109 protein-coding genes, 4 tRNA genes, 1 other RNA gene and 3 pseudogenes (1 of these 117 running past the window's edge) are annotated in these 115,343 nt (G+C 56.7%); 51 read left to right on the top strand and 66 right to left on the bottom strand.

Annotation, left to right across the window (positions count from 1 at the left end):
- A protein-coding gene (gcvP, locus tag Q8N00_15205) for an aminomethyl-transferring glycine dehydrogenase (protein ID MDP2384137.1) crosses the window boundary here: on the bottom strand, positions 1–1,726 show its 5' portion. 1,163 nt of this gene lie to the left of the window's left edge; 1,726 of the gene's 2,889 nt are visible here — the first part of the coding sequence; the start codon lies at positions 1,724–1,726; the stop codon falls past the left edge of the window.
- 167 nt (positions 1,727–1,893) lie between these two features.
- Between gcvP and Q8N00_15200 the strand changes: the two genes are divergently transcribed.
- The 4 genes from Q8N00_15200 (at position 1,894) to Q8N00_15185 (ending at position 7,305) form a co-directional block, all read left to right on the top strand.
- Entirely contained in the window at positions 1,894–3,549 is a 1,656-nt protein-coding gene (locus tag Q8N00_15200; GenBank protein MDP2384136.1) for an FAD-binding protein, read from the top strand.
- A gap of 51 nt (positions 3,550–3,600) precedes the next feature.
- Positions 3,601–4,272, top strand: a complete 672-nt coding sequence (locus Q8N00_15195; protein MDP2384135.1) for a response regulator transcription factor — start codon at positions 3,601–3,603, stop codon at positions 4,270–4,272.
- Positions 4,272–5,675 carry a heavy metal sensor histidine kinase gene (locus Q8N00_15190; GenBank protein MDP2384134.1) on the top strand — a complete coding sequence of 468 codons (1,404 nt, stop codon included), beginning with the start codon at positions 4,272–4,274 and terminating at the stop codon, positions 5,673–5,675. Before Q8N00_15195 ends, Q8N00_15190 begins: the two co-directional genes overlap by 1 nt.
- 112 nt (positions 5,676–5,787) lie before the next feature.
- On the top strand, positions 5,788–7,305 hold the full coding sequence (locus Q8N00_15185) for a DegQ family serine endoprotease (protein ID MDP2384133.1): 1,518 nt from the start codon (positions 5,788–5,790) through the stop codon (positions 7,303–7,305).
- A 45-nt stretch (positions 7,306–7,350) separates the two neighbouring features.
- On the opposite strand, the gene purU is transcribed toward Q8N00_15185, so the two are convergent.
- Positions 7,351–8,214, bottom strand: coding sequence for a formyltetrahydrofolate deformylase (gene purU / locus Q8N00_15180; GenBank protein ID MDP2384132.1), 864 nt, complete (start codon positions 8,212–8,214; stop codon positions 7,351–7,353).
- A 198-nt stretch (positions 8,215–8,412) separates the two neighbouring features.
- Positions 8,413–9,792, bottom strand: coding sequence for a 30S ribosomal protein S12 methylthiotransferase RimO (gene rimO / locus Q8N00_15175; GenBank protein MDP2384131.1), 1,380 nt, complete (start codon positions 9,790–9,792; stop codon positions 8,413–8,415).
- An 85-nt stretch (positions 9,793–9,877) separates the two neighbouring features.
- On the opposite strand from rimO, the gene Q8N00_15170 reads away from it, so the two are divergent.
- Positions 9,878–10,417, top strand: a complete 540-nt coding sequence (locus Q8N00_15170; protein MDP2384130.1) for a gamma carbonic anhydrase family protein — start codon at positions 9,878–9,880, stop codon at positions 10,415–10,417.
- A 6-nt stretch (positions 10,418–10,423) separates the two neighbouring features.
- Here the strand turns inward: Q8N00_15170 and Q8N00_15165 are convergent, their stop codons facing one another.
- From Q8N00_15165 to trmFO, 5 genes are all read right to left on the bottom strand, one after another.
- The gene (locus tag Q8N00_15165) at positions 10,424–11,131 is read right to left on the bottom strand and encodes a hypothetical protein (protein ID MDP2384129.1); all 708 of its coding nucleotides are present in this window, start codon (positions 11,129–11,131) and stop codon (positions 10,424–10,426) included.
- On the bottom strand, positions 11,128–12,003 hold the full coding sequence (locus tag Q8N00_15160; GenBank protein MDP2384128.1) for a M20/M25/M40 family metallo-hydrolase: 876 nt from the start codon (positions 12,001–12,003) through the stop codon (positions 11,128–11,130). Before Q8N00_15160 ends, Q8N00_15165 begins: the two co-directional genes overlap by 4 nt.
- A gap of 26 nt (positions 12,004–12,029) precedes the next feature.
- The gene (gene argB / locus Q8N00_15155; protein ID MDP2384127.1) at positions 12,030–12,926 is read right to left on the bottom strand and encodes an acetylglutamate kinase; all 897 of its coding nucleotides are present in this window, start codon (positions 12,924–12,926) and stop codon (positions 12,030–12,032) included.
- Between the two features lie 67 nt (positions 12,927–12,993).
- Positions 12,994–13,932 carry a tyrosine recombinase XerC gene (locus tag Q8N00_15150; GenBank protein MDP2384126.1) on the bottom strand — a complete coding sequence of 313 codons (939 nt, stop codon included), beginning with the start codon at positions 13,930–13,932 and terminating at the stop codon, positions 12,994–12,996.
- Entirely contained in the window at positions 13,905–15,221 is a 1,317-nt protein-coding gene (gene trmFO, locus Q8N00_15145) for a methylenetetrahydrofolate--tRNA-(uracil(54)-C(5))-methyltransferase (FADH(2)-oxidizing) TrmFO (protein MDP2384125.1), read from the bottom strand. The genes Q8N00_15150 and trmFO overlap by 28 nt, the downstream gene beginning before the upstream one ends.
- Before the next feature lie 212 nt (positions 15,222–15,433).
- Between trmFO and Q8N00_15140 the strand changes: the two genes are divergently transcribed.
- Positions 15,434–15,508 (top strand) — tRNA-Val (locus Q8N00_15140).
- On the opposite strand, the gene Q8N00_15135 is transcribed toward Q8N00_15140, so the two are convergent.
- The 8 genes from Q8N00_15135 to Q8N00_15100 all read right to left on the bottom strand — a co-directional run bounded on the left by Q8N00_15135 (position 15,465) and on the right by Q8N00_15100 (position 21,537).
- Complete coding sequence (locus tag Q8N00_15135; GenBank protein ID MDP2384124.1) at positions 15,465–16,397, bottom strand: tyrosine-type recombinase/integrase; 933 nt, start codon at positions 16,395–16,397, stop codon at positions 15,465–15,467. The genes Q8N00_15140 and Q8N00_15135 overlap by 44 nt on opposite strands.
- 192 nt (positions 16,398–16,589) lie before the next feature.
- Positions 16,590–16,892: a helix-turn-helix domain-containing protein gene (locus Q8N00_15130; GenBank protein MDP2384123.1), complete on the bottom strand. Its 303-nt coding sequence runs from the start codon at positions 16,890–16,892 to the stop codon at positions 16,590–16,592.
- Between the two features lie 25 nt (positions 16,893–16,917).
- Positions 16,918–17,949 carry a replication initiation factor domain-containing protein gene (locus Q8N00_15125; protein MDP2384122.1) on the bottom strand — a complete coding sequence of 344 codons (1,032 nt, stop codon included), beginning with the start codon at positions 17,947–17,949 and terminating at the stop codon, positions 16,918–16,920.
- Positions 17,950–18,811: 862 nt separating this feature from the next.
- The gene (locus Q8N00_15120) at positions 18,812–19,234 is read right to left on the bottom strand and encodes an arsenate reductase ArsC (GenBank protein MDP2384121.1); all 423 of its coding nucleotides are present in this window, start codon (positions 19,232–19,234) and stop codon (positions 18,812–18,814) included.
- The gene (locus Q8N00_15115; protein ID MDP2384120.1) at positions 19,234–19,707 is read right to left on the bottom strand and encodes an ArsI/CadI family heavy metal resistance metalloenzyme; all 474 of its coding nucleotides are present in this window, start codon (positions 19,705–19,707) and stop codon (positions 19,234–19,236) included. The genes Q8N00_15120 and Q8N00_15115 overlap by 1 nt, the downstream gene beginning before the upstream one ends.
- A 93-nt stretch (positions 19,708–19,800) precedes the next feature.
- Positions 19,801–20,034, bottom strand: coding sequence for a hypothetical protein (locus tag Q8N00_15110; GenBank protein ID MDP2384119.1), 234 nt, complete (start codon positions 20,032–20,034; stop codon positions 19,801–19,803).
- A 37-nt stretch (positions 20,035–20,071) separates the two neighbouring features.
- Complete coding sequence (arsB, locus tag Q8N00_15105; GenBank protein MDP2384118.1) at positions 20,072–21,166, bottom strand: ACR3 family arsenite efflux transporter; 1,095 nt, start codon at positions 21,164–21,166, stop codon at positions 20,072–20,074.
- Positions 21,167–21,216: 50 nt separating this feature from the next.
- On the bottom strand, positions 21,217–21,537 hold the full coding sequence (locus tag Q8N00_15100) for a metalloregulator ArsR/SmtB family transcription factor (GenBank protein ID MDP2384117.1): 321 nt from the start codon (positions 21,535–21,537) through the stop codon (positions 21,217–21,219).
- A gap of 640 nt (positions 21,538–22,177) precedes the next feature.
- On the opposite strand from Q8N00_15100, the gene Q8N00_15095 reads away from it, so the two are divergent.
- Both Q8N00_15095 and Q8N00_15090 read left to right on the top strand, forming a co-directional pair.
- The gene (locus tag Q8N00_15095; GenBank protein ID MDP2384116.1) at positions 22,178–22,519 is read left to right on the top strand and encodes a hypothetical protein; all 342 of its coding nucleotides are present in this window, start codon (positions 22,178–22,180) and stop codon (positions 22,517–22,519) included.
- 363 nt (positions 22,520–22,882) lie between these two features.
- Complete coding sequence (locus Q8N00_15090) at positions 22,883–23,809, top strand: hypothetical protein (GenBank protein MDP2384115.1); 927 nt, start codon at positions 22,883–22,885, stop codon at positions 23,807–23,809.
- Between the two features lie 74 nt (positions 23,810–23,883).
- Here the strand turns inward: Q8N00_15090 and Q8N00_15085 are convergent, their stop codons facing one another.
- The 6 genes from Q8N00_15085 to Q8N00_15060 all read right to left on the bottom strand — a co-directional run bounded on the left by Q8N00_15085 (position 23,884) and on the right by Q8N00_15060 (position 27,608).
- The gene (locus Q8N00_15085) at positions 23,884–24,327 is read right to left on the bottom strand and encodes a TraR/DksA C4-type zinc finger protein (GenBank protein ID MDP2384114.1); all 444 of its coding nucleotides are present in this window, start codon (positions 24,325–24,327) and stop codon (positions 23,884–23,886) included.
- A 95-nt stretch (positions 24,328–24,422) separates the two neighbouring features.
- The gene (gene recR / locus Q8N00_15080; GenBank protein MDP2384113.1) at positions 24,423–25,025 is read right to left on the bottom strand and encodes a recombination mediator RecR; all 603 of its coding nucleotides are present in this window, start codon (positions 25,023–25,025) and stop codon (positions 24,423–24,425) included.
- A gap of 14 nt (positions 25,026–25,039) precedes the next feature.
- Positions 25,040–25,363 (bottom strand): YbaB/EbfC family nucleoid-associated protein, encoded by a 324-nt coding sequence (locus Q8N00_15075; GenBank protein ID MDP2384112.1) that lies wholly within the window; start codon positions 25,361–25,363, stop codon positions 25,040–25,042.
- On the bottom strand, positions 25,360–27,204 hold the full coding sequence (gene dnaX / locus Q8N00_15070; protein ID MDP2384111.1) for a DNA polymerase III subunit gamma/tau: 1,845 nt from the start codon (positions 27,202–27,204) through the stop codon (positions 25,360–25,362). The genes Q8N00_15075 and dnaX overlap by 4 nt, the downstream gene beginning before the upstream one ends.
- A 100-nt stretch (positions 27,205–27,304) precedes the next feature.
- Positions 27,305–27,404, bottom strand: an RNA gene (ffs, locus tag Q8N00_15065) — signal recognition particle sRNA small type.
- A gap of 114 nt (positions 27,405–27,518) precedes the next feature.
- Positions 27,519–27,608 (bottom strand) — tRNA-Ser (locus Q8N00_15060).
- Positions 27,609–27,746: 138 nt separating this feature from the next.
- Here Q8N00_15060 and Q8N00_15055 point away from each other — a divergent pair.
- The 4 genes from Q8N00_15055 to Q8N00_15040 all read left to right on the top strand — a co-directional run bounded on the left by Q8N00_15055 (position 27,747) and on the right by Q8N00_15040 (position 32,535).
- On the top strand, positions 27,747–29,393 hold the full coding sequence (locus Q8N00_15055; GenBank protein MDP2384110.1) for an AsmA family protein: 1,647 nt from the start codon (positions 27,747–27,749) through the stop codon (positions 29,391–29,393).
- 392 nt (positions 29,394–29,785) lie between these two features.
- Positions 29,786–30,892 carry a DUF481 domain-containing protein gene (locus Q8N00_15050; GenBank protein MDP2384109.1) on the top strand — a complete coding sequence of 369 codons (1,107 nt, stop codon included), beginning with the start codon at positions 29,786–29,788 and terminating at the stop codon, positions 30,890–30,892.
- A 50-nt stretch (positions 30,893–30,942) separates the two neighbouring features.
- A complete protein-coding gene (mscL, locus tag Q8N00_15045) occupies positions 30,943–31,371 on the top strand; it encodes a large conductance mechanosensitive channel protein MscL (protein MDP2384108.1) in 429 nt (142 codons plus the stop codon).
- Positions 31,372–31,404: 33 nt separating this feature from the next.
- Positions 31,405–32,535 (top strand): OmpA family protein, encoded by a 1,131-nt coding sequence (locus Q8N00_15040; GenBank protein ID MDP2384107.1) that lies wholly within the window; start codon positions 31,405–31,407, stop codon positions 32,533–32,535.
- A 73-nt stretch (positions 32,536–32,608) separates the two neighbouring features.
- Here Q8N00_15040 and Q8N00_15035 read toward each other — a convergent pair whose 3' ends face one another.
- The 6 genes from Q8N00_15035 to Q8N00_15010 form a co-directional block, all read right to left on the bottom strand.
- Positions 32,609–33,853 carry an ABC transporter substrate-binding protein gene (locus Q8N00_15035; protein MDP2384106.1) on the bottom strand — a complete coding sequence of 415 codons (1,245 nt, stop codon included), beginning with the start codon at positions 33,851–33,853 and terminating at the stop codon, positions 32,609–32,611.
- A gap of 59 nt (positions 33,854–33,912) precedes the next feature.
- The gene (locus Q8N00_15030; protein MDP2384105.1) at positions 33,913–34,512 is read right to left on the bottom strand and encodes a pyridoxamine 5'-phosphate oxidase family protein; all 600 of its coding nucleotides are present in this window, start codon (positions 34,510–34,512) and stop codon (positions 33,913–33,915) included.
- Positions 34,513–34,584: 72 nt separating this feature from the next.
- Positions 34,585–34,959: a DsrE family protein gene (locus tag Q8N00_15025; GenBank protein MDP2384104.1), complete on the bottom strand. Its 375-nt coding sequence runs from the start codon at positions 34,957–34,959 to the stop codon at positions 34,585–34,587.
- A 66-nt stretch (positions 34,960–35,025) separates the two neighbouring features.
- Positions 35,026–35,481 (bottom strand): YHS domain-containing (seleno)protein, encoded by a 456-nt coding sequence (locus tag Q8N00_15020; protein ID MDP2384103.1) that lies wholly within the window; start codon positions 35,479–35,481, stop codon positions 35,026–35,028.
- 241 nt (positions 35,482–35,722) lie between these two features.
- A complete protein-coding gene (locus Q8N00_15015) occupies positions 35,723–37,297 on the bottom strand; it encodes a sigma 54-interacting transcriptional regulator (GenBank protein MDP2384102.1) in 1,575 nt (524 codons plus the stop codon).
- A gap of 49 nt (positions 37,298–37,346) precedes the next feature.
- Positions 37,347–38,438, bottom strand: coding sequence for a HEAT repeat domain-containing protein (locus tag Q8N00_15010; GenBank protein MDP2384101.1), 1,092 nt, complete (start codon positions 38,436–38,438; stop codon positions 37,347–37,349).
- 351 nt (positions 38,439–38,789) lie between these two features.
- Between Q8N00_15010 and Q8N00_15005 the strand changes: the two genes are divergently transcribed.
- The 6 genes from Q8N00_15005 to Q8N00_14980 all read left to right on the top strand — a co-directional run bounded on the left by Q8N00_15005 (position 38,790) and on the right by Q8N00_14980 (position 43,551).
- Positions 38,790–38,872 (top strand) — tRNA-Leu (locus Q8N00_15005).
- Positions 38,873–38,941: 69 nt separating this feature from the next.
- On the top strand, positions 38,942–40,252 hold the full coding sequence (gene tig / locus Q8N00_15000) for a trigger factor (protein ID MDP2384100.1): 1,311 nt from the start codon (positions 38,942–38,944) through the stop codon (positions 40,250–40,252).
- Positions 40,253–40,319: 67 nt separating this feature from the next.
- Positions 40,320–40,955, top strand: coding sequence for an ATP-dependent Clp endopeptidase proteolytic subunit ClpP (gene clpP, locus Q8N00_14995; protein ID MDP2384099.1), 636 nt, complete (start codon positions 40,320–40,322; stop codon positions 40,953–40,955).
- Positions 40,956–40,969: 14 nt separating this feature from the next.
- A complete protein-coding gene (gene clpX, locus Q8N00_14990; GenBank protein MDP2384098.1) occupies positions 40,970–42,226 on the top strand; it encodes an ATP-dependent Clp protease ATP-binding subunit ClpX in 1,257 nt (418 codons plus the stop codon).
- A gap of 235 nt (positions 42,227–42,461) precedes the next feature.
- Positions 42,462–42,980: a TIGR02266 family protein gene (locus tag Q8N00_14985; GenBank protein ID MDP2384097.1), complete on the top strand. Its 519-nt coding sequence runs from the start codon at positions 42,462–42,464 to the stop codon at positions 42,978–42,980.
- A gap of 52 nt (positions 42,981–43,032) precedes the next feature.
- The gene (locus Q8N00_14980) at positions 43,033–43,551 is read left to right on the top strand and encodes a PilZ domain-containing protein (GenBank protein MDP2384096.1); all 519 of its coding nucleotides are present in this window, start codon (positions 43,033–43,035) and stop codon (positions 43,549–43,551) included.
- Here the strand turns inward: Q8N00_14980 and Q8N00_14975 are convergent.
- The 3 genes from Q8N00_14975 to Q8N00_14965 all read right to left on the bottom strand — a co-directional run bounded on the left by Q8N00_14975 (position 43,548) and on the right by Q8N00_14965 (position 46,453).
- The gene (locus tag Q8N00_14975; GenBank protein ID MDP2384095.1) at positions 43,548–44,351 is read right to left on the bottom strand and encodes a HEAT repeat domain-containing protein; all 804 of its coding nucleotides are present in this window, start codon (positions 44,349–44,351) and stop codon (positions 43,548–43,550) included. The two genes, Q8N00_14980 and Q8N00_14975, sit on opposite strands and share 4 nt — an antisense overlap.
- A complete protein-coding gene (tatA, locus tag Q8N00_14970; GenBank protein ID MDP2384094.1) occupies positions 44,348–45,151 on the bottom strand; it encodes a twin-arginine translocase TatA/TatE family subunit in 804 nt (267 codons plus the stop codon). The genes Q8N00_14975 and tatA overlap by 4 nt, the downstream gene beginning before the upstream one ends.
- Positions 45,152–45,253: 102 nt before the next feature.
- A complete protein-coding gene (locus Q8N00_14965; GenBank protein MDP2384093.1) occupies positions 45,254–46,453 on the bottom strand; it encodes a M24 family metallopeptidase in 1,200 nt (399 codons plus the stop codon).
- Positions 46,454–46,531: 78 nt separating this feature from the next.
- Between Q8N00_14965 and Q8N00_14960 the strand changes: the two genes are divergently transcribed.
- The 4 genes from Q8N00_14960 (at position 46,532) to Q8N00_14945 (ending at position 49,879) form a co-directional block, all read left to right on the top strand.
- A complete protein-coding gene (locus tag Q8N00_14960; protein ID MDP2384092.1) occupies positions 46,532–46,996 on the top strand; it encodes a hypothetical protein in 465 nt (154 codons plus the stop codon).
- Positions 46,997–47,136: 140 nt separating this feature from the next.
- Positions 47,137–47,559 (top strand): hypothetical protein, encoded by a 423-nt coding sequence (locus Q8N00_14955; protein MDP2384091.1) that lies wholly within the window; start codon positions 47,137–47,139, stop codon positions 47,557–47,559.
- A 3-nt stretch (positions 47,560–47,562) separates the two neighbouring features.
- Positions 47,563–48,303: a gamma-glutamyl-gamma-aminobutyrate hydrolase family protein gene (locus Q8N00_14950; protein ID MDP2384090.1), complete on the top strand. Its 741-nt coding sequence runs from the start codon at positions 47,563–47,565 to the stop codon at positions 48,301–48,303.
- 127 nt (positions 48,304–48,430) lie between these two features.
- Entirely contained in the window at positions 48,431–49,879 is a 1,449-nt protein-coding gene (locus Q8N00_14945) for an amino acid permease (protein ID MDP2384089.1), read from the top strand.
- 6 nt (positions 49,880–49,885) lie between these two features.
- On the opposite strand, the gene Q8N00_14940 is transcribed toward Q8N00_14945, so the two are convergent.
- The 7 genes from Q8N00_14940 to Q8N00_14910 all read right to left on the bottom strand — a co-directional run bounded on the left by Q8N00_14940 (position 49,886) and on the right by Q8N00_14910 (position 55,772).
- Entirely contained in the window at positions 49,886–50,299 is a 414-nt protein-coding gene (locus Q8N00_14940; GenBank protein ID MDP2384088.1) for a hypothetical protein, read from the bottom strand.
- 264 nt (positions 50,300–50,563) lie between these two features.
- Positions 50,564–51,040 (bottom strand): phosphate-starvation-inducible PsiE family protein, encoded by a 477-nt coding sequence (locus tag Q8N00_14935; protein ID MDP2384087.1) that lies wholly within the window; start codon positions 51,038–51,040, stop codon positions 50,564–50,566.
- A 22-nt stretch (positions 51,041–51,062) separates the two neighbouring features.
- Positions 51,063–51,449 carry a hypothetical protein gene (locus tag Q8N00_14930; GenBank protein MDP2384086.1) on the bottom strand — a complete coding sequence of 129 codons (387 nt, stop codon included), beginning with the start codon at positions 51,447–51,449 and terminating at the stop codon, positions 51,063–51,065.
- A 168-nt stretch (positions 51,450–51,617) separates the two neighbouring features.
- Positions 51,618–52,718, bottom strand: coding sequence for a beta-N-acetylhexosaminidase (gene nagZ / locus Q8N00_14925; protein ID MDP2384085.1), 1,101 nt, complete (start codon positions 52,716–52,718; stop codon positions 51,618–51,620).
- Positions 52,719–52,746: 28 nt separating this feature from the next.
- Positions 52,747–54,255: a leucyl aminopeptidase gene (locus Q8N00_14920; protein ID MDP2384084.1), complete on the bottom strand. Its 1,509-nt coding sequence runs from the start codon at positions 54,253–54,255 to the stop codon at positions 52,747–52,749.
- 88 nt (positions 54,256–54,343) lie between these two features.
- Entirely contained in the window at positions 54,344–54,979 is a 636-nt protein-coding gene (queE, locus tag Q8N00_14915) for a 7-carboxy-7-deazaguanine synthase QueE (GenBank protein ID MDP2384083.1), read from the bottom strand.
- 82 nt (positions 54,980–55,061) lie between these two features.
- Positions 55,062–55,772, bottom strand: a complete 711-nt coding sequence (locus Q8N00_14910; protein ID MDP2384082.1) for an HAD-IB family hydrolase — start codon at positions 55,770–55,772, stop codon at positions 55,062–55,064.
- 118 nt (positions 55,773–55,890) lie between these two features.
- Here Q8N00_14910 and Q8N00_14905 point away from each other — a divergent pair.
- From Q8N00_14905 to Q8N00_14885, 5 genes are all read left to right on the top strand, one after another.
- Positions 55,891–55,974, top strand: a tRNA-Leu gene (locus Q8N00_14905).
- Between the two features lie 441 nt (positions 55,975–56,415).
- Positions 56,416–62,976 carry a PAS domain S-box protein gene (locus tag Q8N00_14900; GenBank protein MDP2384081.1) on the top strand — a complete coding sequence of 2,187 codons (6,561 nt, stop codon included), beginning with the start codon at positions 56,416–56,418 and terminating at the stop codon, positions 62,974–62,976.
- A complete protein-coding gene (locus tag Q8N00_14895; protein MDP2384080.1) occupies positions 62,963–63,619 on the top strand; it encodes a response regulator transcription factor in 657 nt (218 codons plus the stop codon). The genes Q8N00_14900 and Q8N00_14895 overlap by 14 nt, the downstream gene beginning before the upstream one ends.
- A gap of 177 nt (positions 63,620–63,796) precedes the next feature.
- Complete coding sequence (locus Q8N00_14890; GenBank protein ID MDP2384079.1) at positions 63,797–64,168, top strand: response regulator; 372 nt, start codon at positions 63,797–63,799, stop codon at positions 64,166–64,168.
- An 89-nt stretch (positions 64,169–64,257) separates the two neighbouring features.
- Positions 64,258–64,746: a hypothetical protein gene (locus Q8N00_14885; protein ID MDP2384078.1), complete on the top strand. Its 489-nt coding sequence runs from the start codon at positions 64,258–64,260 to the stop codon at positions 64,744–64,746.
- On the opposite strand, the gene priA is transcribed toward Q8N00_14885, so the two are convergent.
- Positions 64,706–67,021 (bottom strand): primosomal protein N', encoded by a 2,316-nt coding sequence (priA, locus tag Q8N00_14880; GenBank protein MDP2384077.1) that lies wholly within the window; start codon positions 67,019–67,021, stop codon positions 64,706–64,708. The genes Q8N00_14885 and priA overlap by 41 nt on opposite strands.
- 132 nt (positions 67,022–67,153) lie before the next feature.
- Positions 67,154–68,683 (bottom strand): OmpA family protein, encoded by a 1,530-nt coding sequence (locus Q8N00_14875; protein MDP2384076.1) that lies wholly within the window; start codon positions 68,681–68,683, stop codon positions 67,154–67,156.
- Between the two features lie 605 nt (positions 68,684–69,288).
- Here Q8N00_14875 and ndhC point away from each other — a divergent pair.
- The 17 genes and pseudogenes from ndhC (at position 69,289) to Q8N00_14790 (ending at position 87,597) form a co-directional block, all read left to right on the top strand.
- On the top strand, positions 69,289–69,672 hold the full coding sequence (gene ndhC, locus Q8N00_14870; GenBank protein MDP2384075.1) for an NADH-quinone oxidoreductase subunit A: 384 nt from the start codon (positions 69,289–69,291) through the stop codon (positions 69,670–69,672).
- Complete coding sequence (locus tag Q8N00_14865; GenBank protein ID MDP2384074.1) at positions 69,663–70,196, top strand: NADH-quinone oxidoreductase subunit B family protein; 534 nt, start codon at positions 69,663–69,665, stop codon at positions 70,194–70,196. The genes ndhC and Q8N00_14865 overlap by 10 nt, the downstream gene beginning before the upstream one ends.
- A gap of 7 nt (positions 70,197–70,203) precedes the next feature.
- Positions 70,204–70,707 (top strand): NADH-quinone oxidoreductase subunit C, encoded by a 504-nt coding sequence (locus Q8N00_14860; protein MDP2384073.1) that lies wholly within the window; start codon positions 70,204–70,206, stop codon positions 70,705–70,707.
- An 8-nt stretch (positions 70,708–70,715) separates the two neighbouring features.
- On the top strand, positions 70,716–71,960 hold the full coding sequence (gene nuoD, locus Q8N00_14855) for an NADH dehydrogenase (quinone) subunit D (GenBank protein MDP2384072.1): 1,245 nt from the start codon (positions 70,716–70,718) through the stop codon (positions 71,958–71,960).
- Between the two features lie 73 nt (positions 71,961–72,033).
- The gene (locus tag Q8N00_14850; GenBank protein ID MDP2384071.1) at positions 72,034–74,730 is read left to right on the top strand and encodes a molybdopterin-dependent oxidoreductase; all 2,697 of its coding nucleotides are present in this window, start codon (positions 72,034–72,036) and stop codon (positions 74,728–74,730) included.
- 20 nt (positions 74,731–74,750) lie between these two features.
- On the top strand, positions 74,751–75,338 hold the full coding sequence (gene nuoI / locus Q8N00_14845) for an NADH-quinone oxidoreductase subunit NuoI (GenBank protein ID MDP2384070.1): 588 nt from the start codon (positions 74,751–74,753) through the stop codon (positions 75,336–75,338).
- Between the two features lie 8 nt (positions 75,339–75,346).
- Positions 75,347–75,871: an NADH-quinone oxidoreductase subunit J gene (locus tag Q8N00_14840; protein ID MDP2384069.1), complete on the top strand. Its 525-nt coding sequence runs from the start codon at positions 75,347–75,349 to the stop codon at positions 75,869–75,871.
- 12 nt (positions 75,872–75,883) lie between these two features.
- Positions 75,884–76,186: an NADH-quinone oxidoreductase subunit NuoK gene (gene nuoK / locus Q8N00_14835; GenBank protein MDP2384068.1), complete on the top strand. Its 303-nt coding sequence runs from the start codon at positions 75,884–75,886 to the stop codon at positions 76,184–76,186.
- Between the two features lies 1 nt (position 76,187).
- Positions 76,188–78,152 (top strand): NADH-quinone oxidoreductase subunit L, encoded by a 1,965-nt coding sequence (gene nuoL, locus Q8N00_14830; GenBank protein MDP2384067.1) that lies wholly within the window; start codon positions 76,188–76,190, stop codon positions 78,150–78,152.
- A gap of 9 nt (positions 78,153–78,161) precedes the next feature.
- Positions 78,162–79,721 (top strand): NADH-quinone oxidoreductase subunit M, encoded by a 1,560-nt coding sequence (locus Q8N00_14825; GenBank protein ID MDP2384066.1) that lies wholly within the window; start codon positions 78,162–78,164, stop codon positions 79,719–79,721.
- Positions 79,722–79,726: 5 nt separating this feature from the next.
- Entirely contained in the window at positions 79,727–81,418 is a 1,692-nt protein-coding gene (locus Q8N00_14820) for an NADH-quinone oxidoreductase subunit M (protein ID MDP2384065.1), read from the top strand.
- Complete coding sequence (locus tag Q8N00_14815; protein MDP2384064.1) at positions 81,415–82,917, top strand: NADH-quinone oxidoreductase subunit N; 1,503 nt, start codon at positions 81,415–81,417, stop codon at positions 82,915–82,917. The genes Q8N00_14820 and Q8N00_14815 overlap by 4 nt, the downstream gene beginning before the upstream one ends.
- Before the next feature lie 226 nt (positions 82,918–83,143).
- Positions 83,144–83,662 (top strand): annotated as a pseudogene (locus Q8N00_14810) (CHASE3 domain-containing protein).
- Between the two features lie 174 nt (positions 83,663–83,836).
- Positions 83,837–84,526: pseudogene (locus tag Q8N00_14805) on the top strand (ATP-binding protein).
- Complete coding sequence (locus Q8N00_14800; protein MDP2384063.1) at positions 84,523–84,978, top strand: response regulator; 456 nt, start codon at positions 84,523–84,525, stop codon at positions 84,976–84,978. The pseudogene Q8N00_14805 and the gene Q8N00_14800 overlap by 4 nt, the downstream one beginning before the upstream one ends.
- An 18-nt stretch (positions 84,979–84,996) precedes the next feature.
- Complete coding sequence (locus Q8N00_14795) at positions 84,997–86,619, top strand: response regulator (protein MDP2384062.1); 1,623 nt, start codon at positions 84,997–84,999, stop codon at positions 86,617–86,619.
- A 90-nt stretch (positions 86,620–86,709) separates the two neighbouring features.
- Entirely contained in the window at positions 86,710–87,597 is an 888-nt protein-coding gene (locus tag Q8N00_14790) for a hypothetical protein (protein MDP2384061.1), read from the top strand.
- Positions 87,598–87,832: 235 nt separating this feature from the next.
- On the opposite strand, the gene Q8N00_14785 is transcribed toward Q8N00_14790, so the two are convergent.
- Complete coding sequence (locus Q8N00_14785; GenBank protein MDP2384060.1) at positions 87,833–88,258, bottom strand: rhodanese-like domain-containing protein; 426 nt, start codon at positions 88,256–88,258, stop codon at positions 87,833–87,835.
- A 75-nt stretch (positions 88,259–88,333) separates the two neighbouring features.
- Here Q8N00_14785 and Q8N00_14780 point away from each other — a divergent pair, with 75 nt between their 5' ends.
- Entirely contained in the window at positions 88,334–88,642 is a 309-nt protein-coding gene (locus tag Q8N00_14780) for a hypothetical protein (protein MDP2384059.1), read from the top strand.
- A gap of 11 nt (positions 88,643–88,653) precedes the next feature.
- On the opposite strand, the gene pyrE is transcribed toward Q8N00_14780, so the two are convergent.
- The 24 genes and pseudogenes from pyrE to Q8N00_14660 all read right to left on the bottom strand — a co-directional run bounded on the left by pyrE (position 88,654) and on the right by Q8N00_14660 (position 107,497).
- On the bottom strand, positions 88,654–89,241 hold the full coding sequence (gene pyrE, locus Q8N00_14775; protein MDP2384058.1) for an orotate phosphoribosyltransferase: 588 nt from the start codon (positions 89,239–89,241) through the stop codon (positions 88,654–88,656).
- A 133-nt stretch (positions 89,242–89,374) separates the two neighbouring features.
- A pseudogene (locus Q8N00_14770) lies at positions 89,375–89,803 on the bottom strand (DUF2878 family protein).
- Between the two features lie 83 nt (positions 89,804–89,886).
- The gene (locus Q8N00_14765) at positions 89,887–91,191 is read right to left on the bottom strand and encodes a cyclopropane-fatty-acyl-phospholipid synthase family protein (GenBank protein ID MDP2384057.1); all 1,305 of its coding nucleotides are present in this window, start codon (positions 91,189–91,191) and stop codon (positions 89,887–89,889) included.
- Positions 91,188–91,979, bottom strand: a complete 792-nt coding sequence (locus tag Q8N00_14760) for a DUF1365 domain-containing protein (protein ID MDP2384056.1) — start codon at positions 91,977–91,979, stop codon at positions 91,188–91,190. The genes Q8N00_14765 and Q8N00_14760 overlap by 4 nt, the downstream gene beginning before the upstream one ends.
- Positions 91,976–93,238 (bottom strand): FAD-dependent oxidoreductase, encoded by a 1,263-nt coding sequence (locus tag Q8N00_14755; protein MDP2384055.1) that lies wholly within the window; start codon positions 93,236–93,238, stop codon positions 91,976–91,978. The genes Q8N00_14760 and Q8N00_14755 overlap by 4 nt, the downstream gene beginning before the upstream one ends.
- A 180-nt stretch (positions 93,239–93,418) precedes the next feature.
- Positions 93,419–93,940, bottom strand: a complete 522-nt coding sequence (locus Q8N00_14750; protein MDP2384054.1) for a lipocalin family protein — start codon at positions 93,938–93,940, stop codon at positions 93,419–93,421.
- A gap of 16 nt (positions 93,941–93,956) precedes the next feature.
- On the bottom strand, positions 93,957–94,628 hold the full coding sequence (locus Q8N00_14745; GenBank protein ID MDP2384053.1) for a DUF6134 family protein: 672 nt from the start codon (positions 94,626–94,628) through the stop codon (positions 93,957–93,959).
- Entirely contained in the window at positions 94,621–95,433 is an 813-nt protein-coding gene (locus Q8N00_14740) for a DUF1295 domain-containing protein (GenBank protein MDP2384052.1), read from the bottom strand. The genes Q8N00_14745 and Q8N00_14740 overlap by 8 nt, the downstream gene beginning before the upstream one ends.
- Positions 95,427–95,978, bottom strand: coding sequence for a DUF2878 domain-containing protein (locus Q8N00_14735; GenBank protein ID MDP2384051.1), 552 nt, complete (start codon positions 95,976–95,978; stop codon positions 95,427–95,429). The genes Q8N00_14740 and Q8N00_14735 overlap by 7 nt, the downstream gene beginning before the upstream one ends.
- Entirely contained in the window at positions 95,975–97,057 is a 1,083-nt protein-coding gene (locus tag Q8N00_14730; protein MDP2384050.1) for a cyclopropane-fatty-acyl-phospholipid synthase family protein, read from the bottom strand. The genes Q8N00_14735 and Q8N00_14730 overlap by 4 nt, the downstream gene beginning before the upstream one ends.
- 150 nt (positions 97,058–97,207) lie before the next feature.
- A complete protein-coding gene (locus Q8N00_14725; GenBank protein MDP2384049.1) occupies positions 97,208–97,717 on the bottom strand; it encodes a CbiX/SirB N-terminal domain-containing protein in 510 nt (169 codons plus the stop codon).
- A gap of 39 nt (positions 97,718–97,756) precedes the next feature.
- On the bottom strand, positions 97,757–98,128 hold the full coding sequence (locus Q8N00_14720; GenBank protein ID MDP2384048.1) for a hypothetical protein: 372 nt from the start codon (positions 98,126–98,128) through the stop codon (positions 97,757–97,759).
- A gap of 12 nt (positions 98,129–98,140) precedes the next feature.
- Complete coding sequence (locus Q8N00_14715; GenBank protein ID MDP2384047.1) at positions 98,141–99,094, bottom strand: DUF523 and DUF1722 domain-containing protein; 954 nt, start codon at positions 99,092–99,094, stop codon at positions 98,141–98,143.
- Positions 99,091–100,539, bottom strand: coding sequence for a deoxyribodipyrimidine photo-lyase (locus Q8N00_14710; protein ID MDP2384046.1), 1,449 nt, complete (start codon positions 100,537–100,539; stop codon positions 99,091–99,093). The genes Q8N00_14715 and Q8N00_14710 overlap by 4 nt, the downstream gene beginning before the upstream one ends.
- Positions 100,539–100,961 carry a hypothetical protein gene (locus Q8N00_14705; GenBank protein MDP2384045.1) on the bottom strand — a complete coding sequence of 141 codons (423 nt, stop codon included), beginning with the start codon at positions 100,959–100,961 and terminating at the stop codon, positions 100,539–100,541. The genes Q8N00_14710 and Q8N00_14705 overlap by 1 nt, the downstream gene beginning before the upstream one ends.
- 45 nt (positions 100,962–101,006) lie before the next feature.
- On the bottom strand, positions 101,007–101,528 hold the full coding sequence (locus Q8N00_14700) for a hypothetical protein (protein MDP2384044.1): 522 nt from the start codon (positions 101,526–101,528) through the stop codon (positions 101,007–101,009).
- A 6-nt stretch (positions 101,529–101,534) separates the two neighbouring features.
- The gene (locus tag Q8N00_14695; protein MDP2384043.1) at positions 101,535–101,987 is read right to left on the bottom strand and encodes a PDZ domain-containing protein; all 453 of its coding nucleotides are present in this window, start codon (positions 101,985–101,987) and stop codon (positions 101,535–101,537) included.
- A 19-nt stretch (positions 101,988–102,006) separates the two neighbouring features.
- On the bottom strand, positions 102,007–102,477 hold the full coding sequence (locus tag Q8N00_14690) for a DUF4149 domain-containing protein (protein MDP2384042.1): 471 nt from the start codon (positions 102,475–102,477) through the stop codon (positions 102,007–102,009).
- 11 nt (positions 102,478–102,488) lie between these two features.
- Complete coding sequence (locus Q8N00_14685) at positions 102,489–103,406, bottom strand: TIGR01777 family oxidoreductase (GenBank protein ID MDP2384041.1); 918 nt, start codon at positions 103,404–103,406, stop codon at positions 102,489–102,491.
- A gap of 11 nt (positions 103,407–103,417) precedes the next feature.
- Positions 103,418–103,696 carry a hypothetical protein gene (locus Q8N00_14680; GenBank protein MDP2384040.1) on the bottom strand — a complete coding sequence of 93 codons (279 nt, stop codon included), beginning with the start codon at positions 103,694–103,696 and terminating at the stop codon, positions 103,418–103,420.
- A gap of 445 nt (positions 103,697–104,141) precedes the next feature.
- Positions 104,142–104,981, bottom strand: a complete 840-nt coding sequence (locus tag Q8N00_14675; protein ID MDP2384039.1) for an SUMF1/EgtB/PvdO family nonheme iron enzyme — start codon at positions 104,979–104,981, stop codon at positions 104,142–104,144.
- Complete coding sequence (locus Q8N00_14670; GenBank protein MDP2384038.1) at positions 104,978–105,346, bottom strand: hypothetical protein; 369 nt, start codon at positions 105,344–105,346, stop codon at positions 104,978–104,980. Before Q8N00_14670 ends, Q8N00_14675 begins: the two co-directional genes overlap by 4 nt.
- A gap of 53 nt (positions 105,347–105,399) precedes the next feature.
- Positions 105,400–106,458, bottom strand: a complete 1,059-nt coding sequence (locus Q8N00_14665) for an SUMF1/EgtB/PvdO family nonheme iron enzyme (GenBank protein MDP2384037.1) — start codon at positions 106,456–106,458, stop codon at positions 105,400–105,402.
- Positions 106,459–106,531: 73 nt separating this feature from the next.
- Positions 106,532–107,497 (bottom strand): SUMF1/EgtB/PvdO family nonheme iron enzyme, encoded by a 966-nt coding sequence (locus Q8N00_14660; GenBank protein MDP2384036.1) that lies wholly within the window; start codon positions 107,495–107,497, stop codon positions 106,532–106,534.
- Positions 107,498–107,576: 79 nt separating this feature from the next.
- Between Q8N00_14660 and Q8N00_14655 the strand changes: the two genes are divergently transcribed.
- Positions 107,577–107,786, top strand: coding sequence for a hypothetical protein (locus tag Q8N00_14655; GenBank protein MDP2384035.1), 210 nt, complete (start codon positions 107,577–107,579; stop codon positions 107,784–107,786).
- A gap of 214 nt (positions 107,787–108,000) precedes the next feature.
- Positions 108,001–108,921: a MerR family transcriptional regulator gene (locus tag Q8N00_14650; protein MDP2384034.1), complete on the top strand. Its 921-nt coding sequence runs from the start codon at positions 108,001–108,003 to the stop codon at positions 108,919–108,921.
- A gap of 2,064 nt (positions 108,922–110,985) precedes the next feature.
- Here Q8N00_14650 and Q8N00_14645 read toward each other — a convergent pair.
- Positions 110,986–111,840 carry a hypothetical protein gene (locus Q8N00_14645; GenBank protein MDP2384033.1) on the bottom strand — a complete coding sequence of 285 codons (855 nt, stop codon included), beginning with the start codon at positions 111,838–111,840 and terminating at the stop codon, positions 110,986–110,988.
- 635 nt (positions 111,841–112,475) lie between these two features.
- On the opposite strand from Q8N00_14645, the gene Q8N00_14640 reads away from it, so the two are divergent.
- From Q8N00_14640 to Q8N00_14625, 4 genes are all read left to right on the top strand, one after another.
- The gene (locus Q8N00_14640; GenBank protein ID MDP2384032.1) at positions 112,476–113,582 is read left to right on the top strand and encodes an AAA family ATPase; all 1,107 of its coding nucleotides are present in this window, start codon (positions 112,476–112,478) and stop codon (positions 113,580–113,582) included.
- A 500-nt stretch (positions 113,583–114,082) separates the two neighbouring features.
- Entirely contained in the window at positions 114,083–114,274 is a 192-nt protein-coding gene (locus Q8N00_14635; GenBank protein MDP2384031.1) for a helix-turn-helix domain-containing protein, read from the top strand.
- Between the two features lie 29 nt (positions 114,275–114,303).
- Complete coding sequence (locus tag Q8N00_14630; protein ID MDP2384030.1) at positions 114,304–114,531, top strand: helix-turn-helix transcriptional regulator; 228 nt, start codon at positions 114,304–114,306, stop codon at positions 114,529–114,531.
- 4 nt (positions 114,532–114,535) lie between these two features.
- Complete coding sequence (locus tag Q8N00_14625) at positions 114,536–115,219, top strand: hypothetical protein (GenBank protein ID MDP2384029.1); 684 nt, start codon at positions 114,536–114,538, stop codon at positions 115,217–115,219.
- The last annotated feature ends 124 nt before the right edge of the window (positions 115,220–115,343 follow it).

The following is a 115,343-nucleotide window of genomic DNA, read 5'->3' as shown; positions in this document are numbered from 1 at the left end:
GTGAGCCCGCGTTCGGCTGCAAGGAGACGGAGGAAAACCCTGTGATCTCCGCCAACCAGGCTTCTAATTGACCGAACAGTTCCTGGTACCCCTTCGTCTGGTCAGCCGGGGCAAAGGGATGAAGCTGCGAAAACTCCGGCCAGGTCACCGGTAACATTTCGGACGTCGCGTTGAGTTTCATGGTGCAGGAGCCCAACGGGATCATCGAATGAACGAGCGACAAATCTTTCGCGGCGAGGCGATGGATATATCGCAGCATCTCATGCTCAGTATGATAGCGATTGAAGACCTCATGGGTCAGGTACCGGCTGGTACGGGCAAGATGCGCCGGGAAATCGGTGGTGATGTTCTGGCACAAGTCTCTGACCTGAAACGGCAGGCGATCATGGCCGACGAAGATTTCCATCAGGCGCCTGATTTCGTCCTCCGAGCTCAGTTCATCCAGGGCAATCCCGATCGAGTGGTCCTCATGTCTGCGAAGATTGATGCCGGCTTCGTTGGCTCTGAACAAAATAGGCTCAGACTGCACTTTCGTCAGTCGAACCAGAATCGTATCGAAATACTCTTCCGCTCCGACATCGAATCCGAGCTGACGCAGACCCGCTGACAAGAGTACGGCCAAGCCATGCACGCGCTCGGCAATCCTCCGCAAGCCCTCGGGCCCATGGTAGACCGCATACATACTCGCCATGATGGCTAAGAGGACCTGCGCCGTACAAATGTTGCTCGTCGCCTTTTCACGCCGGATATGTTGTTCGCGGGTCTGCAGCGAGAGTCGGGCTGCCGGTTTCCCTGTGACGTCTTTGGACACCCCGACGATGCGGCCAGGCATCTGTCGCTTGAATGACTCAGCCGTTGAAAGAAACGCGGCATGGGGGCCGCCAAATCCGATCGGGACCCCGAATCGCTGGCTGGAGCCTATGGCGATATCGGCTCCGAATTCTCCCGGTGCTTTCAACAGGGTTAAGGCCAGCAGATCGGTGGCCATCACCACCAGCACTCCGGCCGCGTGGGCCTGCGACACGAGGGCACTGTAGTCTCTAACAGAGCCGTCGGTGGCCGGGTATTGGAGCAGAATGCCGGCCAGCTGGGGATTGGAGAAGTCGATGGTCTGCGTTCGCCCTATCTGCAGCGTCATGCCGAGGGGCTCTGCCCGCGTCTGCATCACTGCGATGGTTTGAGGGTGACAATCTTGCGAGGCGAAGAACGCTGTCCGTTCGAGGCCGGACGAACGGGAGACGGCGAGACACATCGCCATGGCCTCTGCCGCAGCCGTCGCTTCATCCAGGAGCGATGCATTGGCTAAGGGCAAGCCGGTGAGGTCCGCCACCACGGTTTGAAAATTCACGAGGGCTTCTAAGCGGCCCTGGGCGATCTCCGCCTGGTAGGGCGTGTACTGGGTATACCAGGCCGGGTTCTCGAAAATGTTGCGTTGGATGACGCCGGGTGTGAGGCAGTCGTGATAACCCATGCCGATCAACGATCGGTAAAGCTGGTTTTTTGCCGCGATGGAGCGGATGTCTTGCAACACGGCCTGTTCGCCGCGGTGCAGCGGCAGGTTTAATTCATTCCGCAGGCGAATATCCGCCGGCACAATGGCATCGCTCAGCTCCTCCAGCGACTGCAGGCCGAGTGTTGCCAACATGTGGCGAACATCAATGTCGGTGGAACCGAGATGGCGATGGATGAAGGTGTCGGTGGGGCTCAGAAAGTCCGGTGTGGCCATGGCGTTCGTCTTGTCCTTCGGAGTAAGTGGCGTTTGTGGAGCGCGCTGGTCTACGGCCGGCCCCCTTCGCGGCCAGCAGAGTATCATGCGCGCTCCCTATTCTCCAAGGGTCGGATCAAGGGCTCCAGGCTTGCCTTCACGCTGAGAGTCACGTATGAGTGCGGGCTATGAAACTACACGACATTCTGATCATCGGGGCCGGTCTGGCAGGGATGAGGGCGGCGGTGACCGCACCGCCAGACCTCGACGTCGCCGTGATGTCGAAGGTTCATCCGGTTCGGAGCCATTCCGTGGCCGCCCAGGGGGGCATCAACGCGGCATTGGGAGAAGACGATTCCTGGGAAGCCCATGCGTATGACACGACCAAGGGAGGACTCTATCTCGGCGATCAGGATGCCATCGAGGCCATGTGCCGCGAAGCGCCTGAGGATATTCTCGAATTAGAACGCCTCGGGGTTATTTTCAGTCGAAACGAAGAGGGTCGTATCGCCCAACGGCCGTTCGGTGGAGCCGGTTTTCCCCGGACCTGTTACGCCGCCGATCGTACGGGGCATGCCATCCTGCACGCGATGTACGAACAGCTGCTCAAGCGGCGCATTGCGGTGTATGAAGAATGGTATGTCACGACCTTGATCGTGGAAGACGGTGTCTGCCGGGGTGTCGTGGCCTGGGACCTGATCCATGGGGGGCTGCATGTCATCAGGGCCAAAGCGGTCATCTTGGCCACAGGAGGCAGCGGACGGGTCTTTCTGACGAGCACGAACGCCGTCATCAATACCGGCGACGGCATGGCGCTCGCGTACCGTGCCGGTGCCCCCTTGGCGGATATGGAATTTGTCCAATTCCATCCCACCACCCTGAAGGGTACGGGTATCCTCATTACGGAGGGGGCTCGCGGGGAAGGGGGCTACCTGCTGAATACCCTGGGCGAACGGTTCATGAAAGTCTACGCTCCGCAGCAGATGGAATTGGCGACTCGCTCCACCGTCTCGTTAGCGATCGGGCAGGAAATCCTCGAAGGCCGTGGGGTCGATGGCTGCGTGTTATTGGATTTACGGCATCTTGGCCGCCAGCGTATTCTCGAACGGCTTCCTCAGATCAGGGCACTCGCCATGGAGTTCGCCGGTCTCGACCCGATCGAGACCCCTATTCCTGTTCGCCCCGGTGCGCATTATCAGATGGGTGGCGTCCGCACCAACCAATGGACCGAAACGGGCATCGCCGGTCTCTATGCGGCCGGCGAATGTGCTTGTGTCAGTGTTCATGGCGCCAATCGGCTCGGAGGCAACTCACTCCTTGAAACGATCGTGTTCGGTCGGCGCGCTGGAGTTCGAGCCGGAGAGTATGTCCGCACCGTTGCGCCACAGGCACTCAGAAACGACCAGCTCACGACTGAGCAGGCTCGCGTCCAGCGTGTGCTGGCACAGGAGGGATCGGTCCGAGCCTGGCAGCTGCGCGAGGAACTCGGTCGGACGATGAGCCTCAATCTGGGTCTTGTCAGGACCCAGGAGTCCATGTCTGCCGCCATCTCGGCCATTTCGACATTGACCCAGCGCGCCGCCTCCATGACGGTGCAAGACAAAGGGCGGGTGTTTAATACGGACCTGGTGCAGGCATTGGAGCTCGAATGCCTGCTCGACGTCGCGGAGACCATCGCCACCAGTGCGCTCGCGAGGCAGGAAAGCCGTGGCGCCCATTACCGGTCGGACTATCCCGTCCGCGATGATCAACATTGGTTGAAACATAGCCTCATCCGTCGGACTCCCGAGGGAACGGCGCTGACCCACGAACCTGTGACCGTCACGCGTTTTCCGCCGACATAAGAGGCAGGCGATTAGTCGACGGAGCTCTGGTATAATCACGCGGCGAATACTATGCGCATACTCGTTATTGAAGACGAAACGAAAGTCGGCTGTTTCATCAAGCGCGCGCTTGAAGAAGAGAGTTACGCCGTCGATCTCTGTGAAGATGGGGCGAAGGGCCTTCAGATGGCCTTTGCGACGAACTACGACCTTCTGATCGTCGACTTGATGCTACCGTCATTGCCCGGACTGGATGTGCTGAAGGGAGTCCGTCAGGCCAAGATTCAAACCCCTATTCTGATTCTGACCGCCCAATCCCAAGTCGACCAGCGAGTCAAGGGTCTTGACGCCGGCGCAGACGATTACCTCACCAAGCCCTTTGCCATCGACGAACTGCTCGCCCGTATTCGCGCCCTGCTTCGCCGCGGCGCGACCGAGGGTTCCGGCGTTCTCCAGATCGACGATTTGGTCTTGAACCCGGCCACGCGAGAGGTGACCAGGGGCGGCCAACGGATCGACCTCACTTCGAAGGAATATGCGCTGCTCGAATATCTGATGCGTCATACGGGGCGCGTCTTGACCCGTCCCATGATTTCAGAACATGTGTGGAATCAGGACTTCGACACGTTTACCAATGTCATCGATGTGTACGTGAATTATCTCCGGAACAAGATCGACCGGGGACGCTCGAAGAAGTTGATTTATACGATTCGCGGAAGCGGATATATGCTGAAGGCCGACTGATGCCGCTTCGCGTCCGTCTCACGCTGTGGTATGGCACCGCCCTCGCGCTCATCCTCATCATCTTTTCAACCATCTTGTATGTCATTACCGCGCGAAGCCTTCGTGACGCGGTCGATCAATCTCTGGAGGAAACCGCCGCGGCGGCGGTGCGGTCGTTGGAAGAACGCGGGTTCCTCCCGCTCATCGACGAAACCGAACTGATGTCTCAGTTCCCCGAACTGGCGCGTATCGACAAGTTCTTTCAGATCTTCAGTCCTTCCGGCACCATCACTATTCGTTCGCCGAACGTCAAACAACATGAGATACCGTTGAGCCGCCAGGCGTTGGAAGTGGCCTACTCAGGCCATACGTTGTTCGAATCCGCGAAGTACCCCAAGGAACCGCCCATACGCCTCATTTCGGTTCCCATCATCTATCGGGGCAGTCTGCTCTACATTGTCCAGGTCGGCACCACGATGGACTCGGTCGAACATACCTTGAACCGTCTCCTGTTAGTGCTATTGGTGAGTATGCCCGTCGCGCTGGTCGTGTCGCTCGCCGGCGGCTGGTTCATGGCGGGTCGGGCCCTTCGCCCCGTCGATGCCATTACGCTGGCTGCGCAACGCATCGCCGGAGGTGATCTGACGCAACGGCTGACGGCTCCGGCCTCCGCCGATGAAATCGGCCGTCTGACGAATACCTTCAACGACATGATCGCCCGGCTGGAGACCTCCTTTCGGCAGATCCGCCAGTTCAGCAGCGATGCTTCACACGAACTGCGCACGCCCTTGACGGTGATGCGAGGGGAAACCGAACTCGCCCTTCGCCGTCCACGAGAAAACGAGGACTACAAAGCCGTCATGGAGAGCAATCTCGAAGAAATCGATCGGATGACGCGCATTGTGGATGAGTTGCTCTTCCTCTCCCGGGCCGACATGGGCGAGGTGAAGATGGAGCATTTGCCTGTGCCGCTGGATTCGCTCATCGAAGACGTCCAGCGGCAAGCCTCCCTGCTAGGGCAGGAGCGGGATGTCCAGGTCTTGCTCAGCGCCACCACGCCGGCAGTGGTATTAGGAGATGAACTGCGTTTGCGGGAACTGTTCCTGAACCTCGTCGATAACGCGATTAAATATTCTCGTTCCGGGGGCACAGTCGAGATGGCCCTGACGATCGAGCAGGGCCAGGCACGACTGTCGGTGACCGATCACGGCATTGGTATCACACAAGACGATCAGGCTCAGATCTTCGACCGGTTCTATCGCGCCGATAACGCGCGGGCTCATACGAAGAAGGGTACGGGCCTTGGATTGGCGATTTGCGTCTGGATTGCCGAATCCCATCGCGGCCATATCGAGGTCCAGAGCCAGGTTGGCGAAGGTTCGACCTTTACGGTGACAGTGCCTCTGGTTTCTCCATCGGCTTAACCACTTCTAATCCCCTCCTAATCGTCCTCTCATCGCCGACTGATACGTTGTTCAGAGCATCGAACATCGTCATCGGTTTGTATCCCGGTCGATCAATCGCAAGGAGGAAATTATGAGACAGCCTGTTCGTCAGACCCTTGGAACCGTTGCAGCGGTTGCAACATTGAGCGCTCTTCTGATCTGGGGAGGCCAATCGCTGGCTCCTTCCCATGCATCGAGTCCCGCTATGTTGACGGCGACGCCGGTGGCTCTCACGATGAGCTCCGCGCCATCGAATGGATTTACAGAAGTGGCGAAAGCCGTGACACCGGCAGTCGTGAACATCACAACCGTTACCGTCGAGAAGGTGTCGGATAGACGAGGCATGCCAGACGAATTGCGGGAACGTATGGAAGAGTTCTTTGGCGGACCGGGGGGACCGTCCGGTCCTCGTGGATTCCGCGGGCCGCAAGGTCCTGGTCCCGGTGAACCTCGGGAGCATCGGGGCGGTGGGCAGGGGTCCGGCGTGATCGTCTCACCGGACGGGTACATCCTCACCAACAACCATGTGATTGATGGAGCACGCACCGTCACCATTACGCTACCGGACAAACGGGAATTCACGGGCAAGATTGTCGGGACAGATCCGAAAACGGATCTCGCCGTCGTCAAGATCGAGGGGCAGAACCTTCCGACCGTCTCCTGGGGCGATGCCACAAAATTGCAAGTTGGTGAATATGTATTGGCAGTCGGAAATCCTTTCGGGCTGAATTCCACCGTTACCCTCGGCATCGTGAGCGCCTTGGGCCGCGGCCATATGGGCATTACGCAGTATGAAGACTTCATCCAAACCGATGCAGCCATCAATCCCGGAAACTCTGGCGGCGCCTTGGTGAATACCAAGGGCGAACTGGTGGGTATCAATACCGCGATCTTCTCTCAAAGTGGCGGCTATCAGGGTGTGGGGTTCGCTGTCCCAACCAGTATGAGCAAGCCGATTTATGACAGCCTGGTTAAGAATGGGAAAGTGGTACGGGGATTCCTGGGAGTCTCCATTCAGGATCTCAATCAGGAACTGGCTAAGTCGTTCAGCCTCAAAGACGTGAAAGGGGCCCTCGTCAGTGACGTGAAGGACGACGGCCCTGCCGGGCAAGCGGGCCTCAAGCAAGGCGATATCATTACAACCTATCAAGGTACGCCAGTGGAAGATGCGGTGTCGCTTCAACGGCAGGTGACGAAAACAGTAGTGGGCACGAAAGTGACGATCCGGGTGATCCGTGATGGCCATGAGAAAGACGTGACCGTGACGATCGGCGAGCAACCGGACAACACCAAAGTCGCCAAGGTTGAGAGCGGCGAGACCGACTATGCCTTCGCTGGAGTCGCTGTGCAGGACCTCGATCGGGAAACAGCGAAGGAGCTAGGCGTGAAGGGCAAGGCTCAGGGCGTCGTTGTCACAGCGGTTGAGCCTGAGAGCAGCGCAGAAAAGGCCGGGGTGATGCGGGGTGACGTGATTCGCGAGCTCAACCGGCAGCCAGTAAAGTCGATGAAAGAATTTGAGAAAGTGTCGTCAGGACTGAAGAAGGGCGAGAACGTCTTGATCCTGATCGACCGGCGAGGCAATTCATTGTTCCTCAGCGCAAAAGTCTAGCGATCACTATAACGATGGGGCAGTAATACTGCTGCCCCATCGTCGTTAGTCGAATACCACCGTCTTTCTTCCATAGACCAACACCCGTCGCTCAACATGGCGCCGCACCGCGCGGGCCAGCACAATCTCCTCCAGATCCCGTCCTTTCCTCACCAGGTCGTCAACGGTGTCTCGGTGGCCCACATGCATGACATCTTGCTCGATGATCGGGCCTTCATCCAGATCTTCCGTGGCATAATGTGCCGTGGCTCCGATGATTTTCACTCCCCGGTCATAGGCCTGCCGATAGGGGTTTGCTCCCATAAACGCAGGCAGGAAGGAGTGATGGATATTGATGACTGGACAGCCGACCTGCGCCAGAAAGCTGGCGCTGAGGATTTGCATGTAGCGGGTCATGACCACGAGCTCGATAGTATGGTCCTTCAGGAGGGAGAGTACGGCTTGCTCCTGCTGGGGCTTCGTCTCCTTGGTCACGGGACAGACGGAGAAGGGAATCTTGAAGAGTTCAGCCCAGCTTGCGCAGGTGTCATGATTGGAGATAATGACGGGGACATCGATGTGCAACTCATCGCGTTTGTGTCGTTGGAGCAAGTCCGCCAGGCAGTGATCCTGTTTCGAGACCAACATGGCGACTCTCGTTCGGTGGCTTGAGGGACGAACCTCATAGCGCATCTCGAAGGTCTTCGCGACCGGAGCGAACGCGGTTGCGATTTCATCGGGCGGAATCTGCAGGCCCTCGGCGGCAAACTCCATACGCATGAGAAACTCGTTGCTCTCTTCATCGGTATGGTGCTCCGAGTCGAGGATATTCCCGCCGAAGTCGTGAATGAAACCAGAGACTCGAGCCACAATGCCCCTGCGATCCTTGCAATGAATCAGAAGAACAACAGATTCTTTTCGCTGCGCCATCGTAGGCCTATCTCCGATGAAAGAAATTACCGAGTTGTAGCAGAGAGGTAGCGATCTTGGTGCCTCATGACGCTAGAGGGCTGCTCAAAAAGACCGTCAGCAAGGCCGCAGCGAGAGAGGGGCTGAAGCGTACCCGACGGGTACGTTGAAGGCCTGAACGATGCGAGAACGATGCTGGCGGTATTTTTCAGCAGCCCATTATGGGACGATGTGGCCGACCAGGTCATACATCGCCGCATCGGTGATCTCGACCTTGACGACGTCCCCTGCCATGGCTGACCCATCATTGATATAGACGACGCCGTCGATCTCCGGAGCCAGCCCTTCATGGCGGCCCTCGAGCAATAGCTCCGTCTCTTCTGAAACCCCTTCGACCAGAACCTCCATGACGGAGCCGATACGGGCCTGGCCTCGGGCCGCCGCAATCTCTTCTTGCACAGCCAGAAGTTCATTCCGTCGTTCGTCCATGACCGACCGTTCGATCTTGTCGTCCAGCCCAAGGGCCGGCGTATCTTCTTCGTCTGAATACAAAAACACCGCCACGCGATCGAACTCGGCCTCTGCCACGTAGTTTCGTAGTTCGTCGAACGCCTGCTCGGTCTCGCCTGGAAACCCCACGATGAAGGCCGTGCGAAACGTGACCGCGGGAATGCGCGTCCGGATTCGTTCAACGAGAGAGGTGATGGTGTTCCGATCGCCCAGCCTGTGCATTCGTTTGAGCATGCGATCGTTGATGTGCTGCAGCGGCATGTCGATGTACTTGGTGATCTTTTCTTCTCCCGCGTAGAGATCCAACAACTCGTCCGATACCTGTTGCGGATAGAGATAGAATGGCCTGATCCAATGGAGGTCTTTCACCTTCACCAACTCGCGGAGCAGCGTGGTGAGGCCTTGGCGCAGGCCAAGATCGACGCCGTAATTCACGGTGTCCTGGGAAATGAGGTTGATTTCCTTTACGCCTTCCGCTGCGAGGCGCGTGGCTTCGGCCACGATCGATTCTACGGGGCGGCTTCGCTGTTTGCCTCTCATCAAGGGAATCGCGCAGAACGCACAGTTCCGGTTGCAGCCTTCGGCGATTTTCACATAGGCGCTATGGGCTTTCCCGAGACGGAGCCGTGGCGCATCTGCGTCGTAGAGATAGGGAGGCTCGCTGATCCAGAGTCGTTGCTGCCGTTTTTTCGGCGCCAAGAGATCCCGGCAAATTTCTGCGATCTTTCCGAACTCACCGGTTCCCACCACTCCGTCGAGCTCCGGCAATTGTTTGAGGAGATCTCCCTGATAGCGCTGCGCCAGACAACCGGCGGCAATCAAGACGAGACAGGATCCATTGTCTTTGAGTTTGCCGTGCGCAATGATCGTATCGATCGACTCCTGCTTGGCTTCTTCGATGAAGCCACAGGTATTAATGATGACCACTTCGGCTTTCTTCGGGTCGGCGGTCAGGGTAAACCCGTCTGCCACCAGGGTGCCTAACATGACTTCGGAATCGACCTGGTTCTTCGAACAACCCAGGTTGACGAAGCCGATAGTGGTTTTCTTTTTGCTCGGGCGCGAGGGCGTGATCAATCGTGTAGCCATAAGGGCTAGTCTACGGGACGCTTGAAAAGCCTGTCAATCAACCGCCTCTTGCAGGTCAGTAGACGATTGCCCTACAGTAGGCCGTATGATTCGCACGTTTCAGGGCATCAAACCCACCGTTCCGACCTCCTGTTTCATCGAAGAGACCGGCATCGTGATCGGCGACGTCGTGCTCGGCGAGCATTGCAGCGTCTGGTTCCATGCCGTGATTCGCGGGGATGTACATTATATTCGGATCGGTGACCGGACCAACGTGCAGGACCTCTGCATGTTGCACGTCTCCCACGACACCCATCCGCTCATCATCGGCAACGAGGTGACCATCGGCCATGGCGTGATCCTCCACGGTTGCACGATTCACGATCGGGTGTTGATCGGCATGGGCGCCATTATTATGGATGGGGCCGTGATCGGAGAAGATTCCGTCGTCGGGGCTGGTGCCTTGATCACGGAACAGACCATCGTCCCACCCAACAGCCTCGTCCTTGGATCACCGGCAAAGGTCAAACGGTCGGTCACGGCGGAAGAGCTTGCCTGGATTAAGGCGTCAGCGGAGAACTATGTGAAGTACGCCGGCCAGTATTTAGACAATACGTCAAAATCAAAACCAGGCTTCAGAATTTAGCAGCCGCTAGCTGTTCGTGCCGATTTGTACAAAGCAGATCGGATCTCCTACCAGCGCAGTTGGATAGTAGCGCTTCCCAACGGTATAGGGAATTCGGTGCTTGTGGCACCATTCGGCAATCCAGATCACTTCTTCTGTGGTCGTCGTGACTAAGCCAGGGAGTGCAAGCTTGCCCATACAGAGGGCAACCAAGGCCCGTACGATGCGGCGCTCTTTTTCAAACTTCACAGGGTCGAGGGTGAGCGCATCGCCTCGTCCATAGGAGAGAGGCGACAGATTAGGGAATCGCTCAGGGTCGTTCAAGACGCTGACCATCCAGAGATGATCGAATCGGCCATTTGCTTTCGCGGCATCGACCGCACGGAACGAGAGGGGAATCGAGTGACAGGCAGGGTTGAGGGCCGAGACTTCGGCTCTCCTGAGATTGTAGGGTTCTACGGTTCGATCCAGCTCCAGCACTTCCATCATCAACGCAGGAAGTTCCGCCACTCCGGCTCCAACGTAGAGGCTGCGGCCACCCCGTCGCAGTTTTCGCTTCAAGACCACGGCGACGCGACTTCCGAGACGTTCACAGGGCCCCCGCTTTGCTAGCCAAAATTCATCTCCCCCTTCATAACAATAAACCGGTCCCAGCGCGCCATAGTCGAGGCGATGATAGACCTCGGTCACGAGACGACGAGTCGTGGGAGCCAGTTTGGTCCGGCTGGTCTTCATGGTCGTGCTCCGGCGATGTGAAGGATCGTGGCGGTGACGGTTGCTACCACGCTAGAGAGAAATTCAAGATTTAAAGTGTCCATGGTATCGGTCTCACGATGGTAATGCGGATTTCTGAAATTTGCCGTATCGGTCAACATCACAGCCGGATAACCGGCATCCCAGAACGAGGCATGGTCGCTGCGTCTGGTATGAGGTATCGCCTCTCCTCGCCCTGGCACGAGCAATGACAGGGTCTTGAGCCGGGGCTTCTGTTGCCTGGCATCCTGTTCCAGTTGGAGCATCAACGCCTTGGAGGTCTCGTTGCCTACCATGGCCAGAAAATCTCCCTGGGTCGGTACTGCGATCGGGACTCCTGGTGGAGCCTGTTGCGTTTCAGCTTCGGTTCTGGAAAACCCGACACATTCCAGGATAAGGGCACCGGCCAACTCACGGCCTTCAGCGTTCAGTCTGGAGGCGAAGGCCTGACTCCCCAGCCGATCTTGCTCTTCGAGGCAGAAGGCGACGAGCCAGACCGGTCGTGCAAGAGCTGTCCGGCTGAGCCGTGAAGCCACTTCTAGCAACACCACCAGTCCGCTTGCATTGTCATCCGCGCCAGGCGATCCAGGCACCGTGTCGTAGTGTGCGCCAATCAGGAGTGGGGCTAATTCCCTTCCCTGTCTCGGTTGGCTTGGATATTTCGTCGCCACGACATTGCGATAGGTCTTGCCCCAGGCAGTGACGAGCTGGCTGCTGGTAGACCACTGAGACTTGGAGAAGTGCGTGGCCAGATAATGCGCCGCCCTTCGAAGCGCGCGAGGGCTCGCCTCAGGATGACGCTCGCCCACGAGGGCTTCAAGGTGGCGGTTGATTCGACAGTGCTGATTGGCCACAACAAGAGACTGCTTGGATGAACGGACTACGCGGTGATCTCGGTCCCAATACCTTTCCGCGTGAATACTTCGAGGAGAATGGCATGGGATATTCGACCGTCGATGATATGGGCTTTACCGACGCCGCCACCGAGCGCGTCCAGGCAGGCATGCACCTTGGGCAACATCCCTTCGCTGATCGTGCCTTTTTTGACCATCCGCTGCACGTCTTTGCGTGAGACCGTGGAGAGGTGGCGTCCATTGGCATCGCGAATACCCTTCACATCGGTCATCATCACCAGTTTTTCTGCACCGAGCGCGGCGGCCATCGCTCCGGCCACGAGATCGGCATTAATGTTGTAGGTGTTGCCTTCCCGGTCGGTGCCGATCGGCGCGATGACGGGAATGTAGTGGTCCTGCTGGAGCTTCCGCACCAGCGTGGGATCGATAGACTGGACTTCTCCGACACAACCGAAATCCTCGTCCCCATCGCCGTCGTCGAGATCCTTTTCCAGACTGGCGGCCCAGGCTTTGGCTGTGAGTGGCCGAGACAGGATGAGCCCGCCGTCTTTTCCGCTCAATCCGACCGCGAGGCCGCCATGGCGATTCAGGAGGTCCACGATTTCCATATTAATCTTACCGGCCAGCACCATCTCCACGATTTCCATCGTGGCATCATCGGTGACCCGTACCCCATGGCGAAACTTGGCTTCAATACCCAAGCGGTGGAGCATCTTGTCGATCTGGGGACCTCCGCCATGCACGATGACCGGATTGAGACCCACATATTTCAAGAGCACGACATCCTGGGCGAAGCGCTCTTTCAGGACCGCATCAGTCATCGCATGACCGCCATATTTAATGACGATGGTTTTGCCCTTGAACGTGCGAATGTAGGGCAAGGCTTCGATCAGCACGTCTGCTTTCTTGATGAGTTTATTCATGCGTGGCTCCCGTTACGCGAAGATCGCGAGGCTGGCGTCCATACCGGCTGCTGCAGCTCAACCCGAATCATGATTTGTCGTCTTTTATAACACGACCGCTGGCCGAGCGACCGGCTCGCGGATGTGTTTTATCGTATACGGCAAGGAGCTGATCCGTCGCCAGGTGCGTATATTTTTGTGTGGTGTTCAATGACACATGTCCCAGCATTTCTTGAATCGACCGCAGATCGGCCCCTTCATCGAGGAGATGCGTGGCAAAGGAATGCCGCAGCGTGTGGGGACTTACGGAGCCGCCGGTAAGCCGGTTCGAATAACAGGCTACGATACGAGCTACACTTCGAGTCGTTAGCCGGCCCCCTCTCACATTCAAAAAGACTGGAGCCGATGGTTGAGGGCTGTTGGCCGGTGGCTTCAAGGATGCACGATAGCTGTGGATGGCCTTGAGGGCCACAGATCCGATCGGTACGATGCGTTCTTTCCGGCCTTTTCCTCGGAGATGGACCAGCCCCTCGGACAGCCGTAGATCTTCAAGATTGATCCCCACGAGCTCACTCACGCGAGCGCCTGTCGAATAGAGCGTCTCCAGCAGCGCACAGTCCCGGAGGGACGATCCTGTTTGGCCGGCAGGAAAGTCCATCAGTGCGGCGGCGTCGTCCTTGGTCAACACCCGTGGAAGATGTTTCGGCTGTTTCGGCGTTCTGATGGGCTCGGCAGGATTGAGGACGACGAGGGCCTCTCGTTGCAGAAAACGATAGAAGCTGCGGAGGGTCGCGAGCTTTCGGGCTATCGACGTGCTCTTTTCATGTTTGCGATCCAACCAGTGAAGATAAGCCCGGACAGACTCTGTGGTGACCGTAGAGGGAATGAGCGTAGACAGGCCGGGACGTTCCGTCTTCATGAACGCGTGAAACTGTCGGAGATCCGACCCATAGTTGCGGACAGTTTCAGGCGATGCATGACGTTCCAGGTTCAGGAAGGTCATGAAATGTCGGATTGCGTCATCCATGCCGTCAGGTCCTCAAGTGCCCGTTGCCCTGTGAGCCGTCGTTTACTCTCCTTATCTCTCGTCGCGGTGGCAAGGGGAGGAAAGAGTCCGAAATTCGTATTCATCGGCTGAAAGTGACGGGGGTCTGCGGTCGTAATGTACGTCGTCAGGCAGCCGTGCGCCGTGGTGGGCGGCGGGGTGACCAGTGGTAACCCTGCCAGGCCGCGAGCCGCATTGATGCCGGCCAACCCTCCCATCGCGGCGGAGTCCGCATAGCCCTCGACGCCGACCAGCTGTCCGGCAAAGAAGAGGGTGCCTCGCGCCTTGAACTGGAGGGTGTTGCGCAACAATGAGGGCGAATTGATAAACGTGTTGCGGTGCAGGCTGCCGTAGCGGAGAAACTCCGCTTGTTCGAGGCCTGGAATCATGCGAAACACGCGTTTCTGCTCTCCGTAGGTCAGTTTGGTCTGGAACCCCACAAGGTTGTAGCAGGAGCGATGGGCGTTTTCCGTCCGGAGCTGTACCACCGCATAGGCTCTCTTCCCTGTCTTGGGATTTTCCAGGCCCACCGGTTTTAATGGACCGAATTGCATGGTTTGACGGCCCCGTTCGGCCATCACCTCGATGGGAATACAGCCTTCGAAGTAGGCGGTCTTTTCGAATTCTTTCGGTTGCACTTTCTCCGCGGCCAGTAAGGCTTCGTAAAAGGCATTGTAGGTCGCTTCGTCCATTGGGCAGTTGAGGTAGTCGTCCCCGCCCTTGCCATAACGGGAGGCAAGGAAGACGACATCCATATTGATGGAGTCCGTATCCACGATCGGAGAGATCGCATCGTAAAAGTACAAATGTTTCGTATGGGTCAATTGCGCGATGGCCTGAGACAGTTTGTCGGAGGTCAGCGGCCCGGTCGCCACAATGCAGACACAGTCCGTTGGAATGTCCGTGATTTCCTCACGCAGAATGCGAATGTTCGGATGGCCTTCGAGCGCCTGGGTAATTTTGAGCGAAAATAGGTCCCGGTCGACGGCCAGGGCCGATCCTGCCGGCACCCGCGCTTCATCTGCCGCTCGGATAATCAGCGAGTTGAGCCGGCGCATTTCCTCTTTCAAAATGCCGGGGGCATTCATCGGATCCGTAGAGCCGAGCGAATTCGAACAGACTAACTCTGCTAAACCACCAGTCTTGTGGGCCTTCGTGGTTTCTTTTGGGCGCATCTCATAGAGCGACACTTTTGCTCCACGATTGGCGGCCTGCCACGCGGCCTCAGATCCGGCCAGACCGCCCCCGATAATGACAACATCGTCGCGCATGCGAGTGAAACTCCGTGAGAAAAGGTGAGAGGAGGGGCATTGTAGGAACCGTGTTTTGGGGATGTCAAGGCTACTGTGTGATAGGCATGATGCTAGAGGCGCGTGGCAATGGGCCGATCATTTTATCGAGAACCATGCGCCCCTTGCCCCTAGCCTCTCGCCAGCGTTCTGTTGATCCCTTCGGTTGGCCCATGCTAGACTCCATGCCCTGTGGGCGATTAGCTCAGGGGTAGAGCGCTTCCTTCACACGGAAGAGGCCACTGGTTCGATACCAGTATCGCCCACCACGTTTTCAACTACTTCCGAGACAGTACTCTCTGACACCCTCAACACTGTGGTCATTTTTGTGTCACGGTGTCCGCGTCGGTCCAAGATCTCCACTCCATCTCGCAAGCTTTCCGGGTAGTGATGCGCATATCGTTGCGTCATCATCGGAGACTTGTGTCCGAGGAGCCGTTGAACCTTGTAGAGATCGACTCCCGATTGGACCAGGCGCGTCGCGAAGGTGTGGCGGAGATCATGGAAATGACAGTTTACGATGCCCGCCTTTGTCATGGCAGGCCGTAACGCTCGTCTCAGATGGTTGGGATCTAACCGTGTGCCAGCTCGACTCGGAAAGACCAGTGCGGTTTTTATGTGCCGCACTTTGGCCTTCTCCGTCAGGAGCGCCATCAAGGTCTGATTCAATGGCACCGTCCGTCGCTCCCCGTTCTTTGATTCAAATACCGTCACTGTTCTTCGGAACAGATCCACGCCGGTCCAGGTCAGTGACAGGATCTCGCCCAACCGCATCCCGCTATGGAGCGCGAACACCACAAGCTCGCGTAACCATGACGGACAGGTACTGAGCAATCGCGCCTCCTCGTCTTCCATCAGCCACCGATCTCGTTTATTCGCGCCCTTTTCGAGAGACACGCGGCTGACCGGATTGTCTCGGCACCATTCCCATTCCCGCTTAGCAAGGTTGAAGGCCTTTCTCAAACAGGTGAGCTCACGATTAATCGAAGCGGCTTTCACCCCAGTGGCATACCGTCGACTTTTATAGTCCACGATCAGCTTGGGGGTAATCTCCGCGAGCGTCCGGTCTCCGAAGAAGGCTCGAAAGCGCTTGACGAAGACTTGTCCTGTTGCTCGACTGGCCAATTTCACGAGGTGCTCCCGCTCAAAGCGATCCATCAATTCCTGGAGGGTTCGAGATTTTTCTTCAGCCCGTTCGAAATACTGCCCCTCGATCAATTGAACCTTCACTTTCGCCATGATGGAGTCGGCCAAAGCTCGATTCGATGCACCTGTTGACCGGCGAATTCGTTGACCCTGAAACACCATATTCATCCACCAAACATTCCCTCGTTTAACGAGCCCCATCGTCTACTCCTTTCCCTTTGGGCTCGCTGTTGGTCTGGTTTCCCCGTGGCGAGTATAGGCTTCCCGTTTTGCGGCTTCAATCAGCTCGTCTATGTCGTTGTGCTGGGTACGAGGGGCTGACGGCATGTACCCCGGAGGCTTTCGCTCAAATGATTGGAGCCACACCAGGACTTGTTCCCGCTCGAACCGAATCAGCCCATGAATCTTCCGACACGGAATCTTTCCCTGAGCCGCCCACAGATACAGCGTAGACGGCTTCATATTGAGCCAGGCCGAAAGATCTTTCACCGTAAGCAACATACCCATACCTTCTGAAGAAGCAGGGGGAGTCTTACGACACCCCCTCATCCCCCGTTGATGGTGCGCCCGCGAGTCCGCCGCCGTCCTTATTGGAACTCAATGATGTCTCTTTCTTCAGGAGCCCTCGATGCTTATCTTTCCATCTACGTTTACCCGCGATAATTTGTTTCTCCAACCATGCGGTCCCACTGGGATCAGCGGCACAGACGACGGCCAACATAGGAGCCACCGATCGACTCACCCAGCGCTTGACCTTGGGGAGGGTCTGGACCTCCTTCTCCACGACGAGACGGCCTTTCTTGAACCCGTCGGTGAGCATTAGCCACCAGCCAAGGAGTGGTGCCCGATACCGAAACTCGTCCTCCTCGTCACGGCTCGTGGCTCGAAAGTCCACATAGCCCCGCAACACCCCGACCATGAATTCAAGCCAGTCAGCTTCCTCCAAATAGGATAGAACCCGTCCGCAGGCCTGGGCTCGCTCCTTCTTTAACTCCAACTCCCACCGAATACCGTAGTCCTGCCAGTCCTCGCGCTGTTTCGCCTGACTTTCTAAGCGCTTGTCATAGACTCGGAGCAGGGTTTGACTCTGAGGACTGCCGAGATAGAGCGTCTCTCCACTGGGCGTGGCTCTGTGGATCGAGCTTGAGGAGATGCGTTGCATCCGGTCCGCCCGTGTCACACAGTGACCGGCTTCAATCGCTTGCATGATCGTCAACAGGGGGACGCAGCTGTTCCGATCGTCTAAGGCACAATCGAGGCGCGTGAGGTGACCGTCTTGCTTCAGAATCCATTGGAGGACCAGACGGACCTTTTCCGTGGGCCAAGGGGCCACAATGCCGGCGGAGAGATCGACATGGACTTCGAGGGGAGCACGGGGCGCGCCAGTGCCCAGTTTGCCCACCCCCCGGCTTGCACTCGTGGTGATCCAGGACGCGGGATAGCCGCGAAAGCCGGTGGCACCCTTCGTCCAATCCCCTCCTAGCATCTGCATCGTGTCATTGACGGAGCCAGAGGGGAGGGTGAAGGCGAGCCAATCAATGGTCAGGGTGAACGGTGAACTCATGGAACCCCTGGACCTCCTGTAACGATCCCTGTGGGTAGTGCCCCCGTGTTACCGATCGGGGGCGTTTCCCTGGCGCGACGCCGGCAATTGCCGGCAGTCGCGCACAGCCTACGCACTGTTGCCATTCAACCGGAGTACACGGCCTTGACCATTGCGCTCCATGGCGAGTCTGACTTTCTCGAGATCGAACCGAGCCATCCAGGACAACCACTGCACAGGAATTTCCCCCTTGCGGTAGGCCCGTTGAATCGACTTCCACGCTCATCCGCAGTTCCGCGGCGAGTTCTTTCACCGTGAGCAACTTTCTTTTCACGCTCATTCCTTTCTGCCAATACAGCGCAGTACCGGACCACACCATATCGGCGTGAGATACCGAAGTGAAGTATCCTATTTAGGCTTGCTTAGGCCTGATAAGGACGGTTAGGGACAATTAAAGGAGGTCCACCTCTTGGTCTAATCCTAGGGACGGTTGTATCGCGTGCGAATAGTGTCATGTCGCCATACTGAACTTGAGAATACTGGCATGGGAAGAGACCCTGCGGAGGACAGGAATGGTCAGGAGGGGACAGAGCTGGACAACTTTCCCTGAGTTAACTAACTGGGCGCGTCACGTCGGCAGGACAGTGGATTGCTCAATAACCCAGAAATACAAAGTGGCTTGAAGCAGAAACGCTAGGCCTGGCGCAAGGATTTACGGATGAGGAAAGAAATCTCTTTGGGGTGGAGAAGAGAATCGATGACAACCGAGTAACAACTAATAATCAAAAAGAAACGAAAACCAACAGCGGCAGGAAACTTTTTTGCCGAGGTCCATATTATTAGGCGAAGAAAGCTAATTGCCGGATTAATTCGCTCCTGCAAGTCACTTCGTTAAATCCTCCACGCGATCCTTGAGCATCAGGAATGCTTTATCGAACGCCGCGTCTATGCCAGTCTCTGATCCCGTAGCCTTACCGGGATCCGGCGTACTCCAATGCAGCTTCTTGGGCTTCCCAGGAAAGAGGGGGCAGCTTTCGCCGGCGGCCTGATCACAGACCGTAATCACCAAATCAAACGATAGTGTCGCAAACTCATCCCATGACTTGCTGCGTGGCTGCCCAGGAGGAATGCGATGCCGCTGTAAGGTCTCGATCGATTTCGGATGGACATAGCCGGCTGGGGCACTGCCGGCACTCCATGCCTGATACCGACCACGGCCAAGGTGATTGATCAGCGCTTCAGCCATGACAGAGCGGCACGAATTACCCGTGCAGAGGACCAACACCTTGATCGGCTCCACGGTCATCACCCGCAGCACCCGGTGGTTTCCTCGGACGGTTCACAACAGCCCGGCGTTCCCTTCGTCTCCGGCGTGCAACAGGCGCTCTCGGCCTGATCAGCCTGGCCGGAAAATAGCTCCGCATCCTCCATGGTCCGGTACGTTTCCCACGGAATGCCTGCAGGATCTTGCACCCATGATTTTTCAGACCGGGCGTAACAACATACCGTTTCACCTTCCTCCAACACGGCAATGTCCGCTGTCTTGAGACGGTTGCGTACCTCCGTCAGTTCGCTCTCTTCCTCGACCTGGATGCCGAGATGATCCACGCCTTGTTCCTTTGCACGTGTGGAGATTGCGAAGTTGACGCGAGGATCGTCCAGCAACCACTTGGCGTAATCTGTTTTCGTCTTTACCGGCTCCGCGCCAAAAAGGGCACTATAGAACCGGATGGATTCATCGAGCTTTTCTACTCCCACATGGATATGAAACCGTTTCATATTCTTCCTCCTTTGATTCGCGATAGGGTGATCATTTACCGATTGAGCACTCCGTTCTAACTTCGTTCTCAGTCATAACTGGTTCCTGTGTGTTCAACAGAACGAGCATGTGAAATGGAGCACGCCTCGCAGCACCATCGACACGATGATAAAGATCAGCATGTAGCTGGCCCACTCCAGAAGTGCCCGTTGCAGCGTGATGGGTACGCTCAACCCCTGCCATGCCGTATTCAATCGGCGCTCCCACAAGAATTCCAGTAGTTGAACGACCATCGCGATCGATCCCACCACCAGTACTGACTCGAAGTACTCCCATTCCATGGCCATGGTCCACACACGCGAACAACGCCAGTCACGTCGTTCCTTATGCCGGCGATTCTGCCGGGAACCAATGCTTCGTCCGATTGCAGAACCGACACACTGAGAGCATCACCGGCACTTCCACCAACACACCCACCACGGTTACCAATGCGGCTCCCGATTCAGGACCGAAGAGGGCGATCGCCGTTGCGACGGCGAGCTCAAAGAAATTACTAGCCCCAATCAGCGCGCCCGGTGCCGCGACCGCATACGGCACGTTAAGCCATCGCATCAGCCCATAGGCTAGCGATGCATTCATGTAGACCTGCAGTAAAATCGGAATGGCGATCAACACGACATGCCACAGTTTCCCGGTGATGTTCTCCGCTTGGAAGGCGAAGATCAGCACGAGCGTGAGCAACAGCGCCACAATAGTGACGGGCCCAAACCGAGCCAACACGTGCGCTTCAAACCATTCTTTCCCATGCCGGCGGATGAACCACAGCCGGGCAGCTGTGCCGATGGTCAGCGGAATGACGATGAACGCAATGACGGAATACAGCAGGACTCCGAACGGGACGGTGAGGGAGGAGGCCCCGTTGACGAGAAACCCGACGATCGGAGCGAACAGCACGAGCATGATGAGATCGTTGACCGATACCTGGACTAAGGTGTAGGCGGGGTCGCCATCCGTCAGATAACTCCACACAAACACCATGGCGGTGCAGGGGGCCGCCGCTAAGATGATCGACCCGGCAATGTATTGATCCGCTTCCGCCGGCGTGATCCAGGCGGCAAAGACATAGCGGAAAAACAGCCATGCGAAGAACGCCATGGAGAAGGGCTTCACCAACCAATTGACCACTAAGGTGACGGCCAGGCCTTTTGGTCGCCTACCGACCTGGCGAACCGACGCAAAATCCACTTTCATCATCATCGGAATGATCATGAGCCAGATTAAGACGGCAATCGGGAGATTGATGTGACTCCCTTGGCCGAATTCCATGCTCCGAAACCTCTGAACGAGGTCAGGCAAGGTCTTGCCAAGGATAATCCCCGCCACCATGCAACCACCAACCCACAGACTTAAATACCGTTCAAAGAGATTGAGCCTCTTGCTTTCCCCTCCAATCGGAAGTCGCTCTACAACAGCTTCCATCACACCCTCCAACTAATCAATAATTATTGATGCATATGAGCAAGAAAAAGCTAACAACACTTGGATGAGGAGGAAACCACTCGGTAGCGTGAAGGTTTCAAGGCTTTCACCACCTCTTCCAACTCCTCCATGCCCTCTGGGTTGAGGGAATAATAGACCCATCGGCCGTCTGGACGGTCCTTGATGAGGCCCGCCTCTTTCAGGACTTTCAGGTGAAAGGAGAGCCGCGACTGGGCGCTCTTCAGCACGTCGGTCAGGTCACAGACGCATTTCTCGCCGTCTTTTAGGCACTCCATAATCTCCAGCCGCGTTTCGTCTGAGAGGGCGTGAAAGAGGCTCACGCTTTGATCGCGCTGTTTGATCGTAATCATCACATTCATTATATATCAACTATAATTGATATGTCAAGAGAGAGTTCATGAGTAGCGGGCCAGTCTTGACGCTGCCTCTTCAATGCATTGTTTGTTTTAGTCGCGCTGTCTTTCATCTTAAGAAAGTCTTCCAACTATTTGTAAAATAAGGCGAAGTCGAGATCGCGTTCAAACACGGGTTCAATCCACGTTTCGTCAATGCGGTCGTTGTGAGCTAATGGCCATTACCCACTGTCTACTATCTACCTCAAGTCAAGAAGGATCGTCTATACGCTTTGAGGATCTACGTACTTTTGCTGTGGTCATTTTTGTGCCAGAAAAGATCCAGAAACAACGGAATGGAATGAACTCAGTAGAATGAACAGAACGCTCGAACCTCTCGGAATCGCAAAGATAAATGGGGAAACCATTGCAACAACGAGCAATCTGAAAAACTACCTGATTTGCCTTCACACGGAAGAGGCCACTGGTTCGATACCAGTATCGCCCACCACGTCTTCTTTCTCTGTCCATAAAATTCTCGATTTTCATAGAGTTGCTTGAACCGTTCCATGCCTGGACAGAATCCGGGAGGTCGGCTACACTTCAGTTTGTCGAGTGAGCATGGGCCCTGAACCGTACCAGACAAGTGAGGTCAATAATGCGGACAACAGCTCTTGCCGTAGGAATTCTTCTTCTGGCCACCGCCGTCGGGTGCGCTGGGAATCGCCAGCAGCAGGCCTTGGCCGATGCAGATGGAGGCTATACCACCCCAGCCAGTATCTATAGTGTGATGGACCCCACGTCCTTGGTTTACACCGATGTGGCGGCCGGAGCTGCCCCTAGCGATAACCCCTGGCGCTGGACCGGCTTCTTGTTGCACCCTGTCGGGGTCGCGCTGGATTACGGCGTGAATCGACCGATATACGCACTCACCAGCAAGTTGCCGTATCTGTTCGGTTACACGACCGAAGATTCGATGTTGGATAGTCAGCGGCGATAATTTTCCGAGAAATCCTGCTCGTAAATTCTACCAACGCCCGCTTTCCCCTGAGAGCGGGCGTTGTCTTGTGATCCATTTGGCAAACTCTTCCACGTTTCGTGTATGCTTCCCTTCGTGAGGCTGATGTCACGTGATACGCAATCGCCAGGTGCTGCACCAGTTTGCCGGTGGCTGGTCTGCGGGCTAGGCCTGATCCTCACTCTGAGCGCTTGTGAAACTCAGGTCCCTAAGCCGAATCTCCCCCCATCCGAAAGCGATCTGGTCCTTCTGAAGCCCGTTACGCTATGCGCTTCGAAACCAGACTTCCTTAAGATACATCCCGCCGCTACCTTGAAGGTTCAGGCCTGGGGCTCCGGCCATGAGATGATCCTTCCTGCCGATCGAAGCCCATCGCATGGCGATGAGTCCTATTTTTTCGATGAAGATGGCCTACTGATCGGAGCCCTCTTTACCTTTTCATCAGGGCTCGACCTCAATCCCTATCCGATCCTTCGGCATACCTTGACGCGGCTAAAGCCGGCATTGGAGTTCTATCTCAACGTCGCGAATCTGTCCTCAAAGTCGAGTATGGACTCGAGCGCTCTGTACGAAACCGGCGACGAGAAAACGACGACACAGTATTTGGTTCTTGGCTCACGCGAACAACCCTCGCTGCTTCAGGCCTCCGTGACGATCGACCCCTATGTACGGCTGTTCTCGCCCTATCGACGGGAGTTCTTGGAACGGCTGCGCCACCCGAGCGGGCAGAAGCCAGGGCAACAGCTCGACAGTCAAGGTGCAGAAGACAAGGAGCCCTTCCCCTCGCTTCAGCAATTCGCGCGAGGGCAAACCGCACAACTCTCCTACTGTGGGTCACAGAACTACGATATCGCAGCCAACGCCTATCAGAAAGCGGTCACGAGTGGCTTTACGAACAAGGTCTGGCTGGCAGAGGCCCATCATAAATTAGGCCAAGCATGGAAAGGGAAGGGGCAGCAGGAGAAGGCCAAGACGGAAATGCTTCAATCGTTGGCCATCAGACCGAACACACCAGAAGTCCTGAACAATCTCGGGACGGTGTACAGCGATCTGGGAGATAAGGTGAACGCGCTCCTTTCATTTGAGAAAGCCGTCACACTTCGACCCAATTATGCCATTGCCCGCTACAACCTGGCCGAAGCCATCGAGCCTTCGAACCCCAAGCGGGCCCTCGCGGAGTATGAGACCTACCTTGCGCTGGTCGAGGGGATCCCCGATGAGGCCAGCCGCATTGCGCTGGTCCAGCAACGAGTCAAGGCGCTCAAACACTAGTGCCTTGACTCAACATGATGCTGTCATGGATCACGCCTGCGACGATGTGTCGTGATGAAGAGAAAATCTGGCGTTTACCGCCGAGCTTTTTCTTCCTGCTCTTCGAGGGTCTTGCAATCGATGCAGAGGGTGGTGACGGGACGGGCTTTGAGTCGCGGATAGGGAATCTCTTCTTCGCAGCGTTCACAGATGCCATAGATGTTCTGGTCGATTCGACCGAGCGCTTCGTCTATTTTTTTGACCAGTCGTTGTTCGCGCTCACGGATCCTCATCGAAAAATTTTGATCGGCTTCCGCAGAGGCTTGATCGCTCACATCCGGGAGCGCTTCTTGCCCGTTTGGGTTGGCTAAACCCTCGACAGCTTCCGATAAGATGATCCGTCGCTGTTGCTCCAGATCACGCCGAATGGCCTCGTATTTATCCCCAGGGGCCGCTGCCTTGGCTTTGCGTTTAGGTGCAACCGGTTTTTCCGCTGAGGGAGTGGACGAGATGCGCTTGGTGGAAGGGCTTGCTTTCATACCGCAGTCTGCCTATGGAGTGAAAATGCCTAGAGCGTCGGAAACTATAGCAGGGGCCTGGAGAGGGGTCAATGGGAGACAGGGGGACGGAGCCTCTAGAGATCCCGGCGGCCTTCGATCGATTTCAGCAATGTGACGTCGTCGGCATATTCGATATCCATTCCAACCGGGATGCCATAGGCGATACGTGAAACACGGGCCCCGAGAGGTTTGAGTTGGTTCGTCAGATAGATAGCGGTTGCCTCCCCCTCGATCGTCGGACTCGTCGCGAGAATGACCTCCTGAATGCCTCCACGCTTTACCCGATCGACCAGTTCCTCGGCCCTGATATCGGAGGGTCCGACTCCATCCAACGGAGACAAGGCGCCGAGTAACACATGATATAAGCCGCGGTATGCGCCTGCCCGTTCGATGGCATAGGTCGTACTCGGCTCTTCGACCACGAGGATTCTTGTCTGGTCCCGTTTCGGGTCGAGACAAAACTCACAGAGTTCTCCCTCTGCGATGTTCCGGCATTGTCGGCAAAAGGAGAGGCCGTCTTTGACGGCTCGAATCGCCTCAGCCAAGCGGAGCGCCTCTTCGCGCTCGGCCTTCAAGACGTGAAAGGCCAATCGCTGCGCCGACTTTTGTCCGATGCCGGGGAGACGGACTAATTCGCGCACCAACCGTGCGAGTAATCCTTGTTGATCAACGGCCATAGGTTATTTGCCTGTTAGAAGAGACCGGGAACATTCATTCCGCCGGTCACGGCTTTCATTTCGTTCGCCATCATCTCGCGGGCTTTTTGAAGGGCATCGTTCGATGCCGCCATGACCAGATCCTGCACCATCTCCACGTCCCCACTTTTCACGACTTCGGGATCGATGACGATGCCGAGCAGTTGCATGGCCCCATTGGCCGTGACGGTCACGCTGCCACCGCCCGCCGTTCCGGTCACGGTCTTGGCCGATGCTTGTTCCTGCACTTTGGCCATTTGTGCCTGCATCGCCTGGGCCTGCTTCAAGATATTGCCCATATTCGCTAACGGATTTTTCATGTCTCTCCCTCCTCCTTCTGGCTCGCTACCGGCCTGACTTCTGCGAGTTCTGCGCCGAACATTTCCAGGGCCTGTTTGACGACAGGATGTGCCCTCGCTTGCTCGAATAGGATCTGTTTTTGTTCTTTTTCCTTCGTCGCCCTGAGCTGTGCCATCGTCTGTCCTGGAGGATCAGCCTCTGTCAATTCAACGATCCGCACCCGCACAGTTTGACCGCTCAGCCGTTCACAGATCGATGTCAGCACCGCCATATTATCAGCGTTCTCGATCATCCCTCGGGCCCCCGTCGCTTGTTTGGCAAACCCAATCGTCACGACATGGCCGTCTATGCCCACAAATCTCCCTCGCTCCAGGAACGCCGCAATCCTGGAAGACACATTCGCCACTTCCTCTTGGACCTGTTCCCAATTCAATGTCACCACCGCGCGTCCATCCTCAGTCGAAGGCGCAATCGAAGGCGATGATTTTTTGACCTCGACGGCAGGGACGGGAGGCCGGGCAGTTGGAGGATTCGTGGGAAGACTTCGCGGAGGTGCCGTATTCGTGGCGACGGCAGGCCTCGGGGGCATGGGAGCAGTCGGCAACGGCGTCGTCGGCTGGGACGTTCGAGGTGATGGAGAGGAGGGGCTTGGCTCTGCAGAACGAGTTGGCGCAGGAGACAGGCCTGTGCGGGCCGGAGCCGGCTGAGCCGGGCGTGCCGTCTGGGCTGGCGGGACCACGTGCGCCGATTTTTCCTCTGCTCGACGCAGTAGTCTGGTTGCGCGCACCGCGGCTGTTTCGAGCACGAATCGAGGATGCGCGCTGAGCCTGAGCGAGTCCTCGGCTTGCGTGAAAATGGCAAACAGGTCTTGGAGCTGTTCCGGCGTAAACGAGCGGGCATCGGTTGCCATCTGTTCAAGGTCTTCCGCCGCGGCTTCGATTAACCCCTGCTGTTCCTGCGGTGAGGGCACGACCGATACCACGAGCATATTCCGAAGATACTCGACGACCTCTGCACAATAGGCCCGCAGATCATGTCCCTGGTCCAGCAGTTGAGCCAGGACGTGAAGCGCCCCGGCGCTTTCTTGTGCCGTAATCGCCTCAATCATGGCGCGAACAAGCTCTTGTGGAACGGCACCCAACAAGGCTTCCAGATCCGCATGCACGATCGTCTTGCCGCCGAATGCCACGGCTTGGTCGAGCAGGCTCAACCCGTCCCGCATACTGCCTTCGCTGGCCCGGGCCAGCGCTATCAAGCTTCGCTCTTCGAGCACGATCTGGTCCTGATTGACCACATGTCGCAGCCGCTCGACAATTTCAGCCCGCGCAATGCGCCGGAAGTTGTAATGCTGACAACGGGAAAGAATGGTCGCCGGAATTTTATGAATCTCGGTGGTGGCAAAGATGAACACGACGTGCGGGGGCGGCTCTTCCAGCGTCTTCAAGAGGGCGTTGAACGCCGAGTTCGACAACATGTGCACTTCGTCGATGATGTAGACCCGGTACTTTCCGCGAAAGGCGGCGAACTTGACGTTCTCACGGATCTCGCGCACATCATCCACGCTCGTATTGGACGCGCCGTCGATCTCCATGACGTCGACGGAGGTGCCCTGTGCAATCTCAAGACAGTTAGAGCAGGTGCCGCAGGGCGTACCGGACTGCCCCCGTTCGCAATTGAGCGCTTTGGCGAGAATTCTTGCGACGGTGGTTTTTCCTACGCCGCGGGTGCCTGAAAAAAGATAGGCCTGGGCAATACGTTGCGTGGCGATGGAATTGACCAGCGTTTGCACGACATGTGGCTGCCCGATCACGTCATCGAACGTGCCCGGCCGGTATTTTCTGGCTGAAACTTGGTAATCCATAATTTTATGTGGCGAGAGGCGCTGAGCGAGGGGCTTGAGGCTCGGACATTCTTGTTGACCTCTTGCCTCGAGCCGCTCGCCCCATGCCTCTCGTGCAAAGCGGGGCCAGGTGATCCTGCGGCACACAGAACTAACCGCTTACCGTTGCTTCCTTCCGGACCTGGCGGGGTTCACAGGGTTCCGTTGCACAGGGCCCAGCCCCTATTCAAAGCGCCGAGTGCTGTGGAATGGGTGCTGAGATAAAGAAGGGACGGTCTTGTCCGAACTTTCCTGACGACGCTCAGCATTCAGGACCCAGGCGCAGCACTATTTTTTGGCGGAGAGGGTGGGATTTGAACCCACGGTCCCATTGCTGGGACGCATGCTTTCCAAGCATGTCGATTCGACCACTCTCGCACCTCTCCGCATCGATGTTCGCGAGGCGCGCATCTTAACACGCGGTCTAGTGACCAGCAAGGTAAGAACGGAGCACATCTGCATGGCATTGACCCTCTCGAATTCCCTTTCTATACTGAAAAGAATTAAGGGGGGGAGGGCTGGCTATGAAAATTCTTATCGGTTTGGGCATCCTGGTCATCATCGTGGTTGCCGCCATCTTCTCCCTCCCCTTTCTCGTCGACCTCAACAAATACCAAGATCAGTACAAACCGCTGCTCGAAGAGGCGCTCAACCGTAAGGTTCAGCTGCAAGACATCCGCCTGACGATCTGGCCAAGAATCGGTGCACGCGTGGCCGGGTTTGCCGTGTTGGACGACCCGGCGTTCGGGGCAACTCCATTTATGTCACTCACGTCGCTTGATATCGGGGTCAAGCTCAGGCCCTTGCTCAGCGGCAAGGTCGAGGTCGAAGAGATCTCGCTTCGCGATCCAGTTATCACGGTGATCAAGAACAAGAGCGGCGTCCTGAACGTCTCGACCATCGGAAGAACCGGCATCCCGACGCCTGAAACTCCCTCCCGGGCGCCGATTCCATCGACAGACGGTCCGCTCAAGATCCTGGCCCTTCTGGCCGTCGATCGCGTCTCCATTGCGGGCGGAAAACTCACCTACCGAGACCTGTCGGCCGCCACACCGCTCGAGTATGTCTTGCAGGATATGGAGCTTCTTCTCCAAGCCGTTCGTCTCGGCCAAACCCCGAGCCTCCATGTTGCCATGCTTGTCCAGCCGTTCAATATGCCCGTGACCGTCGACGGTACCTTTGGTCCGTTGAAGGAAACTGCGGACATCGACGCGATCAACATCCGGCTCGGGCTGGGCAAGACCGAGTTCACCATCACGGGAAAGACCGCCGGTCAGAATGCGACCGTGAATATGAGTTCGCCGCTGATCAATACCGCGAATCTACCGGTTGCCCTTCCCCTCAACAAACCTGTCGACATCACGGAACTCAAGATTGCCGCGGAAGTGAAGGGCCAAGAAGCCAAGCTGAACAACCTCTCGTTCCAACTGTTTAATGGGCAGGTCAAGGGACAGGGCAGCGTGATCGCAGGGTCCGATGCTCCACCGTTCAAGAGCACCGTGACGATCCAAGGACTCCAGCTCGGGCCTGCCCTTGAGGCCGTTGCGACCACGCAGGTGTCGATCAGCGGAACGGCAGGAGCCGACCTTGCGTTGCAAGGACGCGGATTTTCCATGCCGGACCTCACCAACGCTCTGGAAGGGACCAGCCACGTCGTTGTCAAAGACGGGAAGATCGAGGGCGTGAACCTTCTCCAGGAAGCGGTCTCGATATTCAATGTCGCAGGCATCTCGCTCGACAATGCCAAGGCCACAGCATTCTCGACGATCGAAACGGACCTCGCCATCAAGCGAGGCGTGATCAACGTACAGCGCCTCTTGATGGACAGCCACGACTTCCAAACAACAGGGGGAGGCACCATCGGGTTTGACCAGATACTCAACCTGACCATGAACCTCAACCTGTCGCAGGACCTGAGTCAGAAGATTGCCGGCGCATCGCCTGTTGCCAAACTCGCCATGAAAGAGGGCCACTTAAGTCTCCCGCTGATTATCACCGGAACGGCCCAGGCGCCATCTTATAGTCTCGACATGAAAGGCATGACCGGGAAGGCACAGGAGCAGGTGAAGGAGAAAGTAAAGGAAGCCATCGGCGAGCTACTCAAAGGCTCAACTAATCCTGAGGACCTCAAACAAAAAGGACAGGACCTGTTGAAAGGATTCTTGAGATAGTACCAGCTGCGCGAAAGAAGGCGTCTGCGCAGCTCCTACTCGCAGCCATCATCTGTTCAGGAGCCCCATGCCTTCGCACGCACATTCGTTCAGATCTTTTCGCCGCCTGTCTGTGGTGGAATAGCCCCCGCCAGGACAAATCAACCACAGAAATAGAGCGCCGAACCTAGATTTCAACAGTGCCCCCACCCTCATCATGGAAGGATCATCAACGAAAGAAGCGAAGCCATATCCACGGCATCGACTTTGCTTTACACGAGCCGATTACATGCAGCAAAGGTCGACACCTTCGGCCTCTTTACGTAAACCAATTATCCTAATTTGCATTTATCTTAGTTGCGTAGCATTTGGACGACCCATACAATCAATTATTCTCTAGGGAGGTTCTGCTGATGAAAAGTGGATTTGTACTCTTCGTGCTGCTCACTTGTCTGACAATACCGGGACTTGTCGCAGCCGCTGATACCTCCGCGACTGGGGATATCTCAGTTGCCCCTGCAGTCTTGGACGTGGTCACGTTGAAGGACGGCAGTGTGCTCTATGGCGAAGTGGTCGAGATGTCCGGCGGAGTCTTATTAATCAAGACTGCTGCTGCCGCGGACAATCTCGTCAAGATCAAATGGGCCACCGTGTCAAAGCTGGCCATTAACCACCCTATCCCCTTTCATCTCAAGGAGGGGACGGTCTTGATCGGCACGGCCACTGAGGGCCCCAATGGAACGATGAATGTGAAAGCGGAACCGATGAAAGGAACGATGGAGGTCCCTATCGATTCAATCATCGCGTTGAATCCACTGGTTCAACCGCCAGTGATCTATACGGGCAGCCTCACCGGCGGCTATTCCCAAACTACCGGGAACAGTCATCTGAAAAATGCCAGTTTGCTCGGCGACTTCGTGGCCCGGAGCGAACAGCTCCGTTTGTCGATTAACGGTCGCTATGTCTACGGCGATAACGCGAACACCCTCATCGCTCGAAACGCACGTGGGACGATTAAGCTGGACTTCTTCATCACGAAACGATTTTTCTGGTTCGCCTCGGCTTATTTTGAAAGCGATACATTCCAGGATCTGAAAATGCGAACCGCCCTTGCAAGCGGCCCCGGTTACCAATTTGTCGACCGAGGCGACTTCAACGGCATCCTGAAGGACATGACGCTCTACGCGGAAGCCGGTCTCGCATACTTCAACGAAGATTTCCGAGTGAGCAACGACGCCTCTTCGACCCGTGGCCGAGGGTCGATAAAACTTAATTGGCCGCTGTTCGACGAGCGAGTCACGCTCTACCATTTCAGCGAATTCTACCCTTCGTTGCAAAACACCAAGAATTACTACCTCACGATGGACAATGGTGTGCGGTTCAAACTATTCGAGGGTTTCGTGAGCGGCTTCCAAGTGACGACGCGTTATAACAGCAGTCCGGCAAGTGGCACCGGGGATACGGACAACATGTATCTCATGACCATAGGATACAACTTCGATACGACCAGGAAACGGTAGGCTCGATAGCCGCAAATGCCGTACACCCTAATATCCTTTAAGGAGGAACTATGCTGAAAGAATTTAAAGAGTTCGCCATGAAGGGCAACGTGCTCGATATGGCGATCGGTGTGATCATTGGAGGGGCCTTTGGGAAAATCGTCACATCGCTTGTCAGCGACGTGCTCATGCCTCCCCTTGGATTGCTGATGGGCAAAGTTGATTTCGCCAGTCTCTTCGTCAATCTGTCAGGCACCCCTCAACCCTCACTGACAGCGGCCAAAGCAGCGGGAGCCCCTACCATCAACTACGGAGTCTTCCTGCAGGCGACATTTGACTTTATCATTATCGCGTTCGTAATATTCATGCTGGTGAAGCAAGTGAACCGGTTGAAGAAGACTCCGCCTGCCGGACCTCCCACGACCAAAGATTGCGTACATTGTTTGTCCGCGATTCCCATCAAGGCGACGAAGTGTGCACATTGCACATCCATTGTGTAGGCAATGAACTGTAACCATGAGGAGACCCGTACTATGAAGTATCTTACGCTACCCATTCTCGCCACGATGGCCCTCATCACGGCCGCCGGCTGCAGCAAGCAAGATGTTATTTGCTGCGATGGCGGCTACGAATACCGACATCGCAACCAAGTGAGCGTGGTCAAGCCGTCCGATGATATGAGTGCACGCCTCGCTGCCTTGGACAAAGAGCGGCAGCGGCTGGCGGATGAACTCGAGGCGGCACAAAAACAGAATGGTGTATTGAGCAGTCGCGTCAGCGATCTGGAACGGCAACTCGCCGAGCGCGATCGAGAGCTGGCATCACTCCGTTCAGGCGCGGGCGATTCCGCGAAACTTGCGAGCCAACTCTCCTCTGCCCAGGGCGACCTCAGCCAGTCGCAACAGCGGGTGGGAGATCTCGAGCGCCAATTGGCCTCGGCGAAACAACGTACCGCTGATCTTGAAGCCCAACTCGCCGCTATGGCGGGAGCTGCCGGGGCCAAAGATAAACTTGCCGCCGACCTCGCCGCCTCCAAGCAGCGGATTGCCGAACTCGAAAGCCAACTGGCCGCAATGAGCGCGGCTTCCGGTGATAAGGAGAAACTCGCTGCTGAGCTCGCCGCCGCCAAGCAGCGGACGGCAGACCTCGAAAAACAACTCGCCGATCGTGACAAGGAACTGGCCGGCCTTCGCGGTGACTTGTCTGCAGAAATGGCGAAATTAAAAGAGGCTCAGCGCGGGCTGATCAAAGCCCTCCGTCCGCAAATCAACAAGGGGAATATCACGGTCGATTTGAACAATGAGCGACTGCTGATCAGCCTGGCCTCAGGCTATCTCTTCGGGTCAGGCGAAGATCAACTCCAGGCTGCCGGTGCCAACGCGCTCAAGCAGGTGGGCGCGATCTTGAAAGATTATCCCGAGTACAAGGTTGCGGTTGATGGCCACACGGACAACCGCCCGATCCGCAGCGCGTTGAAGAAAAAGTTCCCGACGAATATGGAGCTGTCAGAAGCTCGCGCTGCCAATGCAGCCAAGGCTCTGGGAGAAGGTGGCTTGAGCGCCGTCACCACTCATGGCTATGCGGATACCAAACCCGAGGCACCGAATACGACCGATGCCGGCCGGGCGAAGAACCGCCGTGTCGAAGTGCGCGTCACGAAGTAGCGCGTCGCGTAGAAGACAAACAACGGGGGCCTCTCCAGCATGGAGAGGCCCCCGTTGCCGTTGTGGCTGTTCGCTACAACGGACAGGCATTCTGCTCGATCGTCCCCGCAATACGATCCCCGGCAACCGTAGCCAGAATCTTGTAGTGGCCCAGTCCCAGCTCCTTCCCGTACGCCTCCCCGACGAGGACATCCTGCACATGTTGGTGATCCCAAACACGGAAGGAGGACGGGCCTACCTTTAATCCATCGAACGCATGCCCTTCCAACGCCTTGATGAGGGCGGCGGTCTCCGTTGTCCCGGCCCGTTGCATCGCCTCGAGAATCTGCGTCACCGCTGCGTAGCCAAGATAACAACGCGATGTGGGCGTATGATTGTATTTGTCGATCACGCCCTGGATGAATCGTCGTGAGCTGTCGGTGTCGATCTTCGGGTCCCAGATCAGACCCCAGATGCCGGCATTATTGGCATAACCCAACGGGCGACCGATCTGTTCGCCCGCGATCATGCCCCCCACGCCGATCTTCCCTTGAGCCAGTTCCAGTTTTGTATAGGCTTTCAACGCATGCACGAGATCCCATCCATAGAGATTCAAAATGATCGCCGCGGGGTTCTTGATTTTTGCCTCAGCGAAGGCCGCTACAAAATCGGTTGAGCCGAACGGCGTGACGGTCTCTCCGACGAAATCAACTGCGAGAGACTTGCCTGTCTCCAGCATTGCCTGAGCCGCCGCCCTGCCATCGACGGTGGCAGCCGTGATCATGTACCAGCGAGTTCCGTAGGCTTTCGCAATATATGGCGCGACAGCCTGCGCCATCATTCTTGCGTTGGGCATGAACACAAAGGTCTGCCGGTTACAGGCTGCTCCCGTCAGCTCGGGAAGGTGCGCACCAGTCACCATGAACAGCGTATTTTCCTTCTGCGCTAGGGCACTGACAGCCAGCGCACAGTCCCCGTTGAAGGTGCCGATCAGTACGTCGACGCGATCCTCCTTGATAAACTTCGTCGCCGCCTTCAGAGCGGTATCTGGATTCGAGGCATCGTCCGCATCCAGAATGACCACTGGTCGACCCAATACACCACCTTGCTTATTGAACAGGTCCACCGCGACATTGGCGCCATGGACATCATGAATCGACGATGTTTTGTAGGGGCTCGACAATGGATCGAGTATGCCGATCTTGACCGGATCGCCTGTGGCGGCGAGACTCGCCCTCCCCGTGAGTCCCATCACTTGTCCAATCAGGTTCCCGAACACTAAAGCACCGCCGGTTGCTGCGGAAAGTTGTAAAAACCGTCTGCGTGAAAACTCAGTCATCGGTCCCTCCTGTTATAGGACAACCTACCCGCGCTGTTTCCGCTCGTGGCGGAATGCCATCACGATTTCCTCGAAAGAAGCTCTGCCTCCAGTTCGGCAATACGCCTCCTCAACGGACCGGCCACCTCCTGGACCTCATCTGTCGAGTAGCGTGGCGTGATGTACTTCGGGCAGTTCCAGTCGAACGAGACCACATCGATGAAGATCAGCCGTTCCACGCTTGACCGCATGTTACGGTCTGTCACCTGCTCGATCAGTTCCGGATGCGCCAGGGCATCCTCGACACGGGCATGGCCAAGAATTTTCAACCGCTCCCGGTTCTTGTAGTCCATGAGAAACAGCGCCACCCGATCGTTCACCGACAGGTTGCCTGTGCTCAGCAGTTGCCGATTGCCTTTGTAGTCGGCAAAGACCAGGGTTGTCTCGTTGAACAATCGTAAAAATCCTGCAGGTCCGCCTCGATGCTGAACGTAGGGCCAGCCGCTCTCACTGATCGATCCCATGTAGAAACTGTCCCGAGCGGCAATGAATTCCGCCTCTGCCTGGCCCAGCGGGTCTCGGTCGGGGGCGCCAGCAATCTTGCTTACCTGCCCGTAATATTGGGCCTGCGCACGGCGCACCGCATCCGTGAACATCAGATCGAGATACTTCGTTGCCATGGTCTCTCCCTGGTTGTCTTCAGTTACACCGTATCCAGGAGACGGCCTCACAGCCGTCTCCTGGGGCTTGACTCAAAACACGACCGTCTGCCAGCCGTCCGCCAGGTAGCGCCGCAAACTTAAGAGGCCTGCTGTCCCGGCCAATGCATGGTCCTTCACAATCGGGACTCCGCAAGCCTTGACACTTTCCGTCGCCCCAAAGACCTCCGCACATCCGCATGAGGCGCCCTGTACGACATCGCGGACTACGTTGTAGAGGCCATTGGCCGGATGCGAGAGTTTGCTCAACTCAGCCGGCCAGCGCGTGCCGGCACCATTGAATACCACGGCGACTTCGTCGCCCTTCTGTTTACATTCGGACGCGAGGGCCAGCGCGTTAAAGACTCGTCCAAGCGCTTCCTCAGAACCACTTTTCGGATCGGACAGAATGATGATGGCAGTTTTCATGAGTTCTCCTTGCATGGAATGATCTGTACTAAATTATGGACAGCTATGACGCCTACTCCCATGGTTTTAGAGATCCGACGCGTTCTTGTCTTTGATCCCGAGCCAGTTCTTCTCCGCTTTCACGAGGTAGCCAGGAATGTCCTTCTCCCACTTTTGTTGAATGCCTTTATCCAGATTCAGGTAGAGCTTGCCTCCTACGATCCTCCACATCTCAGGATCAGCCACAAATTTCTTGCCTAGGGCCACACCGTAGGCGCAATACCCCCCGTAGACCGGCAGATACTTTTCCGGGCTCTTTATGAAGAGTGTTTTATGTTCGTCGGTGGCGAAGGCATAGGTTACGCCATCCTGTACCGTCACGTGAAAGCCGCTCCCTCGCACCGCCTTCCCGTCGGTAAAGTAGGCGACTGGGTCATAGCCGCTGAGACCCGGGGTGCTGATCGCCACATCGTTGGCAAGGGCTGTAGCCACTGATCCCACGAGAATCAGCATGGCGAGTTGAATGGTCTGTTTCAGTGCCATGGAGGTCCTTCCTGTTATTGAACTCTTGAATGTCTTCACTGCGATGGCCATCGCGCTCCTGCACTACCGCAAGGCCGATGCCACACGACACTGCGCCCGTGGAGTGAAGACAACTCATTGATCTATGGTGACTTGTCGGACTTTTCGCCGATGAGGAGAATCAGAACGTTCCGAAGATCGGTCCACGGTATTTCGAGGAACTACGATATCTCGTGTGGGGAGAGGACAGGGATCGATGCTGTCAATCGAGACGAGGCTTCTTGATTCCGAGTTTTTGCATGCGTGAACGTAGCGTGTTGGGATGGAGACCCAGCCGAGTGGCGGCGCCCTGTTTTCCTTCAATGACCCAGTTCACCTCCTGTAGGACATGGAGGACATACGCTCGTTCGACCTCTTCCATGGTTCCCTTGTGATGTGATGGGGCAGGGGCTGCATGGAGAAATGCGTCATCGATTTGCAGTATCGGCCCGTTTGCGAGAATCGTTGCCCGTTCGATGACATTTTCCAGCTCTCGAATGTTCCCGGGCCATGAATAGGTCATCAAACGGTCCATGGTCGCATGAGACACACCGTCGAATCGCTTGTTAAGTTTGGCTGAAAACTTGGCGATGAAGTGGCTGGCCAAGGATGGAATATCGGCTGCACGGGCAGACAGGGGTGGCACCTCGATCGGAAACACATTCAGCCGGTAGAGGAGATCGGCCCGGAAAGAACCGGCCTTCACCGCTGTATGCAGGTCGCGATTAGTCGCGGCGATCACCCGCACATCGACTTTCGTTGAATGACCGCTGCCGACTCGTTCGAATTCCCGTTCCTGCAACACGCGCAGAAGTTTTACCTGGGCATCGAGCGGGAGCTCTCCCACTTCATCCAGGAAGATTGTCCCACCATCCGCCAACTCAAATCTGCCAATGCGGCGCTGTAATGCCCCGGTAAACGATCCTTTTTCATGTCCGAAGAGTTCGCTCTCGAGGAGGTTCGCGGGGATCGCGCCGCAGTTCACCTTCACAAGGGAGCGTGCCCTGCGCGGGCTCATGTGGTGAATCGCCCTGGCGATCAGTTCCTTGCCCGTCCCGGTATCTCCACGGATGAGGACGGTTGAGTCGGTCGGTGCGACCTGTTCGATCGATCGCAGCACGGCCTTGATGTTCTGGCTCTCGCCGATGATCTCTTCGAAGTTATGCTCGAGTTTGATTTCTTCGCGAAGGTAGAGATTCTCGGCTTGCAGCCGATCTGTGAGCTGTTGAACTTCCGTAAACAGCTGCGCGTTTTTGATCGCAATTGCGGCCTCATTGGCATAGACGGCCAATCGTTCGAACTCCTCTTCGCTCAGCGGCCGGCGTCCGAACATCGCGATGACGCCGAGCAGTTCCCGTCGGAACTTCAGCGGGTGGCCAGCAAATGAGTGGAGCCCGTTGTCTTGCATCCACTGTTTGTTTGGGAGTCGGTCGTCGCCGAGGACGTCGTTCGTATAGATCGATCCGGTGCCTTGGGCGATCTTTCCGATCTTCAACGCCCCCAGTGGAATGCGACGGTATTCACCGTTGAGATTGGTATAGAGTCCGGCGCTCGCTTCAAGATGCAGGCAGCGACTTCGATTCGTACAGTCGGCAGCCTTGTGACAGTCGGCGCAAAGATCGCCTGGACCTAAAAGCCAGATGCGGGCGAAGGCCGCATCCAGCTCCTCCACCAACCCCTGTGTGATCGTGGCCAGTACGACTTGGAGGTCGAGACTCGACGCCATCTGGAGTGTAATCCGCTCCAACACATCGGGAGATTTGAGAGGAGGAGGAGTCGAGGGGGGAACGGTGTTCATCCTGTTGTCTCCGAGCCGGCAATCAGCCGACTCGGAGGACGATAAGCACCTAACCGAAGATTGTCAACGAGCTGAATTGATCCCAGGTGTCGCACTGTTTGATCGACCAATAGACCGCGGCTTTCAGCTTCTGCAACCGCATATTCTCCGGATCACGCATGGCTTGTAGTTGTCTATTAAGGTCGTACAAGGGCTCGATCGAGCGCTTATCCGGAATCTTTCCCAAGGACCAGGCGACCTCCGTAAGAACGAGCCAGTCTGTCTTGGGATCCTTCAGCTTTCTCAACAGCGGCAGCACGACGGAGGCATCTCCATGCAACCCGCCCAGTTGGCCCAACCCCTTGGCCGCTGCGGCTTGCACCTCAAGGTCCGCTGACGTGTTCATGATCTCGACCAGCAGAGGAATGCTCTCCCTCCCGAGATTGCCCATCGCCGCCAAGGCCTGTTTTGCCAAGTCTCGGTCTTGGAGTGCCTGCTTCAGCCTGGGCAAGGCTTCGTCAGCCTGCATTTCTCCGAGCAACGAGATAATCTTGACCTTGCGTGCCTGGTTGGTCCCGGCAGAATCCAAGAGTTTTAGCAGCCGATCCGGTTGGCCCCATTCCGCCGTCAATAGAAGGGGAAACTCGTATTTCTCTAATCCGTCGGTGAGTTTCTGTATGGCGTAGGCGCCGGCTTCTCCGGCTTGCGCGGATTGGGCTGCTGTGACCGCATCGTCAAAATCGGTCCGTACCTCCCGTTGCCATTTGACCTTCAGGTCTCCCAACAGATAGGTCAGCTGGCAGGCAGGTCCTTTCCAGAGCCTCGACGGCGCATCGGGTAAATCTGCATCACCACCGGCAGCGGTGGTCCCTTCCCACGTCTTCCGCTGCTCACACTTCACCTTAAACACCGCGTCATGGGGCTTCGTGCGATCCTGCACCATGGTATAGCCCAGTTCTCCGAGACGGCGCGAGGCAATCTCGACGATCGGTCCCGCATCGACGGTGCCCTTTTCGGTAAGGGCTATTGCGTCGACGAGCACCGTCTGGACTTTGGCAAGTTGTGCCTTCTGATCTGCCGTAAAGTAATCTCGGTAAGCCCATGACGGACTTGGTAGGAGTATGCACGCACAGGCCAGAGAAGAGAGGAGACATGCTCGCATCAGGCACCTCCTTATCAGGGACAGTAGCCTCACCGGAGGCATTCAACAGGCCGGAGACTGGAACTCCACTATACTCCAGCACATTATACCCCCCACGAGAGGAGGGTGCTACCACGCGTTGTTTCGACGCAACTTGCAGGTATTGGCAGGGAAGAGTGGCGATGAAGTGTCTGCCGTCCATCCTCTGTTTCTATTCGTTCTTGCAGCGGTCAAGGCCGCGGTCAGAAGCGTCCTCCCCCAGGAGTATGGGTTGACAGTAGGCGGTATCCAACGGTACAAAAGACTGACGCTATTGAGTCATTTCGCTTGTGTGCTTCTCATGCTGGATCCGACTTCAGCGGACCTCACTATGCGAGCGTGGCGAAACTGGCAGACGCGCGAGACTTAGGATCTCGTGGGTAACCGTGGGGGTTCAAGTCCCTCCGCTCGCACCAAACCACGGATGGCTCGACAGTACAGTGACACCTGTAAGCCTTCTTACAAGATAAAGGGTAGTATCAGCTATGAAAATGGAAGTGACCGAACTAGGACCGATGAAACGCGCCCTCAAGATCGAGGTGCCGGCCGATGAGGTCACGCAACGGTTTGCCCGAGCGTATGTTGAGTTGAACCGCCAGGTCAACATCCCGGGATTTCGTCCTGGCAAGGCCCCCCTGGCCTTGCTGGAGAAACGCTATTCCAAATCCGTGGAAGAGGATGTGATTCGAAGCCTTGTGCCGGATTTCTACGACAAGGCTGTTCGTCAAGCTGGTATTGTGCCGGTCCTCGTTGAAATTCCCCCGTTGGATCGGGTCAAGATTAAGAGAGACGAGCCGTTCACCTTTACCGCAACCGTCGAGATCAAGCCAACCATCGAGTTGCGAGACTATAAGGCACCGAGCCCGATTTCGCTCAAGCCGGACAAGCGAACCGTCACCGACGAACAGCTCGACCGAGGACTTGAGGTGTTGCGCGAGCAGCAGGCACGCTTGGAAGCCGCGCCAACCGGCCATGCCATCGTGGATGGAGACTATATTGTGCTGGACGTGCAAGGCACGCTCGATGGCGCTCCGTTGGATGGAGCGAAGAAGGACGGGCAACTCCATAAGGTGGGTTCGAAGGCGTCCGTCTTGGGACTAGAAATCGATTCGCATGTCGTGGGGAAGAAAGAGACGGATGTGCTCGAAATATCCCAGCCCTATCCGGCCAGTCATCCGGACCCACGTGTCGCCGGCAAAACAGTCTTGTTCACGTTGACGGTCAAATCCGTCAAAGAAAAGAAACTGCCGGTCTTGGACGATGAATTTGCCAAAGACTGCGGCCCCTACACCACGCTTCAGGAAATCAAAGATAAACTGCGGAGCGGGATGGAGCAGGCGCTGAAGCGAGAGATCGAGGACACCTATAAGGATACGATTATCAAACGGCTTGCGGAGACTCATCACTTCGATCTTCCGGAGACCCTCGTTGAACGGGAGCTGGAGGCCATCATCCGCCAGCACGTACAGCAGCAGGAACGAAAAGGCGCTGCCCAGGAAGCGCCCAGTGCGGAAGATGTCACGGCTCTTCGTCAGGAGCACCGCGACGAAGCGGCGCGCCGCGTGAAGCTCGGACTCGTGCTGGAAGCGATCGCCGAAAAGGAAGGGCTGACGGTCACTCAGGACGATCTCAATGCGGAGATCATGCGGCTGGCGTCTGAGCTTAAAATGCCGCCTGCCGATCTCGTCAAGATGGTCAAAGCCGGCGGACAAGAGTCGATCGACGAATTACGCGCCAGGATTTTAGCGGATAAAGCTCTGGATTTTGTGTACCGCAATGCGGTGATTCAGGGATAGCACCGAGGTTCAGGGCAGGTCTTGTATCTCGGTTTCAATAGGCTGTAAGCGGAAAGGAACGACAGGCATGCTGGTTCCCATTGTCATCGAAACGACGAACCGGGGCGAACGCGCCTACGATATTTATTCCCGGCTCTTAAAAGATCGGATTATTTTTCTCGGTGCGCCTATCGACGACGTCTTTGCCAATCTGATTATTGCCCAACTCTTGTTCCTCGAAGCTGAGGATCCTGAAAAAGATATCAATCTCTACGTCAACTCTCCCGGTGGAAGCGTCACGGCTGGATTGGGCATTTACGACACCATGCAATATGTGAAACCCCCGATCAACACCATTTGCCTGGGCCAGGCCGCCAGCATGGGGGCCTTTTTGCTGACCGCGGGAACGAAGGGCAAGCGATTTGCGTTGCCGAATGCACGGGTCATGATTCACCAGCCTATGGGCGGATTTTCCGGGCAAGCCACTGAAATCGACATTCATGCCAGGGAGATTTTGAAAATCCGCGAACGACTTAACGAGATCATGGCGAAACATACCGGCCAGCCTCTGGAAAAAATCGCGCAGGACACCGAACGGGACTATTTCCTGTCCGCAGAAGAAGCCAAGCAGTATGGCCTCATCGACGAAGTCATTTCGCGGCCACCGAAGATTCTCAAGGCCGTCAGTGGCGATGCAGGAAAAGACGGGGCGAAGGACAAGTAACAGGGGGAGGACGCATGGCTAAGCAGGATAAGATGGATCGACATCTCCGCTGCTCGTTTTGTGGAAAGAGCCGCGACGAAGTCCGCAAGTTGATTGCCGGACCTACCGTCTATATTTGCGACGAATGCGTCAACCTCTGTAACGATATCATTGCCGAGGATTGGGAAGAAGCCAAAGAAGAGATTTCGTCAAAAATCAAGAAGCCGGTGGAAATTAAACACCACTTGGATCAATACGTCGTGGGACAGGAGCGGGCCAAGAAAATCCTCTCGGTGGCCGTGCATAACCACTACAAGCGAATCTCGGCTAAAGACAAAGATACTGACGAGGTTCAGCTCCAAAAGGGCAATATCCTCATGCTGGGGCCCACGGGCACAGGGAAAACCTTATTGGCCCAAACCCTCGCGAAGTACCTGGACGTGCCCTTTACGTTGGCCGATGCCACAACGCTGACCGAAGCAGGGTATGTCGGTGAAGATGTGGAAAATATCATCCTCAAGCTGTTGCAGGCATCGGACTACGATGTTGAGCGGGCTGAGCGAGGCATTGTCTACATCGATGAAATCGATAAGATCAGCCGGAAGAGCGACAGCCCCTCTATTACCCGCGATGTCTCGGGCGAAGGGGTGCAACAGGCGCTCCTCAAGCTCATCGAGGGAACGGTCGCCAATGTCCCGCCTCAAGGTGGTCGCAAACATCCGCACCAAGAGTTTATTCAGGTCAACACGAGCAATATCCTGTTCATCTGTGGCGGAGCGTTCGTCGGGCTTGAACAGATTATTGAGCAGCGTCTAAATCGAAAATCGATGGGATTCGGAGCCGAAGTCCGAGGTCGGAACGAAATTCGGCTCGGTGAATTGTTCGCAAGAGTGCAGCCGGAAGACTTCCTTAAATACGGTTTGATTCCGGAGTTCGTCGGCCGGTTGCCGGTTGTGGCCACGCTGGATGAGTTGGATGAACGAGCCCTCATTCGAATTTTGACCGAACCGAAAAACGCGCTCACGAAACAGTACGAGAAGCTACTCTCCTTCGAAAAAGTGAAGCTCAAGTTCACGGAAGGCGCGTTGGGCGCGATCGCGCGGAAGGCATTTGTTCAGAAGACAGGCGCTCGTGGCTTGCGCGCCATTCTCGAAGACGTGATGTTAGACGTGATGTACGACGCACCTTCGCAGAAGCAGATCAAGGAAGTCCTTATCACCGAAGATGCGATCCTTGGGAAGCATGCCCCCATCAGGATTTTCGAGCAGGATAAGGAAGCGAAAACAGCCTAAGTTATTGCAAGTCAGTCTGTGTGTCGTGTAATTGTTTACTCGTCGAACCGTAACGCTCTCCAGGCCAGGATCATTCCTGGCCTGGGATGTTCCCAGTAAGCCGCTCTCCAGAATAGGCCTGCTCCTGGCCATATTTCTCGACCCAATTTTGACAGATTGATGACTTTGCGCTTTTCCTCGACAAGCTAGAAGGCTGCGCTATACTTGCCTTGTCACTCTTGAACGCGGAGGACGTGTGAAATATCCAGTGTCTTCAAGCCTTCGACACAAAGGCAAAGCTCTCGACCTTGATGCGACCCGTGAAGTGATCACCCTCTTGGGTATCAACGGCGAACCGATGGGCAATTTGTCCTGGGATTTCGTCATCGACCAGATCCTGGCCTATCGCAATCCCCCGACGAGCCGAGAAACCAGGAATGAGCCGCGAGTGGCACTCACGTTCCGTATCAAATATAAAACTCCTGAGGGCCAGCAGTTTGAAAGTCGCGCAGGCGGCATCGGCGGAGGCGGGCTCTTTATCGAAAGCCACAATCCTCTCCCAGTCGGTACCAAGCTCGCGCTTGAATTTTCGCTACCAGAAAAGCCGTCAGAATGGTTGCCCGCGAAGGGTCTCGTCGCCTGGGTCTGTCCCAAGGCAGATCAATATACCTTTAGTCCTGGCATGGGGGTGCGCTTTACGGAGATTAACCCGGATATCCGTAATTTCGTGCTGGACTTGGTGAAATCTCTTCAGCCTGTCGGTCAGCCGGCCTAGCGATCATCCGTCTGCGTTCGAGTGATTTCCTGTTCAACTCAAAGGTCTGACCATGAAGTTCAATGTGACGACGACGGGGGGACATATGGGGAAAATCCTCGAAATGGACCCCGATCGTGAAATGGTCTCATTACTGAGTGCGACAGGAGCCTTGCTTGGCGTTCTTCCATGGGGAGAGATGATCGAGCAGGTGCTGGCCGGTGACGACGACGCGCGATTCGCCCATGCCCGTGCGCACCCGAGAGCTCCACTCGCGTTGAAGGTTCGGTACACGACACCGGAAGGTAAGCAGTTCGACAGTCTTACTGGTGGTATCGGTGCAGGCGGGTTATTTATTGAGAGCAGCACCCCGTTGACCCCTGGAACAGAACTGTCCGTCGAGTTTGCCCTGCCAGACCGTCCCTGGGAAAAATACCAGGCCACAGCCAAGGTCGCCTGGACCCGCAACAAGCCAGAACGACATCTGCTGTTTCCCGGTATGGGCGTTCAATTCACTGACATCGATGAAAAGGCCCGCAAGGAGCTGGTCGAACTCGTCGAGGCCTTGAATCGCACTCGCCTCACAACCTAGAGTCCTCCTCGCTTCGCCCAGTCTCGCACCCCACTGTCGGCATCCATGACTACTGCCCTCTCAAGCGCGGCCTTCGCATCGACATCGCTGCGCATGCCCAAACGAAAGGCCGCTTCTGTTCGCACTCCAGGCGAGGAATCATTGGCCAAACGCTCTCCGAGCCACGAAGAGGCAGCCATGTCGCCCCATTCGCCCACCGCCGCCACAATTCCCTGACGCACTTCTGGGTCAGAGTCCTGTCCTGCAGCGATTAACGAAGAAACCGATTGGCTCGAGTCTATTTGCAGCAATGCGCGCACGGCCGCTTTCCTGGTCGCCGCATCCGGAGATCGCAATAAGCCAACGATGGGTTCCAGTAACCGCGGGGCCGGTTCGATCTCGCCGATCGCAACAACTGCCGCCTGGCGGACTGACTCGACAGGATCCCCTAGTGCCTGTGCCAACAGGGCGACGATTGTATCGGTGGCTGGGGGTTTTATCCTCCCCAGAGCTGTCACCGACGCTTCTCGGACTGCTCCCACAGGGTCCTGTACGAGGGAAAGAATCGAATCGATGGATCCTGGGTCACCGATCTTACCTAGGGATTCAGCGGCCGTCCGCCGCATCTCAGGCCGTTCATCGTGGAGCAACTCCAGCAAGAGAGAGACGGCGCGTTCCTTCGATGGCGGTGGAGAGTCCTCGATACATCCGGCGAGACAGAGGAGGGTCAGGACGACTGTACAAGCGATGGTGGCAGAGGTCGTACGAGAAAGCGGGTCCCTGGTAGCGGGCAGGTTGATGAAGACCGTACTCCGGCTCACGCTTGTTTAGGAGGCTCTTCGTGCAAGGCCGGCATTTCTTTGGCTGCTTCGATGGATTGTTGAAATTCCTTCTGGGCAGAGTCCATTTCGGCCTGGATTGTTCGCATCTCCGGATCGACGGAATTACGGACATCGGCGACGGCTTGCTTAAAGGTTCGCAACGCATCGCCCAGTCCTTCTCCCAGGCTTTGCATGTCCCCCGGAGAGATGCCGGCCGGTTGTGCGGCTTGGGCTTTCATGGCTGCTTGCTGGGCTTGGACGCGGGCCACGGCATCCTTGTTGACGATGGCAGAGGGGCGTTTGGCCACAGGTTTTGCCTGCGCACCAGGTGGAAGAGGCGGGTACTGTGCCTTCATCATCGGGGAGGGAGCCGCCGCGCGCTCTTCCATCGTGGGAGGTTGCTGACCCTGCGCGGCTGATTGGGTGGAGGCTGACGGGGCCGACGCTGGTCGAGGAGCCTGTGGCTGGGCCGCCATGTTGTACATTAATGCGGCGGTCGTTCCAGGTGTGAGTTCTGGGCCAGGCGTATAGGGTGCCGTCGGTTTCGGCGCGGCCGGAGCCTGTCCCTGCGCCACCACTGGTGCAGCCTGAATGGTCGGCTGGACTTGCATCGGCTCCGGTTGCGTGACGTCGGGCGATGCCGCATCCGCTTGCGGGGGGATCTCGTTGACTTCTTTCTTGAATCCCTTGAGCGCCTTGCCCACCCCTTCACCGATTTGGGGGAGTTTGCCTGCCCCGAAAATGATGAGGACGATGACGAGGATGATGATCAGTTCCGAGATCCCCATGGTACCAAACATGGCGTGGTTCCTTTATCCAAAAAATCGCCGACGGCCCTGCCCCTATTGAGAATTCATGCAACTCTATAGGCCAGGAGGAGGCACTGTCAAGGAAGGGCCGGGCTAGAAAATCGGTATGATTTCGGTTTGCAACGGCAAGCCAAACACCAGCGCCTCATGGTCGGAGAGGTACACATCCAGCTCGCTCCTAATCCCAAACTCGCCTGGTAAATAGATGCCCGGCTCGATCGAGAAGCAGGTTTTCGGCATGAGTCGGCGGGTATCTTGTGTTTCCAAACCATCAATGTTGGCTCCGTTGCCATGGACCTCTTCACCGATGGAATGGCCTGTGCGGTGGACGAACTGCTCCCCGTAGCCGCCTCGTTGGATAACCTGGCGGCAGGCCGCGTCAACTTCCCAGCCGAACGGACGATGGCCGGCAGAAATTTCTGTCTTGGCGAAGGTCAAGGCCGCGTCCCGTCCCGCCCGGACCAAGTCGAATATGTCGCGCTGTTTTGCCGGCACCGTCTTGCCGACATACCCGGTCCAGGTGATATCGGCATATACCGATCCGGTTTCCGCTTGCTTGGCCCAGAGGTCGATCAACAGCAGCGCATCGCGCGTGACGTCGGCAGACCCAACCTCTGTCGGGCCGTAATGCGGGTCTGCGCTGTGGGCATTGACGGCGGCAATCGGTGCACTCGACGTGACCATCCCGGCATCTTGGATGCGCAACAAGATGAACTGCTGGACTCCGTATTCAGTGAGACTCCGCCCTTGCGCGATCGCCTCATGCACATGACCGAACGTTTCGTCGACGATGCGCCGGAGGGCCGCAGCGGCATATTGATGCGATTCGAGTTGACGGTCCGTCCAGCAGGCTTCGAACACCTGGATCAAATCCGCCGAACTGACTACCTCGACACCGTAACTCCTGATCAATTCGATCGTGCCGGCATCCACGCGCGACACGTAGGGCACCGCATTCAGCGGAGAATACTGCATCGCAATACGAGGGCTTCCGTCCAGCAGGCGCCCGAGGATCTGCCGTTGCTGCTCCCACGACACATAACAGTCGGTCTGTCCCGGCAGGGTATCCAGTACATGGGGCTCGATGCGATGTAACAGTTTGACGGGATCTCCCTGCGCGGGAATCCAGTAATACCAGCGCCTCGTCACATGGAGGGTCGGGTCGAGCTGGAGGATGCGATAGGCGAGGGGATCGCTGTAGCGGAAGTCATAGAAGAGCCAGCCGTCGATTCTGGCATCGCGAAGCGAATGCTGAATTTTGCTGATACGTTGCTGGATGGCCTCGGTCATCATTCAAGCATCATATTCGTCGGGCCAGTAAGCCGTCAATGTGGCGGCGAGGCGATCGACGATCATGGTACAATGGGCCGCATGACCGTCGAGCATGGACCAGAACCTTCTCAATTTCGTGTGACCCTGTTTGTCGGACCACAACCGGTGGAGGGAAGACCCTTCACGTCCTCCTGTGTCTTCAATGTCAAGAAGCGGAGTTGGAAGGGTGGAGTTCAGGTCGCCGTCGCGATCACGGACGCGCAAATCGATCAGCTCCAGGCTGATATGGCGCTGCCTCACTGGTTGGCGCAGGCCTTGAACGATCTCCCAGAGGAAGATCGTTCCTCGAAGGAGGCGCGCGCGCACGAACTGTTTATTCAAGCGGTCTGCTGGTGCAAGCTCGACTTACTGCTGCATTCTGGCATCACGCAAGACAACCAATGTCTCGCAGATGACACATGGATTGTTGAGGTTCGGGATACTGCGATCAAGCGTACGAACTTCATCGCCGCGTACATTGCTACTGAACTGGACCTCGTACAGGGAGATGTCACCGCTCCATGAAGCGCTCTCCCTGAGCGCGGCAGGGGGTTTGCAATCAGTGCTGAATTTGTTATAACCCCACTACCCCTACAACAGAGGTGAGTGGCTCCGGGGTCAACCATTATCGCTCAGCTCGCGCTGTCGAAGAAGGAGGATTTTTCGTGAACATCAATTCAGTGTCATCCAATCGTTCCCGTGCCGGTTCCAGCTTTAAGCTTGTGGCAGCCGTTCTGCTCCTGGTCCTCTGCACCATTACCATGGTGCCCTCGGCCTGGAGTCAAGAAGGCACAGAAGGTGGAAGCGCATCAACCGCGGGCATGCAGGCCGCTGCTGGTGTCTCTACCCTGTTGTATCTTCCGCTGAAGCTGGCCTTCGCCATCGGTGGAGGGGTTGTCGGAGGCCTCGCCTATGCGTTCTCCGGCGGGAATGAACAAGCGGCCAAAAGTATTTGGACCACGAGTCTCTATGGGACCTATATCCTGACTCCGGATCATCTCCAAGGCAATCGACCCATCCGTTTCCTCGGAGTCGCTGATTCGAACGATGAACCGGCCTCAGTCCCTGTTTCGGAACCCATCCGCTAGCCGATGAAACCGATCATCGGCGTCACACCAGATTTCAACGCCGGTGATCGGAAAGAATGGGGTGGGCGTGAGCCCACCTATTTTTTACGTGCGCGCTACATTCGTGCCATCGAAGAATTGGGAGGCATCCCGCTCGTGCTTCCCCTCCTTGCAGATCGAGCCACGAGACGGCGCCTTCTCGGGCAGCTTGACGGACTCCTCCTCACCGGAAGCGGTCCGGACTTGCCCCCAACATTGTACGGTGAGCGCCAACGTTTTCCGTTCGGCCTTGTCAGCGCGCGCCGCGCAAACTTCGAACTGGACATGGTGTACCTGGCAAGGAAGGCCGACCTCCCGTTGCTCGGCATCTGCGGAGGCATGCAGACGATGAATGTTGCCTGTGGCGGCAGTTTGTTTCAGGACATTGCGTCTCAGGTCGCAACACCGCTTCAGCATCGGCAACGGACTTCTGCGACGAATCTCAGTCACACCGTGACCGTGGCGTCAGGCAGCCTATTACGCCGTATCGTCCGGTCGGTTTCGATGCGGGTGAACAGTTCACATCATCAATCGGTCAAGGCTGTCGCACCGTCGTTGATCGCCAGCGCAGTGGCTCCCGATGGTATCGTGGAAGCGATCGAATCGTCGACGCAGCGTTTTTTTCTCGGCATCCAGTGGCACCCTGAATTTCTTTTCGAGCAGCATCTCCACCACCGGCGCCTGTTCGAGGCATTTTTGCGCGCCGCCCGCCGCTCCGCATCATGAGCACAGAGACGTCCGCTTCGGACCGGACTGCGAGCGGTGCACCGGCGCCTGCTATACTTCACTGAATATGGAACGAGAATCGTTTGACCGGCCAGCAGCTTCTCCTCCCACCCGCAGGGGATGGGCGATGATTCGCCGTCTTTTCCAAACGAAATCCATCGAGCAGATCCTCGCAGATGCAGACCATCCCGACCACCGTTTAAAAAAAACGCTGACGGCCTGGGATCTGACCGCACTCGGCATCGGGGCGATCATCGGCACCGGCATCTTCGTTCTGATCGGCACCGCCATTGTCGGCGATGCCTACCGACCGGGGGCAGGGCCTGGAATTATTCTTTCCTTCGTGCTCTCCGGCCTGACCTGCGCCCTCGCGGCCCTCTGCTATGCAGAATTTTCCACCATGATTCCCGTGGCCGGCTCTGCCTATACCTATTCATATGCCACGTTGGGAGAATTTTTGGCTTGGATTACCGGCTGGAACTTGATTCTCGAATATGGAGTGGCTTGTGTTGCGGTTGCCATCGGGTGGTCCGGCTATTTCAATAAACTACTCAGCTTGGCCGGGCTCGAACTTCCATATTGGGCGACACATCCGCCAGGAGGACCAGATGGTGGTGTTGCCAACTTCCCTGCCGCGATTATCGTGTTACTCGTCACCATCATCCTCGTTATTGGAATTAAGGAAAGCGCTCGCGCCACAGGCATCGTTGTCTGTTTGAAGCTCGCGGTCATCCTCTTTTTCATCGCGGTGGGAACGCCCGCCGTGAACGCAGACAATTGGACGCCCTTCATGCCGCAGGGATTTGCCGGCGTCGGTGCCGCAGCGGCAATTGTATTCTTCGCCTATATCGGATTCGACGCCATCTCAACGACGGCTGAGGAAGCGAAAAACCCTCAGCGGGATCTTCCGATCGCCATCATTGCCTCACTGAGCATCTGCACGGTCCTCTATATTGCCGTGGCCGCTGTTCTGACCGGCTTGGTGCCTTCTTCGCAGATCGACATCCATGCGCCGGTGGCTGAAGCGTTGAGTATGGTGGGGTTCAAGTGGGGCTCGGCGATTGTGGCGATTGGAGCCGTCGCCGGGATTACCAGTGTGCTTGTGGTGATGATGCTGGGCCAGATTCGGGTCTTTTTCGCCATGTCGCGTGATCACCTCTTGAGCCCCTGGCTTTCAACCGTGCATCCTCGGTATGGCACGCCGCACTACGCCACCATTCTCACGGGCATTGCCGTGGCTACGCTTGCGGCGCTGATTCCTATCGGTGACGCGGCGGATATGACGAATGTCGGCACGCTCTTCGCGTTTGTTCTCGTCTGTATTGGAGTCGTCATTCTGCGCTACACGAAACCCAACCAGTCCCGGCCATTCCGTCTGCCGCTCATGCCGCTTGTTCCCATCCTAGGCATACTGTCTTGTCTCGGCCTTATGAGTTTTCTCCCCTGGGTGACCTGGGTCAGGTTCGTCGTCTGGACCGCCATTGGCATTGTGGTCTACATGGGATATGGTTTGAAGCATAGCAAACTGGCCAGCCCTTCCCTCAAGGCCGCTTCCCAACGGGTACATTCTAAATAGATTTGGTTAGTTCGACTCGTTCGCTGGCTGAGCTGCCGGAGCAGGTGTCATGGGAGCTGGTGCAGTCGGAGCGGCTGGGGATGCGACAGGCTGGGCAGCAGCTGATGGCGTAGCGGCTACCGCTGGCTTAGGAGGGGCGGGCGGCTTGGGTGGGGCAGGTCGTTCCGGTTTGATGCCGCCTTCCCATGAAGGACCGGAGTACATATCCGCCGAGAGACCCTTCGTCTTCCATTTTTCTTCAAAATCCGCCGCTGCTTTATTCGGAGTGTCACCACTCCCAACGACGTCATTCCACGGGTAGGCCCTTGGGCCGATCTGGCACCCGGTTTCCGTCCGCTTCAAATACAAGGCGATCGGATTCCCGCGATAGGGTCCAAGATAGATATGCAGGGAACCGGCGTATTCGAGCAAATGTGCCATGCCCGTCTCCAAGAGGGTGGCATGATGCCATAAGAGGTGCATCGAGGGCAAGGAGGGAGGGGGCCAGGTGCCCTCCTTGCTCGCAGAACGCGCACGATGAAACTGTGCTCGTTCGATGCACGCAGTTGAGGGCAACCTTGGCCCCTCCTCTTGAGGAGATATGGAGAAAGGGAAAGGGGGGAAGTACTTGTTGGACGCGCGCAGTTAGGGAGCCCGCATCCCTGACTCTTAATAAAATAATAGGGGAGTAGAACAAGCGGAAGGCTACGACAACGTGACCGTAGGTTGTGCCGGGCGTTTGCGGACGAGGAAGACTCCGATGGTGAGCACCATGATGACCGTGACGTTCATACCTACGTCCATGAGATACTGATAGAACTGTGTGTCGGTCATCGCGGTCAAATGGGAAAGCTCCGCACTGGCGGTCAGGACGCGTCTCGTACAGGCGATGATGCCGACCGCAAGGTAGGGCTCAAGATCCAGGACTTCGGTCTGGAGAAACCGGATGACGGTGCGGAACAACTCCAGCAGAATAATGACGAGCAGCAGGTCGTTCAACAGCTTGAGGCCTGAGGGCAAGAGGCCGGCCTGATTGGCCTTGATGATGAAGGTATACCAGGCATGGGTGAAGATGAGCATGCCGAGGATGAGAAGGCTGAACCCTGCAGTCATGTAGCCGAGCCGATCGAGCCATTCCATGATCCCGCACCACCGTTTCATCAGCTCTTTTCGATTCTGCACGAAGCCCTCCAGTCTGTTCGAATTACGCAGTGCCAGGAGGCGCATTCTGCCCCGGCGCTGGCCCACGCAACTGGCCGTATGTCAGCTCTTTCATCGAGCTGGACGTCAAGGAATGACCACAGCAACGAATTTCCGTAAAACCGGCTCCACCATCGATGATCATGACGCGAAGCCCGCACGAGTCGGGGTGCAGCTTCTTTTCATCAAGCACGACAGCGGGAGGCAAGTCCCCCTTTTCCCGACCACGCACAATCGCAACATCGGGGACCAGATCCTCTTCCGTCAGATCATGACCGCAACAGACGATCTTTTCAAATCCCTCGCCGCCGCCCATGACTTTGACGATCAATCCACAGGCATGTTGATGCCGTTTGAACTCGTCCAGGATATCGCCTTTCTTGAGTGCCACATTTCCCCCTATCGCTAGGCGGCTGCTCAAACAGTCCGCCAGCGTCGTACTTGCCTCGAACGCCTCCTCAACGTAGCCCCGAGGCTACGCCTCCGGTATGTTCGCGGCTGCGGCCTTGCTGGGCGGCCTATTCGCGCAGCCGGCTAACGTCACATCATTCTCGCATTATCACGTCGCAACGTTCGATAACCGCTCGCGAACCTGATCGATTGTGCGCAATAACATCTGATGAGACCGGCACCCGGCTATGAGTTTCGCGTCGGAGATCGTCACCGGTTTATACGGCAACACAAACCGGCCTTTCAGGCGGGCAATCCGAGAAGCTGAAAGGCTCAGCCTCTCCATCGAAATCGTGCCCGATGCGACCGCCTGCTCCACGGCCTCGAAGGCGGCGATTTCCCGATCCCGATCTTTGCAAATTAGCAAGACGTCGCAGCCTGCCGACATCGCACGAACCGCCGCGTCTTCTATGCCATAGTGGTCGATGATCGCGTGCATCTCTAAGTCGTCCGTCAAAACCACTCCATCGTACCGCAGCTCCTGGCGCAATAATCCATTGATGATGGTCGGCGAGAGCGTGGCGGGCAGCTCAGGGTCGAGGGTTCGGTAGAGCACATGCGCCGTCATCATCGACGCGATACCCTGCGTCACGGCCCGGCGGAACGGGGGAAACTCGACCGTCTCCAATCGCTCGCGCGAGGCGGCGACGACCGGAAGCTCTTTGTGGGAATCGACATTCGTATCGCCGTGACCGGGAAAGTGTTTCCCGCAGGCCACAACGTTGTTGTCTTGCAGCCCCGCCGCCGTCGCCAGTCCCAACTCGCAGACCACATCGGGCGTCGCCCCGAACGCGCGGTCGCCGATAACCGGATTATCCGGATTGCTGTTCACATCGAGCACTGGCGCCATATTCATGTTCACGCCTACTGCCCGCAGCTCTTTGGCAATGGTTGCCGCAGCCGCATAGGCTAATTCGGTCGAGTTTGCGCGACCGAGCAATTCGCAGGGCGGGAAAATTGTAAAGCCCTTGGGAAGACGGGAGACCCGACCCCCTTCTTGGTCGATGGAGATCAACAGCGGCGAATGGGGGCTACAGGCCTGGAGATCGTTGGTCAAGTCGACCATCTGCTCGACGGATTCGAGGTTTCGCGAGAACAGAATGACACCGCCAGGCTTGTATTCCTTGATAAAGGAGGCCAGGTCGCGGGTCACTGACGTGCCGAGAAACCCGACCATAAAGAGCTGTCCGATTTTGTCACGCGTCGTCATACGATTGTGCTCCCCTGCTGACAGGCTGCTACAGGCTCCGATCGATCAGGTATTGCAACAACAGCCTGGTCCCGATCGCGGTGGGTCCCTTCGGCACGTAGGCGCGTTCCCGTTCGCTCCAATCCGTACTGGCGATATCGAGGTGCACCCAAGGGCAGTCGCCTACGAACTTGCTCAGAAAGAGCGCTGCGGTGATCATGCCGCCGCCACGTCCGCCGATGTTGCGCATGTCGGCCACATCGCTCTTAAGCTGTTCGAAGTATTCCTCCCACAGAGGCATCTCCCAGACCCGCTCGCCCGCCTTCTGCCCTGACTTCCGGACCTGTTCTTTGAGTGCTTGATCAGTGCCGAACATGCCGATCGCAAATTGGCCGAGCGCCACAACACAGGCTCCCGTGAGGGTTGCAATGTCGATCAGGGCCGCCGGCTTGTACCGCATCGCATAGGCCAGGCCGTCGGCCAGGATGAGCCGCCCTTCTGCATCCGTGTTCTGCACTTCAACCGTTTTTCCTGAGAGCGTGGTCACGACATCGCCTGGCTTCATCGCCCTGCCGCCCGGCATGTTTTCCGCCACAGGCAGGATACTGATGAGACGCAGCGGGAGTTTGAGTCTGGACGCCGCGCGGATCGAGGCGAGGACCTCGGCTCCTCCCGTCATATCGGCCTTCATGCGTTCCATGTTTTCGGCGGTCTTCAGTGAGATCCCTCCCGTATCGAAGGTAATCGTCTTCCCGACCAGCACAACCGGGCGCTCGTCTTTCTTCTTGGCCCCGTTGTATTCCAGGATGATGAACTTAGGCGGCTCCTGGCTCCCGCGCGCGACGCCCAGCAGCGCTCCCATCCCCAAGCGCTCCATTTCTTTCTGCTCAAGAATCTTGATCGAAATCTTCTCGGCCTTCGCAATCGCTTTCGCTTCCTCGGCAACCTTCGTCGGCGTGAGGACATTGGAGGGATGATTGCAGAGGTCGCGAACGAACACCGTGGCTTCTGCCGTGGCGACGCCGCGCCGGACCCCTTCGCTCACCTGCTTCAGCTGACCCTTCTGCGGGATGAGAATCTTCATCCCTTCGACGGCATGTTCTGCCGCCGCGGTCCGATAGACGGTGAACTGATAACTGCCGAGGATCGCCCCTTCCACCATCGCTTGCGCCACTTCCACCGATGACATCCCGGCGGGGGTTACCGTGGGAAACACCACGGTCAAGGACCCGGCCTTCGCCTGACGGGCACGCTTCGCCGCGGTGCCCATCGCTTGCCGGATCGTCTCCAGCGTGACGTCTTTCTTCTTGCCCAAGCCGACCAGTATCAACCGTTTGGCCGGTACTGAGCCCTGTGTGTGGTAGAGCAAGACTTCGTTGGCCTTGCCTTCGAACTCCTTGGATTGCAGCAGCTTGCGCAACGAACCCCCGAGGGCTCGATCGAGCAGGGCCGCATCCTGTGTGCCCAAGCCCTCTCCGTCGCAGTGCGTGAGGACCAATACCTCTGTGGCAGCGGTTTCTACTTTTCCGACCTGTACCGTGACCCGCATGATTTTCATTCATCTCTCCTTGTTGAAGCAGTCAGCTATCAGCGCTCAGCTTTCAGCCAAAATTGAGAGCTGACGGCTGAACGCCGACAGCTATTTTTCACACCCCGCGCATGTCCGGCGCCCAGATGTATTTGTGCATCTGCAATTGAAAACGGACCGGCAGGCGATCGGCCAGGATCCACTCAGCCAGCTGTCGCAGATCAAGCGACGCAAAGACCGGGCTGAAATGCACCGGACAACGACCGGCCAAGTCATGCTCAACAAGCACTTCCCGGGCCCAGTCGTAATCGGCTCGGTCGGCCAGGACAAACTTCGCCTCATCCTTGGCGGTCAGCCTGGAAAGGTTCGGCCAATGCATCCGATCCGTCATGCCGCTCCCCGGGCATTTCACGTCCAGGATGACATGGACCCGTGGATCGACGGGGGTAATATCGATGGCGCCGCTGGTCTCAAGCAGCACCGTAAAGCCGGCATCACAGAGTTTGGTCATGAGGGGGAGACTTTCAGGCTGAGCGAGCGGCTCTCCTCCGGTCACCTCCACCAGGCGGCACCCGTAACTGTGTACCTTCTCCAAGACGGCATCCAGGGGGGACTCCTGTCCTCCGTAAAATGAGTAGTCGGTATCGCACCAGGTGCAGCGAAGCGGGCAGCCGGTCAACCGCACAAACACGCAGGGTTGTCCGGCGTAGCTCGATTCACCTTGAATGCTATGAAAGATTTCGGTGATGCGCATAGCTCAAGACGTGACGCGCATGGCGGAAACGTGGAGACGCGGTCTTGTCGCAGAAATGGTTAACATTGAACGATTCACGTCTTTATTCCCATTTGACGACCGGCCACCCTCGCCGGCTCGCCATGAGAGCCATGCCCCTGATCGGGTTGACCACCAAGGGGTACCTGACCAGTTCAAGAAGGTCGTAATCGCCGGGACTGTCGCCATAGGCGTAGGACCCGGCTAAATCGAGGCCCCGATCCTGCGCATGAGCGAGAATCAGTTCACGTTTGCCCCGGCCATAGGGCAGCGGGGGAATCAAGGCGCCGGTATAGAGGGAATCCCGTTGCTCCGGTTTCGCCGCAAAGACCGTCGGGACGTCCAAGAAATCTGCAAGAGGCTCAATCAAAAAGTTTGGCGCGCCGGTCACAAGAATCAACTGGTGCCCGGCCTGGCGATGCGCGTCCAATCTCGCGCGGCCCTCTCGGGATACCTTGCCGATCATGTCGCTCTGACAGAACTCCCTCGCACAGGATTCGATGTCGGCAGGGCGCTTCCCTGCCAGATAGAGTTTTCGTTCCCGGAGCGAGTGCAGCGAGAATGGGGGTACATGCTGCACCAGCCAGGCCGCGCTCCGGCTCAGCTCGCCCCATCCCACCAGGCCGCGGCGCCACAAATACCGAAAGAATCGTACTTCGCTGGCGATTCCAGGCAGCAGCGTGTTGTCGACGTCGAACAGCGCGGCGACAGGCTTGTCGCTCTGCCGTTCAGCGGCATCATCGAGCGTGGGGGTGAGGATCTGGTGACTCTGCACAACGTTGGGGGACCCGGTGACTATGAGCCGCCCGATTCTACCGGAGCGACTATGGATTGACAAGGATTTTGGCCCACTTCTATAATGCGCCTCCCTCGTCGTTGAAACGACCTCTGATGCCGAAGTGGTGAAATGGCAGACACGCACGTTTGAGGGGCGTGTGGCGCAAGCCGTGCGGGTTCAAGTCCCGCCTTCGGCACCAACAGAACATTGTTCCGTTCCTGTCCTCATGAGAACCGGTTCGCGAGGCATGCCGCGCAAACGCTCCTCCTTCTTGTTGACCCACATTCTGTCCGCAATCTTCGCCACACGTCCTGGAACCGTCGCTAGATCCATATGGGTCTAGACTTTTCACGCCCCCCCATAGGACACTGGCGCCCTCTCACGTGACCCTGCAGAACCAACCAGACTGGGTGGGCGCCATGCGGTTCTTGCAACCAGATCTGCATTCAACGCATACGCTGTCATGGCGTATCCCGTTGTTCTATAGCGAGCCGTCCGACCCCCAGACTCCAGACTCTCTCCCGAACCAGCACGACCACGGGCCTTCAACGCACCCTGTGACGGCGCATCCCCGATCTCGCCGTCCACATCCGCACTCAGCCATTTTACCCGACCATTGCACGCGGCGAGGAGTTGCACTATGAGCAGTGCCGATCATCTGTCAGAACTCGAATCCCTGCGATCACAGGTCGCCGCCCTCACATGCCAAGTCGCCGAACGAGACCATGCGATGGAAGCGCAAAGCCGGCACCTTGAGCAGGCGATGCAGGATCTCCAGGAACAGTCGCATCTGCTCCGCACCATTATCGAAGGGACTGCCGCAGACACCGGCGATGAGTTTTTTGCGTCGCTTGTGACTCACCTGACCGCCACCCTGCAAGTTCAATATGCCATCGTCGGCGAGGTCGTGGGCGACGAGACAAAGATTCTCCGCACACTCGCCGTGTCGGTCGGAGGCGTGCTGATCGAGAACATCGAATATGCCCTGGAACATGCGCCCTGCGGCACCGGGCTGGATTCTCCGTTCTGGTGTTTCGAACAGGGCGTGCAAGCCCGGTTCCCGCACTTTCCCAACCTGGCCACCCTGGGCGTCGAAAGTCACTGCGGCGTCTCGCTCAAAAATAAGGCCGGAGAAGTCGTCGGACTCTTAATCGTGATGGATACCAAGCCGCTCCGCAATTCTGACCGGCTCAAATCACTCATGGAGGTCTTTGCCTCCCGCACGACCGCCGAATTGCATCGCTATCGCGCCGAAGTCGCGCAACGCGACATCGACCGTCGCCTGCAGTTCACCCAATATTCCGTCGACCATGCAGTCGACGGGGTTTTGTGGGCCGACGAATCACAGCGATTGGTCTACGCGAATGAGGCCGCCCGTCGCGCGCTGGGTTACTCGATAGAGGAACTGCTTGCACTCAGCATTTCGGATATCGTCCCGCATCACGATCCCTCTCGATTTCAACAACGCCTCGATCAGGTCAAGCAAGGAACGACCGCTCTGTATGAATCGGTCCATCGGCGCAAAGATGGAACGGAGTTTCCCATCGAGGTGTCAGTCATCTACCTGGAATATCAGGGGGAAGGCTATACCTGTGGCCTCGTTCGCGATATCACCGAGCGGAAACGCGTCGAAGAAGAGCGCCAGCAGGCTCTGCTCGACCGCCAGAATATTATGGAGACCATCCCCGACATCCTGTTTACGTTGGATTGTGCGGGAAATTTGGTGAACTGGAACAGCCGGCTCGAAGCGGTCACCGGATACACCTCAGCAGAGCTCATGAACAAGCCGGCCTTGCACTTTGTCCCAGCGGAAGAACAGGCCCCTACCATGGCGGCCATTCAGCAAGCCTTCACGGAGGGGTACGCAGAACTCCTCGGCCATCTGCTGACCAAAGAACATTGCCTCATTCCCTATCGCTGGACCGGCGCCCTCCTGAAGAACCAGCAGGGTCTGCCGATCGGTATCACCGGAGTGGCGCGAGACATATCCGACATGAAGCGGGCGGAAGAAGCCCTGAAGCAACAGCGGCGTCATCTCGTCGATGCGCAGGCGCTCGCCCATTTGGGGAGTTGGGAATGGGACATCGACAACCACAAGATCCTCTGGTCGGATGAGATGTACCGGATCTTCGGCCATGAGCCAGGTTCCACGACCCCCAGCTTGGACACATTCTTGACCGCATTACTCCCTGACGACCACGACCGGGTCTTGGCGACGATCAACGATGCGCTCCTGGGAACGACCCCCTTCGATATGGAGTACCGCATTGTCTGTCCGAACAGTGCCGTGCATGTGGTGCATGCGCGCGGCGAAGTCCATCGAGACGCCACCGGCCACCCGCTCAGTATGGCCGGAACCGTCCTCGATATCACCGAACGGAAGACAATTGAACAGGCGCTTCGTTCGAGCGAAGAACGGTGGCAGCTCGCCTTGCAAGGCAGCAACGACGGCATCTGGGATTGGAACATTTCGACAGGAGAGGTCTTTTTTTCCCCGCGCTGGAAGGCCTTACGTGGGTTCGATGATCACGAGATCACGAATCACGTCGACGAATGGCAATGCCGTATCCATCCAGAGGATCTCGAGCGCGTGCTCCGGAGTCTCGACGCCTATTTGACCAAACAGGCGTCGGAGTTTTGTGAAGAATATCGGGTCCAGAGAAAAGACGGGTCCTATATGTGGATTTTGGATCGAGGCGCAGCGCTTTGGGCGGACGATGGAACCGCACTTCGAATGGCCGGTTCTGAATCGGACATCACCGCGCGCAAGCAGGCAGAAGACACATTGCGCGACAGTGAAGCCCGGAGCCGTTCGATTGTTGAAACAGCATTGGATGCCATCATTGCCATCGATATGGACGGCCGCATCGTCGGGTGGAATCCACAGGCAGAGGCTACGTTCGGCTACTCCGCTCATGAAGCGATCGGGCGCGGGTTGAGCGACACGATCATCCCCCCTCAATTCCGGGACGCGCATTTCGCCGGAGTTCAGCGGGTGGTGCAGAACCAGGAAAGCCTTGGAGCGAAACGGCGACTTGAGTTCTCCGCCCTCCATCGGGACGGTCATGAGTTTCCGGTAGAGTTTGCCATGGCCTCGACCCAAGTCGGAGATCAGCCCGTTTTGAGCGCGTTTGTGCGCGACATTACCGAACGCAAACGGGCCGAGAGCAAGCTACGGCTCGCGCAATTCACAATCGATCACGCCGTGGACGCAGTCTACTGGATCAATCGCGAGGCTCGAATTATCGAGGTGAACGAGGCTGCAAGTCTGATGCTGGGATATTCGAAAGCCGAGTTGTGCGCGATGACGATCCACGACTTGAATCCTGATTTCCAGGCCGACGGGTGGCCCGTATTCTGGGCAGAAACCCAACAGTGCAAGACCATGGCCCTTGAGACCTTCCATCGGTCCAAGGCAGGCCAGTTGATCCCCGTTGAAGTACAGATCAACTATCTCTCCTACGACGGGCAGGAGCTTCACTGCGCCTTTGTGCGCGACATTACCGAACGCAAGCGGGCGGAAGAGGCCTTGCGGGAGAGCGAGGTACGCTATCGAACCCTGGTTGAGCTCTCCCCATCAGGCGTGTTCGTTTTTTCCGAAGGACGGACCGTTTATGTGAACCAAACAGGCGCCCAACTTATGGGAGCCACGGATCCCGCTGAAATTCTAAAACGGCCCACGTTCGACTTCATCCATCCGGATTACCACCAGGAGGTTCGGGAGAATGTGCGACGGCTGCTCACTGGCGGAACCTCGGTCCATCGAGCCGAGCGTGTCTACCAAAAGCTGGACGGGACCACGCTCCCGGTGCAAGTCGAAGCCGCCCGTATCACCTGGAACGGCAAGCCCGCCATTCTCGGCCTCTACTCCGACATCACCGAACGCAAGCGGGTGGAAGACCGACTGAGGACGACGCAATATGCGGTCGATCATGCCACTGAATTCATTTTCGTCATCGGCAGCGACGGATATTTTCTGGACGTCAACGAGTCGGCATGTCAGCGCTTGGGCTATACGAAAGAGGAATTACTGACCAAATCGGTGATGGACATCGATCCTGATTTTTCACCGGACGTCTGGACCACGTTCTGGGAAGAGTTCAAACGGAAAAAGTTGCTGCGTCTTGAAACCCGGCATCGCAGCAAGTCCGGGGAGATCTATCCGGTGGAAGTCGTTGCCAACTTTATTGTGCACGAAGGCAAGGAGCTCGACTATGCGTTTGTGCGTGACATTACCGAGCGCAAGCGGGCAGAGGAACAGTTGTGCCGTACCAGTGACCATCTCAAGGCCCTCATTGAGGTCGCCCCATTGGCGCTCGTCACGACCGATGCGGAGGGGACGCTGTTGAGTTGGAATCCCGGGGCTCAGACCATGTTCGGCTGGACAGAGGCGGACGTGCTGGGGAGATCGTTCCCCTGGGTTCCTCCTGGTGAAGAGGCCGAGTCCGAACGGATATGGAATGAATCGATCCGGGATGGCGGGGCCAGAGGCCTCGAGTTGAGACGGCTCCGGAAAGACGGGTCGTTGATCGACATCAAACTCTGGTCGGCCCCTATGCGGAATGCCGACGGAGCCATCACCCATTGGGTGGCCTTCTTCGATGACATTACCGAATTGAAACAAGCCCACCAGGACCTTCGGCGAAGCGAACAGCAGTTGCGAACCGTGCTCGATACTCTGCCCGTCGGAGTCTGGTTTACTGATGCGCGTGGGCAGGTTCTCTATGGCAATGCGATCGGGAAGCAGATCTGGTCCGACGCCGTCCGTATCGGGCTCACGAATCAGGATTCCGGAAAATTGTGGTGGGAAACGACGAACAGGGATGCCGAATCGCCGCATCGCTGGGCCATCGGAACCGTCATGGCCAGAGGGGGATCCGCGTTGAATGAAATGATCGAGATCGAAACGGCGGCAGGGACGAGGAGAAGCGTCAGAAATTCCGCCGTGCCGATTCGCGGCGAGGCAGGAGAGATTCTCGGGGCGATTATCCTGAATGAGGACGTGACCGACCGCATGCGCGCCGAAGCAGCCCTGCGACAGCACCATGCCTTGTTGTCAGCCATCATGGATGCGGCGACCGACGTCATTTTCGTGAAGAACCGCAAGGGACAGTATCTCCACATGAATCAGGCCGGCGCGCAAGCTCTGGGCATGCCGCTAGCAGACGTGATCGGGTGGACCGATTACGCCCTCTGGCCGCCGGAACTGGCCGCATCCTGCCACCTTGCCGATCAACAGGTGCTGCAATCCGAAGCCCCTGTCACGGTCGAAGAGGGAAGCCTGCTCGGCGGCCGCTACACCGTCTACCAGACAACCAAGGCGCCGTTTCGAGATCCCGATGGGAAGATCGTTGGCATCATCGGCATCTCACGCGATATCACGGAACGGAAGCAATCTGAAGAAGCCCTCCGCTTGAGCGAAGAGCGCTTTGCCAAAGCGTTCCGGTCCAGTCCCTATCCCGTCGTGATTTCAGAGCTGGAATCCGGCTTGTTCGTCGACGCCAACGATGCGGCCCTCGAGCTGTTCAGCTACCGACGGGAAGACCTCAGCGGACACAGCAGTGCCGATCTCCACCTATGGCTAACGCCTGAGGTTCGTGGACAATTCGTCGAACAGCTCACGACGCACGGCACCATCAAAAACGCCGAGGTCGTACTTCGCGACAAGAGCGGAGAGCCGCGTCATTGCCGAGTCTCTGCCGAGTTGATCGAGCTCCATGGAAAGCGTTGCATGGTCACCGTGGGGCAGGACGTCACTGAGCAGAAAGCAGCAGAGGATGCCCTGAAGAAAAGCCACGCGCTCCTCTCCGCCATCATGGAGACCACCATCGATATCATATTCGTGAAAGACCTGGAGGGGCGCTATCTTCACATGAACCATGCCGGCGCCCGCGTCGTGGGAATGACGGCCGAGGAGGTCGTGGGGAAAGGCGACGACGCCATATGGCCAGCCGATCTGGTCGCCTGCTGCAAAGCCGCCGATCGACAGATCCTCACCTCCGGGACCGCACAGACGATGGAAGAAAGCACGGTCGTCGACGGAAAGCGCATTACCTACTTGACGACGAAAGCGCCGTATCGGGATGCGACAGGTCGTATGATCGGCATCATCGGCGTCGCACATGACATTACGCAAATCAAACGATCGGAAGACGAGCTCAGGCGATCCCATGCCTTTCTCCGGCAGATCATCGATACCGACCCGAACTTTATTTTCGCCAAAGACCGCGAAGGGCGTTTCACATTGGTGAATCAGGCGGTCGCCGACGCCTACGGGACGACGGTGGACAAGCTGATAGGGAAGACGGATGCGCACTTCAATCCGAATGGCACAGAGGTGGACTACTTCTCCCAGAAAGATCGTGAAGTGTTTGAGTCGCTCCGGGAGGTCTTTCTGCCTGAAGAACAACTCACGGATGCGAAAGGCAACATCCGCTGGCTCCAGACCGTCAAACGACCCATGCTCGACGAAGAGGGGCGGGTACACATGGTCCTTGGCGCCTCATCGGACATTACGGAGCGGAAGCGGATGGAGGAAACCCTGCGCCGGCGCGAGCGGGATCTCCGCGCCGCCCTGGACGAACGCGAGCGGATCAGCCAAGACCTGCATGACGGCATCCTCCAGTCGCTTTTCGCCGTCGGGCTCGGCCTCGAAGCGACCAAATCGATGATGTCTCCGAAGAGCGGCAAGACGGCCGGTCCCTCACTCGACCAGGCCATTGCGCAATTAAACCACGTCATGCACGAAATCCGGAACTTCATTGCAGGCCTTGACTCAGACCTGCTCAAGGGGAAAGACTTGCCGACGGCGTTGCAACAGATGCTGGACACCATGACACAGCACCAAGCCACGCGCGTCCGCCTCGCGGTCGAGGACCGTGCCGCCCAGGCCATCTCGACTGAACAGTCGATGCACCTGCTCCTCGTGATCCAGGAAGCCGTGAGTAATTGCATCCGGCATGGCCGCGCCCACGAGGCCAGGGTATCGCTCAAGATGCTGAAACAGGGTGTCCGGTTAAGCATTCGCGACGATGGCCGTGGCTTCAGTCCGGAGGCCGTCAAGGGGACCGGACATGGATTGATTAATATGGCTGCGCGGGCGCAGAAGATCGGGGGACGGTTTACCGTCACCTCGAAAATCGATAGGGGCACACGAGTCGTCCTGGACTTGCCGAAAGAAGAATCCTATGTCCACCCCTAGAACCAAGCCGATTCGACTACTCCTGGTCGACGATCACGAAGTGGTCCGTGTCGGCCTGCGAACCGTCCTGCACAACAATCACGGCATTCTCGTTGTCGGCGAGGCAGGCACCAAGGCCGCTGCGGTCCGGACGGTGAAGCGACTGAGACCGGACATCGTCCTGATGGACGTGCGACTTCCCGATGGATCCGGCGTCGACGCCTGCCGTGCGATTCTCGCCAGCTATCCGACGACACGGATTATCTTTCTCACGTCGTATGCAGACGAGGAGTCCGTGCTGGCGGCGGTATTGGCCGGCGCACAGGGATACGTGCTCAAGGACATCGACTCCAGCCTGTTGGTTCGATCGATTCGCACCGTGTTCAGCGGACAATCGATTCTGAATCCAACATTGACCCAACGGGCACTGAATTGGATTAAGGCTTGGCCCGAGCAGAATGGCCCGGTGCAAGGGCAATCTCTTTCTCCTCAAGAAGAGCGCGTGCTGGCATTGGTAGCGGAAGGGTTGACCAACAAGGAAATCGCCACCACGATGCAACTCAGCGACAAGACGGTGAAGAATTACCTCGCCAACATGTTCCAAAAACTCCATATCTCACGGCGCGCCCAAGCTGCCACCTTCTTCGTCAAGCGCCAGGCTTGACGAAGAAGGTGGTGCAGGCCGGAGCTAAACGGCTCTAGTCGAGGCGTTGCGTCCTGTCGAGATACATTGTTTGTTTGCCCGCCCATCAGGGAGATGATAAAGTCAGGCGGTTCTCTCCTGACGATACTGCGTAAGGTGAACCGCGGTTAGAGTCATTCACCGAAGTCGAGGAATGTGATGCCATCTATTCTTGTCGTCGATGACGAAGACCAAATCCGTCTATTAATCCGCGAAACATTGGAGCAGGCCGGTTATCACGTCACGGAAGCGCGTGACGGGAAGGAAGCGCTCCAGCAATATCGGCTGGCCCCCGCCGACGTGGTCGTGATGGATATTTTGATGCCCGATCAGGATGGTCTGGAGACCACCGCCACGTTGCGGCGTGAATTTCCAAAGGTGAAAGTCATTGCGATCACCGGCGGGAGCGACATGATTGGTATTCTCAACTTTCTCGACGTTGCCAAAATGCTCGGCGCCCACCGTACCCTTCAGAAGCCCTTTGAGATGAAAACCCTCGTCGAGACGATCCAAGCCGAGTTGCAGCCATAGCCTCCGTCTTCTCAACTCGCCTGCATTGACAACCACGTCGTCAGAATTCACACTGCCTCTCGCATCATCCACGGAGGACAGCAAAGAATATGGTCACGACATGGTGGAGCCCTCAATTCAATGCCTTGCTGGGCAGTCTTGTCGTGGCGGCGGGTGCCTGGCTGGCGTGGGACTCGTTTTCGCTCTGGGGCATTGCGCTCGTCGTAGGGGCGGTTGCAGGCTTTCTCCTCTGGCGGGGGCGGACCATTGCACTGGTCTGGGCCTGGGCGACTCTGTTGATTGGGCTGGAGAGTCTGGCCTGGCCCATCGTCACGATGGTGCAGGTCCGGTCGATCACGGCAGAGCCGACCGACGATCAGATGGGAACGATCCTCTCGGCTGTGCTGACAGGCCTCTTTTCGGCAATATTTTGGATCACCTTTTCCTACGGGCTGTTCAAGCGAATCGGTCAACCCCTCGTCGCCCCATCACCCGACGTACCCATGAGCGATTCAGTTGTGTCACACGTTGAGCCGCCTCAGCAGAACAAGATCGCACCTAGCGCATCTCGATCGGATCGACGTCGACGTCGAACTTGATCCCCCGGCGCTGATACGTCCGCTCCAGTTCCTTCACCGTGGTCCGTACCGCGTCGAGTCCCACGTCCCGTTCCAGCGACTTCACAAGTATCTGCCATCGATACCGTCCCCGGAGTTTCGCCACCGCAGATGGAACCGGCCCCAGCACTGTGAGACGGTCTGGACGGCCAATCGGTTGAGCCGTTGAATGGGTTTTGGCCGTGGCGCTTTGTCCAACCACGGAGGGCGACGCGCAGGCGATAAGTCGGGCCACCCATGTTGTGGCCGCGTTACGCACCATGTTCTCGTCGGTCCCAGATACGAGGAGGGCAATGAGATAGACCGCCGGTGGATATCCCAAGGCCATCCGCTGGGAGAGCTCTTCCGAGACAAAAACGGATTCGTCGTTCTGGACCACAGCCTGAATCGCATGATGAGAGGCGAGAGAGGTTTGTATGAAAACTTGGCCACCGGCCTCTGCTGAGGCGGCGAGGCTGACCGCGTCGAGGAGCGTGTGATAGGTCCGTTCGGCGGATCGAAAATCCGGTACATTGAGGCCGGCATCTGCCTGTACAATCCCCACGAGGCCCATGGTTGTGAGAGGTCTATGCCTTAGCAGCAATTGTGTTCCGACGATAATATTCCATTCTCCCTGTTCGACCCTCCGCCAGAGGGCCTCGGCTTGTGCCGGCCTTTTCATGGTATCTCCATCGAGCCGAAGCACGGTTGACCGGGGAAACAGTCGCTTCGCATCCTCTTCCACCCGTTCCGTCCCCTCTCCGATCGACTGCATGCGAGGGCCGGAGCAGGTGCCGCAGGTCTCGGGGATGGGTGCCACGGTTCCGCAGTAGGAGCAGTGCAGTCGGCCCGCCTGCCGGGAATACATCAGCGCGACACGACAGGCAGGACAGCGGGGGACCTGGCCGCAGTCACGACAGACGAGCGCACCGGCATAACCCTTCCGGTTCAGAAACAGCAGGACGCCGGCTTTGCGACCGATCGTCTGCTCGATCGCTCGAATGAGCGGCTGGCTCAGCACTGTGCCGTAGCCGTGATCGCGTAAATCAACGATCCGTATGTTCGGTCTTGCATCCGGTGGTAGAAATTTGCAAATTACGCCGCCGCGTTGTTCTACTGCTGCTCTGGTCTCAAGGCTGGGATGGGAAGAGCTCAGGACCAGCAAGGTCTGCTCAGTCTGTGCTCTCAGCCAGGCCACGTCCCGTGCATGGTAATGTGGCTCCTGTTCCTCTTTAAATGCCGCATCCTCTTCTTCCTCGACCCAGATCGCTCCGATGGTGGTCATTGGGAGAAAGATGGCTGAACGGGTTCCCACGATGACTCGAGCGACCTTCCGCTGAATCTGATCCCACAGCGCAGCTTTGGTTTGGCCTGAAAGACCGCCATGGACACAGACCGGGGAGATGCCATTCCCGTCATCACGAATCAAGCGTGCAATCCATTGGGCCCGTTCTGCTTCGCCTACGAGGATGAGGGCCGTTTGCCCACGGTCGAGCACGAGACGAATGGATTGCTGCAGTAAGCTTAATCGATCGGCCCAGGGAGCCTGGACCAGAACCCGAGAAGTTTCTTGGCGGTTCAGCGCTTGGAACAACGGTGCGGCCCAAGCTGTGGCCGGATCAGGGAACAGTGGGCTGGTGATGGTGAAAGAGGTTTGTCCGGCCTGAAGGGAAAGCTGAGAGGGAGGTGACGCCGTAGCAGCTGGCAAGTCTTGACTCTCCACCACCCATCCGCGAGCCGTGAAATCTTCTAAGAGATCAGCTGTGACAGGACTGCGGGATGGCCGACGCAGTGCGATCGATTGTTTCCCCAACTTCGTGAGTAATGCCCGCGCTTTTGCCGAACAGGGTTCGCGGGCCGCATGAGCAGCCCTCCCTCGCTCTGTCAGTTCGTAGTAGCTGATCTGCGCTTGGGGTTTGGGTGCTGGTGGCAGCACCAGCCTGAGGCATTGTCCCCATGGCGCGACATATTGTTCGGCTATCTTCCGCGAGAGTTCAAACAGGTTCGAGGACACATCTGCTGCGGCTCCCGCCGGGAGCAATGAGTGAATGTCCTTGAGGCGTGCCGGGTCGAGACTATAGGGCAGAACAGGGAAGAGGGCGATCACCGCTCCTTGGAGCATCGATCGTCCGAAGGGTACAAGTACGAGGTGCCCCACGCGCAAAGAGGGACGGAGTGATAATGGCACGCGGTAGGTGAACGGACCTGCCAGATGCCGAGGCACAATAACATCTGCGAAAAGGGCCTCAGGCTTTATGGGTGGAAGGGGCACCTGCATCGAAATCATGCGGCATTGTAGCAGCAGTGGAAAAGTGGGAACAACGAGAGAGACGGCACGGTGTGGATGTGGAAGGGGATGCAGGGGAGGGTTGACGATTCAACGTCAACCCTCCCCCATCCTTCTGGGAGCCTATTGTAATGGCGTGGCCGGAGCAGCAGGGGTCTGATCTGGCTTGCCCTGGTCAGTCGATGCTGGAATGGTTTCCATTGCAGGATCTGTAGGGACAGATGAGGGGGTTGCCAGAGACGGATCTGTTGAAGCCGCTGGAATCGCAGAATCCATTGGAGAGATCGGAGTCCCGTCCTCCGCTGAACTGAGGCGGGACATATTGTAGCCGTTCTCACCAGTTTCGACGGGCTTCGTCGATGCTGCAGACGGGTCCTTCACTGAATCAGGTGAATAGAGCACGATGTCCACACGGCGGTTTCTCTGCCTGCCCGGCTCTGTGGCATTGCTGGCCAAGGGCTTGGTATCCCCATAGCCAACCGACGACAGTTTCGCCGAATCGATGGCACCCTTTTCGGTCAAGTAACGAAGGACGATTCCGGCCCGAGCTTTCGACAGGTCCCAATTCGTCCGGTACAGCGACTTGAGCGAGGGGCCGATTTCCCGGTTATCCGCATGGCCCTCGATGCGAATCTGCCGATCGCCAGCAGTGGTTTTAAGATACGCAATCAGCTCATCGAGTACCTGGTAACCTTCGGCCTTGATCGTGGCTTCGCCCGATTCAAACCGAAGTTGCTTCATGAGATCGCCAAGGCTGATTCTGGTTTCTTTGGCAGCATTCTGGACTTGAAACCTGCTTGGAGAAGGAGCGACAACGGGGGAAATACCCAGAGACTGTTGGGACGATCGAGAGATTGGCATGATTTCAGGCGCGCGAACTTTCACGCGGAAACGATCGCCCTTGAGAACACGAGCAATCGACTTCGTGATCAACGCCGTGGAGGTTCGGTCCTCCATGGAGAGGATTTTTAATTCACCCACGACCCGTGGAGGAAGGTTTCCTCCTGACCGCACGATGTCCATGCGATCCCCGGCTCTGACCCCGTCTTCCCGTCCTCGATCCAGATAGACGACATTTCTTTGCGCCACCATGTTCATGAGGCCCATGTTGGACTGGAACTCTACAATTCGTCCCTCCACATCACCGTCGGAAGGCTGATCAGTGGTCGCTCCCTCCTCGGTCGGAAGCACAAACTTCATCACGGGGTCGCCAGGCGACACAGCAGCGTAGGCGCGAAGGACCTTGACGGTGGTCAGTGTCTTATCAATCTGGCTCACCTGAACCACGGCAAGCCGATTGACCAAATAGCCCAAGTATTGCCCAGTGATGGGATGGAAGACTTTGTATACTCGTCGATAGATTGTGAAAAGATCCCCAGGTACGACATCTCCTGGATTTTTTAGCCGGAGGTAGAGGACATCCCGGCTACCCAAGATCATGTGGTCTCCGGTGGTCTGATTGTCGCCGGTGATCACGTTCACGAATCCATCTTGGGGGGTCGATCGCTGAATGGATCCAGAAGAATAGGCTAAGGCCTGCTCTCCGAATTGGACTGAACTCAAATCGTCAGTTGCCCAGGCCAAAGGAGGGAGTGGCGTGGCCAGGGTCAAAACCATGAGAGACACGGCACATTTTGTTGAATAGTGAGTCATGGTGGTTGTCCTTCGTGTAAGGCAAGTAGTGCTGTCAGAACCATAGCAAATAGTCCTGTATTGTCAAGAATATTGAGGTCTTGCCCTCGTTGACCCGCCAATTCACTCGATGTTAAGGTGATCTGTCAGTAGAGCTTTCATACAGGGGGAATATTCGATGGCGCCTGAACTGCCGCCTGCCCACAAAGCCCGACCTCACGGTCGTTCCCCTATCGAAACCCAGATTCATCGACGCAAGAAAGCCAAGGCTTTCTCGGCTCTGGAGCCAGAATGGGATTACGTCGATCAGGTGCCACCATCGCACTTACGTATGCCATCTGATCACATGGCACCTACCCCGCCCAATAAAGCGAAGAATTCCTCATAGATCAGCAACTTCAGCCTGACAAAAGCTCGTGAGTTTGGTGGAGTCGTTGGTTGGTCATAGCCTATCCAGCCGTTCCCCTTGGTTCATTATTGAGTCAGCAACAGAATAAGTATCCACATAATAGAGCCTAGGACTTTCGGGACGAAACCGTAGGTCCTTTGGACGCTTGCTATCACTGCAATCCAGGGTCTAAGATCCCGCTCTCTTTTGTATCTCAAGGTGTTGAAAGGTCAGCCCTATGAGCGGTTTTGAGTTGCTTCTTGAGTACCTGACCCGATACTTCCCGATTCTGCTGTTCACTTTCGTGGCGCTGGCGTTTGGCGTGGTGACGCTGATCCTCAGTTATCTCGTCCAACCGAAGTATCCAGAATCTGAGAAGCTCTCTACCTATGAGTGCGGATCGGAGCCGTTTTCCGATGCTCGGATGCCGTTTCCCGTTCGGTACTACATCTTCGCGATGCTCTTTGTGATTTTCGATATTGAAGTCATCTTTCTCTACCCATGGGCGGTGGTCTTCACCAAAATAGGGTTGATCGGGTTGATTGAAATGCTGGTCTTCATCGGGTTGTTCTTGGTGGCCTATGTCTATGCCTGGCGTAAGGGAGCCCTGGAATGGGACTAATTCAAATCGGTCGTCACGATAAGGACGGCACCCCAGACATCGTGACCACAACGGTCGAAAAAGCGGTGAATTGGGCTCGCAAAGGTTCGCTCTGGCCTATGACGTTCGGTCTGGCCTGCTGCGCGATCGAAATGATCGCGGCGGTGTCGTCACGCTACGATATGGATCGTTATGGGGCCGGCGTCTTCCGGGCCTCACCACGGCAGTCGGATCTCATGATTGTCGCTGGCACCGTCTGTCGCCGGATGGCGCCGGTGATCCGGAAAATTTACGACCAGATGCCAGAACCGAAATATGTCATTGCGATGGGATCCTGCGCCACGTCAGGAAATATTTACGACAGTTATAGCGTCGTTCAGGGCGTCGATCGCTTTGTGCCGGTGGATATCTATGTGCCGGGTTGTCCTCCAACCCCTGAGGCGCTGTTTGACGGCATTCTCAAGTTGCAAGAACGGATCATGCTCAAACGTGTGTTTCTGACGCAGCCGGACCAGGTTAAGCCCGGCTTTAAAATTAAGATTTAGGTCCCCCATGTCATTGCAGCAATTGGCCAGCCAAATCCAGGATACCTTCCCGATCGGCCTGGTGAAAGTCGTGGAGTGGCGCGGCGATCTCGCGGTGACCGTGACGCGGGACCGCCTTCATGAGGTCGCACAATATCTTCACGACGATCCGGCCATGGACTTCGATTACATCGTGCACGTGAGTTCAGTCGATTGGCCTGATGACGAAGAGCGATTTGAGGTCGTGTACGAGTTCTACTCGATTAAAAAACGTCAGCGCATCCGGCTCAAAACTCGAGTGCCTGAATCGGATTGCATTGTGGATTCTCTGACGGATCTCTGGAAAGGTGCAGACTTCATGGAGCGTGAAGTCTATGACATGATGGGCATTCGCTTCCGGCATCACCCGGATCTCCGCCGGATCCTCATGCCCGACGATTACACCGAAGGGTATCCGCTACGAAAAGATTTTCCGCTTCGTGGCAAGGGCTGGCGTGACACGTTTGAGTTCTTGGATGAAACGGCCCGGTAGGACAGACGATGGCCTTTGAAGATCAACGCACAACCGTTTATAAGGTCGATCCGGCCCATCCGGAGAGCGAGACCCTCCCGACCTTGCGCACGGAGGAACTCCTGCTCAACATGGGTCCCCAGCACCCCGCGACCCATGGAGTGCTGAAAGTGATCCTTGAGTTGGAGGGCGAACGCCTCGTGAAGTCGACTCCGGTGTTGGGATTTCTGCATCGCGGAGTGGAAAAACTCGCGGAAGACGGCACCTATCACCAATTTATTCCCCACACCGACCGGCTCGATTACGTCTGCGCGATGTACAACAATTTCGCCTACTGCCGCGCGGTCGAAAAACTCATGAACATCACCGTGCCGGATCGCGCAGAATATCTGCGCACGATCGTGGCGGAGGTTCAGCGTATCATCGGTCATCAGTTCTGGCTCGGTACGCAGGCGCTCGACATCGGGGCGATGACCGTCTTTTTCTATTGTTTTCGGGATCGGGAAATTCTGCTGGATTGGTTCGACGAACTCTGTGGCGCGCGGCTGACGACCAGCTGGTACCGCATCGGCGGTGTCGAGCGGGATTTGACCGCCTCGCTGCTCGATAAGCTGAAGCAGTTCCTGGATTATTTTCCGCCAAAAATCGATGAGTACGTGATTTTCCTGGAGACGAATCGGATTTGGGTCGCGCGGACGAAAGGTGTGGCGGTTATTTCGGCGGAAGATGCCGTCAGCTTCGGCCTCAGCGGGCCGACGCTCCGCGCCTCGGGCGTCGACTACGACCTTCGTAAGGCCGAGCCCTATTCGGCGTACCCGAAGTGTGAGTTCAGTGTGCCGCTCGGTAAGAACGGCGACACCTACGATCGATACTGGATTCGTGTCCAAGAACTCTATGAAAGTGTGAAGATCATTCGGCAATGTCTGGAGCAAATGCAGGACGGTCCCATTATGGCCGATGTGCCCAGCGTCACGTTGCCGCCGAAACAGCGAGTCTTCACGAACCTGGAATCTATGATCCAGCAATTCAAGCTCTTCTCGCAGGGTTTCGACGCCCCTGTGGGAGAGATTTACTGCGGCACCGAAGCGCATAAGGGCGAGTTGGGATTCTATATCGTCAGCACGGGCGGCGGAAAACCCTACCGCTTGAAGATTCGCGCCCCGTCGTTTATTCACATGGGCGCATTCGATTATATGTCCAGAGGTTATATGATCGCCGATGCGATCACCCTCTTCGGGAGCTATGATATTGTGATGGGTGAGTGCGACCGATGAGACGCACTGAGCGTAAACAGGCAGAGAGCCATCTGAGAGCTCAGCGCTCAGGCCTTAGTACTGGGGAACGTTTATGGGCTTGAAGCCAGCAACCAATCCAGAGGTAGAGGCCGTCGCGATCGAGCTGTCGATCGACGGGAAGACCGTGACTGCGAAGGACGGAGTCTCGCTCTACGACGTGATCTCGAGCACGGGCAAGATCATTCCGGCCATGTGTTACCACTATACCTTCGATCCCTTCGGCTCCTGCGGCATGTGTTTGGTCATGCAGGAAGGCAAGAAAGCGCCGGTCCGTTCCTGCACCGCCAAAGCCGCCGCCGGCATGGTGATCAGAACCGAGGGCGACGATCTCTTCCAGGCCAGGAAGAAAGCGGTGGAGAAACACCTCTCGGTTCATCCTCTCGACTGTCCGGTCTGTGATGCCGACGGCCATTGCGAACTGCAAGATATGGCCTTCCAGCACGGGGTCACGAACTTGGCCAACGCCAAACAGAAATTTATTCCGGAAGATACCCGCAGCCCGGTGCTCGACTTCAATATGAACCGCTGCATCGCCTGTGCAGAATGTATCAACGTCTGTAAGGACGTCTTGATGATCGATGCGTTGCAGTTCATGAAGAAGGGCGGCTTCAATCAAGTCGTGCCGAAGGGAGACCTCGCGCTCTCCTGCGAGTTCTGCGGAGACTGCCTCGCCGTCTGTCCGGTCGGTGCCATTACGAATAAGTTTTCCAAGTATTTGTACAAGCCGTGGCAGATGAAGAAAACCACCACGACCTGTAACTACTGTGGGGACGGTTGTCAGATGCACCTTGAGACCAAGGATGCTGAAGTCGTTCGTGTGACCTCGCCGCTATCCTGGAAGAACAAATGGGGTGACCGGGCTGATACGGCCAAGGGGCACGGCGGCCTATGCGTGCGCGGGCGCTTCGGGTTCGAGTACATCGATAGTGCCGCACGCCTCAAGCAACCGCTCCTTCGCAAAGGCAATCAGCTCGTCGAAGTTCCTTGGCTCGAAGCCATGCATCAGGTGGTGGAGCAGTTCTCTGAAATCCGTCTCAAGCATGGACCCGACGCGATTGCCGGTTTGATTACCGCCCGTTGCACCAACGAGGAGCTGTATCTCTTCCAGAAGCTCATGCGAACCGGGTTCCGGACCAACCAGTTCGACAGCAGTGCGCGCTATGGCCACCTCAACTTCGTGCATGCCTCCCGGCATGCCTTGGGGATAGGGCGGAGCCCGAACGACTGGGAAGATTTGACGAAGGCCAAAGCCATCCTACTCATCGGCTCGAACCTTACGGAGACCAACCCGCTCACAGCCGTACGGATCAAGGAAGCGATTCGTGTTTATCAGGCGCAGGTGGTCGTCATCGATTCCGCCGTCACGAATATGGCCAAGCTGGCATCTCATCCCTATCTCATCAGCCCCGGAACGGAAGGGCTCGTGATCGACGGACTCGTGAAGGCCACGCTGGAACTGGGGTTGATCGATGAGGACACGACCGGGAAGCATCCGAAGGCGTTTGAGGCCCTGAAGGCCGCGGTGGCCCACGTGTCATTGGAGCAGGTGGCGGCGCGGACGGGCATGTCGGTTGAAGCCTTGAAAACCACTGCGGCGATCTTCGCCGAAGCGCCACGCTCCATCATTCTCTGTGCCGAGGGCATCGTCCGGCAGCCCGACGGATATCAGAATGTCTTGAAACTGATGGATCTCGCCTGGGTCACCGGTAGGTTAGGCCAACCTGGCTGTGGCGTGAATACGGTGACGGAGGAGCCGAACGAGCAGGGTGCCGTCGATATGGGCGTCGCCCCTGAATTCCTTCCCGGTCAAGCCTCCTTCAGCGATCAGGTCGCTCGCGACCGTTTTGCGAAGGCCTGGGACGTCACGCTCCCGGCAGCCGGATCCGGCGCGAACCTCGTCGAGATTCTCAATCGCTGCAAGAGTGGCCAGATCCGTGCGCTGTATCTGATCGGAGAAAACCCGCTCGCCACGTTGCCGGCATCGATGGAGGTTCGTGCGGCGTTGGATCGGCTGGAGTTACTCGTCGTCCAGGATCCCTTCCTGACCGAGACTGCGCGCATGGCTCATGCGGTGTTGCCGGCTTGTACCTCTGCGGAAAAAGACGGCACCTTTACCAACCTGGAAGGCCGTGTTCTGCGCGTTCGGGAGGCGCTGGATCCGGTCGGGGAAAGTTTGCCGGACTGGCACATCATGACGGCATTGGCCAATGCGCTGGGCTGTCAATGGGAATATGAATCGTCGAACGACATTCAAGCCGAGATCATGAAGTTGTTGCCCGGGTACTACAACCTCGGACAGCCTCGGAAGCTCGTCCCGACGGTGGATCGCTATCTGTCGAACGGGTATGCCGTTGAAGTGGCCGCGCGTTATCGAGCCCCGGCTCCGTCGGACGCCAAGGCCCAGCGACCCTATGGGCTGTTGATGGGACAGATCCTGTATCATTCCGGGAAAATGTCTACGGAAGCTCCCGGGCTCATCAAGATCGCTCCGAATACCGGCCGGCTCAGAATGAATCCGGAAGACATGAAACGGCTTGCGGTGAATGAAGGGGGTACGGTGCGCCTGACGTCGGATCGTGGTTCACTGCAAGTGGCGGTGCAGCCGGATCAGTCCGTCGCCCCGCAGACCTGTTTCTTTCCGGAGCATTTCAACGAGCCTCCGGTCAAAGATCTGATGTCGGTCCAGGTCGATCCGACCACCGGAGTTCCTTCGTTTAAGCGTATCGGCGTGACGATCGAAAAAGCATAAGGGGAAGCAGGGAAACATCGATGCGTGTCACCGTACTGATCAAGAACATTCTCCATGCCGCGTTGTTTTATGAAATTTGGGACGCGATGAAGGTGACGTTCAAGCACATGTTCCACAAGCCCATCACGTTCCAGTACCCGCGGGAGCAACGCGTTCTTCCCGATACACATCGGGGGGCACTGGCCCTGTTGCGTTACGACGATCATCAGGAACGGTGTGTCGGCTGTGATCTCTGTGAAGCCGCCTGTCCATCCCGCTGTATCAAGGTCGTCAGTTCGGAAGATGAGGCGCGTCCGCTGCAGCGATTCGCCAGCGAGTTTTACATCGATATTACGAAATGTGTCTTTTGCGGCTACTGTGTCGAGGCCTGTCCCGTCAACGCCTTAGCCATGACCAAGATGTACGAGTTTTCGACTCACGATAAACGGACCCTGCTGTTCGACAAGAAGCGGCTGTATGAAATAGGCGAACGGCATCTCGACGATGCAAAAAAATACTTATACGCGCATAATCAGGAACAGAACGTTGAGGAAAGCCGGGAATATCGGTATTACTTCCCGCAATCGGTGATGAAGCCGACTCAATCACCACCTAAGCATCTGGGCTGAATCGATCGATGGTTTTGGTATTTTTCACCTACTTCGCACTGGTCAGTATTGTCGCGGGCGTCATGACGGTCGCGCTCAAGCATCCAGTGCATTGCGGCCTGGCTCTCCTGGCCCTGCTGCTTCACGTCTCCGGGCTCTTCATCCTGCTCAACGCCGAGTTCATCTGGGCCGTACAAGTCATCGTCTACGCCGGTGCGATCCTTGTCTTGTATCTCTTTGTGCTGATGTTGATGAATTTGAAAACCGACGATCGATACCTTCATTCCTCGTACCGGTATTTTCTCGCTCCAGCCGCTCTTGGATCGGTCTACGTCCTGAGTCTCCTGCTCCGCTCACCCTACGCAGGCGCAAAGGGCGACGCCCCAACCGTGGCGGTACTTCAGGATGGCGATACCTACGCGGTCGGAATCAAGATGTTCAGTGACTATCTCTTGCAGTTCGAAATCGTCGGAGTGTTCCTGTTGGGCGCGGTCATCGGAGCGATCGTGCTGGCAAAAACACCGAAGCCGATCGTTGACAAGCGTGGAAGGTAAGGGGCTCGGCCTATGGTTCCTTTAAGTGCATATGTCGCCGTCAGCGCCGTGCTGTTTATTACCGGCCTGCTCGGCGTCTTGATCAGACGGAACTTCATCATCGTATTGATGTCCGCCGAGATCATGTTGAACGCGGCGAACATTAACCTCGTCGCTTTTTCCTATTACTTGGAATCCATGGCGGGTCAACTGGTGGCGCTTTTCGTCATTGCCATTGCGGCCGGAGAAGCGGCAATCGGGCTCGCCATCATCATCGTTGTGTTCCGTGGAAAGATCTCCACGAACGTGGACGAGATGAATCTCTTGAAGTGGTAATGTGACCGATCTACTCATAAAGCTCATTCCGGTATTTCCTTTGCTGGCCGCTATCATGAACGGTCTCGCTGGCAGGAAATACTCCCACGAGATCGCACACCGGCTGGCCTGGGGCTCAGTCGGGTTGTCATTTCTCTGCACGCTCGGGGTGTTTATCGACGTCTTGCGGACCGATACCGCGCATGAAGTCATCGCCTATCAATGGATCTTCGGCGGCGACCTCAATATCAATCTGGCCTATCTGGTCGATCCGCTCACCTGCATCATGCTACTGGTGGTTACGGGCGTTGGTTTGTTGATTCACGTCTACTCCATCGGCTACATGCATGGAGAAGCGGGATTCTCCAGATTCTTCGCCTATATGAACCTCTTCATGGTTTCCATGTTGCTCCTTGTCATGGGGAACAACTATGTCGTCCTCTTTATCGGCTGGGAGGGGGTCGGACTCTGTTCCTATCTCTTGATCGGCTATTACTACGACAAGGTTTCCGCCGCCAAAGCCGCCTCGAAAGCGTTCGTGGTGAACCGCATCGGGGATGCCGGATTTCTGCTGGCGATCTTTCTGATCTTCATCAATTTCAAGACGCTGGACTACACGAAGGTCTTTGCCCAGGTCGGACAACTGTCTCCGGACATGGCCACGGCAATTGCGCTCTGCCTGCTTGTCGGTGCCATCGGCAAATCAGCCCAGCTTCCCCTCTACACCTGGCTCCCGGACGCGATGGAGGGACCGACGCCGGTGAGCGCCCTTATCCATGCCGCGACGATGGTGACGGCCGGGGTCTACATGATCGTGCGGAACCATGCCATTTTCGACATGTCGCCCACAGCGATGTTTTGGGTCGGAACTATTGGCGGCATCACGGCACTCTTCGCCGCCACCATTGGTCTCGTGCAAACGGACATTAAGCGGGTCTTGGCCTATTCGACGGTGAGCCAGCTCGGGTACATGTTTCTCGGATGCGGTATCGGCGCCTACTCAGCGGCCGTGTTCCATCTTATGACCCATGCCTTCTTCAAGGCCCTCTTGTTCCTCTCCGCCGGGTCGGTGATCCACGCGCTCTCGGGCGAACAAGACATTCGAAAGATGGGCGGTCTCAGCACGAAAATCCCCTGGACCTACCGACTGTTTCTGATCGGTACCGTTGCGATCGCGGGTATTCCGCCGTTGGCAGGTTTCTGGAGTAAAGATGAAATCCTGGCCCATGCCTTTACGCATGAACATTATCTACTCTACGGCATGGCGGCCATCGGCGCATTGTTGACCTCCTTCTACATGTTCCGCCTGACCTATCTGACCTTTTATGGCACGTCGCGGATGGATCACCATACCGAGGAACATGTCCATGAGTCCCCGACAGTGATGGTTGGTCCGCTCATGGCGTTAGGGGTGTTATCCGTTTTTGGCGGATTCCTGGGCTTCCCCCCTGAGCATGGCTGGCTCCATCAATTTTTGGCACCGGTCGTAGGCATAGGAGGGGAGCATGAGGCCAGTACCGGACTCGTACTCACACTCATGATGATTGCCACAGGAATTGCGTTGTTGGGCTGGGGTGTCGCGCATTATTTTTACAGCGTGAATCTCTCGGCGCCGGAGCGCCTGGCGGCAAAATTTCAGGTGGTCTATACGACCTTGCTCAACAAGTACTATGTCGATGAATTCTACGATCTCGTCTGGGTGGAGCCCATCAAGAAACTGGGGCAGTTGCTCGATTGGTTCGACCGGACTGTGATCGATGGCCTCGTACGAGGGGTCGCGCAGATGGCAGAGTTGGGTGCGGCGGGATCGACCTGGATGGAAAAATACATGGTCTACGCCGGCCTCAATGTCATCGGGTATGGTAACCATCTCATTGCCCGTCAATGGCGGCAACTCCAGAGTGGGATGGTCCATCATTATGCGGCAATAATTGTGGCAGGGCTCTTTCTCTTGGCGGTGATTGTTCAGCTCATCATGCAACGATAAAGCACATTGATGTTAGAAGAACTGGCGTCCACATTTCCGATTCTCACCTGTATGTTATTTCTCCCCCTCGTCGGGGCTGTCGTCCTATGGCTATTCGACGATGAGGATATGGTCCGAACTTCTGCCTTGACGATTGCGTTGGTGGAGTTGGCCCTTTCCGTCTTCGTGCTCTTACGCTTCATTCCCGAATCAGCCGCGATGCAGTTCGCAGAACATGTGGAATGGATTCCCGCCCTTGGGATCAGTTACCACCTTGCGGTCGATGGGATCAGCGTACTCTTCGTTGGGCTCACGGCATTCCTCACGGTTCTGATCGTCATCTATTCTTGGGATACTGTCCGTCACCAAGTGAAGCTCTACATGATGGCGCTCCTCGCGCTCGAGACGACGACGATGGGGGTCTTCCTCTCCATCGACTTGATCCTGTTTTTCGTCTTCTGGGAGTTGATGCTGATCCCCAGTTATTTTCTGATTAAACTCTGGGGTGGAGGCGCGGAGCGGCATTACGCAGCATTGAAATATGTGCTCTATACCCTGCTGGGTAGTGTCTTCATGCTGGTGGGCATCGCGCTGTTAGACCTCAACTATCACCAGTGGGCGATGGTGCGCCATATCGAACCGGCCTATTCGTTTGATTTGTTGGCCTTGCTCTCCGTGCCGATCCCGTTCAGCCAACAGGTTCTTATCTTTTGGCTCCTCTTTCTCGGCTTCGCCTTTAAGGCCCCGCTGTTCCCATTTCATACTTGGCTCCCGAATGCGCTCCTCGAAGGGCCGATCGGGATGGCGGTGGTATTGGCCGGATTGAAGCTCGGGACGTTCGGGTTTATCCGCTTTAGCATTCCCTTGTTACCAGACGCGTCGAAGAGTCAGACCGTCGTCATGGTGACCATGGTGCTTGGCTTAGCGGCCATTCTGTATGGCGCAATCATGGCGCTGATCCAGTCGGATTTTCGCCGGCTCCTGGCATTCAGCAGCATCAGCCATCTCGGGTTTGTGGTAATCGGTCTGTTTGCTCTGAACTATCAGGGGCTTCAAGGCAGCCTGCTGACCATGATCAATCTGGGGTTCAGCACGGCAGGGTTGTTTTTTATCGCGGGCTTTCTCTACTCACGGCAGCAGACCACCGAACTGAGCGCATTCGGCGGTATGGCCAAACTGACCCCTCTACTCGCAAGTTTTTTTCTGCTCATCGGGCTGGCGTCGATTGGCCTGCCTGGCACGAATGGTTTTGTCGGCGAATTCCTCATTCTCCTGGGAGCCTTCACGGCAAATTGGCTGTATGGCGGAATCGCGGTGACCGGCATCATCACCGGCGCAGCCTATTTTCTCTGGTACTACGAGCGGGCCATGTTGGGACCAGTCGGCAAGGCCGTGAAAGACTCCATCAGTGATTTGCATCCCCGCGAGGTGGTGATCGCATCGGCCTTATCGATCATGATTCTGTGGATTGGGCTCTATCCCGCTCCGTTTTTACGAACGATGAATGGGTCGGTGCAGGCGCTGGTCGATCGACTGGAGCGGGGGGCCGTGGCGTCGACCGAATCCAAACAGCCGGTAAAGGTGGATTAATTCGTATGGGTGACTACGCGCTCCTCTACATCCTATTTGCTCCCTTCGCGGGAGCCATCGCGCTGATTTTCGTCTCAAACCGGCAGGCGATGCTCGTGCGTGGGATTGCGGCGGGATCGGCCTTCATCTGTCTTCTTGCCTCGCTCTACCTCTTTTATGCCTACGACCATGTGAGGGGTGGCTTCCAGTTCGTTCAGAAGTTCGAATGGTCGCGTCAGCTGGGCATCTCGCTCCACCTCGGGGTGGACGGCATCGGTACTCCCCTGGTTCTGGCTTCTGGCATTTTGCTGTTCGCAGGAATTTTCGTTTCTTGGCACGTGAAGGACCGGACGAAAGAATTTTATATCTGGTTGCTCATCCTTGCCGCGGCCACCATCGGCGTGTTTATGTCGCTGGACCTGTTCTTTCTCTACTTCTTCTACGAGATGTCCGTCATCCCCATGTATCTCCTCTTGGGCATGTGGGGAAGTCACACCAAGAAGTACAACGAGATGACGGATCCGGAGGGCCTCAAACAGCGTGATTCAGTCGGGTTTATTTTCAACTTCGGGTCTAACAGCAAAGAATATGCTGCGATGAAGTTAGTGCTCTTCCTCTCAGCCTTTGCCGTCGCAGCGTTCATGGGGATCCTGTTGATCTATAAGTATTCCGGACTGAATACGTTCGACATCCTGGTTCTGCGAGAGCATGCCAACTTGATGAATATCCCGGTCCTAGGCACGACGCTGGACAAGATTATTTGGCTCCTGATCTTCTTCGGATTTGCTTCGATCGCTCCGATCTGGCCGTTGCACTCCTGGTCCCCCGTGGGCCATGCCGCCGCGCCGGCTGCCACGAGCATGCTGCATGCGGGCGTGTTGATGAAGCTTGGCCATTTCTCCATCATTCGGGTCGCCTTTGAGATCTTGCCGGAAACGACACGAGAGCTGATGCCCATCGCGGCTGTGCTCTGTATGTTCAGCATCGTGTACGGCGGGTTCGTGGCCTATTATGCCAAAGACACCAAGTACGTCATCGGATATTCCAGCTCGAGTCATATGGGGTATGTGTTCTTAGGCATGGCAGCTCTGGACTACATCAGCTTGACCGGCGCGGTGATGTATATGTTCGCCCATGCCATGGCCACAGGGATGCTCTTCGCGATGGCCGGATGGGTCTACGATCAGACGCACACCAGGGACATTCCCTCGCTCGGCGGACTCTCGAATCGCATGCCGTTCATCTCCGGCTGTTTCGTGATCGGCTGTATGGCCTCGATCGGTGTCCCCGGCACCATAAACTTCATCGCTGAAGTCATGATCATCGTGGGCAGTTGGAACAAGTACCCGTTTCAGGTCATCGTGGCCGTGGTTGGAATCGTGTTGACCTTAGCCTACTTGTTCAAGATGATGCGCGGGCTCTTCTATGGACCCATGGACCAGAAGTATAGCCACGCACATGATGCCGTGTCCGCAGTCGATCGTCTGCCGCTCTTGATCATGATCACCGTCAGTATCGGATTCTTTTTCTTCCCCATGCACCTGTATAACGTGGTGCGATCGGGTGTCGATCCGCTGATTGCTAAGATCACCCGCGTGGTGCCGGTCGCTGCGGAGACGACAGGGTTGAGGCTAGAGGCCAGAGGCGACAACAATCTACCTCTCGCTGATCGTTCATTGCCATTCGCCAGCGCCCCCGTGAGCGGAGGTCGGCCATGAACTTTTCGCTGACGATGTCTCCCTCCGATCTGTTGTTGCTGCTGCCGGAAATTCTGCTCACGCTCTGGTTGGCCCTCATCCTGATCGTCGATTTCTCCTTTCCCCGGCTGCCCAACGAACAGTTGGCATATTTAAGCATTGCAGGTCTCGCTGCCACGCTCGGCTGCCTGGTCTGGTTCGATGTGACCGGCGTCACCGGGACCCTCTTTGCCAATATGTTTGTCCTCGACCGGATGGCCTTGTTCTTCAAAATGTTCATCGTCGGATCGACGATCCTCGTTATTCTGGCCTCCATCGACTACATTCATCGATTCAAGTTTTTCCGCGGAGAGTATTATTTCCTGATTGTGATGTCGGCGCTCGGCATGATGTTTATGGCCTCCGCCAACGATTTGTTGTCGGTGTTCGTCACGTTGGAGTTTTCCACTTTCGGTTTCTACATCTTGGTTGCCTACCTTCGTGAGGATATGGCCTCGAACGAAGCGGGTATCAAATTTTTCATCCTGGGTATCTTTGCCGCGGGCCTCCTCGCCTATGGCATTAGTTTGGTCTATGGAGAAACCGGCAAGCTGGTGTTTTCCGAAATGAAGTCGGCCCAGGCGACACCGGGCCTGGCTATCGGCTTCCTGCTGATCTTCGGTGCATTAGGGTTCAAAATCGGCGCGGTGCCGTTTCACTCCTGGATTCCTGATACCTATCATGGGGCGCCAACGCCGGTGACGGCCTATCTCTCGATCGCCCCGAAGGGGGCGGCCTTTGCCATCCTCCTCAGGATGTTCTTCGTCGCTTTGGCGACGTTTAAGCCGATCTGGGTCTTGCTGCTCGTTGCCACGTCCGTCATGTCCATGACTTACGGGAACATCGTGGCGATCGCCCAGAAGAACATGAAACGGCTCTTGGCCTATTCCGGTATCGCCCAGGTCGGCAATGTGTTGATCGGTCTCGCGGCCGGTACCAAGATGGGGAGCGACGCGATTCTGTTCTATCTGTTGACCTATCTCTTTGCCAATCTCGGGGCCTTCGCCATTATCATCGCCGTCAGTGAAGCGATCGGGAGCGAGGAAATCGACGATTACAGTGGGCTCGGGCGGCGCTCGCCCTTTCTTGCTTTTTCGATGCTGATTTTTCTCTTGTCTCTGGCCGGTGTGCCCCCGTTGGCCGGCTTCATCGGCAAGATCTATATTTTTGTGGCGGCCATGAAAGAAGGGCTCTACGTGCTCATCACGGTGGGCCTGATCAACATCGTGATTTCGATGTATTACTACCTGATCGTGGTGAAGAAGATGTATATCAGCGAACCTCACGATCCTTCCCCCATTACGGTGTCCGGCCCGATCAAAGCCGTACTGTACGTCTGTCTCGCGGGCACCCTTGTGATCGGTATTTATCCGCAACCCTTCGCCGATTGGGTCGTCTCGGCCACGATGATGTTTTCCGGATTCGCGGACCCATCCGTCTCCCTTCCCGTTCCCCCTGCCGACATTCCAGTCGGTGGGTAAATCCATACGAGTCCGTTCCTCGCAGCGTTCGGCGAGAAGTCTGCTACAATATTTTTTGCAGGGTTTCCCGGCTCAGAGTATAGTGGCCTCAGTATTTCCTCGCATATTCACGCCCGCAGACGCTTGAGGCATGGCTTTGGTCGCACCACAATCTCCGGTCACGCCCATCACGCCTGAATCGGCTCCCGGCACCAACCTGGCGCCGACTCCCAAGAGCGGAAGACTCATGGAATGGTTGACCCATTGGTCGATCGAGCGGCGCGTCCTCGCAGGCTTTGGGCTCGTCTTTGCCGGCATCGTGGTGATCAGCGCCATTTCCTATCGCAACACCTCCGTGTTGATTGAGAATAGCCGGCTCGACAGCAAGAGCCATGAGTTACTGCAGCTGCTCGAATCGGTAACCGAAGCCCTCGATTCGACTGAGCGCGGGCATCGACGATACCTGGTGACCGGGGAAGAATCCTATTTGAAACTGTACCGGAGTACCGTCGAGCAGATGCCGGAATACCTTCGGTATCTCAGGGGGTTGACGAACGAGCGGCTTGAACAGCAGTCCCGGGTGGCGACGCTCGACGCGCTCATCGACCGGCAATTGGATGCGGAGGCGCGCGCCATCACCAGACGACAGAAAGACGGCTATGAAGCGGTCCGCCACCTCGCCCTCTCCGGAGCGGCAAAGAACGAGCTTGAGCGGATTCATGCGGTGATGACTGAGCTTGACGGGGCCGAGCGGGGAGCCCTTCAGGCCCGAGTCCGTCAGTCCGCCGAAAGCACGAGACATACGATTGCCTTGCTCGGACTGGGCGCGCTCTTGCAGTTGGTTCTCTTGGCCTCCGTCTACTTTCTCATCCATCACGATGTCACCGAGCGTCGCCGCGTCGCCGCGGAGCTGGAACATCGTGGTGAATTGCTGCAGGCTGCCAACAAAGAGTTGGAAGCCTTCAGCTATTCCGTGTCGCATGACCTGCGTGCCCCACTCCGTCATATCGACGGGTATGCCGCCCTCTTGTCGAAAGCAGCCGGCGAGGCGCTCAATGACAAAGCGCGCCGGTATCTCCAGACAATTTCAGACTCCGCCAGACAGATGGGGCAGCTCATTGACGATTTGCTGGTGTTTTCCCGCATGGGCCGGCAGGACATGCTGCGCACCACGGTCAATTTAGATCAGCTCGTCAAGACGGTCCTCCACGATTTGCATCTTGACTTGCAAGGCCGCACAATCTCCTGGACAATGAGCCCATTGCCGCTCGTATTAGGCGATCCGGCGATGCTTCGCCAAGTGTTTGTGAATCTCATCACCAATGCCGTGAAATTCACCGCCACCAGGCCTGAGGCGAAGATCGAGATCGGCGCCGCGAAACGCAACCCGAGCGAGGTCGAGATCTTTGTGCGAGACAATGGGGTGGGATTCGACATGCAGTATGTGAATAAGCTGTTCGGGGTGTTTCAGCGTCTCCATCGGAGCGATGAGTTTGAAGGGACCGGCATCGGGCTCGCAAACGTGCGCCGGATAATCCATCGGCATGGTGGGCGGACTTGGGCCGAAGGGGCGCTCGGTCAGGGCGCGACCTTCTACTTTTCCCTTCCAGTCGCGAGGTCTCTCAAATGACCACGGTCAAACCAATCTTGCTTGCAGAAGACAACCCTCGTGACGCCGAGTTGGCGCTCGCCGCCATGGAGGAACATCACATCGCCGATAAGGTGGTGGTCTGCCATGACGGGGCTGAAGTCCTCGACTACCTCTATTGCCGCGGGGCCTTTGCCTCCAGAGAGCAGGGCAATCCCGTGGTCGTGTTCCTCGACCTCAAGATGCCGAAAGTCGACGGACTCGAAGTGTTACGGACGATCAAGAACGACGTGAATCTCAAACCGATTCCGGTCGTTATGCTCACGTCCTCGCGCGAGGAGTGCGATTTGGCACAAAGTTATGCGCTAGGCGCCAATGCCTATGTGGTGAAACCGGTTGAGTTTCATCAGTTCATCACGGCCGTGAAAGAACTCAGCGTATTTTGGGGCATCATCAACGAACCGCCCCCGGATAGCTCAAAGTCGACCAACTAGCTGCCCTGTAAAGGATTTGTGAAAACCCCTCTCCGTCTACTCCAACTTGAAGATAATAGGGTTGACGCCGAATTGATTACGGCCACCTTGATCGAGGGGGGAATTCCCTGTCAGTCGCAACTCGTCGACACGCGTCAAGCCTTTGTGGCAGCCCTGAGGGCCGGCCGGATCGATCTCATCCTCGCGGATTATTCGATCCCAGGTTTCGATGGCATGGCCGCTCTCACGTTAGCCCGTCAGCTTTGTCCTGACGTGCCGTTTCTCTTCGTTTCGGCCACCATCGGAGAGGAGCTGGCGATCGACGCCATGCATCAAGGCGCGACGGACTATGTCCTCAAGCAACGGCTTGGACGATTGGTGCCATCGATTCAGCGCGCATTGCGCGAGCTCGACGATCGAGCCGAACGGCAACGGGCTGAAGAGGCCCTTCGGCAGAGCGAGAAACAGTTTCGGCAGTCCCAGAAGATGGAAGCGGTGGGACGGTTGGCGGGAGGGATCGCGCATGACTTCAACAATCTCCTGACCGTTATCTTGGGTTATAGCCAAGTCATCTCGACGGAACTTGGCCCTCAGCATCCTCTTCGGGGAAAGGTCGATGAAACCTTGAAGGCCGGCGAACGGGCCGCGACGTTGATCCGACAGCTACTCGCCTTCAGTCGCAAGCAATCGCTGGACCCCAAAGTGTTGTCGCTCAACACCGCAGTCACAAGTTTAGTCAGTCTGCTGGGTCGTCTGATCGGTACGAATATCAAGCTGGTCACCACGCTCGACCCAACGAATGGGCGGTTGTGCGCCGACCAGGCTCAGCTTGAGCAGGTCCTGGTCAATCTCGTCGTCAACGCACGGGATGCCATGCCGAATGGCGGGACGCTGACGATTGAAACAGCCCAGGTTGAATTGACCCGTAGTCCGGTCTATCACCTCACTCCGGTGGCGCCAGGTCCCTATGTCCGATTGGCTGTTACGGATACCGGATGCGGGATGGACCGCAAGACACAATCCCATATCTTTGAGCCATTCTTCACGACGAAGGGGGAGGGGAAGGGCAGCGGTCTGGGCCTCTCCACGGTGTTTGGCATTGTCACCCAATGCGGCGGGGCCATCGACGTCACCAGCCGAGTGGGTCATGGCACGCGCTTCGACCTCTATTTCCCGAACGTCGAATCCGATCTCTTCATCCCCCCGCCGACACAGTCATCGAGACAACCTCAGCGAGGCACGGAAACGATTCTTGTGGTGGAAGATGAGCCGAGCGTCCGTACGCTTGTACGAGACGAACTGCGGAAGCTGGGATACCGCGTGCTCGAAGCCAAGAGCGGTATCGAAGCCTGTTTGCTGGCGACACAGCAGGTAGGATCGCTACAACTGCTGTTGACCGATGTCGTCATGCCCGGAATGGGTGGACGGGAGTTGGCACAGCATCTTTCCGCCATCAAGCCGGATTTGCGAACGCTGTTTATGTCGGGGTATATGGATGATGTCGGCATCATGGCAGGACAAGAGGAAGGCACAACGGCCTTTTTACAAAAGCCCTTCACTCCTGAAGTCCTGGCCCACGCCGTCCGCAATTTGCTCGATGCCAGTATGCCGTCGGACAAGACCGGCGCCGGCGTTTCGACATCCGAGCCAAGCGCGCGCTGACGACGCAAGCCTACGCCGCAACTGTGCCGCTCTTCCTCGATTGAATTGACGCTCCCGAGCGGCGCTCTTTATGCTCGACTCTGAGAACTTATGGTGCAGGACCATCGCATCCAATGGCCGTTCCTCCGTATCACCCAATTTCTCCTGGGTATCCTCTTTGTCATGTTCAGCGGCCAGTCGATCGCAAGGGCACAGGACCTCTTGGGGGATCGACTGGGCGAAGGTTTATCCATCTCTATCTGGAATCCTCACCCGCAATGTCCAGACGTGGCCCCGTTGATCGCCGTGGACATCGACCCCGAACGTTATCGCTTTACCGTGCATTACTATCAGCAAGAGGGTCTTTCGGATCCGCCCGATATTCGCCAATGGCAAGAACGTACCGGCCACGACCTGGTCTTTAATGCGGGGCTGTTCCGTGAGAATTATGCATACCTTGGCCTCCTCTATGGGAACGGGCGCTCGATGGGGAGTAAGCGGCATGCAACCTGGCTGGGACTGTTTACGGCAGAACCGGTTGAGGCTGGTTTGCGACGCGCGCGGGTTCAGGACTTAACCTTTGACACGTTCGACGAACAGCACGTTCCCTATCGAGAAGTCGCGCAGTCGCTGATGTTGTTGGACCGGACAGGAAAAGTCCGCGTGCGGCAAACCGGGAAACGCGCCCATCAGACCCTTGTCGCAGAACAAGGCAATGGACATCTGCTGATCCTCAAGACCACGGAAGTGGTATCGCTCCATGCCCTTGGAGAATGTCTGCGCGATGCCTTTCCTTCCCTGCGCCAGGTCATGGCCATGGATGGAGGGTCCTCCTCCGATGTCGCCGTCAGCCCGTCGCTTCGACAGGCCACGATGGCGATGGCAGGCTTTCACAGTTGGATACCGTTGTTAGAAGGCAGCACGACAATCCACATTGGGCTTCCGGCCGTGATCGGGATCAGTCCGCGCCGCGACCCACCGGCCACCAAGGCCCGATAGAACGGATGAGATCGTGGAGAAGTATATTGGGCTGGCAGGCTGCGGAAAAACTATTCAGGCACTGAGGGGATTCGACCATCTGCACATCTGGGACATGAGGGGCTCACCCATGCCGGATGCTCAAACAGACCGTCCAGCAAGGCTGCAACGAGCGAAGAGGCGAGGGGTACCCTTGAGGTACGGTGAGCCTCTGAACGAAGCGAGAACGATGCTGGCGGACTGTTTCAGTCTCCGGCTAGCGGGATCCAGGTTCAACCGGAAAGCCCGCCTCAAGCCAGGCGTTCATGCTGCCGGTGACGTTATAGACATGGCGGTAGCCCAAGTCTGCCAACGTTTCTGCGGCAATGTTGCTGCGCTGGCCTGACTGGCAATAGACCACGAGATGGTCTTCCAGCTGGGCTCCGATTTCCCGGTGCCGTGCCTTGATTTCTTTGAAGTCGATGTTCGCATCGGTTCCTGGAATGAATCCGGCCGCATGTTCATCCGTGGATCGGACATCGATCAAGATAAAGCCCTTCTGGCTCATTGAGGAGCCTTTGGTCAATCCGGCTCGTAATTGCTGCACGGTGAGCAAATAGGAATGATACGCCGAGACGCCACTGATCGTGACGGTGGTCAGGAGCAGCAGACTGGCGAGGGTGATGAATATGCGCATGGTCATGTCTGGTCTCCTTGCTGTAATTAGGGTGGACAATCGCTCCACTGAGAGCATTCTCATGAATATGATAGGGACCGCATGAAGATTTGGTCAAGCCTCATCCTCCTCATGGTCATGTTTCTGCTCGGCTGCGCCGAAGGAGCCAAACTGGTTCAGGAACGGGAGGACGGAGGGGTTGTCTCCTATCCCTTCAAAGGGGAGCAGGGATCGATGCTGTCATCGTTTCGCAAAGATGCGCTGGCCCTGATGAAAGAAAAATGCGGCGGTCCCTATACCATTGTGCGGGAGGGCGAAACGAAGGGCCGATCTCGTATGGTCAGTCCGGTTGAAGGCGCGCAGGAACTCGTACGGGAGCGCCGGTGGGGCATGGAGTTTCAGTGTAAGTAAGAGTCGTTTCCCTACGAGGGGGTTGGCCGCGCATTCGTCAAGTCGTCAATGGTTAAGAGGCTCAGGAGGGTCAGCCCTTCAGCTTCTACCTTCTGTCTTCCATCCTGCTCCTTCCGATCGACAATCACCAAGGCATGCGTCACCACCAGGCCTGCGCCCCTGGCAGCCGCGACTGCCTTGAGGAGTGATCCCCCGCTGGTGAGCACATCGTCCACGATCACGGCTCGATCCCCTGGTTGAAACGATCCTTCAATAAGTTTCCCGAGCCCATGATCCTTCGCTTGCTTTCGCACCACGAAGGTCCGCCATGTTCGAGGTGGTTGGGCGATGAACGCAAAGTCCGAGATACTCGTGGCAATGGAAATCGCCCCGATCTCAAGACCCCCAAGGCAGTCGAGCTCGACCGGCCTCAATGCCTCATAGGCCAGGCTGGCCACAATGCGGCGCGATCCAGGATGGGCCATCAAAGACCGGCAATCGACATAGAAGGGGCTCTTCAGACCCGAGGCGAGTGTGAACCCTATACCAGGATCCCATTTAAACGACTGCGTGTCGTGAAATGCCCTGGCCAGTTGTTGCTTGTGAGTCTCGGTTGCCATCGTGTCTCCTAGAAAGTAAGGTCGTCGGCGGCATTCTACACTGCTCGCGGGCGGATCGCATCTGACTTTTCGTGGAGCCTCTCGCCGAGACAGATATCCGATCAGGGCAAGGTTTACCGACTCCATGGCCGATTCAACCTCTCACCATTTTCGGCTTGAGATTGGATGCTGTTCCCAGCCACAAGAGCCCTGGAAGTAGAACTGTCCAAAGAACCATTAAGACCAGAAGGCCGTCAACAAGGTCTCCTCTCACGCGTAAGGCTCCTGCCGCATGACCGCCGTCATAATTGAGCGGACCGAAGATTCCTTCCACGAGTGCTTCGGCTGCATACCGTCCCTCCCGCCAGCCGAGGGAACGTTTCAGCGTCGTTGCAAAGACCACCCAGAGAGGGTAGACCCAACCGGCGCCAAGGCCGTCTCGATACTGGAGCCCTCCCACAAACCCCAGTATGCTGCAGACAAACATTTCGAGCAGGCCGATGAACAGGATACGGCGGACGGCCTGTTGCCATTCCGGAACGGTCGCGATGTGCCCTGCCAAGAGAAGCAGGACCGCGAGAGGGCTGAGCCAGGGGTGGTCGTGCGTGGCTCAAAAGACGCAGGCGAACCACGCCACTTGAAATCCCATGACGTTCTAGATTCGGCTCAGTATTCGACGGAGGCAGCGCGCCACCCAGGCTTTGCAAAGAGGAGATGCACATCGCTGATGGAGCGCTCGAGGAATCCACCTTCACAGTAGCAAAGATAGAAATTCCAGAGGCGGAGAAACTCCGGTTGATAGCCTAGCGCCGAGATCTGTGAGCCTCTCTCGGACAGATTGTGCTGCCAGGCTCGCAGAGTGAAGGGATAGTGGGCGCCGATGTCTTCCAACTCCACGAGGCTGAGACTGCCGCCTGTTGCAGAGGCTTGAGTCAATGCAGAGACCGAAGGGATGCAGCTTCCGGGAAACATGAAGTGCTGAATGAAATCGACGGACCGCTTGGCCTGTTCGTAAATGCCTTCGTCGATCGTGATGCCTTGAATCAACATCAGCCCGTTGGGCTTCAGCATCCGGCTGCAGACGGCAAAGAATGTTTCGAAGAATTGATAGCCCACCGCTTCGATCATTTCGATCGAGACTAGTTTGTCGAATTGCTGGGTCAGGTGAGGCAGATCGCGGTAGTCCTTCAGTATCACCGTGATACGATCGGTCAGCCCCGCTTCTTCCACCCGTTGAACCGCGACCGTATATTGCTGCTGCGAGATCGTGGTGGTGGTCACGCGGCACCCGTACTGTGAGGCGGCATGGATGGCAAAGCCGCCCCAACCGGTGCCGATTTCCAGCAGATGGTCGCTCGGCAGCAATTGTAACTTTCGGCAGATCCGTTCGTTCTTGGCTCGCGAAGCCTCTGCCAGGGTCGCATCCGGCCGTTCGAAATAGGCACAGGAATACATCATCGTTTCATCAAGCATGAGGCGAAAAAACTCATTGCCCAGATCGTAATGGGCCGCGATGTTTTTCTTGCTGCCTGCTTTCGTGTTGCGATTGAGCCAATGAATGGCCTTGAGTAGAGGCTTGGTGAGCGTCGCGAGTCCTCCTTCTATGCCTGCCAATAGTTCGCGGTTCTGGACGAAGATCCTCACCAATGATGTCAGGTTGTCGCAGGTCCAGAGGCCCCATCGGAACGCATCGGCGACACCGATCGTCCCGCCCAATGCAAGGTCGAGATAGGTATGGGCATCGTGAACCGTGATCGTCGCGTGGAGCGGACAGGCTGCGGTCACGTCACCAAAAGTATGACGCTGATGGCCTTCGACGATGGTGATCGCACCATGGCGGAGCGGTTGCAACCGGAAGAACACCGCTCGTCTGGCGAGGCGATAGAGCCACGCCAGGGCGCGGGAAGGGGATGCTGTCAGGGCCAGGGGAGACTCGATAGTCAGATCGGACGGAGTGGTGGTGTGATTCATGGGTGTGATTGCCTCGTCGCCTCTGGCGACGCCTCCTTCTCTTTCTTCGGATGTGAAAGAAACGGAACTCCCTTGAGCCACAGCTTTAGTGCTTGCCAATGGATGGCTCCGATGACTTGTGCCGTCATCAGGGGATATTGCACGAGTACCTGCGCGAGTGAGGCACTGGAGACCTCCTTCCGCTTCAGCACCATCGTTGCGTCGAAGAACGGTTGGCCGTCACGAAGATTTTCCATATGGATGGCCAGTTGAGTTGTCGGATCGGAAAACCTCCAATCATAGGCCACGTTCATGTCGATGAACGGAGAGATGTGAAACACTTTGTTCAGGCGGTACCGCTTGCGCGATCCCACTGCCAGGTTGTCTTTTGGCCCCAACACGTAACAATGTCTCTCACCCCAGGGCGTATTCGTGATCTCTGCGACAATGGACTCGACGTGATCGCCTGACGAGTCGTAGCAAAAATAGAAGCTGACCGGATTAAAGACATAGCCGAAGTACCGGAGGTGGGAGAGCAGCCTGATGGGACCGGTTGGTCGCAGACCCGTATGTTGTTGCACCAACTCGCGAACCGCGTGATCCAACGGAATAGCTGGATCGCCGAAGTGGTCCCTGCGTTTGAACGAAGCCAAGCCGCTTCGATCGACAGACCAGAGCCAGTGCGGTCTGAACACCGTCGGCAGTTCGTCCAAATCCAGATACATCATGAAGAGCCGGTAGGTGAAGGCATGCGGCACCGGACTGAAGCGACGGTGCCGAACGTTCCCGGTGTAGATACAACTGTTCATGACGACAGATCCTTGCCGAATGGCTTGCAGGCTGCCAACGCGCTCTTCACCCCATCCTCGTGGAATCCAAAGCCCCAGTACGCGCCGCAGTAGGATGTTCTATTGATCCCGCTGATCGCGCCATGCCGCTTCTGCGCCGCAACCGCTTCCGGCGAATAGATCGGATGGTGATAGGTGATACGGCGCAGGATCTTGGCCGGATCGATGGCCCGCGTATGGTTCAAGGTTACGCAGAATTCGTGAGAGGCCGACAGACGCTGGAGCCGATTCATGTGATAGGTCACCACCGCACGATCCGGTTGAGTGGGCAGGAGATGATAGTTCCAGGCAGCCCAGGCCAGTTTCCTGCGAGGCAGGAGCGACGCATCGGTATGCAGCACTGCTTCATTCTCTTGGTAGCGGATAGCGCCCAGGATGTCTTGTTCACTCGGTGAAGGGTCGGCCAGCATCGCGAGCGCCTGATTGCTGTGCGTGCCTATCATCACATGGTCGAACCGGAGCGTCCGCTCGTTTCGACCGGCGAGACGGGTACGGACCTCCACGAAGTCCGGATAGCGGCTGATCGATTCGACCGGCGACTTCAGATGGATGCGATCCCGAAACGACGCAACCAATGTTTCAGCGTAACGCCGCGATCCCCCCTGGACCACGCGCCATGTCGGACGGTGATCGACGGATAACATGCCGTGGTTTTTGAAGAACTGCACCAGGTAGCGGGCAGGAAAGTCCGACATTGTGGCATGGTCGGCGGACCAGATTGCCGCTCCCATGGGCACAATATAGTGGTCGATGAACTCGCTTGAGTAGCGGTTCGCCTCAAGATACGCCTTGAGCGACGGGCCGGGCTCCGGCTGGCGGAGGAGTTCCAACGATTCACGATTGAAGCGGAGGATGTCGCGGATCATGCGATAGAACGACGGCTGGAGAAGATTTCGTCGTTGGGCGAAGAGTGTATTCAGTGACGCGCCGTTGTACTCCAGGCCGGTCCGCTCGCACTTGACACTGAAACTCATGTCGCTCGCCTGCGATTCGACGCCGAGCTTCTTCAGCAGCGCAATGAAATTCGGGTAGGTCCAGTCGTTGAAGACGATGAATCCCGTGTCGATGGCATAGGTCTGGCCATTCAATGTGACATCAATCGTATTCGTGTGTCCTCCGACATACCCGGCGGCCTCGAAGACGGTGATCTCATGATCTCGGTGAAGTAGATAGGCTGCGACCATCCCCGAGATGCCTGTGCCGACAATCGCGATTTTCATACGGTCTTCAGCGCCTCGTTGATCGGGTTCGGACCAAGATTGATTGCAAAAGAGGTCGTCATCGCAGCGACACCCGGGCTGATTCCCTCGTACTGGCGATGAGCGACGACCCGGCTCCCACTCAGGGCTGGTCTGTTAACCCAGAGCGATCACCGTGTCCCATATTTCCCCCATGGCCCACTAGTTCCACTGTTGTGGCACCCTCCGGACTTTGGAGACATCGTAGCCTTCCTTGGTGATGAGCTGCAGGAACCGCTGGTAATCAGCTTCGGAAATCTGCGGTGTTCGTGCCATCAGCCAGACGTAATCGCGTTGTATCCTGCCAATGATGGTCTGGTCGTAGGCATCGTTTACGTAGATAATGCGATAGTCGGACTTGATCGGCCAGATGAATTGCATGCCCCAGACAGCATTCGATTGCCTGTCGATGATATAGCCGGTCGGATGATAGGTTTTGCGCTCCCTCTCAAAGCCGCCCTCGCGGAAGCTAAAGGTAGTGGCCACTGTGCCATCCTGGTCCATGCGATAGGACTCCATGGCGTTGTAGGCATTCGTCTCAATAAAGGTTGGAATATTGGCGATGACATACCAGTCCCCCATGAACCGCTCCAGGTCCACGGTTGTCGCGGTGTGAATGGGTGGTGGGCTGCCGCAGGCTGCGAGTACGAGCAGCATAATGGGCAAGAAGAATGATGGCTTCATAGATGACATGGGGTCCTCACTGGAGCGTATAGCGAAGGGTGTCGCCCTTTTTCGTGGTGGATTGCAGCGCGACCCATCTGCCGTTCAAGGTGTACCAGAGATCGACCGCAAACTTATCCGTAACGATCCGGCGGTGGATGGCTCGCGTCGGGACTCCCTGCACGGGGATCGTCTCTTCACCCACCGCAAGAATCGATACTGGCTGATGTTCGCCGGTCTGCGAATTCAGCAATCGCTCGCCCTTAATCCACTCAGGGTTCCAGTAGGCAAAGGTCTTGATACATCCCTCGCCAATCCAGTTCCCGGCCTGTGTCTGCACCTGCAACTGTCCGTTCCGAACAATTCCGTTCACGAAGAAAGAGTCGCCGTTATCATCCGTCTCCGCGTGAATTTCGCGCAGGCACGTCCCCTTCCATGTTTCGACGTTGGTATGCCGATAGGTGTAGACCGTGATGTACAGGAATTTGACCGTGAACTGCGCGTCTACCTGGACCTGGGTCCGGTCGCCTTCCGAAGAGATGTTAAAGCGCTGGTGTCCGATTTCATCCTTGCCAAGGAAGACCTTGAAGTCATAGGTCTGTGAGGCGGCGCTCCAAGCCTGTTGGGATGCGCTTCCAAGGCACGTCAGGAATCCGAGAAAGGCCACCGCGATACGAAACCCGCTGGTCGCGGAACACGCGCTAATCATGACGTCTATTTCCTGGAATGGAGGCCTGCATACCCTGTTTCGGCGGACCGGGAATGAAGGCATTGGTCCTTGCGATGTAGGCTCGATACGCCGGTCGCCGCTCGACGATGGTCTGCTCCATCAAGGTCACGCCTGAGAATTTCAAGAGCATATATGTGAGGAGCAGGGGCCCCGCGACCGTCCACCAGGCCCCGGCGGGCAGCGCAAAGAGGAAGAAGCCCCACCAGATCAGGCACTCGCCGAAGTAGTTGGGATGCCGTGTGTAGCGCCAGAGTCCGCGGTCCATCACCTTGCCGTGGTTCGCCGGGTCGGCTTTGAACCGTGACAGCTGCCAATCTCCGATACCTTCGAAAATCATGCCGACGGTCCATACCGTCGTCGCCAGTATATCGATGGATCCCGCTTCGACCGGAACGGTAAGAGCCGGCCAGAGGGGCATGGAGATGATCGATGCCAGTCCCGCCTGAAACCAGAAGATGAGGCCAAGACTCTTCAATGCGAAATTGGGTTCGTATTTCTGGCGGATGTCTCGATAACGCCGGTCCTCTGGCTCACCCCAGTTACGATGGATGATATGGGCTGACAGGCGCACGGCCCACAGCACAACCAGCGTCAGGATGAGCGTCGTCCGTCCCGTATAGGGCTCCGCGCCGGTGGCGTACACCGTCGCGGCGGCGAGGAGCATCAAGGCCCATACGCCGTCCACGATGCTCACATCGCGCTTGAGGACGCTGACCACCCATGTCAGGGTCGCCAGACCCAGCGTTGAAACTAGTCCCAAGACATAGAGCGATAGACTCATGATGTCTTCTTCTCCAGCAGACCGGCATAGCCGTCAAAACGAGCCGACAATGCCAGCAGCAGCGGCGTCAGCACCGCCCAGCCAATGGCCAGAGCTAACAGACCCGCGGGCATATTGCCGAATTCCAGCGCGCCTAGGCGGAGGCCACCATAGTAGGCGGCAGGACCCCCGGCAGCTCCAAACACAACTGCGATGACCCAGCGCCCCCTCATCCAACGCAACGAAACATTCAAGAGGGTTGCGAAGAGCCCCCACAACGCCACGATCCAATAGGGGGCAATGTGTTGGATCATGATTCCCGAGGAATATTGAAGCCAGCCCTCCCATACCAACAGGCTGTCGAAGACGAGTCCCAAGGCGAGTGCCAGGAATACCAGCTTGAGCTCCGCCATTGGCAGGGCAGCGCGGAGCACATGCGCGCCCACCACTCCCGTCGTCACCAGCACGCCGATCCAGGGCTTGTGTGCCGCGGCGCTCCACACACACGCAAACCAGCCGATTTGAAAGAGTACGAAGTTGCTCAGGATCATCGTGGTGCTCATCTTCATGAAGCACTCGCCGCTGGTTTTTCGAAGAGATAGTGATTGACCCCCCATTGTCGGCCCTCCTCATAGCCGAACAGCTCGGCACAGGCCATAAAGAAGATACGCCACCGCCCCCACCAGGCTCGCGCGTGGGCCTTGCCGTAGATACGCTCGATCACGGGCCAGAGTGTCTCGCGGGCGGCATCCATATTGGTCAGCCAGGCGTTGGCCGTTTTCTCATAGTGCGTGCCGTCCCACCGCCAGCGGGCCACACAGGCGAGTTGGTCCTGACAGGCCAGCGGCAGGCCAGCGCTGGGCATCATCCCGCCCGTGAAAAATTGACGACTCATCCAGTCGGCAGGCCCTCGGTCTTCGAACAAGTACGAAGTAGCGCGATGCACGAACACGTGCATGAAGAACTGGCCGCCCGGTCTCAGCCATCGTCGGACGCGCGCAAATAGGTCAGGCCAGTTACGCATGTGTTCGAACATTTCTACCGACACCACCCGATCGAATTGCCCGGGGTCGATCTCGAATGTATTCATGTCGCAGGTCAATACCCGAACCCGGTTCTGCAGGCCACGTTCTCTGGCCTGGGCCTCGATGTAAGCCCGCTGCGAGCGGGAATTGGAGACCGCCGTGATACGGCTGTCGGGGTAATGCTCCGCCATCCACAACGTAAGGGACCCCCAACCGCATCCGAGCTCAAGAACCGTCTGCCCGTTCATCAGGCCCGCATGCAGGCAGGACTCACGCAGGCCGGCGGCTTCTGCTTGGGCTAGGGTCGTCGCGTTGGCGGGCCAGAACGCGCTGCTGTATTTCAGGTGAGGCCCGAGGACCTGCCGGAAGAACTCAGCCGGGACCTCGTAGTGCTGATCATTGGCTTTCTCCGGTACCACTGCGATGGGCGCACGACGCATTTCCTCGATAAATCTCATTTCCTGCCGCGCTGCTGCTCGAGCGTCACCTGACCGGATGTCCCGGAGGCGCTGCTTAAGCAATTGCCGAATCCCCCATCGAGTTGCCACGTCCGGAAAGAGCCCCTGTTCGGCCAGGTTTAATACAAGAGGCGTGAGATGTTGCATGGGCTTAACCTCCAACATGGTCCCATGTTCCCTGCACTGTGAAACAGGTTCCATCGTCAAGAGCCACTGATAGCGGAACGGCTAGTCGTCGGATCACCGTGTCGTCGCTCCCCATATCCTTCTATCCTCATGCGATACACGCGCGGTTGGGTCCGCCGTGAGATGTTGTCAGGAAAAGCGCTTCACCTGCTCTGCCAGCATGTTCGCGACAAGTTTCAAATCGAACGGCCAGGCGTAACGCAGTTCGACATCCGGATACAGCGGCCTCAAGTGGTCGAGGATTTCAGGAATTTCCACCTCTGAGTGTGATCCGCCAGGCGTGAACATCGTCGTGGTCACGGTAATGTGGGTCGCGCCCTTCTGGACCAACTCCTCCACCGATGCTTCCAAGGTTGGCGCACAGAACTCATTGTAGGCCACGGCGAATAACACCTCTCCCAGGTTGGCTTTCAACTGAGCCGCCACCGCTTCAAGCCCCGATTGATAGGGGTCCGTCTCCGGGGTCCTCGGCATCTGGCGGATCTTGGTATCCAATTCGATTTCTTCTGCCGAAGGCGGTATCTTTGCGGCACGCCGCTGACCCTCCAGCCGTTTCAGTTTCGTCACGAATTCCTGCGGGCAGCCCTTGGGAATGCCGCCATGACCAACTAAAATCACTCCTCGCATCGTTGCCGCCATCTTGTTGCTCCTCTTGTGTAAACTCGCATCCGTTTTCTTTCACCGTGAATCAGTTGTAGCCTCGAGGTAGTCTTGTAGGTTGGTCTTCCCGTAACGACTCCCCGGGTATACTGTCCGGATGAATCCCGCCACCAGGGCCATCACCTTCTTCACCGCGGGGGTCTTCTCAGGATCTGTGGCAGGCAAGAGCCGAACCGTGATAGCGTTCTCGTGCAATTTGAGCTGTACGAAAAAATTGCACGCAACACCCTGCTCGATCGCGATCGACTCCAGGAGTGCTTCTTTGCCACTTCGTCCCAGGTAGCATTCCTGCACTTTCAGAATATCGGTCCCCGCCCGCTGAATGATCGGCGTGAAGGCCTGGTAAACGCCCTGCAGATCTCCGGCTTCTTCTATGACGACATGTGGCATGGTGGCTCCTCTCTACACATGGTTACGCAACATGAGCTCCTTTGGATGCGGATTGAGATAGACCTGATCGCGAATGTAGCTGACGTCAAAGATCCGGACGTAGTGCTTGATCAGGGTCAGGGGAACCACCAGGGGCGTGAGGCCACGATGATAATCGCCGATCACGACCAACAGTTCAGCTTTTTCCTGAGACCCCAATCGGTCCTTGAAGTAGCCCAGGATATGTTGGAGGACATTCACATGCTTGCGCACCGTTGCCTTCATGGCCAAGGCGTTCATGAACAGTTCGCCATAGCGGGTTGCAAGTTCCTTGGGACGGTACCGCTCCGCTTGACCGACGAGCCGCCCGAGGACTTGGTACTGCTGCGGGCTATGGGCCAACAGCAAATATTTGTGGATCGTGTGGAACTGCACCAGATTCTGCCTCGTGACTCCGCTCTGTACGAGATCCTGCCAGCGGCGGTAACAGAAGATCCGTTCGATAAAATTCTCTCTGAGCGGCGCATCACAAAGCCGCCCTTCCTCCTCGACCGGAATCAGCGGAAACTGCTCGATAAAAGCCCGGGCGAACAGCCCGACTCCATTCCGGTTGGGCATCCCCTGCTCATTGTAGATACGAACCCGCTCCATCCCGCAGCTCGGCGAACCCTTTTTAAAGACATACCCTGAGAGATCCAACTCCTCGAGTTCCTTGATACGATTCTCGGTCATCTTTTCGACCGCGACTGTGTGATCTGTCCCACTCTTGATTGTCACAAGCCGTGGATGATGAGGATCACCAATCAGCCGCATCGCTTCCCTGGGCGCGCCGAGACCGGCTTCTACCTCAGGGCAGACCGGGACCCACTCCACGTATTGAGCCAACACATCGGTCAGAAAACTGTCCCGCTTATGGCCCCCGTCGAACCGGACTTCGTCCCCCAGGAGACAACGGCTGATCCCGAGACGGAGCGCCAGGGTCGTCATTTCGTCACCAGTTGTTTGCCAAGGGCTAAATATTCATCGCGGGCCTGCCGGTGATCCACGATGGGCGAAGGATAGTCTCTGCCAATACGGCACCCGGCTAGAGCCTGTTCGTCCAGAGTCATCAGATGTGGCGCATGAATCCGGTTAGTCGGTACGGCGGCAAGCTCCGGCAGATACTGTCGGACGTAGGCACCGTCCGGATCGAACTTCTTGCTCTGTAGTAGGGGATTGAAAATCCTGTACCCCGGCATGGAATCCGTCCCTGTCGCGGAGGCCCATTGCCAATTGCCGTTATTGGCCGCCAGGTCGGCATCGATGAGTTGCTGCATGAAATAACGCTCCCCACTTTGCCAATCGATGCAAAGATCCTTGATGAGAAACGACGCCACGACCATCCGCACGCGATTATGCATCCAGCCGGTCTGGTTCAGCTGCCGCATGCCTGCATCCACCAGCGGATAACCGGTTCGTCCTTCGCACCAGGCAGCATAGAGACGATTCCGCTCCGCTCCCGCTGGACGGGGCCTGGGCAATCCGTTCTTGCTTCGGAACGGGCCGGAGGCCACTTGTGGAAACGAGGACAAGATTTGCTGGAAAAATTCCCGCCAGATCAATTCATCGATCCAGGTGAGCAGGTCGCGACGCGAGACGGGGCCGCCTGTCGCGAGTGTGCCTAAGGCTGCATGCACGGCGGTCCGTACCGAGAGCGTCCCGAACCGGAACTGTGGAGATAATTTTGATGTTCCGTCGATCGCAGGAAGATTCCGTCCTTCAACATAGCGATGGACAGGACCATCGAGAAACCAGCGGAGCCTCCGCTGTGCCTCCTTCTCTCCCGGCTTGATCCATAAGGGAACGTTCTGATAGCCGAGCTCTTCCACTGTCGGCAGCGCCATGCCGGGTGACGAGGTGCCGGTTCGCTGTTTCCGCAATCTGGCAGGGGAGGGTAGGAGCGGCGGGGGTGCGGCATGCCACTTGGTCCACCATCGGGCGCGATAGGCACTGTATCGCTGCAATGGATCTCCCGTCGACCCTCTGATCTCTTCGGCCTCGAAGACCACATGGTCCTTGAACGTGCGAACGACCACTCCACGAGCCATAAGATCCTGCTGAACTTTCCGATCTCGCAGGATCGACGCCGGTTCATAATCGCGATTCCAGTAGATCGCATCGGCCTTGACGCCGTCGACGAAACGGAGCACCTCTTCGATCTGATCCCCCCGCCGCCATTGTAGAGAAAGGCCTCGCTCGTCCAGGGTCCCGGCCAGCTCTACCAGACAGGAGACCATGAACGTCACGCAAGATGAGCCGAATTGCCCGGAACGCAGGAGGGGATCGTCGAATACAAAGAGCGGAATGACCTCATCGCATTCAGTGCAGGCCGCAGTGAGCGCCGGTTGATCTCGCAGCCGCAGATCCCGTCTGAGCCAGACCACTCCTCTCATCAGTGCGTCTCCTCCGATGCCGGACTGTGCTGCTCCATCATGGTGTACTCATCGGTGAAGAGCGTCCGTCTTTTGATCAGATAGGCCAGAAACAGCATTGTCGTGGCCATGAAGCCCGAGCGGACGGGATGAAAGCCGAACGACAATTGATTCATGGTCTCGCTCACCAGACCGAATCCTGCATAGGCCATGCTCAGGCCCCAGGCCCAGGGTCTGAGCCAGAGGAACCCGTAGCCTATGAGCAGGTGCACGGCAGGGGCGTGGAGCTTCACAAGATAGGACGAGGGGCCGGTCACAGCCATGCCGAACAACTTGAAGGCGTAGGAAGGAAACAGGGCGATGACGATCAGATCGACCGTGCCGAAGATCAGAAAGAGGCCACCCAGTATTTTGATGTCCAGTCCGGCCCGCTTCGCGCGCATCGCAACCTCATAGGTCAGAACACATTGTTCAATCTCGCGCGCTCGTCAGCGCCATGCGTCCGGAATACCGGTCCACCAGGTCTGTGGATGGGCCGTACGCCATTGAGCCTGTTGCTGCCACAACCGTTCTGTTTCGCTCTTGTTCAGTCTGGTCGCCATTGCGGCGCTCACATCTGATTGCTGATGGACACCGGTCTGGATCATTTCCTTCGCCATGCGAGCCAGCCCGCCCGGAGGATCGATCAAGTCCTCCGCATCCTTGTAAGCGAGATTAAGATAGAGCTGTTCTACGGCGACCCACCGCTCTTTTTCGGCGAGATGGTCCAAGTAGGCGTCGATCGCGTGGAACACATAGGTTAAATGGACATAGGCCTCGACGGAGGGAGCGTCGTCGATTTCTTTCTGGCACACCTCCAGCGCCCGACGATAATCGGCTGCCGCCAGATAGATCTGCGCCTTCATCAGGCTGGTCCGTACTGCGCCGGCCTGCTCACCTAAGGCCGGGCTCCCGCCAAGCAGGACCACGAGTCCAAGAACCGCGAGTGTTATCAGGCTGTTGATCATCATGCACTCCTATCGGGCAGGCCCACCATGGGATCCCATCTCGCCTTTATAGAGTTTTTCGCTGGCGATGCGCGTGATCGAGATTTCGCGCATTCCGCCTTCTCCTTTTACCCCCAATTTCACTGCTGTCCCAGCCTCTCCGCGCACCATCTTCACCACCTGCTCATAGGTCTTCCCTGTGACTGCCGCACCGTTCACCGTGAGCACTTCATCTCCATGCTTGAGACCTGATTGCTGGGCGGGACCCTCCGGATGTACATGGGCCACATATAACGAGGCCGGGTCACCGATCCGTTCCGCCCCGACATGCAGCGAGACGCCGATCACGCCGTTCGGGAGGGTGGCGTCGCTTCCGTGCCCATACGGAGCCTGGCCCATTGGCTGGTCAGCCGCTTCAATTCCACCTGCCAACAGAAGGCCCAACATCAATCCTATCGCGACGGGGATGCCTCTGATTCTCATGTCCGTTCCTCCTTGTGAGCTACCAGTGATGTGAGAGTCCAAGCAGGACGAGTCCTGCCACTAACACGAGGGAGTTCAGATAAATAGATCGCTGATGGAGCCGTTTCCATGCGGCCTGAAGATTCGGATCGACGGCGCCAGATTGTTCCTGCTTCTTCAGCAGATCCCTCATGGCATTACTCCGCGGTGTCATCGGCGATCGACAATAGGCTTCGGCCGCCAAAATAATGAGCCAGATCCCGCCCGCCGACTGCAGTGAGGGACTCATACCCTTGAACATGGCCAGCCCACTCAACAAGACCAACCCGAACATGGCGGTTCCCATCCCTAAGGCGTAGTAGGCAGGAAATAGACGGCGGACGACTGTCCCGAACGGATCCCGCTCCAGGCTCTTCGCAAGAATGGGCGCCACGACAAAAGACAACAGCACGACCTTCCCGACCAGAACGGCAATGGCGACCGCATGCAAATACTCAATCAGCGACAGCATCTCCAGCTCCTCTAGGCCTTAGCGAAAATCGCTCGTAGCGCCGGTTCCAACGTCGGATACTGAAAGACGTAGCCCCCTGAGAGGCCCTTCGCCGGATGGACCCGTTGGCCCGTGGTCATGAGTGTCCCCAGCTCACCTAATGCCAGGTGTAACGCGAAGCCCGGCACGGGAAGCCAGGAAGGCCGATGGAGTGTTTGTCCGAGCACCTCGCAGAACCGGTTCATCCTGACTGCCTCTGGCGCCACCGCATTGACGGGACCGGAGATGCTTGGTGTTGCGAGCAGCCATTGGATCAAACCGATGTGATCGCGCCGATGGATCCAGGATACCCATTGCGTGCCCGGCAGGATCGGGCCACCCGCAAAGAGACGGAACGGTAACAACATCTTCGGCAAGGCCCCGCCGTCTTGTTCGAGCACCATTCCGGTCCGCAACATGACGACTCGCACCCCGAACTCCGCAGCTCGCAGCGCCTCCGATTCCCAGGTAAGACATAGATCGGCCAGAAAGCCTTGGCCGCGCGCAGCACCCTCATCCAGAATATGATCGTCGCAGGCTCCGTAGTAGCCGATACCAGAGGCGTTAATCAGCGTACGGGGTTTGGAGGACCGGCGGGATATGGCTACTACTAGCAGGCGAGTGGTGAGGACCCGGCTTAGAGTGAGGAGGCGCTTGCGGGCATCGGTCCAGCGTGCATCAGCAATGGGTGCACCGGCGAGATTGATGACAGCATCGGCCCCTTCGAGAGATTGCTCCCAGGCCCCCGTCTCAGTGCCATTCCACTCGACGGCCGTCACAGCGGAGCTGAACAACCGTTGCGCCTCTTCCTTCCTTCTCGTGAGGAGCGTGACCCGATGCCCCGCCTGAGCGAGCGAGGCACATAAGGGCCGACCGATGAAGCCCGTTCCGCCTGCGACGACAATGTGCATGGCTCATCTCCTTACGCGGTACCGACAATTCGGTAGTCGCCTAGCTGCCTGTCATTCTTATGGCCGCTTCGATGTGGCCCATCCGACATTCCCCGATCGACCCGGAGTGCGTATTTTCTTTGCTTCGTGCCGTACAACAGATCAGGCGTTTGGTTCAATCGGTTCCTGAGAATGACCGGATCGACGACCTCACCACAACTGGTGCAACGCAATCCCGTGACGCCGATTTGACCGGTATCGTCCTGAAGGTCCAGATAATATTCCGTGACCAGCAGCCCCCCACAGCGCATACAGGTTCGGTCGCCGGAAAGCGGGGCGAAGGGTAGAGGATTGTTCGGTCTCCCGCTCGATGCCACTGGAACCCCCGCTGGGGAGCACAAGAGTCAACAGCCTGCTCCTCACCGGATTCGAGGCCTGCCCGATCCGGTCTGACGCCGCACCCCGACAGCCGGTCTCCATACCGCGGCACTTGCCCATAAGCACAACGTTCCCATGGCCCACCAGATCATCTGTTCCATGCGGTTCTCCTTATCGGATTCGTCAGTCTCGCTTTTTCACTCTTGCCGCGAACCTCTTGTGCATACTGAGGAGACAGGTCCCTCCCGATGGAGGGAGCTGTCTGCCTCAGCGGGAGACGCCGTGCGGAGTCGCGGCGCCACCCTGATGGAAACAAGAAACCGGCCTCCGTATTTCTTCGATGCCCCGCTCGTGTCATTGCCTCAGCACATCCACTGTTTACCGCTGCTGGGTCTGGGTTTCGAGACTACGGACACAGCGAAAGCCCGTTCCGTGAGTCTGTAGCGCGAATCCGCCGCGCCCGCGAGCTGTCGTCGTAATGTCCGAGATCGGGCTATGCCAGGATCCGCCGCGAATCGATCGCACGACACCCTTTTTGTCAGGACCCTGAGGATTTCGATCCGGCGCATGCTGGTAATACTCAGGGTCATACCAATCTTGCACCCACTCGCGAGCATTGCCGGACATGTCTTTCACGCCGTAGGGGGAGTCGCCGCCTGGCAAGGACCCGACCGGATGCAAGGTGTGCTCATCCTCCCACTCACGGTCGAAGTTCGCCCGCTTCGATGTCCCTGGTTCATTGCCCCAGGGAAACAGCCGGCCATCGGTGCCGCGAGCGGCCTTCTCCCATTCCGCTTCTGTCGGGAGCCGTTTCTTGGTCCAACTACAATAGGACTTAGCGTCGTACCAGGTGGCCTGCACGACCGGAAGTTGTTCGATACCCTTCACGGATGAGAGCGGGCCGGTGCCATAGGGGTTCGGAGGGCTTCGATGGCCCGTGGTGGCGACGAACGCCAGATACCGTTCATTGGTCACTTCGACCTGATCGATCGCAAACTCGTCGAGGTACACCGATCGCTGCGGCCATTCATCTGCCCGGCCTTTGCCTTCCGGATTCCCCATCAGAAATGCGCCAGCCGGAATCGTCACCATGGAGACCTGGTCGAGCTCCTTGGCCGCCGGCGCAGCTGCCACGACAGGTACAACGGCATAGGCGAGGGCCATCATTGCCACAATACTTCTCCAGCCGGTTTCTCTTCTCCTCAGACCTTGTGTCATTTCTTCTGCTCCTTGCTCCCCTCGATGGCCTTGGTGGTATGGATTTTCACTTGGCGTACGAGCTGCTCCACCTGTTGCCGATCTCCCCGCTCGGCTGCCTCGCGTGCCTGGGGTATCAGGGTCCTGGCTTCATGCAGGTGTTCTTCGATGTCAGCCTGTAACGCAGGGGAGGCCACCGTGCCTCCTAAGGCCGCACGGTGGTACACCTCCCAGGCTTGGTCCACATCATGCTCGGCCTTATGCACCGCCTGTGCATTCTCCGGGTATGGATGCCGGGCAGGATCGATGGGATCTGCCTGTAGGGGGGAGGTCCCGAGTAGTGCGATGAGTACAATTCCTGAAAGGAGAATCTTGTCCTGTGCCATAGCTGCCCCTCCGTCACGATCAAACCATGAGCAAAAACCGTCGCAATATTTCCTCACGACCGCTTCATCGACTGTTCAATCAGCAATCGAAGCTCCAGCAGTTCGAGATTTTTGGGATCGATGGCCAACCCCTTGGCCACCGCCTGCGTCGCCTCCGTAAACCGTTCTCGTCCCATGTCCACCAACGCCGCGATGTAGCTGTCCCTGATCTGCTGTTCGATTTCCGGTGGAGCGCTCTTGGCACAGCGGAAGCCGAGACCCACGCCATAGCTGTTATTGAGTGGGTGATTCCAGAACCGGTGCGTCGCTCTGACGGTCCCTTCGGGCGCGATCCACGATCCGCCACGAATGACGCGCTTTTCACCGACTGTGAGCCGATCTACATAGGTCCCGGTCCCACCGATCCACACGGCCTTTGCCGGACCGGCTGGATTGACCATCGTTTCCAGCCGGTCATAGTAACGCGGGTCGTACCAGTCCGAGACCCACTCGAACACATTGCCCGCCAAGTTGTAGACGCCATAATAACTGACACCTTCAGGATAGGAATCCACCGGCATAGTCGCGTCGTGATTTTTCCCATAGTTGACTTTGGCCGGATCGAAGTCATTGCCCCAGGGATAGAGGCTGGCCTTGGGGCCACGAGCGGCCTTTTCCCATTCCGCTTCCGTTGGAAGCCGCTTCCCGCGATAGGCACAGAACGATTTCGCGTCGTCCCAATTTACGCCGACCACTGGCTGCCCCGGCTTATTCAAGCGAGGATCGTCCCAGTAGGCCGGAGCCGGATGGCCTTTCGTCTTGACGAATTCGCCATAGTCCTTGTTGGAGACTTCGTAGGTATCCATGAGGTATGAATCCAAGAACACCATGTGGGCCGGACCTTCGTCCTGAAATGCCTCAGCGGACTGGGGACCCTTCATTCTCTTGTCATAGGCTGTGGGCTGTTTGCCTGAGCCCACAGGCGCCTGCTTGTCGATTCCCATCACCGATGGCCCTTGTCCGATATAGACCATGTCCTTGGGGATGAGGGATTCTTCGGCATAGCTTGGTCCAGCCAGCATCGTTACGCCCGATACCAGGACCGTCGCCAGTAATGCTCTAGATCGATTCATGTCAGACCTCCTGTCACGACGAGGGTCGGGGGAGGGGGGCGGCAATGCGGTCCCCCTCCCCTGAGTTCTTCAACTATTTCTTCTTCATGCTCTTTTTGATCAGATCGCGAGTCGCCAGGTATTCCTTGTTCCCCGGCTCCGAAGCCAAGGCCTTTTCGATGGAGGCCATCGCATCGGCATTCTTCTCGGCACCCATTGCGACTAATGCCTGAATGAAGGCGTCGTGGCCTGCTTGCATGGCTTCGTCAGACACGGTCTGTGCCGATTTGGCGCAACGGAAGCCCAATCCGACCCCATAGGAATTATTATCAGGCTGATTCCAGAACCGGTGGCTCGTATGGAGCGAGGTTTCCGGCGCGAGCCAGGAGCCGCCGCGCAACACCTTCACGGGGCCTTGATTGGCAAAGTTGTAGCCCTTCTCGGCGCCCTTCGGATTCAGCGCGATGCTGTCCTTGTAGTATTTCTGGTCATACCAGTCCTCCACCCATTCGAAGACGTTCCCCGCCATGTTGTAGACCCCGTAGCCGCTCACTCCCTCGGGGTAGGAATCCACCGGCGTGGTATGGCCGACATTCTGTCCATAGTTGGCTTTCTTGGGATCAAGCATGTGGCCCCATGGATAATGGTTATCGCCTTCCGGACCTTTCGCCGCACGCTCCCATTCTGCTTCCGTGGGAAGCCGCTTCCCATCCCACTTGCAGAAGGCGCTGGCGTCAGTCCAGCTCACACCGACCACCGGCTGATTGGCTTTGCTGAGCCGCGGATCGTCCCAATAGGCCGGAGCCGGGTGACCGCTGGCCTTCATAAACTCCTTGTACCTGGCGTTCGACGCTTCGAACTTGTCGATCAAATAGGCATCGAGTACGACCTGGTGCTTGGCCTCATCTGAATGGTGACTGCTCCCCATGGTGAACTCCCCCTTCGGGATGAGCACCATGTCCTTGTCGCTACCCGGCATGTCCGCTGCTGCCGCGATGGAGATGGCTCCCGCCATCAATACCACCCCTAATCCGACCTGACGCACTGTTTGACTCCGCATGGGAAACCTCCTTGGTTAAACCACGCCGGGATATCCGGCTGCTTAAAAATAACCCTACGACACTGACACTACTCTTACTATGCTGCTCCATGTATCCGGCTTAAGCAACAATCGGCTGGTCCTGTCGAAGCTGCCGGTTACGCCGGATTACGGGATCGATGACCTCACCACATTGGACGCAACGTATCGCAGCAAACTCCGGCTGACCCCTGCTGCCCAGCAAATCTATGCAGCCGTCGCTCACCATGAGTCCCCCGCACCTGCCGCATCTCAATTCCTGTTGGACTGAAGCAGAGATGGCCTGAGTTCCTGGCCGTTCAGCCCCTATTCTCTCCCTCGACATGCTTGCCATAATCACCTCCGTAGGCTGACTGTTCAATGTTTGCAACATGTATGTCTAATGTATAAACCAATTTGTCCAATGTGTCAAGTGTTAATGTAGTTATTATTTGACAAACATTAGACTGTAAGGGTATAGATTTGTATGGGAGTTCGTAAATACGATGAATAATCATAGAATTCACAGAGTTGCAAAACTTACTGGTTTGTCTAGAGATGTAATTCGTGTGTGGGAGCGTCGATTTGACCTCCTGAAACCCACCAGAGGGGCCAATCGGTATCGCAATTATTCTGATGAGGATGTTGCGCTGCTGAGATACCTCAAAGAACAGCTGGATGCTGGAGGTTCGATAGGGGAGTTGTCGAAATTGGGGCGCGAAGAGTTGTTGAGCCGCGCCAGAGCCAGCGCGCCGCAGGTATCATTCGTCGACAATACCTTCAGCCGACTTCTGCGTGAACTCCTGTCCACACTGAGCCCCTTCGATCGTGTGACTTTTGAAAAGCGTTTGAACGGTGCAGTGGCAGTCGTGCCATTTGAGGAAGCGCTTCACGGAATCCTGCTTCCGCTCCAGGAACAGGTAGGAGAGCTCTGGCACGGTGGACAGCTGACCGTGGCCATCGAACATTACGTCACGAAGCAAATCCAACAAAAGATCTTCACGGCCATGAATCAGCTTCCGGTCGCTGAGTTTGGGGCCAAGCTGGTCGTTGCCTGCCCGCCCGGCGAAGAACATGACATTGCCGCGTTGGCAGTGGCCTATCGATGTCGCGTCCGCGGCTGTCGAGTGTACTATCTGGGAGCCAATGTGCCCGTTTCCTCACTGGCAGACCTCTGTGGGAAAGTGAAGCCCGACCTCACGATCCTGTCATTTCCCATCGCCTTGTCCGATGCCACAGCGACAGAGCTGATCCAGGCCCTTACGCATGAGGTCGGTCCTGTCTCAGCCCTGGCTGTCGGCGGACATGGCGCACTCACGTTACGGAATCTCTTCGAGCAATCTCATATTGAGGTCTTGGAGGACTTCGCCGAGTTGGATCACAGGTTGGATCGATTGATGCGGCAGTCCCTCTCCAGGGGAGAGTAAGCAGAGCGATCAGAGCAAACAATACCCGCTCACTATTTTCGCGAGGGAGCCTGCCCTGTTTGTGTGAACCTACGACCAGCAGATGGCTAGGGTGCCGGGACGAAATCGAGGCCGAGCATCAACTTTGGCCCGACAATCAGAGGCGGATTTTAAATGGAGTTGGTGCCGAAGGCGGGATTGTGTCGGAGGGGGTTGCTCAAGTCGTTGATGATTGGGCAATCCCCTTCTCCTCCCGCTCTAGTGGCGGTGTTGGTGAGTTGGTTCTCTTTGTTGCTCGTCGGTTCATTTCTCCCAGGTTTGCCGCTCTTCTTAACACTGGAATAACACCTGTTTCCTCCCCATGTGCACCCCCCCCCTGGGGCCACCCTTGTTCCCCCCACGCTTGCGGCAGGCCAGTGTCTATCAGGTAAAGCCTTATACGTAGCTCTTGGAAAAGAGCTTCGATAATATTTTGAAATTTCAAAAAGGCCTGAGGGAACTTGTGTGATAGTCGTAAGAGGCCTTGTTCGGCAGGCGGGGGCCTCTTTTGGGTCCCTTGGTTGGTACGGCTAAACACACCCACGCCTCACCGAATCCTCAATGCGTGTCTGCGTTCATGGGACCGTGCATAAACATGAAAGATTCGCTTGTCTGATATTTGTGACCGGCCCATACTCTGCCTGCTCATCATACCCTGGGAGCCTTGCGGTGAAAACCATCGTTCTCGTTACCATGTGTCTATTCCTGTTCGGTGGCTGCGCCTCACACGGTACTTGGTCAAAGTCAGACCGTGGAGCATGGGCCAATTTAGACGCACTAATTGGGAGCCACGAACAGGCCTATTATGTAAAGCAATGGGGCGAGCCTGTGTCCCGGCATGAGGTCACGTTTAGCGACGATAATGGAAATGTATCAGCTGATGGGAAAGACCTGCTTTGGCTATGGAAAGCTAACGGCACAGGACTTTCGGACCAAGCAGGGCAAGGGTGGGAGATATACCTCTCGTTCGATAAGCAGCAGTCTTTTCGCAACTGGCGCATTGGTGGGTATCGATCTACATTGACGGTTCCCGACGTGATTGCGGCCACTCGGAAGTTTGAGTATCGGGTTGGGCAAGAACTACTTGGGGAACTGGGTCTTTTGAAAGAGCAGCACGGTATTGCTAGTAACAGATATGACTACCCATCGGCCAATCAGGTAACAAGAGAGATTGACTCAAGGATTGACTCAATGAACGAGCAACACGGCCTCGCGGGTCCAAATTGGCGAGGATGGGCAATTAACAGACTTCAGGACACTGCGCGAGTAGTCGCCGAAGCAACATTTCGTGCAGATAACGCTGCGGGAAATCTCCATGGCAGATTGGCCACAGATACCGAGATCTTTGGATGGCTAGAAGAGCAGTCTAAAGCCACCAATGGATCTAGGCCGCGCCAGAGCTCACCTCAAGGCGCATTTAATTCAGCAATTCCCGACTTAGGACAGAGTGGTCTTCCTGGAAGTGGATTCCTTGGAGGATACAGGCCGAATGCCTATGGGCCAGGTATGAATGCGGATGCGACAGGTAGGCCATTCGTGTGGCAACCTGACTTTGGTGGTCCTGCGCTTGGTCAGATCACGCCGAATGCTTACGGGCCTGGGGTAGGCATGGATGCTACAGGTCGTCCAGTGAGGCCAGCGTGCCCACCAGGGTGGGCGGGACCGTGCTAAAGCTTCTTGAACTTACGGGCAATTCGCCGCCAATCCATATCGGCTATTTGCGCTTCCGCCACTCCCACGGCGGACCGGCCTCGGTTCAACCCACAAGTCGTGACGTAGGGAATAACTTGTATTGATAGACGGGGGGTCTTCTCATTTTCGTTTCTTGGCACGTTTCCCTGTTGTGGGGTCAATATTGAAGATGGCACCAGCCTCAAAGCTCTTATCAAATTGGTCCTGCGCTAAAATTTCACCGTCGGTACTGCCACATGAGGGACATTTCTTTTCTGGGACATTCATGAAGGAATGACCTTATTGCAACAAAAGCAATTGTAGAAATCAGCCATTGGTATTCCTTCTTTTGACTGCTGCGATGACCAGCCAAAGCTATTTGAGTTCGTTGGGAACGCAACTCCCACTCAAGTCTTGAGTGTAGGGGATGTGAATACTCGTGCCAATACCAACCACTAAATCATGCTCAAAACAAATCCACAAATCTCCATAATTCTCATGCCTGTCACCAACTTTAAATGCGTTGAACGATGAACGCGATTGACCAAGGATTCCCCAAACCTCCGCCCTGGTCATATTGCGAACAATGAATTGGCGAATAAGTTTCGTTTTTCCTGTGATAGCCTCCACGGCGGCTAACTTCTTTTTATACAACTCCTCGATATTGCCAAATACAACGGTTCGTTCCTTCCGTAGTTCGCCTGTTGAAGTGATAGGAGCCACGCTGAGGCGGGAATTCAATGCCTGGACTTGCTGCTCCAGTTGTCTGATTTCCTGCTGTTGCCCCTCGATCTTTCCCTGAAGACTCTTATCGGCAAGGATTGCTTTCAATCGCTTTTGAACATCAGCAACATCTACATCCGCTTTGACAGTCAGTGTCAGAGTGTTGTGCCCATTGGTAAAGCCGTAGTCTTCTTTGACGATCTCCACACTTAAGACTGCTGCGGAATATGAAGTAATCTGGTCTCTTGTCAAATCAAAGTTCTTCACTTCAGACGATGATTGGATAAACGAGCCTGCTTGCTCCAAGACCTTCCTCTTGGCAACAAGGAAGCAGAGTTGCCGAGCATCATTCCGACTATCGTTGTCCCCCATCACATAGGTATGAGTCGCCGTGAGGGTCTGAGTTGCAGCAACGGCAACGGTGGGGAGAACAAGTGCAGCCAGGAGGATTATGACGAAGAGGGCGCGCATGTGGTGCAGTATGGCGCGGAGCCCCGAGAGCGTCAAGGCGATACCTCATAGCTGACTTTTTTTGCCGTGGTGCGGGCAGGTAATTTCGTGCCAAGTCCACATAACTGTTCCCCGTTGGAAAATGGGGGGAGGCATTTGACCTGGCCGTGGCACCGAAATCTGTCGAGTGACAAGTTTTCTTGGCGAGGGCAGGACCAGCAGCGTCACAGCAATCTTGATTCAAGCAGGTGGGTTAAGTATTTGAATGGCAAATGTGGCCCGAACGGGGGGGGGATTCGAGTAGCTTAAGGAGCTGACGTTGGCGCAGAAACCTGTGAAATTCACGAAATCCTGCGCCGGGTGCAGCTATACCCGTAAGCTAAAATCGAAAACGAAAATTGATACAACAATTTTCGCTCGCGTTGAAACGAAGGGAGGAATTTCGCAGAGCGGTTCTTTGAAGGCACAAAATAACCTGATTAATTATGTGCAGACAAAACTACTAAACCTCTCCTGACTCAACATTTAACTAAACTGCAAAAATTACCCCCTACATCACCCTCGTCAACACACATCTAATCTACGCACTACCGTAACATTTCTAAAACCCATTCAACAGCATCTCGGTTCTATGACAGCGGGCCTTAACGTATATGAATCGCTACAGCGTGTAGCGGTCGAAAGGGATTGTTATGTCTAAAACAGAAGCATCGTTAGTTGCAGATGAGGTTTCCATCCAGCCTAAGCAGGCTGATGAGATTCTTCCAGTGCGCACCCATGCACAGGGGGGCTTGGACGAATCAATTCATAAAGGCGTTTTTTCTCCGGTGGACATTGGAGTGCTCTACGAAGAGGTGGAAGAGGATGTCCCATGGGTACTCGAAGGATATCTAGCGGAAGGTGTATGGACTCTTCTGGCTGGTCCGCCAAAGCTGGGGAAGACTACTTTTGCCTATGATGCCATCGTAGCAGTTGCTACAGGAAAATCATTCCTGGGGAGAGAGGTGGCCCAAAAGAAGGTGTTGCTCCTGGGCCTTGAAGAGCATAGGCGGGATATTGTCGCTCGGCTAAGACGAAGCGGCGGAGATGAGATATTAGGGCTGGTGAAGGTGATATTTGCTCCATTGCCCTATGACCCAGCAGTGTTCCACGATATGCACTCCTACATCATGCAGGAGAACATCGGTCTAGTTGTCGTGGATACCCTTCATGCTTGGTGGCGTTTGCCGGATGAGAATGACGCTGGACAGGTAAATAAGTATGGACACCCTCTCCTTCAGTTGATTCGTTCAACTAAAGCGGCCTGGTTGGTCCTTGCCCATACGCGGAAGCAAGGTGGGGAGCACGGACAAGAAATTCGTGGGTCGTCAGCACTCGCTGGTTTGCTTGATATCGCCATCTCTATGAAACGCACAGGGGGAGTCAATCAGCAACGTTCGCTTGAGGCCATTTCTAGGTACGCGGATTCTCCCATAAAACTTATCGTTCAGAAGGGAGAGGACGGCTATGAGGTCCTCGGCACACCTGACGAAGTGTCAACTAAAGCAAAAGCCGAGAAATTTGGGGCAGCTCTTACGGAGAACGATCAGTCCACGGAGGAACTGATAAAGGCAACAGGTCTGTCAAAGCAGGACATAGCAAGAGCTTCTGCAACACTCAAGGATGGAGTTCTTCGTACAGGGAAAGGTTGTAAGGGATCCCCGTACTGCTACCGCCGGAATTCGATTCATCCAACTTCGGAGCCTAACCCTGAGCCCTTGGACAAATCGAAAGAGCAACTCGAACCAGTGGCTGGATAATGCCTGTGTAAGACGAAGGCGAGCGACGCCTTGCAAAGCGAGCCGAGGCTCTTCTCTTCCGCCCCGAAGGGGCCATAGCTTAGGAACTTTGGAGGTAAGACAACAGAACGATAGCGATAGCTCAAGAAAATTGCATTCCATAACCGAGCCCTAGGGAATCTAGGCTTCACGATATCTATATAGAATTCGTGAGCCTGCCCTAGGATTTTTCATTTCAGGAGGCTGTTTATGAAGCATCTAACACCTGTTCAGTCTATCCGTGCCAAGTGTCTTGACTGTAGCTGTCAGCAACCCAAGGAAGTGCGGCTGTGTCCCGTGACTATGTGCGCCCTGTGGCCGTATCGACTAGGCAAGCGTCCGGTAAAGGGGCTCGCAGTTCATGCGGAGGACTGAGGTTGCCACGGCCAAAAAGAAAAGTGACAGGTCGTGATGATAAACCTTAAGAATCAGCAGTTTACGCGCATATCCAGGGTGGGGGTAGCGTGGAGATAAGGGGGGCGATGTTATCAAGAAAACTTTTAAACGTGAAAGAAGTAAGCGGCTATACCGGATTGGCCCCTGACACCATCTACACGATGGTCAGCCAGAGGCGGATTCCCCATGTGAAACTGGGGCGGTTGGTCAAGTTCGATCTGGAGTTGTTGGACAAGTGGCTCAAGCAACAAACAGTCATGCCGATGCCCTCAAAATGAACCTGAGTCCCATTGACAACTGTTCCGATATGGCAGAACATGGCCCGATGCTACGGTTACGGGAAATTCGAGAAGGAAAGGGGGTGAGTTTACGGGCGCTCAAGAAAGCGTCCGGTGTGGCGGTGTCCTCGTTGGCACAGTTTGAAGCAGGGAAAGGGGACCCGCAATTGAGCACGTTGCGGAGGTTGGCGAAGGCTCTCAGCGTGACCGTAGCAGAGTTGATAGGGGAACAGTCCATTAAGAAGAAAGGGGGCTGAGTCTATGGGACTCACGAAGCGGAAGGACGGCTATTATGTCGAGTTCCGTGTCTTGGATAACGGCAAGACGCTCTCGTTGGCGTCCGGCATCCACGGTGCGAAACTCACGCGGTGGAAAGTGGGATGCGCCAACAAGACGATTGCCCACCAGCACGAGGCCATCATTAAGACCAAGCTGCTGTCAGGGGGCATGTTGAGTGAACGTGTCCAAGACACGGTGATGACGTTGGGAGAATGGGCAAAAGAGTACAAGGCCATTGAGGAAGTGTCACGGCTTCGCTCCTTCAAGGAACGGTGCCAGCGGATCGATAAGGTGATTGTCCCGTTCTTTGGGAGCCACCGGCTCCTCCAGGATCTGGCGGCAAAGGACGTGGAAGCTTTTCGGCAGGAACAGGGAAAAAGTCGGGCGGTGGCGACGGTCAATGTGGACCATAGCTACCTCAAGCACATGCTCAAGCAGGCCATGAGGCGGGATCTTGTGACGCGCAATGTGGCGTCCCTGGTGTCAGCCCCAAAGCCCAAGAACGCACGGAGTCGAGTGCTAGAGCCTGAGGAATGGTCACGGCTCTATGGGGCTGCGTCAGCGTGGTTTAAGCCTGTGTTGCTGACAGGCTACCATACGGGAATGCGATTGGAAGAGATTCTCACCCTGACGTGGGATCGTGTGGACTTGTCTGACGTCAATTAGAATTGATGGTTGGCGACAATTAGAACTGTGGGGTCCGTCCTCCGGGTTAGGGAGCCTTCCGGGCTCCGTCGATGCCGTCATGGTTCGCGTTCATTCCCAGGGCCCGCTTCAGGTCAGGCTCCTT

It is taken from the genome of Nitrospirota bacterium (assembly GCA_030684575.1).
GTDB lineage: Bacteria > Nitrospirota > Nitrospiria > Nitrospirales > Nitrospiraceae > Palsa-1315.
The sequence above is the reverse complement of the archived record's forward strand: the minus strand, read 5'-3'. Positions and strand labels throughout refer to the sequence as shown.

Coding starts and splice junctions, on each gene's coding strand:
- Q8N00_14840 (MDP2384069.1), top strand. CDS start 75,347: ATGGTTTTGGTATTTTTCACCTACTTCGCACTGGTCAGTATTGTCGCG.
- Q8N00_15100 (MDP2384117.1), bottom strand. CDS start 21,537: ATGATTACGATCAAACAGCGCGATCAAAGCGTGAGCCTCTTTCACGCC.
- Q8N00_15030 (MDP2384105.1), bottom strand. CDS start 34,512: ATGGCAACGAAGTATCTCGATCTGATGTTCACGGATGCGGTGCGCCGT.
- Q8N00_14945 (MDP2384089.1), top strand. CDS start 48,431: ATGATTCGCCGTCTTTTCCAAACGAAATCCATCGAGCAGATCCTCGCA.
- Q8N00_15035 (MDP2384106.1), bottom strand. CDS start 33,853: ATGACTGAGTTTTCACGCAGACGGTTTTTACAACTTTCCGCAGCAACC.
- Q8N00_14750 (MDP2384054.1), bottom strand. CDS start 93,940: ATGAAGCCATCATTCTTCTTGCCCATTATGCTGCTCGTACTCGCAGCC.
- Q8N00_14725 (MDP2384049.1), bottom strand. CDS start 97,717: ATGGCGGCAACGATGCGAGGAGTGATTTTAGTTGGTCATGGCGGCATT.
- Q8N00_15075 (MDP2384112.1), bottom strand. CDS start 25,363: ATGAAAAATCCGTTAGCGAATATGGGCAATATCTTGAAGCAGGCCCAG.
- Q8N00_14755 (MDP2384055.1), bottom strand. CDS start 93,238: ATGAAAATCGCGATTGTCGGCACAGGCATCTCGGGGATGGTCGCAGCC.
- Q8N00_14815 (MDP2384064.1), top strand. CDS start 81,415: ATGAACTTTTCGCTGACGATGTCTCCCTCCGATCTGTTGTTGCTGCTG.
- Q8N00_14785 (MDP2384060.1), bottom strand. CDS start 88,258: ATGACCATGCGCATATTCATCACCCTCGCCAGTCTGCTGCTCCTGACC.
- Q8N00_15055 (MDP2384110.1), top strand. CDS start 27,747: ATGAAAATTCTTATCGGTTTGGGCATCCTGGTCATCATCGTGGTTGCC.
- Q8N00_15165 (MDP2384129.1), bottom strand. CDS start 11,131: ATGAAGACCAGCCGGACCAAACTGGCTCCCACGACTCGTCGTCTCGTG.
- Q8N00_14675 (MDP2384039.1), bottom strand. CDS start 104,981: ATGACACAAGGTCTGAGGAGAAGAGAAACCGGCTGGAGAAGTATTGTG.
- nagZ (MDP2384085.1), bottom strand. CDS start 52,718: ATGACGACGCGTGACAAAATCGGACAGCTCTTTATGGTCGGGTTTCTC.
- Q8N00_15090 (MDP2384115.1), top strand. CDS start 22,883: ATGATCCTTCCTGCCGATCGAAGCCCATCGCATGGCGATGAGTCCTAT.
- Q8N00_15195 (MDP2384135.1), top strand. CDS start 3,601: ATGCGCATACTCGTTATTGAAGACGAAACGAAAGTCGGCTGTTTCATC.
- mscL (MDP2384108.1), top strand. CDS start 30,943: ATGCTGAAAGAATTTAAAGAGTTCGCCATGAAGGGCAACGTGCTCGAT.
- Q8N00_14895 (MDP2384080.1), top strand. CDS start 62,963: ATGTCCACCCCTAGAACCAAGCCGATTCGACTACTCCTGGTCGACGAT.
- Q8N00_14745 (MDP2384053.1), bottom strand. CDS start 94,628: ATGATTAGCGCGTGTTCCGCGACCAGCGGGTTTCGTATCGCGGTGGCC.
- Q8N00_14670 (MDP2384038.1), bottom strand. CDS start 105,346: ATGGCACAGGACAAGATTCTCCTTTCAGGAATTGTACTCATCGCACTA.
- Q8N00_14780 (MDP2384059.1), top strand. CDS start 88,334: ATGAAGATTTGGTCAAGCCTCATCCTCCTCATGGTCATGTTTCTGCTC.
- Q8N00_15085 (MDP2384114.1), bottom strand. CDS start 24,327: ATGAAAGCAAGCCCTTCCACCAAGCGCATCTCGTCCACTCCCTCAGCG.
- nuoD (MDP2384072.1), top strand. CDS start 70,716: ATGGCCTTTGAAGATCAACGCACAACCGTTTATAAGGTCGATCCGGCC.
- Q8N00_14900 (MDP2384081.1), top strand. CDS start 56,416: ATGAGCAGTGCCGATCATCTGTCAGAACTCGAATCCCTGCGATCACAG.
- Q8N00_14865 (MDP2384074.1), top strand. CDS start 69,663: ATGGGACTAATTCAAATCGGTCGTCACGATAAGGACGGCACCCCAGAC.
- Q8N00_15185 (MDP2384133.1), top strand. CDS start 5,788: ATGAGACAGCCTGTTCGTCAGACCCTTGGAACCGTTGCAGCGGTTGCA.
- clpP (MDP2384099.1), top strand. CDS start 40,320: ATGCTGGTTCCCATTGTCATCGAAACGACGAACCGGGGCGAACGCGCC.
- Q8N00_14730 (MDP2384050.1), bottom strand. CDS start 97,057: ATGTTGGAGGTTAAGCCCATGCAACATCTCACGCCTCTTGTATTAAAC.
- clpX (MDP2384098.1), top strand. CDS start 40,970: ATGGCTAAGCAGGATAAGATGGATCGACATCTCCGCTGCTCGTTTTGT.
- recR (MDP2384113.1), bottom strand. CDS start 25,025: ATGGCCGTTGATCAACAAGGATTACTCGCACGGTTGGTGCGCGAATTA.
- Q8N00_15110 (MDP2384119.1), bottom strand. CDS start 20,034: ATGGCCATGGAATGGGAGTACTTCGAGTCAGTACTGGTGGTGGGATCG.
- Q8N00_14685 (MDP2384041.1), bottom strand. CDS start 103,406: ATGCACATTGTCGTCGCAGGCGGAACGGGCTTCATCGGTCGGCCCTTA.
- Q8N00_14965 (MDP2384093.1), bottom strand. CDS start 46,453: ATGATGACCGAGGCCATCCAGCAACGTATCAGCAAAATTCAGCATTCG.
- Q8N00_14720 (MDP2384048.1), bottom strand. CDS start 98,128: ATGCCACATGTCGTCATAGAAGAAGCCGGAGATCTGCAGGGCGTTTAC.
- Q8N00_14790 (MDP2384061.1), top strand. CDS start 86,710: ATGGTGCAGGACCATCGCATCCAATGGCCGTTCCTCCGTATCACCCAA.
- tig (MDP2384100.1), top strand. CDS start 38,942: ATGAAAATGGAAGTGACCGAACTAGGACCGATGAAACGCGCCCTCAAG.
- Q8N00_14940 (MDP2384088.1), bottom strand. CDS start 50,299: ATGGCACATTTGCTCGAATACGCCGGTTCCCTGCATATCTATCTTGGA.
- Q8N00_15170 (MDP2384130.1), top strand. CDS start 9,878: ATGATTCGCACGTTTCAGGGCATCAAACCCACCGTTCCGACCTCCTGT.
- rimO (MDP2384131.1), bottom strand. CDS start 9,792: ATGGCTACACGATTGATCACGCCCTCGCGCCCGAGCAAAAAGAAAACC.
- Q8N00_14890 (MDP2384079.1), top strand. CDS start 63,797: ATGCCATCTATTCTTGTCGTCGATGACGAAGACCAAATCCGTCTATTA.
- Q8N00_15020 (MDP2384103.1), bottom strand. CDS start 35,481: ATGGCACTGAAACAGACCATTCAACTCGCCATGCTGATTCTCGTGGGA.
- Q8N00_14920 (MDP2384084.1), bottom strand. CDS start 54,255: ATGAAAATCATGCGGGTCACGGTACAGGTCGGAAAAGTAGAAACCGCT.
- Q8N00_15095 (MDP2384116.1), top strand. CDS start 22,178: ATGCGGACAACAGCTCTTGCCGTAGGAATTCTTCTTCTGGCCACCGCC.
- trmFO (MDP2384125.1), bottom strand. CDS start 15,221: ATGCGCGACGATGTTGTCATTATCGGGGGCGGTCTGGCCGGATCTGAG.
- Q8N00_14710 (MDP2384046.1), bottom strand. CDS start 100,539: ATGAGAGGAGTGGTCTGGCTCAGACGGGATCTGCGGCTGCGAGATCAA.
- priA (MDP2384077.1), bottom strand. CDS start 67,021: ATGCAGGTGCCCCTTCCACCCATAAAGCCTGAGGCCCTTTTCGCAGAT.
- nuoI (MDP2384070.1), top strand. CDS start 74,751: ATGCGTGTCACCGTACTGATCAAGAACATTCTCCATGCCGCGTTGTTT.
- Q8N00_14735 (MDP2384051.1), bottom strand. CDS start 95,978: ATGAAGATGAGCACCACGATGATCCTGAGCAACTTCGTACTCTTTCAA.
- Q8N00_14690 (MDP2384042.1), bottom strand. CDS start 102,477: ATGCTGTCGCTGATTGAGTATTTGCATGCGGTCGCCATTGCCGTTCTG.
- ndhC (MDP2384075.1), top strand. CDS start 69,289: ATGAGCGGTTTTGAGTTGCTTCTTGAGTACCTGACCCGATACTTCCCG.
- dnaX (MDP2384111.1), bottom strand. CDS start 27,204: ATGGATTACCAAGTTTCAGCCAGAAAATACCGGCCGGGCACGTTCGAT.
- Q8N00_14850 (MDP2384071.1), top strand. CDS start 72,034: ATGGGCTTGAAGCCAGCAACCAATCCAGAGGTAGAGGCCGTCGCGATC.
- Q8N00_14860 (MDP2384073.1), top strand. CDS start 70,204: ATGTCATTGCAGCAATTGGCCAGCCAAATCCAGGATACCTTCCCGATC.
- Q8N00_15125 (MDP2384122.1), bottom strand. CDS start 17,949: ATGAGTTCACCGTTCACCCTGACCATTGATTGGCTCGCCTTCACCCTC.
- Q8N00_14800 (MDP2384063.1), top strand. CDS start 84,523: ATGACCACGGTCAAACCAATCTTGCTTGCAGAAGACAACCCTCGTGAC.
- Q8N00_15115 (MDP2384120.1), bottom strand. CDS start 19,707: ATGAAACGGTTTCATATCCATGTGGGAGTAGAAAAGCTCGATGAATCC.
- tatA (MDP2384094.1), bottom strand. CDS start 45,151: ATGTTTGGTACCATGGGGATCTCGGAACTGATCATCATCCTCGTCATC.
- Q8N00_15190 (MDP2384134.1), top strand. CDS start 4,272: ATGCCGCTTCGCGTCCGTCTCACGCTGTGGTATGGCACCGCCCTCGCG.
- Q8N00_15050 (MDP2384109.1), top strand. CDS start 29,786: ATGAAAAGTGGATTTGTACTCTTCGTGCTGCTCACTTGTCTGACAATA.
- Q8N00_14640 (MDP2384032.1), top strand. CDS start 112,476: ATGTCTAAAACAGAAGCATCGTTAGTTGCAGATGAGGTTTCCATCCAG.
- arsB (MDP2384118.1), bottom strand. CDS start 21,166: ATGGAAGCTGTTGTAGAGCGACTTCCGATTGGAGGGGAAAGCAAGAGG.
- Q8N00_15135 (MDP2384124.1), bottom strand. CDS start 16,397: ATGGATCGCTTTGAGCGGGAGCACCTCGTGAAATTGGCCAGTCGAGCA.
- Q8N00_15200 (MDP2384136.1), top strand. CDS start 1,894: ATGAAACTACACGACATTCTGATCATCGGGGCCGGTCTGGCAGGGATG.
- Q8N00_14630 (MDP2384030.1), top strand. CDS start 114,304: ATGGCAGAACATGGCCCGATGCTACGGTTACGGGAAATTCGAGAAGGA.
- nuoK (MDP2384068.1), top strand. CDS start 75,884: ATGGTTCCTTTAAGTGCATATGTCGCCGTCAGCGCCGTGCTGTTTATT.
- Q8N00_14625 (MDP2384029.1), top strand. CDS start 114,536: ATGGGACTCACGAAGCGGAAGGACGGCTATTATGTCGAGTTCCGTGTC.
- Q8N00_15120 (MDP2384121.1), bottom strand. CDS start 19,234: ATGACCGTGGAGCCGATCAAGGTGTTGGTCCTCTGCACGGGTAATTCG.
- Q8N00_15150 (MDP2384126.1), bottom strand. CDS start 13,932: ATGGATGACGCAATCCGACATTTCATGACCTTCCTGAACCTGGAACGT.
- queE (MDP2384083.1), bottom strand. CDS start 54,979: ATGCGCATCACCGAAATCTTTCATAGCATTCAAGGTGAATCGAGCTAC.
- Q8N00_14680 (MDP2384040.1), bottom strand. CDS start 103,696: ATGCGCTGTGGGGGGCTGCTGGTCACGGAATATTATCTGGACCTTCAG.
- Q8N00_14695 (MDP2384043.1), bottom strand. CDS start 101,987: ATGAGAATCAGAGGCATCCCCGTCGCGATAGGATTGATGTTGGGCCTT.
- Q8N00_14635 (MDP2384031.1), top strand. CDS start 114,083: ATGTTATCAAGAAAACTTTTAAACGTGAAAGAAGTAAGCGGCTATACC.
- Q8N00_14700 (MDP2384044.1), bottom strand. CDS start 101,528: ATGATGATCAACAGCCTGATAACACTCGCGGTTCTTGGACTCGTGGTC.
- Q8N00_14980 (MDP2384096.1), top strand. CDS start 43,033: ATGAAGTTCAATGTGACGACGACGGGGGGACATATGGGGAAAATCCTC.
- Q8N00_14660 (MDP2384036.1), bottom strand. CDS start 107,497: ATGCGGAGTCAAACAGTGCGTCAGGTCGGATTAGGGGTGGTATTGATG.
- argB (MDP2384127.1), bottom strand. CDS start 12,926: ATGAATAAACTCATCAAGAAAGCAGACGTGCTGATCGAAGCCTTGCCC.
- pyrE (MDP2384058.1), bottom strand. CDS start 89,241: ATGGCAACCGAGACTCACAAGCAACAACTGGCCAGGGCATTTCACGAC.
- Q8N00_14820 (MDP2384065.1), top strand. CDS start 79,727: ATGGGTGACTACGCGCTCCTCTACATCCTATTTGCTCCCTTCGCGGGA.
- Q8N00_14655 (MDP2384035.1), top strand. CDS start 107,577: ATGCTGCTCCATGTATCCGGCTTAAGCAACAATCGGCTGGTCCTGTCG.
- Q8N00_15130 (MDP2384123.1), bottom strand. CDS start 16,892: ATGGGTATGTTGCTTACGGTGAAAGATCTTTCGGCCTGGCTCAATATG.
- Q8N00_14825 (MDP2384066.1), top strand. CDS start 78,162: ATGTTAGAAGAACTGGCGTCCACATTTCCGATTCTCACCTGTATGTTA.
- Q8N00_15040 (MDP2384107.1), top strand. CDS start 31,405: ATGAAGTATCTTACGCTACCCATTCTCGCCACGATGGCCCTCATCACG.
- Q8N00_14960 (MDP2384092.1), top strand. CDS start 46,532: ATGACCGTCGAGCATGGACCAGAACCTTCTCAATTTCGTGTGACCCTG.
- Q8N00_14885 (MDP2384078.1), top strand. CDS start 64,258: ATGGTCACGACATGGTGGAGCCCTCAATTCAATGCCTTGCTGGGCAGT.
- Q8N00_14650 (MDP2384034.1), top strand. CDS start 108,001: ATGAATAATCATAGAATTCACAGAGTTGCAAAACTTACTGGTTTGTCT.
- Q8N00_14875 (MDP2384076.1), bottom strand. CDS start 68,683: ATGACTCACTATTCAACAAAATGTGCCGTGTCTCTCATGGTTTTGACC.
- Q8N00_14665 (MDP2384037.1), bottom strand. CDS start 106,458: ATGAATCGATCTAGAGCATTACTGGCGACGGTCCTGGTATCGGGCGTA.
- Q8N00_14715 (MDP2384047.1), bottom strand. CDS start 99,094: ATGACGACCCTGGCGCTCCGTCTCGGGATCAGCCGTTGTCTCCTGGGG.
- Q8N00_14705 (MDP2384045.1), bottom strand. CDS start 100,961: ATGCGCGCGAAGCGGGCCGGACTGGACATCAAAATACTGGGTGGCCTC.
- Q8N00_14765 (MDP2384057.1), bottom strand. CDS start 91,191: ATGAATCACACCACCACTCCGTCCGATCTGACTATCGAGTCTCCCCTG.
- purU (MDP2384132.1), bottom strand. CDS start 8,214: ATGGCGCAGCGAAAAGAATCTGTTGTTCTTCTGATTCATTGCAAGGAT.
- Q8N00_15015 (MDP2384102.1), bottom strand. CDS start 37,297: ATGAACACCGTTCCCCCCTCGACTCCTCCTCCTCTCAAATCTCCCGAT.
- Q8N00_14760 (MDP2384056.1), bottom strand. CDS start 91,979: ATGAACAGTTGTATCTACACCGGGAACGTTCGGCACCGTCGCTTCAGT.
- Q8N00_15010 (MDP2384101.1), bottom strand. CDS start 38,438: ATGCGAGCATGTCTCCTCTCTTCTCTGGCCTGTGCGTGCATACTCCTA.
- Q8N00_15025 (MDP2384104.1), bottom strand. CDS start 34,959: ATGAAAACTGCCATCATCATTCTGTCCGATCCGAAAAGTGGTTCTGAG.
- Q8N00_14950 (MDP2384090.1), top strand. CDS start 47,563: ATGAAACCGATCATCGGCGTCACACCAGATTTCAACGCCGGTGATCGG.